101 protein-coding genes, 3 pseudogenes and 1 riboswitch (2 of these 105 only partly in view) are annotated in these 113,070 nt (G+C 71.9%); of the genes and pseudogenes, 40 read left to right on the top strand and 64 right to left on the bottom strand.

Annotation, left to right across the window (positions count from 1 at the left end):
- A protein-coding gene (locus AC3IX6_RS33150) for a phosphate ABC transporter ATP-binding protein (RefSeq protein ID WP_489366972.1) crosses the window boundary here: on the top strand, positions 1-554 show its 3' portion. 265 nt of this gene lie to the left of the window's left edge; only the last 554 of its 819 coding nucleotides appear in the window; its start codon lies off the left edge, out of view; it ends in the stop codon at positions 552-554.
- A gap of 43 nt (positions 555-597) precedes the next feature.
- Positions 598-1,134 carry an NADPH-dependent FMN reductase gene (locus AC3IX6_RS33155; protein ID WP_489366973.1) on the top strand — a complete coding sequence of 179 codons (537 nt, stop codon included), beginning with the start codon at positions 598-600 and terminating at the stop codon, positions 1,132-1,134.
- Here the strand turns inward: AC3IX6_RS33155 and AC3IX6_RS33160 are convergent.
- From AC3IX6_RS33160 to AC3IX6_RS33170, 3 genes are all read right to left on the bottom strand, one after another.
- The gene (locus AC3IX6_RS33160; protein WP_489366900.1) at positions 1,131-2,084 is read right to left on the bottom strand and encodes an IS481 family transposase; all 954 of its coding nucleotides are present in this window, start codon (positions 2,082-2,084) and stop codon (positions 1,131-1,133) included. The two genes, AC3IX6_RS33155 and AC3IX6_RS33160, sit on opposite strands and share 4 nt — an antisense overlap.
- 123 nt (positions 2,085-2,207) lie before the next feature.
- Positions 2,208-4,196: a sigma-70 family RNA polymerase sigma factor gene (locus tag AC3IX6_RS33165; protein WP_489366974.1), complete on the bottom strand. Its 1,989-nt coding sequence runs from the start codon at positions 4,194-4,196 to the stop codon at positions 2,208-2,210.
- Between the two features lie 3 nt (positions 4,197-4,199).
- Entirely contained in the window at positions 4,200-4,523 is a 324-nt protein-coding gene (locus AC3IX6_RS33170; RefSeq protein WP_489366975.1) for a YciI family protein, read from the bottom strand.
- Positions 4,524-4,687: 164 nt separating this feature from the next.
- Between AC3IX6_RS33170 and AC3IX6_RS33175 the strand changes: the two genes are divergently transcribed.
- Complete coding sequence (locus AC3IX6_RS33175; protein ID WP_489366976.1) at positions 4,688-5,368, top strand: DUF998 domain-containing protein; 681 nt, start codon at positions 4,688-4,690, stop codon at positions 5,366-5,368.
- 100 nt (positions 5,369-5,468) lie between these two features.
- The gene (locus tag AC3IX6_RS33180) at positions 5,469-6,491 is read left to right on the top strand and encodes a serine/threonine-protein kinase (protein ID WP_489366977.1); all 1,023 of its coding nucleotides are present in this window, start codon (positions 5,469-5,471) and stop codon (positions 6,489-6,491) included.
- Here AC3IX6_RS33180 and AC3IX6_RS33185 read toward each other — a convergent pair.
- The 4 genes from AC3IX6_RS33185 to dacB form a co-directional block, all read right to left on the bottom strand.
- Positions 6,442-6,672, bottom strand: coding sequence for a response regulator transcription factor (locus AC3IX6_RS33185; protein WP_489366978.1), 231 nt, complete (start codon positions 6,670-6,672; stop codon positions 6,442-6,444). The two genes, AC3IX6_RS33180 and AC3IX6_RS33185, sit on opposite strands and share 50 nt — an antisense overlap.
- Positions 6,673-6,843: 171 nt before the next feature.
- Positions 6,844-9,318 carry a SpoIIE family protein phosphatase gene (locus AC3IX6_RS33190; protein WP_489366979.1) on the bottom strand — a complete coding sequence of 825 codons (2,475 nt, stop codon included), beginning with the start codon at positions 9,316-9,318 and terminating at the stop codon, positions 6,844-6,846.
- A gap of 119 nt (positions 9,319-9,437) precedes the next feature.
- Positions 9,438-12,440 (bottom strand): type I polyketide synthase, encoded by a 3,003-nt coding sequence (locus tag AC3IX6_RS33195; protein ID WP_489366980.1) that lies wholly within the window; start codon positions 12,438-12,440, stop codon positions 9,438-9,440.
- A 105-nt stretch (positions 12,441-12,545) separates the two neighbouring features.
- On the bottom strand, positions 12,546-14,192 hold the full coding sequence (gene dacB / locus AC3IX6_RS33200; RefSeq protein ID WP_489366981.1) for a D-alanyl-D-alanine carboxypeptidase/D-alanyl-D-alanine endopeptidase: 1,647 nt from the start codon (positions 14,190-14,192) through the stop codon (positions 12,546-12,548).
- 218 nt (positions 14,193-14,410) lie between these two features.
- Between dacB and AC3IX6_RS33205 the strand changes: the two genes are divergently transcribed.
- The gene (locus tag AC3IX6_RS33205) at positions 14,411-15,052 is read left to right on the top strand and encodes a hypothetical protein (RefSeq protein ID WP_489366982.1); all 642 of its coding nucleotides are present in this window, start codon (positions 14,411-14,413) and stop codon (positions 15,050-15,052) included.
- Positions 15,053-15,139: 87 nt separating this feature from the next.
- On the opposite strand, the gene AC3IX6_RS33210 is transcribed toward AC3IX6_RS33205, so the two are convergent.
- Positions 15,140-16,825 (bottom strand): carbohydrate binding domain-containing protein, encoded by a 1,686-nt coding sequence (locus tag AC3IX6_RS33210; RefSeq protein ID WP_489366983.1) that lies wholly within the window; start codon positions 16,823-16,825, stop codon positions 15,140-15,142.
- Between the two features lie 284 nt (positions 16,826-17,109).
- On the opposite strand from AC3IX6_RS33210, the gene AC3IX6_RS33215 reads away from it, so the two are divergent.
- The 4 genes from AC3IX6_RS33215 to AC3IX6_RS33230 all read left to right on the top strand — a co-directional run bounded on the left by AC3IX6_RS33215 (position 17,110) and on the right by AC3IX6_RS33230 (position 24,874).
- The gene (locus AC3IX6_RS33215) at positions 17,110-18,066 is read left to right on the top strand and encodes a GlxA family transcriptional regulator (protein ID WP_489366984.1); all 957 of its coding nucleotides are present in this window, start codon (positions 17,110-17,112) and stop codon (positions 18,064-18,066) included.
- A gap of 202 nt (positions 18,067-18,268) precedes the next feature.
- The gene (gene gap, locus AC3IX6_RS33220) at positions 18,269-19,267 is read left to right on the top strand and encodes a type I glyceraldehyde-3-phosphate dehydrogenase (RefSeq protein WP_489366985.1); all 999 of its coding nucleotides are present in this window, start codon (positions 18,269-18,271) and stop codon (positions 19,265-19,267) included.
- Between the two features lie 218 nt (positions 19,268-19,485).
- Positions 19,486-23,448, top strand: coding sequence for a Pls/PosA family non-ribosomal peptide synthetase (locus AC3IX6_RS33225; protein ID WP_489366986.1), 3,963 nt, complete (start codon positions 19,486-19,488; stop codon positions 23,446-23,448).
- 88 nt (positions 23,449-23,536) lie between these two features.
- A complete protein-coding gene (locus tag AC3IX6_RS33230) occupies positions 23,537-24,874 on the top strand; it encodes a M1 family metallopeptidase (protein ID WP_489366987.1) in 1,338 nt (445 codons plus the stop codon).
- 18 nt (positions 24,875-24,892) lie between these two features.
- On the opposite strand, the gene AC3IX6_RS33235 is transcribed toward AC3IX6_RS33230, so the two are convergent.
- The 6 genes from AC3IX6_RS33235 to AC3IX6_RS33260 all read right to left on the bottom strand — a co-directional run bounded on the left by AC3IX6_RS33235 (position 24,893) and on the right by AC3IX6_RS33260 (position 31,063).
- The gene (locus AC3IX6_RS33235) at positions 24,893-25,807 is read right to left on the bottom strand and encodes an IS982 family transposase (protein ID WP_489363493.1); all 915 of its coding nucleotides are present in this window, start codon (positions 25,805-25,807) and stop codon (positions 24,893-24,895) included.
- Between the two features lie 238 nt (positions 25,808-26,045).
- Positions 26,046-26,537 (bottom strand): FxLYD domain-containing protein, encoded by a 492-nt coding sequence (locus AC3IX6_RS33240; RefSeq protein WP_489366988.1) that lies wholly within the window; start codon positions 26,535-26,537, stop codon positions 26,046-26,048.
- Positions 26,528-26,959 carry a hypothetical protein gene (locus tag AC3IX6_RS33245; protein WP_489366989.1) on the bottom strand — a complete coding sequence of 144 codons (432 nt, stop codon included), beginning with the start codon at positions 26,957-26,959 and terminating at the stop codon, positions 26,528-26,530. The genes AC3IX6_RS33240 and AC3IX6_RS33245 overlap by 10 nt, the downstream gene beginning before the upstream one ends.
- 48 nt (positions 26,960-27,007) lie before the next feature.
- Positions 27,008-28,732: a SulP family inorganic anion transporter gene (locus AC3IX6_RS33250; RefSeq protein WP_489366990.1), complete on the bottom strand. Its 1,725-nt coding sequence runs from the start codon at positions 28,730-28,732 to the stop codon at positions 27,008-27,010.
- 124 nt (positions 28,733-28,856) lie between these two features.
- Positions 28,857-29,348 carry a DUF1269 domain-containing protein gene (locus AC3IX6_RS33255; RefSeq protein ID WP_489366991.1) on the bottom strand — a complete coding sequence of 164 codons (492 nt, stop codon included), beginning with the start codon at positions 29,346-29,348 and terminating at the stop codon, positions 28,857-28,859.
- A gap of 158 nt (positions 29,349-29,506) precedes the next feature.
- Positions 29,507-31,063, bottom strand: a complete 1,557-nt coding sequence (locus AC3IX6_RS33260) for an aldehyde dehydrogenase family protein (RefSeq protein WP_489366992.1) — start codon at positions 31,061-31,063, stop codon at positions 29,507-29,509.
- A gap of 278 nt (positions 31,064-31,341) precedes the next feature.
- On the opposite strand from AC3IX6_RS33260, the gene AC3IX6_RS33265 reads away from it, so the two are divergent.
- The 3 genes from AC3IX6_RS33265 to AC3IX6_RS33275 all read left to right on the top strand — a co-directional run bounded on the left by AC3IX6_RS33265 (position 31,342) and on the right by AC3IX6_RS33275 (position 34,610).
- Complete coding sequence (locus AC3IX6_RS33265) at positions 31,342-32,685, top strand: OFA family MFS transporter (protein WP_489366993.1); 1,344 nt, start codon at positions 31,342-31,344, stop codon at positions 32,683-32,685.
- A gap of 119 nt (positions 32,686-32,804) precedes the next feature.
- Positions 32,805-34,037, top strand: a complete 1,233-nt coding sequence (frc, locus tag AC3IX6_RS33270; RefSeq protein WP_489371637.1) for a formyl-CoA transferase — start codon at positions 32,805-32,807, stop codon at positions 34,035-34,037.
- A 3-nt stretch (positions 34,038-34,040) separates the two neighbouring features.
- Positions 34,041-34,610, top strand: coding sequence for a beta-class carbonic anhydrase (locus tag AC3IX6_RS33275; RefSeq protein ID WP_489366994.1), 570 nt, complete (start codon positions 34,041-34,043; stop codon positions 34,608-34,610).
- A gap of 4 nt (positions 34,611-34,614) precedes the next feature.
- Here the strand turns inward: AC3IX6_RS33275 and AC3IX6_RS33280 are convergent, their stop codons facing one another.
- On the bottom strand, positions 34,615-35,304 hold the full coding sequence (locus tag AC3IX6_RS33280) for a GntR family transcriptional regulator (protein ID WP_489366995.1): 690 nt from the start codon (positions 35,302-35,304) through the stop codon (positions 34,615-34,617).
- 240 nt (positions 35,305-35,544) lie between these two features.
- Between AC3IX6_RS33280 and AC3IX6_RS33285 the strand changes: the two genes are divergently transcribed.
- From AC3IX6_RS33285 to AC3IX6_RS33305, 5 genes are read left to right on the top strand one after another with little or no spacing between them, the layout of a single operon-like run.
- On the top strand, positions 35,545-36,024 hold the full coding sequence (locus AC3IX6_RS33285; protein WP_489366996.1) for an NAD(P)H-dependent oxidoreductase subunit E: 480 nt from the start codon (positions 35,545-35,547) through the stop codon (positions 36,022-36,024).
- Entirely contained in the window at positions 36,021-37,646 is a 1,626-nt protein-coding gene (locus AC3IX6_RS33290; protein ID WP_489366997.1) for a formate dehydrogenase beta subunit, read from the top strand. Before AC3IX6_RS33285 ends, AC3IX6_RS33290 begins: the two co-directional genes overlap by 4 nt.
- A complete protein-coding gene (fdhF, locus tag AC3IX6_RS33295) occupies positions 37,643-40,420 on the top strand; it encodes a formate dehydrogenase subunit alpha (protein WP_489366998.1) in 2,778 nt (925 codons plus the stop codon). Before AC3IX6_RS33290 ends, fdhF begins: the two co-directional genes overlap by 4 nt.
- A gap of 1 nt (position 40,421) precedes the next feature.
- The gene (locus AC3IX6_RS33300; RefSeq protein ID WP_489366999.1) at positions 40,422-40,634 is read left to right on the top strand and encodes a formate dehydrogenase subunit delta; all 213 of its coding nucleotides are present in this window, start codon (positions 40,422-40,424) and stop codon (positions 40,632-40,634) included.
- 54 nt (positions 40,635-40,688) lie between these two features.
- On the top strand, positions 40,689-41,624 hold the full coding sequence (locus AC3IX6_RS33305; protein ID WP_489367000.1) for a LysR family transcriptional regulator: 936 nt from the start codon (positions 40,689-40,691) through the stop codon (positions 41,622-41,624).
- Positions 41,625-41,684: 60 nt separating this feature from the next.
- Here the strand turns inward: AC3IX6_RS33305 and AC3IX6_RS33310 are convergent, their stop codons facing one another.
- Positions 41,685-43,289 (bottom strand): FadD7 family fatty acid--CoA ligase, encoded by a 1,605-nt coding sequence (locus AC3IX6_RS33310; RefSeq protein ID WP_489367001.1) that lies wholly within the window; start codon positions 43,287-43,289, stop codon positions 41,685-41,687.
- Positions 43,290-43,554: 265 nt separating this feature from the next.
- Between AC3IX6_RS33310 and oxc the strand changes: the two genes are divergently transcribed.
- Together oxc and frc (AC3IX6_RS33320) are read left to right on the top strand one after the other, a co-directional pair.
- Positions 43,555-45,321 (top strand): oxalyl-CoA decarboxylase, encoded by a 1,767-nt coding sequence (oxc, locus tag AC3IX6_RS33315; protein WP_489367002.1) that lies wholly within the window; start codon positions 43,555-43,557, stop codon positions 45,319-45,321.
- A 30-nt stretch (positions 45,322-45,351) separates the two neighbouring features.
- The gene (gene frc, locus AC3IX6_RS33320; protein ID WP_489367003.1) at positions 45,352-46,617 is read left to right on the top strand and encodes a formyl-CoA transferase; all 1,266 of its coding nucleotides are present in this window, start codon (positions 45,352-45,354) and stop codon (positions 46,615-46,617) included.
- A gap of 74 nt (positions 46,618-46,691) precedes the next feature.
- Here frc (AC3IX6_RS33320) and AC3IX6_RS33325 read toward each other — a convergent pair whose 3' ends face one another.
- The 3 genes from AC3IX6_RS33325 to AC3IX6_RS33335 form a co-directional block, all read right to left on the bottom strand.
- The gene (locus AC3IX6_RS33325) at positions 46,692-47,099 is read right to left on the bottom strand and encodes a PAS domain-containing protein (protein ID WP_489367004.1); all 408 of its coding nucleotides are present in this window, start codon (positions 47,097-47,099) and stop codon (positions 46,692-46,694) included.
- A 108-nt stretch (positions 47,100-47,207) separates the two neighbouring features.
- Positions 47,208-48,056: a formate dehydrogenase accessory sulfurtransferase FdhD gene (gene fdhD, locus AC3IX6_RS33330; protein WP_489367005.1), complete on the bottom strand. Its 849-nt coding sequence runs from the start codon at positions 48,054-48,056 to the stop codon at positions 47,208-47,210.
- Positions 48,057-48,061: 5 nt separating this feature from the next.
- A complete protein-coding gene (locus AC3IX6_RS33335) occupies positions 48,062-49,030 on the bottom strand; it encodes a 2-dehydropantoate 2-reductase (protein WP_489371638.1) in 969 nt (322 codons plus the stop codon).
- 225 nt (positions 49,031-49,255) lie between these two features.
- Here AC3IX6_RS33335 and AC3IX6_RS33340 point away from each other — a divergent pair, with 225 nt between their 5' ends.
- Together AC3IX6_RS33340 and metE are read left to right on the top strand one after the other, a co-directional pair.
- Entirely contained in the window at positions 49,256-49,930 is a 675-nt protein-coding gene (locus AC3IX6_RS33340; RefSeq protein WP_489367006.1) for a GntR family transcriptional regulator, read from the top strand.
- 87 nt (positions 49,931-50,017) lie between these two features.
- Positions 50,018-50,243, top strand: a riboswitch (cobalamin riboswitch).
- Positions 50,244-50,417: 174 nt separating this feature from the next.
- On the top strand, positions 50,418-52,739 hold the full coding sequence (gene metE, locus AC3IX6_RS33345) for a 5-methyltetrahydropteroyltriglutamate--homocysteine S-methyltransferase (protein ID WP_489367007.1): 2,322 nt from the start codon (positions 50,418-50,420) through the stop codon (positions 52,737-52,739).
- A 79-nt stretch (positions 52,740-52,818) separates the two neighbouring features.
- Here metE and AC3IX6_RS33350 read toward each other — a convergent pair whose 3' ends face one another.
- Both AC3IX6_RS33350 and AC3IX6_RS33355 read right to left on the bottom strand, forming a co-directional pair.
- Positions 52,819-53,265: a hypothetical protein gene (locus AC3IX6_RS33350; protein ID WP_489367008.1), complete on the bottom strand. Its 447-nt coding sequence runs from the start codon at positions 53,263-53,265 to the stop codon at positions 52,819-52,821.
- Positions 53,266-53,314: 49 nt separating this feature from the next.
- Positions 53,315-53,584: pseudogene (locus tag AC3IX6_RS33355) on the bottom strand (TetR/AcrR family transcriptional regulator); the annotation flags it as partial.
- Between AC3IX6_RS33355 and AC3IX6_RS33360 the strand changes: the two are divergent.
- Positions 53,467-53,775, top strand: coding sequence for an oligopeptide/dipeptide ABC transporter ATP-binding protein (locus tag AC3IX6_RS33360; protein ID WP_489367009.1), 309 nt, complete (start codon positions 53,467-53,469; stop codon positions 53,773-53,775). The pseudogene AC3IX6_RS33355 and the gene AC3IX6_RS33360 overlap by 118 nt on opposite strands.
- A 75-nt stretch (positions 53,776-53,850) precedes the next feature.
- Here the strand turns inward: AC3IX6_RS33360 and AC3IX6_RS33365 are convergent, their stop codons facing one another.
- Positions 53,851-55,269 (bottom strand): nucleobase:cation symporter-2 family protein, encoded by a 1,419-nt coding sequence (locus tag AC3IX6_RS33365; RefSeq protein ID WP_489367010.1) that lies wholly within the window; start codon positions 55,267-55,269, stop codon positions 53,851-53,853.
- A gap of 337 nt (positions 55,270-55,606) precedes the next feature.
- Complete coding sequence (locus tag AC3IX6_RS33370; RefSeq protein ID WP_489367011.1) at positions 55,607-56,242, bottom strand: helix-turn-helix domain-containing protein; 636 nt, start codon at positions 56,240-56,242, stop codon at positions 55,607-55,609.
- Between the two features lie 476 nt (positions 56,243-56,718).
- Here AC3IX6_RS33370 and AC3IX6_RS33375 point away from each other — a divergent pair, with 476 nt between their 5' ends.
- Positions 56,719-58,155 (top strand): nucleobase:cation symporter-2 family protein, encoded by a 1,437-nt coding sequence (locus tag AC3IX6_RS33375; RefSeq protein WP_489367012.1) that lies wholly within the window; start codon positions 56,719-56,721, stop codon positions 58,153-58,155.
- Here the strand turns inward: AC3IX6_RS33375 and AC3IX6_RS33380 are convergent.
- The gene (locus AC3IX6_RS33380; protein ID WP_489367013.1) at positions 58,117-59,370 is read right to left on the bottom strand and encodes a DUF2254 family protein; all 1,254 of its coding nucleotides are present in this window, start codon (positions 59,368-59,370) and stop codon (positions 58,117-58,119) included. The two genes, AC3IX6_RS33375 and AC3IX6_RS33380, sit on opposite strands and share 39 nt — an antisense overlap.
- A 219-nt stretch (positions 59,371-59,589) precedes the next feature.
- On the opposite strand from AC3IX6_RS33380, the gene AC3IX6_RS33385 reads away from it, so the two are divergent.
- Both AC3IX6_RS33385 and AC3IX6_RS33390 read left to right on the top strand, forming a co-directional pair.
- Positions 59,590-60,054: a hypothetical protein gene (locus AC3IX6_RS33385; RefSeq protein ID WP_489367014.1), complete on the top strand. Its 465-nt coding sequence runs from the start codon at positions 59,590-59,592 to the stop codon at positions 60,052-60,054.
- Positions 60,055-60,174: 120 nt separating this feature from the next.
- Positions 60,175-60,900, top strand: coding sequence for a hypothetical protein (locus AC3IX6_RS33390; RefSeq protein ID WP_489367015.1), 726 nt, complete (start codon positions 60,175-60,177; stop codon positions 60,898-60,900).
- 41 nt (positions 60,901-60,941) lie between these two features.
- Here AC3IX6_RS33390 and eno read toward each other — a convergent pair whose 3' ends face one another.
- On the bottom strand, positions 60,942-62,258 hold the full coding sequence (gene eno / locus AC3IX6_RS33395) for a phosphopyruvate hydratase (RefSeq protein ID WP_489367016.1): 1,317 nt from the start codon (positions 62,256-62,258) through the stop codon (positions 60,942-60,944).
- A gap of 72 nt (positions 62,259-62,330) precedes the next feature.
- Here eno and AC3IX6_RS33400 point away from each other — a divergent pair.
- A pseudogene (locus AC3IX6_RS33400) lies at positions 62,331-62,633 on the top strand (MarR family winged helix-turn-helix transcriptional regulator); the annotation flags it as partial.
- 41 nt (positions 62,634-62,674) lie between these two features.
- On the opposite strand, the gene AC3IX6_RS33405 reads toward AC3IX6_RS33400, so the two are convergent.
- Both AC3IX6_RS33405 and AC3IX6_RS33410 read right to left on the bottom strand, forming a co-directional pair.
- Positions 62,675-63,541, bottom strand: a complete 867-nt coding sequence (locus tag AC3IX6_RS33405; protein WP_489367017.1) for an ABC transporter permease — start codon at positions 63,539-63,541, stop codon at positions 62,675-62,677.
- Positions 63,538-64,449 (bottom strand): ABC transporter ATP-binding protein, encoded by a 912-nt coding sequence (locus AC3IX6_RS33410; protein WP_489367018.1) that lies wholly within the window; start codon positions 64,447-64,449, stop codon positions 63,538-63,540. The genes AC3IX6_RS33405 and AC3IX6_RS33410 overlap by 4 nt, the downstream gene beginning before the upstream one ends.
- 223 nt (positions 64,450-64,672) lie before the next feature.
- On the opposite strand from AC3IX6_RS33410, the gene AC3IX6_RS33415 reads away from it, so the two are divergent.
- Together AC3IX6_RS33415 and AC3IX6_RS33420 are read left to right on the top strand one after the other, a co-directional pair.
- Positions 64,673-65,764: a sensor histidine kinase gene (locus AC3IX6_RS33415; RefSeq protein WP_489367019.1), complete on the top strand. Its 1,092-nt coding sequence runs from the start codon at positions 64,673-64,675 to the stop codon at positions 65,762-65,764.
- On the top strand, positions 65,761-66,447 hold the full coding sequence (locus AC3IX6_RS33420; RefSeq protein ID WP_489367020.1) for a response regulator: 687 nt from the start codon (positions 65,761-65,763) through the stop codon (positions 66,445-66,447). The genes AC3IX6_RS33415 and AC3IX6_RS33420 overlap by 4 nt, the downstream gene beginning before the upstream one ends.
- An 83-nt stretch (positions 66,448-66,530) precedes the next feature.
- On the opposite strand, the gene AC3IX6_RS33425 is transcribed toward AC3IX6_RS33420, so the two are convergent.
- Positions 66,531-67,484 (bottom strand): glycoside hydrolase family 16 protein, encoded by a 954-nt coding sequence (locus AC3IX6_RS33425; protein ID WP_489367021.1) that lies wholly within the window; start codon positions 67,482-67,484, stop codon positions 66,531-66,533.
- A gap of 325 nt (positions 67,485-67,809) precedes the next feature.
- A complete protein-coding gene (locus AC3IX6_RS33430) occupies positions 67,810-68,454 on the bottom strand; it encodes a hypothetical protein (RefSeq protein WP_489367022.1) in 645 nt (214 codons plus the stop codon).
- A 62-nt stretch (positions 68,455-68,516) separates the two neighbouring features.
- Between AC3IX6_RS33430 and AC3IX6_RS33435 the strand changes: the two genes are divergently transcribed.
- The gene (locus AC3IX6_RS33435; RefSeq protein ID WP_489371639.1) at positions 68,517-70,604 is read left to right on the top strand and encodes a bifunctional polysaccharide deacetylase/glycosyltransferase family 2 protein; all 2,088 of its coding nucleotides are present in this window, start codon (positions 68,517-68,519) and stop codon (positions 70,602-70,604) included.
- 2 nt (positions 70,605-70,606) lie between these two features.
- On the top strand, positions 70,607-71,917 hold the full coding sequence (locus AC3IX6_RS33440; protein ID WP_489367023.1) for an acyltransferase family protein: 1,311 nt from the start codon (positions 70,607-70,609) through the stop codon (positions 71,915-71,917).
- Positions 71,918-71,942: 25 nt separating this feature from the next.
- Here AC3IX6_RS33440 and AC3IX6_RS33445 read toward each other — a convergent pair whose 3' ends face one another.
- The 4 genes from AC3IX6_RS33445 to AC3IX6_RS33460 are packed head-to-tail and all read right to left on the bottom strand — an operon-like array spanning position 71,943 to position 73,738.
- A complete protein-coding gene (locus tag AC3IX6_RS33445) occupies positions 71,943-72,479 on the bottom strand; it encodes a SixA phosphatase family protein (protein WP_489367024.1) in 537 nt (178 codons plus the stop codon).
- A gap of 10 nt (positions 72,480-72,489) precedes the next feature.
- On the bottom strand, positions 72,490-72,993 hold the full coding sequence (locus AC3IX6_RS33450; RefSeq protein ID WP_489367025.1) for an ATP-binding protein: 504 nt from the start codon (positions 72,991-72,993) through the stop codon (positions 72,490-72,492).
- A gap of 12 nt (positions 72,994-73,005) precedes the next feature.
- The gene (locus tag AC3IX6_RS33455) at positions 73,006-73,371 is read right to left on the bottom strand and encodes an STAS domain-containing protein (RefSeq protein ID WP_489367026.1); all 366 of its coding nucleotides are present in this window, start codon (positions 73,369-73,371) and stop codon (positions 73,006-73,008) included.
- A gap of 13 nt (positions 73,372-73,384) precedes the next feature.
- Complete coding sequence (locus AC3IX6_RS33460) at positions 73,385-73,738, bottom strand: PRC-barrel domain-containing protein (protein ID WP_489367027.1); 354 nt, start codon at positions 73,736-73,738, stop codon at positions 73,385-73,387.
- A 153-nt stretch (positions 73,739-73,891) separates the two neighbouring features.
- Between AC3IX6_RS33460 and AC3IX6_RS33465 the strand changes: the two genes are divergently transcribed.
- Positions 73,892-74,125: a hypothetical protein gene (locus AC3IX6_RS33465; protein ID WP_489367028.1), complete on the top strand. Its 234-nt coding sequence runs from the start codon at positions 73,892-73,894 to the stop codon at positions 74,123-74,125.
- Between the two features lie 24 nt (positions 74,126-74,149).
- On the opposite strand, the gene AC3IX6_RS33470 is transcribed toward AC3IX6_RS33465, so the two are convergent.
- The 3 genes from AC3IX6_RS33470 to AC3IX6_RS33480 form a co-directional block, all read right to left on the bottom strand.
- Positions 74,150-74,338: a DUF6381 family protein gene (locus AC3IX6_RS33470; RefSeq protein ID WP_489367029.1), complete on the bottom strand. Its 189-nt coding sequence runs from the start codon at positions 74,336-74,338 to the stop codon at positions 74,150-74,152.
- A 123-nt stretch (positions 74,339-74,461) separates the two neighbouring features.
- A complete protein-coding gene (locus AC3IX6_RS33475) occupies positions 74,462-75,652 on the bottom strand; it encodes a carboxylate-amine ligase (RefSeq protein WP_489367030.1) in 1,191 nt (396 codons plus the stop codon).
- Positions 75,653-75,776: 124 nt separating this feature from the next.
- A complete protein-coding gene (locus tag AC3IX6_RS33480; protein WP_489367031.1) occupies positions 75,777-76,625 on the bottom strand; it encodes a class II glutamine amidotransferase in 849 nt (282 codons plus the stop codon).
- Between the two features lie 202 nt (positions 76,626-76,827).
- Here AC3IX6_RS33480 and AC3IX6_RS33485 point away from each other — a divergent pair, with 202 nt between their 5' ends.
- Entirely contained in the window at positions 76,828-77,250 is a 423-nt protein-coding gene (locus AC3IX6_RS33485) for a CBS domain-containing protein (protein WP_489367032.1), read from the top strand.
- 317 nt (positions 77,251-77,567) lie between these two features.
- Here the strand turns inward: AC3IX6_RS33485 and AC3IX6_RS33490 are convergent, their stop codons facing one another.
- The 3 genes from AC3IX6_RS33490 to AC3IX6_RS33500 form a co-directional block, all read right to left on the bottom strand.
- Entirely contained in the window at positions 77,568-78,506 is a 939-nt protein-coding gene (locus AC3IX6_RS33490; protein ID WP_489367033.1) for an alpha/beta hydrolase, read from the bottom strand.
- A 62-nt stretch (positions 78,507-78,568) separates the two neighbouring features.
- Positions 78,569-79,159, bottom strand: a complete 591-nt coding sequence (locus AC3IX6_RS33495) for a TIGR03086 family metal-binding protein (RefSeq protein WP_489367034.1) — start codon at positions 79,157-79,159, stop codon at positions 78,569-78,571.
- 138 nt (positions 79,160-79,297) lie between these two features.
- On the bottom strand, positions 79,298-81,382 hold the full coding sequence (locus AC3IX6_RS33500; protein WP_489367035.1) for a calcium-binding protein: 2,085 nt from the start codon (positions 81,380-81,382) through the stop codon (positions 79,298-79,300).
- Positions 81,383-81,663: 281 nt separating this feature from the next.
- On the opposite strand from AC3IX6_RS33500, the gene AC3IX6_RS33505 reads away from it, so the two are divergent.
- The gene (locus AC3IX6_RS33505) at positions 81,664-82,305 is read left to right on the top strand and encodes a dihydrofolate reductase family protein (RefSeq protein WP_489367036.1); all 642 of its coding nucleotides are present in this window, start codon (positions 81,664-81,666) and stop codon (positions 82,303-82,305) included.
- A 147-nt stretch (positions 82,306-82,452) separates the two neighbouring features.
- On the top strand, positions 82,453-83,490 hold the full coding sequence (locus tag AC3IX6_RS33510; RefSeq protein ID WP_489367037.1) for a PP2C family protein-serine/threonine phosphatase: 1,038 nt from the start codon (positions 82,453-82,455) through the stop codon (positions 83,488-83,490).
- Positions 83,491-83,503: 13 nt separating this feature from the next.
- On the opposite strand, the gene AC3IX6_RS33515 is transcribed toward AC3IX6_RS33510, so the two are convergent.
- The 4 genes and pseudogenes from AC3IX6_RS33515 to AC3IX6_RS33530 all read right to left on the bottom strand — a co-directional run bounded on the left by AC3IX6_RS33515 (position 83,504) and on the right by AC3IX6_RS33530 (position 86,675).
- Entirely contained in the window at positions 83,504-84,463 is a 960-nt protein-coding gene (locus tag AC3IX6_RS33515) for a COX15/CtaA family protein (protein ID WP_489367038.1), read from the bottom strand.
- A gap of 199 nt (positions 84,464-84,662) precedes the next feature.
- Positions 84,663-85,040 carry an FKBP-type peptidyl-prolyl cis-trans isomerase gene (locus tag AC3IX6_RS33520; RefSeq protein ID WP_489367039.1) on the bottom strand — a complete coding sequence of 126 codons (378 nt, stop codon included), beginning with the start codon at positions 85,038-85,040 and terminating at the stop codon, positions 84,663-84,665.
- A 122-nt stretch (positions 85,041-85,162) separates the two neighbouring features.
- Positions 85,163-85,819, bottom strand: a pseudogene (locus AC3IX6_RS33525) (NADPH-dependent F420 reductase); the annotation flags it as partial.
- Positions 85,820-85,859: 40 nt separating this feature from the next.
- Entirely contained in the window at positions 85,860-86,675 is an 816-nt protein-coding gene (locus AC3IX6_RS33530; protein WP_489367040.1) for an inositol monophosphatase family protein, read from the bottom strand.
- Between the two features lie 115 nt (positions 86,676-86,790).
- Between AC3IX6_RS33530 and AC3IX6_RS33535 the strand changes: the two genes are divergently transcribed.
- The gene (locus AC3IX6_RS33535) at positions 86,791-87,690 is read left to right on the top strand and encodes a LysR family transcriptional regulator (RefSeq protein ID WP_489367041.1); all 900 of its coding nucleotides are present in this window, start codon (positions 86,791-86,793) and stop codon (positions 87,688-87,690) included.
- Between the two features lie 57 nt (positions 87,691-87,747).
- Here the strand turns inward: AC3IX6_RS33535 and AC3IX6_RS33540 are convergent, their stop codons facing one another.
- The 12 genes from AC3IX6_RS33540 to AC3IX6_RS33595 form a co-directional block, all read right to left on the bottom strand.
- Positions 87,748-88,860 carry a CobW family GTP-binding protein gene (locus tag AC3IX6_RS33540; protein ID WP_489371640.1) on the bottom strand — a complete coding sequence of 371 codons (1,113 nt, stop codon included), beginning with the start codon at positions 88,858-88,860 and terminating at the stop codon, positions 87,748-87,750.
- 26 nt (positions 88,861-88,886) lie between these two features.
- Positions 88,887-89,135 carry a type B 50S ribosomal protein L31 gene (locus AC3IX6_RS33545; RefSeq protein ID WP_489367042.1) on the bottom strand — a complete coding sequence of 83 codons (249 nt, stop codon included), beginning with the start codon at positions 89,133-89,135 and terminating at the stop codon, positions 88,887-88,889.
- Between the two features lie 26 nt (positions 89,136-89,161).
- Complete coding sequence (rpmG, locus tag AC3IX6_RS33550; RefSeq protein ID WP_007267663.1) at positions 89,162-89,326, bottom strand: 50S ribosomal protein L33; 165 nt, start codon at positions 89,324-89,326, stop codon at positions 89,162-89,164.
- Between the two features lie 51 nt (positions 89,327-89,377).
- Positions 89,378-89,683, bottom strand: coding sequence for a 30S ribosomal protein S14 (gene rpsN, locus AC3IX6_RS33555; RefSeq protein WP_489367043.1), 306 nt, complete (start codon positions 89,681-89,683; stop codon positions 89,378-89,380).
- Positions 89,683-89,919: a 50S ribosomal protein L28 gene (gene rpmB, locus AC3IX6_RS33560; protein WP_489367044.1), complete on the bottom strand. Its 237-nt coding sequence runs from the start codon at positions 89,917-89,919 to the stop codon at positions 89,683-89,685. Before rpmB ends, rpsN begins: the two co-directional genes overlap by 1 nt.
- A 153-nt stretch (positions 89,920-90,072) precedes the next feature.
- The gene (gene lysA / locus AC3IX6_RS33565; protein ID WP_489367045.1) at positions 90,073-91,407 is read right to left on the bottom strand and encodes a diaminopimelate decarboxylase; all 1,335 of its coding nucleotides are present in this window, start codon (positions 91,405-91,407) and stop codon (positions 90,073-90,075) included.
- Between the two features lie 13 nt (positions 91,408-91,420).
- Complete coding sequence (locus tag AC3IX6_RS33570) at positions 91,421-91,813, bottom strand: SAV_915 family protein (RefSeq protein WP_489367046.1); 393 nt, start codon at positions 91,811-91,813, stop codon at positions 91,421-91,423.
- A 400-nt stretch (positions 91,814-92,213) separates the two neighbouring features.
- Positions 92,214-93,500, bottom strand: coding sequence for an MFS transporter (locus AC3IX6_RS33575; RefSeq protein ID WP_489367047.1), 1,287 nt, complete (start codon positions 93,498-93,500; stop codon positions 92,214-92,216).
- Between the two features lie 17 nt (positions 93,501-93,517).
- A complete protein-coding gene (locus AC3IX6_RS33580; RefSeq protein WP_489367048.1) occupies positions 93,518-94,645 on the bottom strand; it encodes a PLP-dependent cysteine synthase family protein in 1,128 nt (375 codons plus the stop codon).
- A gap of 759 nt (positions 94,646-95,404) precedes the next feature.
- Positions 95,405-95,857, bottom strand: coding sequence for a hypothetical protein (locus tag AC3IX6_RS33585; protein WP_489367049.1), 453 nt, complete (start codon positions 95,855-95,857; stop codon positions 95,405-95,407).
- A gap of 76 nt (positions 95,858-95,933) precedes the next feature.
- A complete protein-coding gene (locus AC3IX6_RS33590) occupies positions 95,934-96,494 on the bottom strand; it encodes a hypothetical protein (RefSeq protein ID WP_489367050.1) in 561 nt (186 codons plus the stop codon).
- A gap of 134 nt (positions 96,495-96,628) precedes the next feature.
- Entirely contained in the window at positions 96,629-97,123 is a 495-nt protein-coding gene (locus AC3IX6_RS33595) for a hypothetical protein (protein ID WP_489367051.1), read from the bottom strand.
- A 96-nt stretch (positions 97,124-97,219) separates the two neighbouring features.
- Between AC3IX6_RS33595 and AC3IX6_RS33600 the strand changes: the two genes are divergently transcribed.
- Complete coding sequence (locus tag AC3IX6_RS33600) at positions 97,220-97,729, top strand: hypothetical protein (protein ID WP_489367052.1); 510 nt, start codon at positions 97,220-97,222, stop codon at positions 97,727-97,729.
- A gap of 57 nt (positions 97,730-97,786) precedes the next feature.
- Here the strand turns inward: AC3IX6_RS33600 and AC3IX6_RS33605 are convergent, their stop codons facing one another.
- The 9 genes from AC3IX6_RS33605 to kdpF (AC3IX6_RS33645) all read right to left on the bottom strand — a co-directional run bounded on the left by AC3IX6_RS33605 (position 97,787) and on the right by kdpF (AC3IX6_RS33645) (position 107,489).
- On the bottom strand, positions 97,787-98,245 hold the full coding sequence (locus AC3IX6_RS33605) for a zinc-binding dehydrogenase (protein ID WP_489367053.1): 459 nt from the start codon (positions 98,243-98,245) through the stop codon (positions 97,787-97,789).
- A 144-nt stretch (positions 98,246-98,389) separates the two neighbouring features.
- Positions 98,390-100,933 (bottom strand): DUF4118 domain-containing protein, encoded by a 2,544-nt coding sequence (locus tag AC3IX6_RS33610; RefSeq protein ID WP_489367054.1) that lies wholly within the window; start codon positions 100,931-100,933, stop codon positions 98,390-98,392.
- A 10-nt stretch (positions 100,934-100,943) separates the two neighbouring features.
- A complete protein-coding gene (locus AC3IX6_RS33615) occupies positions 100,944-101,627 on the bottom strand; it encodes a response regulator (protein WP_489367055.1) in 684 nt (227 codons plus the stop codon).
- Between the two features lie 122 nt (positions 101,628-101,749).
- Entirely contained in the window at positions 101,750-102,466 is a 717-nt protein-coding gene (locus AC3IX6_RS33620) for a potassium-transporting ATPase subunit C (protein ID WP_489367056.1), read from the bottom strand.
- A 21-nt stretch (positions 102,467-102,487) separates the two neighbouring features.
- On the bottom strand, positions 102,488-104,587 hold the full coding sequence (kdpB, locus tag AC3IX6_RS33625) for a potassium-transporting ATPase subunit KdpB (RefSeq protein ID WP_489367057.1): 2,100 nt from the start codon (positions 104,585-104,587) through the stop codon (positions 102,488-102,490).
- Positions 104,584-106,248 (bottom strand): potassium-transporting ATPase subunit KdpA, encoded by a 1,665-nt coding sequence (gene kdpA, locus AC3IX6_RS33630; RefSeq protein WP_489367058.1) that lies wholly within the window; start codon positions 106,246-106,248, stop codon positions 104,584-104,586. The genes kdpB (AC3IX6_RS33625) and kdpA overlap by 4 nt, the downstream gene beginning before the upstream one ends.
- Before the next feature lie 6 nt (positions 106,249-106,254).
- Complete coding sequence (gene kdpF, locus AC3IX6_RS33635; protein WP_267039940.1) at positions 106,255-106,344, bottom strand: K(+)-transporting ATPase subunit F; 90 nt, start codon at positions 106,342-106,344, stop codon at positions 106,255-106,257.
- A gap of 248 nt (positions 106,345-106,592) precedes the next feature.
- A complete protein-coding gene (locus tag AC3IX6_RS33640; RefSeq protein ID WP_489367059.1) occupies positions 106,593-107,351 on the bottom strand; it encodes a DUF4118 domain-containing protein in 759 nt (252 codons plus the stop codon).
- A 48-nt stretch (positions 107,352-107,399) separates the two neighbouring features.
- Positions 107,400-107,489, bottom strand: a complete 90-nt coding sequence (gene kdpF / locus AC3IX6_RS33645; protein WP_243332542.1) for a K(+)-transporting ATPase subunit F — start codon at positions 107,487-107,489, stop codon at positions 107,400-107,402.
- Between the two features lie 243 nt (positions 107,490-107,732).
- On the opposite strand from kdpF (AC3IX6_RS33645), the gene AC3IX6_RS33650 reads away from it, so the two are divergent.
- The 4 genes from AC3IX6_RS33650 to AC3IX6_RS33665 all read left to right on the top strand — a co-directional run.
- Positions 107,733-109,610 carry an APC family permease gene (locus AC3IX6_RS33650; protein ID WP_489367060.1) on the top strand — a complete coding sequence of 626 codons (1,878 nt, stop codon included), beginning with the start codon at positions 107,733-107,735 and terminating at the stop codon, positions 109,608-109,610.
- Positions 109,611-109,871: 261 nt separating this feature from the next.
- Complete coding sequence (kdpB, locus tag AC3IX6_RS33655; protein WP_489367061.1) at positions 109,872-112,025, top strand: potassium-transporting ATPase subunit KdpB; 2,154 nt, start codon at positions 109,872-109,874, stop codon at positions 112,023-112,025.
- Between the two features lie 225 nt (positions 112,026-112,250).
- The gene (locus AC3IX6_RS33660) at positions 112,251-112,736 is read left to right on the top strand and encodes an SDR family NAD(P)-dependent oxidoreductase (RefSeq protein WP_489367062.1); all 486 of its coding nucleotides are present in this window, start codon (positions 112,251-112,253) and stop codon (positions 112,734-112,736) included.
- Between the two features lie 143 nt (positions 112,737-112,879).
- Positions 112,880-113,070, top strand: partial view of a hypothetical protein gene (locus AC3IX6_RS33665; protein ID WP_489367063.1) — the 5' portion only. Its footprint extends 82 nt past the window's final position; 191 of the gene's 273 nt are visible here — the first part of the coding sequence; the start codon lies at positions 112,880-112,882; the stop codon falls past the right edge of the window.

A 113,070-nucleotide genomic window follows, 5' to 3' on the forward strand; every position in this document is an offset into this window, starting at 1 on the left:
CCCGCGGCCGCCGCCTCACCGACGCCCGCCGCCGGATCGGCATGGTCTTCCAGAAGCCGAACCCCTTCCCGGCGATGTCGGTCTACGACAACGTCACGGCGGGCCTCAAGCTGACGGGCATCCGCGCCTCGGGAGCCGAGAAGGACGCCCTGGTCGAGGAGTGCCTGACCAAGGCCGGGCTGTGGAAGGAGGTCCAGGACCGGCTCCGCCAGCCGGGCGGCGCGCTCTCCGGCGGCCAGCAGCAGCGCCTGTGCATCGCCCGCTCCCTCGCGGTCCGGCCGCGGATCCTGCTGATGGACGAACCCTGCTCGGCCCTGGACCCCACGTCCACGCGCCGCATCGAGGAGACCGTCCGCGAGCTGGCCGACGAGGTCACCATCGTGATCGTGACGCACAACATGCAGCAGGCGGCCCGGGTTTCCGACCAGTGCGCCTTCTTCCTCGCGGAACAGGGCACGCCCGGCCAGATCGTGGAACACGGACCCACGGAGGCCATGTTCTCCGCCCCCGCCGACCCGCGCACCTCGGACTACGTCCAGGGCCGCTTCGGCTGACCCCGGCGGCCGGACCCCGCGGCGGATCATTACATTGGGGCACATGTCCACGCTCCCTGTGATCCTTCTGCTGTCGGGGAGCCTGCGCGCAGGCTCCTCCAACGAGACCGTCCTGTGCACCGCACGAGCGGTGGCCCCCGCACGCGTGCGGACGGTCTTCTACGAGGGGCTGGCGGACCTCCCGCACTTCAACCCCGACGACGACGCCGCACCGCTGCCGGGCCCCGTGGCCCGGCTGCGCGCGGCGATCGCCGAGGCGGCCGGGCTCCTGATCTGCACCCCGGAGTACGCCGGCACCCTGCCCGGTTCCTTCAAGAACCTGCTGGACTGGACGGTCGGCGGCACCGAGATCTGCGACAAGCCCGTCGCCTGGGTGAACGCGGCGGCCCCCGGGCGCGGCCAGGGCGCGGAGGCCACCCTGCGGACCGTCCTCGGCTACACCGGCGCCGACATCAGGGACGAGGCCTGCGTACGGATCCCGGTGGACCGCAGGACGGTCGCCGCGGACGGCACCATCGCCGACGAAGCCGTACGAACCCAACTCGCCCGGATCCTCACCCTGCTGGCGGCCGAGGGCTAGGTGTATTGCCCTGTGAGGTTGGGGACGCGGCTGGCGGGTGGTTTGCCTGCGAGTGCGGTGTGTCCGCGGTGGTGATTGTAGGTGTGGAGCCATCGGGGGAATGCGTCGCGTCGTTCCTGCTCTGAGCGGTAGGGGCGGGCGTAGGCCCACTCCTCGGCGAGGGTGCGGTTGAGGCGTTCGACCTTGCCATTGGTCTGGGGTCGGTAGGGCCGGGTTCGCTTGTGGGTGATCCCGGCTGCTGCCAGGGCGTCCCGCCAGAGGTGGGATTTGTAGCAGGAGCCGTTGTCGGTCAGGACGCGCTCGACGGTGATCCCGACGCTGGTGAAGTAGGCGTGTGCCCGCTGCCAGAAGGCGGTCGCGGTTTCCTTCTTCTCGTCGGTGAGGATCTCGCTGTAGGCGAGGCGGGAGTGGTCGTCGACGGCGGTGTGGATGTAGCTGTAGCCCAGGCGGGGCCGCTTTCTGCGGCCGGCCTGGCGGCCGAGGGTCTTGTGGCCGCCGCCGTCGGGGATGTTGCCGAGCTTCTTGATGTCCACGTGGACGAGCTCGCCGGGCTTGGCGCGTTCGTAGCGGCGGATGACACGGCCGGTGGCCCGGTCCAGGTGGGACAGGCGGGCCAGCCCGAACCGGGTCAGCACGCGGTGGACGGTCGAGGGCACCAGGCCCAGCAGGTGGGCGATACGGGCCGGTCCCCACCGCCGGGTGAGTCGGACCTTGATGATCCGGCGTTCAGTGCGGGTCGGGGTCCGGCGTGGGCTGTGGTGCGGGCGCGAGGACCGGTCGCTCATGCCTGCTTCAGCGTGGGAGCGGTAGCGGTCGGCCCACCGCTGGGCGGTCGTCGGCGAGACCTGGAAACGCTCGGCGGCCCGCCGAAGCGGCCAGCCGTCCACGACCACACAGCGGGCAAGGCGCAACCGTCCGGTCTCGGTCAGGGGTGCATTACGGTGGGGCATGAGGGCCTTCTGTCGTTCGGTGTAGACGTCGCAATCCACACCAAACCCGGAAGGCCCTCACCCGTTCAAGATCCCTCAGCCGAGACCTGCATCACCCGTCCACAATCTCCCGGGACAGAACAGCTAGGCCGTCCCTTCCGGGCCGGGTTTGAGGCGGCGCAGGGTGTAGCCCTCGTGCGCCGGGTCCAGGGGTCTGGTGGCCTCCTTGAAGAGGTGCTCGGCCCGCTCGTAGGACAGGCGGCGCCGGCCCGTGTCCGGGCAGAGGTCGGCCGGCCCGGGGGTCCGGGCCGGTCCGGGCCGCCGGTCGGAGAGGAACAGCGGGCCCCGGGTGCGGCCGGCCAGCAGCCCGGGCAGGAGCCGGGCCGTCCCGGAGCGCCAGCTCACCCAGGTCCGGCCGGCGCGGGCCCGGCGGTCCTCCAGGTCCAGGTCCTCCACGTTCAGGGACAGGACGGTCGTCACCCCCGCCGCCGATTCGTACAGGAGCCGCCACAACGTCCGCTCCCGCAGCGGTACTTCGGGGTCGCTCCACAGTGCGTCGAGCTGCGCGGGCCCCAGGGCGGACGCCCGCGGGCGGGTTTCGGCGCGCCGCTCCAGCCCGGCCGCGAGCTCGTCCAGGCCGGCCCAGGCGCCGAAGGACCGTACGGCCGAGCGGTGCCGGTTCCAGGTCGTGGCCGCCGCACCGCCCCAGGCGGCCGCGCACACCCGCGCCACCTCCTCGGCCGTCAGCCGGGACAGCGGTGTGCCGTCGCCGAGGTCCAGGCGCAGCCGCCGCAGGGTCTGGCCGTACGAGCGGACCGTCGCGGCGTCCAGATCCGCCCGGCCCAGGAACCCGGCCGCGGCCCCGCCGAGGGTCGGGCCCGGTCCCGGGCTGCCGGTGGCCGGTACCTCCCGCGCGCGCCGGTGCAGGAAGGCGCGCTCGGCGGCGTTCCTGGCGAGGGCCGCCGCCCGGAGGAACTCCTGCCGCGCCTCCGGGCCGCGGCCCAGGCGCAGCAGCAGGTCTCCCCGGACGCTGGGGAGGAGGTGGTAGTCGCGCAGGACGGGATCGGCGACCAGGGAGTCGACCAGATCGAGGCCCGCCTGCGGCCCGTACGCCATCCCGACCGCCACCGCCCGGTTGAGGCGGACCACCGCCGTCGGCAGCAGCCGGGCCAAGGCCCCGTACAGGGTCGCGATCTGCGCCCAGTCGGTCTCCTCGGCGGCGCGCGCCTGCGCATGGCACACGGCGATCGCCGCTTGCAGCATGTACGGGCCGGGGGCCCCGCCGGCCTCCCGCGCGCGCAGCATCGCGGTGAACCCGCGGCGGACGAGCAGCTGGTCCCAGCGCCCCCGGTTCTGCTCGTGGAGCTGGACGGGCTCGCCCGAGGGCCCGGTGCGCGCCGCGGAACGGGAGGCCTGGATCTCCATCAGTGCGACCAGGGCGTGCACCTCGGCCTCCCGGGGGGCCAGTTCGGCCAGCAGCCGGCCCAGCCGGAGTGCTTCGAGGCAGAGCCCGGGGCGCATCAGATCGTCGCCGGAGGTGGCCGAGTAACCCTCGTTGAAGATCAGGTAGATGACCTCCAGCACCGAGGACAGCCGCTCGGGCAGCTCCGACTCCTCCGGCAGGTCGAAGGGCACGCGGTGCTCGGCCAGGGTGCGCTTGGCCGTGGCGATGCGCCGGGTGACGACGGCCGCCGTGACGAGGAAGGCCCGTGCGATCTCCTCGGCCGTCAGACCGCCCAGCAGCCGGAGCGTGAGCGCCGCACGGGCCTCGGTCGGCAGCACGGGGTGGCAGGAGAGGAACATCAGCCGCAGGACGTCGTCCTGTTCGGGCTCCTGCGGCTCCTGCCGCTCCTGATGCCCTTCCAGCGCGTGGGCGAGCTGTTCCTGCTTGTCCGTCAGCACCCGGGAGCGCCGGATGTGGTCGACCGCCCGCCGTTTGGCCGTGGTCGTCAGCCAGGCGCCGGGGTTGTCCGGGACCCCGGCGCCTGGCCACTGTTCGAGCGCGGCGACGAGCGCGTCCTGGGCCAGTTCCTCGGCCAGGCCGACATCGTGCACCATGCGCGTCAGCGTGGCGATGATCTTGGCCGATTCGAGCTTCCAGACCGCGTCGATCGTCCGCGAGGTGTCCGGCACGGATCAGGGGCCGAAGACCTGCTGGACCACGCTCTCGCCGTCGCCGACGATCCTGCGGAAGCGGCGGGCCAGCTCGATCGCCTCTTCCCGGGACCGGACCTCGATCAGCGCGAAACCGGCCACGGCCTCCTTGGCCTCGGCGAACGGCCCGTCCGTCACGGTGATCTCCTCGCCGGAGGAGGCCACCAGGATGCCGCCCGGCTCCAGCCCGCCCGTGGCCAGCAGCACGCCGGCCGCGGTCAGCTCCTCGATGAACTTGCCCATCTCGGCGAACAGCCGCTCGTCGGGGGCGGTGTCGGAAGGCCTCGTCGTCATCAGGTAGCGCATGGGGACTCCTCGTCTCGTGGTGCCGAGCTGCTGCCCGCACCTTGCCTACACGTCGAACCGGCGATGTGACAGGGAACGCGCCCATTCCCCGTCACTTTTCTGGTTCGACGTATCAGCGAGAACCGAACGAGAGCCGCATACGACGAACCCGAGAGGTACCCGCCATGAGCACCCAGGCCCCCACCGCCACCACCGTCTCCTCCGCCACCCGCTCCTCCACCACCGCCGCCACGCGCTCGCTCCTCACCTGCGCGGTCGTGGCCTCCCCGCTGTGGGCGGTCGTCTCCCTGACCCAGGCCGCGACCCGTGAGGGCTTCGACATCACCCGCCACCCGCTGAGCGCACTGAGCAACGGCAGCCTCGGCTGGCTCCAGATCACCAACTTCCTGCTCGCCGGAACCCTCCTCGTCCTCGGGGCGAGCGGCCTGCGCAGGGCCCTGCGCGGCACCCCGGGAGGCACCTGGGCGCCACGGCTGGTCCGGATCGGCGGCATCGGCATGATCGCCGCGGGAGCCTTCGTCATGGACCCGGTGGACGGCTTCCCCGCGGGAGCCCCCGCCGCCGAGGCCGCCACGCTCACCTGGCACAGCTACGCCCACTTCGCCGCCGGGTCGGTCACCTTCACCTCGCTGATCGCCGCCTGCTACGTCCTGGGCCGCCACTTCGGCCGCGCCGGGAACCGCCCGTACGCGCTCGCCTCCCGGGTCGCCGGTACCGCCCTCCTGCTCGGCAACGGCTGGGCGATGAGCGGCGGCCGGGCCGGCACCCTGACCCTGGCCGTCGGAGCCGTCACGGCGATGCTCTGGATCTCCGCGGTCGCCCGGCACGGCCGCCGCGGCCTCTGACCGGCGCCGGCCGGGGAGCCCGGCCCGTGGGGCGAGCGCACCGCTCGCCCCACGGGCGTGCGCGGGGACCACTGGATAGACTTGCCGCGGGAGGCGCCTGATGGGCACGGCAGCGAACCGGGGCCTTTATACGGGCCGTGCCTCCGGCCTGATCGGGAGGCAGATCGCCGGCTACCGGATCGAGCGGATCATCGGCCGGGGCGGCATGGCCGTCGTCTACGAGGCCAAGGACCTGCGCCTGGACCGTACGGTCGCGCTCAAGCTGATCGCCCCGGAGCGCGTCCGCGACGAGGTCTTCCGGCGCCGCTTCGCCCACGAATCCCGGGTCGCCGCCAGGATCGAGCACCCGCACATCGTGCCGGTCTTCGAAGCCGGCGAGACCGACGGGGTCCTCTACATCGCCATGCGCTACGTCGCCGGGCCGGACCTGCGGATCCTGCTGGACCGGGACGGCCCCCTGCCCGTCCCGACCGCGCTGCGCATCGCCGCGCAGGTGGCGTCCGCGCTCGACGCGGCCCATGAGCACGATCTGGTGCACCGGGACGTCAAACCCGCCAACATCCTGGTGGCCGAGGGCACCGACAGCGAGCACCCGGAGCACATCTACCTCACGGACTTCGGACTGACGAAGAAATCGCTGGCGCTCACCGGGTTCACCACGGCGGGCGAGTTCGTCGGCACGGTCGACTACATGGCACCGGAACAGATCTCCGGGCGCCCGGTCGACGGCAGGTGCGACGTGTACAGCCTCGGCTGTGTCGTCTACGAGTCCCTCACCGGCGGGCCGCCCTTCGTCCGGGACGACGCCCCCGCGCTGCTGTGGGCGCACCAGTACGACAAGCCGCCTCCCCTGACGGAGAAGCGGCCCGATATCGCGCCGGCGGCCGGCGCCGTACTGGAGAAGGCTCTGGCGAAGGTTCCGGAGGACCGTTACGACTCCTGCCTGGAATTCGTGGCGGCGCTCCGTGCGGCCACCACCGTCACCGCACCCTCCCGGGCGACGGCTCCGCAGACCGCGGAGCCGGGGAGCGGGGCGCCGCCCAGGGAGCCCCCGGACTGGGCCCGGCCGGTGTTCACAGTCCCAGGGAGATGGCCAGGCGGGTCATCTCCGCCGTGGTGTTGATGTTCAGCTTGGCCCGGATGCGGCGCAGGTAGGCGTCGACCGTGTGCTTGGAGAGTCCCATCGAGCGGGCCGTCTGCATGTAGGTGCACCCGGCGGCGATGTGACGCAGGGCCTCCTGCTCGCGCGGGGCGAGGACGGCGGCGGGGGCTTCGGCGTGGGGCGCGACCAGGGTGAGGCTCATGGGACTTCCTCCGGAACTTCGGATCGGTCATCACGGCTGCTCGCACCTTTGAAAGCAGAGGACATATCCACGAATGTGGGTGTATGTCCGTGTTAAAGAGCTTGTCGGTGGGAGTTCATCAGCGTGTCCGTCGTCTGTCACGGGCGTGTCACAGGGAAGGGGAGAAGGTCCTCAGAACCCTACGAGGGACTGCTCGGCCCAGATGGTCTTGCCGAAGAGGGTGTGCCGGGTGCCCCAGCGCTGGGTGAGCTGCGCGACCAGCAGCAGGCCGCGCCCGCCCTCGTCGAAGATCCGGGCACGCCGCATGTGCGGGGCGGTACCGCTCGCGTCCGAGACCTCGCAGATCAGCGTGGTGCCCTCGTGGATCAGCCGGAGCTGTACGGGCGGCTCGCCGTAGCGGATGGCGTTGGTGACCAGTTCGCTGACCACGAGCTCGGTGACGAAGGCGGCCTCGTCGAGCCCCCAGACCGTCAGCTGATCGGTGGCGTTGCGGCGGGCCTGCGAGACCAGGGAAGGGTCGGAGGGCAGGTCCCAGACGGCGACCTTGTCGGTGTGCAGGGCCCGGGTCCGGGCGACGAGCAGGGCCACGTCGTCGTCGGGACGGTGGGTGAGCAGAGCCGTCAGCACCCGGTCGCAGACGGTGTCCAGGGTGGAGGCGGGCCGGATCAGGGCCGCGAGCATGCTGTCCAGGGCCTCGTCGATGTCGTGGTCGCGGGCCTGCAGGAGCCCGTCGGTGTACAGCGCGAGGAGGCTGCCCTCGGGAAGTTCGACCTCGACGGTCTCGAAGGGCAGGCCCCCGAGGCCCAGCGGCGGCCCCGCCGGGACGTCGAGCAGGTACGCGGAACCCTCCGGGGAGACCACGGCGGGCGGGGGATGACCGGCCCGGGCGGCGGTGCACCGGCGGGTCACCGGGTCGTACACCACGTACAGACAGGTGGTGCCGATGCCCCCGGCCGCCTCCCCGCCCGTCTCGTCCGCCGCCAGGTGGATGATCAGGTCGTCGAGGTGGGTGAGCAGCTCGTCCGGCGGCAGGTCGACGTCGGCCAGGGTGCGCACCGCGGTGCGCAGCCGGCCCATGGTGGCGGAGGCGCGCATGCCGTGGCCGACGACATCGCCCACGACCAGGGCCACCCGGGCGCCGGACAGCGGGATCACGTCGAACCAGTCGCCGCCCACACCGGCCTCGCCCGCGGCCGGCAGATAGCGCGAGGCGATCTCCAGCGCCGACTGCACGGGCAGCGTGTGGGGGAGCAGGCTGCGCTGCAGCGTCATGGTGCTGGTGTGCTCCCGGGCGGTCCGGCGCGCACGGTGGATGCCGGTGGCCGCCCTGGCCGTGAGCTCCTCGGCCAGCCGCAGGTCCTCCGGGTCGAAGGGCTCCTGGTTCTGGTGACGGCTGAAGACGGCCAGGCCCAGGGTGGTGCCGCCGTCGCGCAGCGGCACCAGCATCATCGAATGGGTCCCGTACTCGCCGATCCAGCCGGCCGCGGGATCCTGCGCGACCCACCGGGCGACGGCCGGGTCGGCGGTCCCGTACACGGCGCCCCGCCCTGCGGCCAGACATTCCGCCGGGGGCGACAGCGCCGGGTAGACGATCGTCTCCCCGACCGCGAACCGGGACTCCCGGCTCCCGCCGAGGACCGACCGCACGGCACTGCGGGACAGCGTGCGGGCACCCGTCCCGGGACTCCGGGCCGGTCCCTCGCCGCGGAGGGAGGGCTCCAGCAGGTCGACGATCGCCAGGTCGGCGAGCCGGGGGACGGCGGCATCGGCCAGGTCCTGCACGGTACGGGCACTGTCCGGACTGGTGCTCGTGCCGGTGCCGGTGCCGGAGCCGGTGCCTCCGGTCCGGGCGCCGGCGAGGGTCGGCGGGAGCGCCTGCCGCGGGGCGGTGTCTCCCGCGGCCTTGTCGTGCGCGGCCAGGTACACGGCCCGCACCCGGCCGTCCGGACCCGGTACGGGGGCCAGCGAGGTCGCCCAGCCGTGCGCCGCGCCCGCGCCGGGCGGCCGGACGAAGCCGTCCACGGACTGCGGTTCGCCGGTCTCCAGCACCCGGCGCATTCCCCGCTCGGTCTCCTCGCTCACCGGGTCGGGGGCGATCTCCGACAGGCGCAGCCCGTGCATCTCGGCCTCCGTGAGGGAGAGCGCGCGGTGCATGCCCGCGTTCGCCCGCACCAGCCGCAGGTCCTCGTCGAAGACCGCCAGGACGCAGGGGGACCGGTCGAAGGCCCATTCGCCCAGGGGCCCGTCCCAGGAGGCCCCGGGCGCCCCCGTCACGGCGGACATCACGAACCACTCGGCCGTTCCGCCGGCGGCCGCCCTGCGGTGCGCGAGCAGTCCCGCGTCCAGCCGTCGGCCGTCACGGTGGCGCAGCGGGACGGTGCCGCTCCACCGCTCCTGCCCGGGCGCGACGGGGGGCGCCGCGGTGTCCGTACCGCCGGATCCGGCTGACCGGTCCGCGAGCAGATCCGCGGCGGGCAGCCCCACGACCTCCGAAGGCGCGTAGCCGAGCAGCCGGCGGGCCTCCTCGCTCCACCCGGTCACGATGCCCTGCTCGCTGACGGTGGCGGTGGCCGTGTACGCCGCCCCCGGGGAGGCGTGCGTGGTCCGGGCCTGCCGCTCACCGGGAGGGGTGGGAAGTTGCTCCATCGCCGCTCATCTCGCCTTCGCTGGCCAGGGGCTCCACTGACAAGCATCGTCCGGCGCGGCAAGGAGCACCAACGCAGTGCCGTCCCGTGCCCGGGCGTGCGAGGACGCGGGCCACGGGGTCATCCGGCCGGGGCGGTGGCCGCCGGAGCCGCAGGGGCGGGGACCGGTTCCCCCGGGGCCGGGGTGGCCGACGCGCTGGGTGAGGTCTCCTTCGCGACGCGGCGGGCCGGGACCCGGGAGGACCGGCCGTCGAGCTTGGCCACCGGCAGGTCCAGCAGCCGGCGCTCCTCCGCGGGGACCAGCGCGCGCGGGTCGACCGGGGCGCCCAGGACCGCGAGCCGGGCGAGCGCCAGCACGAAGGCGTGACCGTCGTCGGGCACCTCCCCGGTGACGGGGACGACGTGGACGTCGCCGCGGTCGGTGAGGTTGCGGCGTACCGAGGTGAGGAGCGAGCTGCCGCCGGTCACCTGGAGGAAGACGCGGGCCCCCTGGTCGTAGGCGGTGCGGACGGCGTCGCCGAAGCGGACCGGTACGGACGCGTGCCGGACCCACAGGGCGCGCAGCCGGTCGGGGTCGAGGCAGACCTCCGCGTTCACGGACGAGACGAACGGCACGGTGGGGATGCCGATGCGGCGGGTGGCGAGGCCCGAGCGCACGGCCTCCTCGGCGCGGGCCAGCCGAGGCGAGTGGACGGCGTTCGACACGTCGAGGGCCGCCGTGACGACCCCGGCACCGGCGCAGACCTCCCGCAGGGCGGCGAGACCCTCCGGGGTGCCACCGACCACGACCTGCCGCGGTTCGTCGAAGCAGGCGAGCCACACGTCGTCGATGCCGTCGGCGAGCCGGCGGCAGGTCTCCTTGTCGGTCCGCACCGCGAGCATCCCGCCCCGGAGCCCGGTCTCGGCCCGGCGCAGGGCGGCGCCCCGGTGCACCAGCAGCCGGACGGCGTCCACGCTCGTCAGCGCTCCGGCCGCGGCGGCGGCCGCGAACTCTCCGGCACTGTGCCCCAGGGCGAGGTCCGGGGTGATCCCGCAGTCGGCGAGGACCCGGGTGGCGGCGATCTGGACGGTGCCGAGCAGCGGCTGGCACGTCTCGGTGGCGGCGAGCCCGCGCCCGAGCTCCCCGTTGTCCACGGGGAACGCGGGGGAGGCGTCGGACGCGCGGGAGGCGCGGGCCGCGCGGGACGCATGGGCCGAGGGGGCCCCGGAGGCCTCGCCGTACAGCAGGTCGGCCAGGTCGAAGCCGAGGTCGGCGCGGGCCACGGCGCTGAGGACGCAGACGGCCGAGCGGTAGGCGGGGAACCGTGCGTACAGGTCCCGCATCATGCCCGGCCGCTGACTGCCCTGGCCGGGGAAGAGGAAGGCGGTACGGCGCTGCGCGGCCGGCAGCGGGGCGTCGGCGGCGAACGCGCCCTCGCCGAGGTCGCCCCGGGCTCCCGCGAGCAGCTGCTCACGTGCGCGGCGCAGGCGCCGCAGGAACCCGGCCGTGCCGGTGGCCACGATCGCGAGCCGGGCCGACAGCGGAGCCCGTGCGCCTAGGGTGTGGGCCACGGCCGCCAGCGGCGTACGGTCCGCCGCGTCGAGTACGTCGAGTACCGCGCCGATGTGCCGGTCCAGCAGCTCGGGGCTTCCGGCCGAGAGGAAGAGGAGCTGGGGCTGCCCGGTGCCTTCGGCGCCTCCGGTGCTCCCGGTGTCCGCGGCGCGATCCGGAAACCGGGCGTGCTCCGGAAACCGGGCGCGGACCGGTTCGGGGCGCTCCTCCAGCACCACGTGGACGTGGGTGCCGCCGGAGCCGAACGAGCTGACGGCGGCACGTCGAGGGGCGCCGCCGCCCGGAAAGGGCCGCGCGGTGTCGGCGAAGCGCAGGCCGGCGGCGGAGAGGCCCAGGTCGGGGTGGGGGGTGGTGGCCGGCTGCGGGACGACCGTGCGGTGGTGGACCACCAGGGCTGTCTTGATCAGTCCCGCGATGCCCGCCGCGGACCGGGAGTGCCCGATCAGGGCCTTGCCCGAGGCCAGGTAGCACAGGGCCGGGTCGTCGTCGGGGTACTCGGTGCGCAGCCGGCGCAGCGCTTCCGCCTCGGCGCGGTCCCCGGCGGCGGTGCCGCTGCCGTGGGCCTCCAGGAAGCCCACGGAGGACGGGGCGACCCCGGCGTCCTCGTAGGCCCGGCGCATGGCGCGGAGCCGGCCTTCGGCGGTGGGGACCAGGGGGCCGGGGGAGGCGCCGTCGTTGGCCGAGCCGATGCCCTTGATCACCGCGTAGACGCGGTCGCCGGAGGCGAGCGCGTCGGCGAGGGGCCGCAGGACGACGACACCGGCGCCCTCGCCGAGGACGAACCCGTCGGCCTCCGCGTCGAAGGGGCGGCACACCCCGGCGGCGGACAGGGCGCGGAGCCGGGAGAAGCGGAGCAGGTCGTCGGGGGTGAGGCTGAGGTACACGCCGCCGACGAGGGCGATCCGGTAGCTGCCCTGACGCAGGTGGGCCATCGCGGTGTCGAGGGCGACGAGCGAGCCGGAGCCGGCGGCGTCGATGGTGACGCCGGGTCCGCCCAGGTCGAACTGGCGGCTGACCGTGCCGGAGGCCGTGCCGAGCGGGCTCCCGGGCAGGGCGAGGGCCTCGGCGGTGCCGCAGGGGCCGGCCGGCGCCCTGAGGGCCTCCGGGAAGCCGCCGCCGTCCGCGGGGTCCGCCGTGCCGGCCGGGGCGAGGGTGCGCCCGTGGCCCGTCACGAGGTCCTTGTGGTCCGGCGCCGACAGCCCGAAGAAGACCCCGGTGTTCTCCCGGTCGAAGTCGCCGCGGCCCATCCCGGCGTCGTCGAGGGCCTCGCGGCTGACGTCGAGGAGCAGCCGGTGCCGCGGGTCCATGGCCCGTGCGCGGGCGGGCGGCACCCCGTAGTGCAGGGCGTCGAAGCGGTCCACGGAGTCCAGGAAGGCGACCTGGTCCGTAGGGGCGGTGGCGGCATGGGGGGCCGATCGGTCGCCGGGGGCGTGGAGGGTCCCAAGGTTCCAGCGGTCCCCCGGCACGGCGGAGAACTGCCGTGCCCCGCTCAGCAGGAGGTTCCAGTAGCCGAGTACGTCGGGGGCGCCGGGAAAGCGGCAGCCGAGTCCGGTGATGGCGATGTCGGTCATGGCGGTCTGCCTCCGGTCCGGATGGCGCGGCGCTCCTGTGGGGTGCAGGACGGTCGCTTTCCACCGTGCCCGGAGGCGGCCCGAGGCCGTAGACCCGGCTATTCGTTACTTGACAGGCGCCGCGGTCGCCTCCTGGAGGTGGGCGGCGATCATGGCGACGTCGTTGGCGATGTCCAGGATGCCGCTCGGGTCGGTCGTCGGGGTCGAGGCGCCGGTGACGCCCGCGTAGAACACGTCGAAGGTCCCGTCGCCCTTGTCCAGGTAGCCGGCGATGGTGATGGCGCCGATGCCCAGGCGGTCGTTGAGCGCGTCCAGGCCGACGGCGGCGCCGGTCTTGGCGAACACCTTCCCGCGCGCGGGGCAGGTGCGGCAGTTCTCGGCCAGCAGGCCGTCGACCCCCAGGATCGGCAGGGCCTCGCGGAAGCGGCGCGCCTCGGGCGAGCGCAGCCAGTACGTCAGCATCTGGATCTCCGCCCGCGGCGTGGACCGGTCGACGGGGTTGCCGCCCCGCCCGTCCAGGAGCTGGACCTGCGCACGGTCGACCTTGGCCTGGTCCAGGAAGGAGGCGAGGACGGGGAAGCCGTCCATGCACGCGCGGCTGCCGGTGGTGACCGCCATCAGGCACATGCCGAGGTTGGCGCCCAGGTTGTGGCTCACCTTGAGGATGAGCTCGGCGTACTCGGCGAAGGGCGGCGAGGTGTACGCGGCCACCCGCGCCCGGCCCCCGTACCCGGCGGGCAGCCGGCCCACCGGGTTCCCGCCCACCGGATCCGCGGTCACGTCCACCCCGGCCCGTTCGAGGGCCTCGATCAGCGCGGTCCGGCCGAAGGCCGACGGGTCGGCGATGGGGGAGACCTTCAGCACCGGCGCGGCCCCCGCCGCGATCGTCCCGGACAGCCGGATCCGGGTGCCGTCGTCCGAGGCCGTCACCGTGACGGCCGTCGGCTTGCCCGCCGCCACGGTCTTCACCGTCGAAGTGACCCGGTACGGGGCGACCTTCGGCCGCCAGTCCAGCCGGGCGGGCGCGTCGGCGCGGTCGCCGGGGGTGGTCGTCAGGTCGATGAGGTTGTCGTTGAGGATCAGCGGGGTCGGGGTGGGGACGAGGACCGGCTCGGGCCGGAAGAGCCGGTCGTCGACGATCACGTTCCCGTCGATGCGGGTGATGCCGGAGTCGCGCACCTGGCGCGCGAGGAGGTCGATCCCGGCGAGCGGGTTCTGTGGGGTGAGCGTGGCACCGGGGACGTCGTCGGCGTAGGTGTGGTCGAGGTCGGTGAAGGCGACCGTACCGTCGGGGCGGGTCCTGCCGCCCATGGTCAGGTCGCCCTGGGCGACCAGGGCGAGGTCGCCGGTCAGGGTGGCGCCGCGCCGCTCGCCCACCGCGTAGAGCGGGGTCACGAAGCGGTGGTCGGCGCCGAGGGCGTGCCAGGCGCCGGAGACGCTGAACAGCTTGGCCGTGGATCCCGGGATGAAGAGCTGATCGGGGAACCGGCTGTGGATGGTCCGACCGCTCTCCGGGTCGACCTGGAGCAGGCCCCACTGGGCGTTGCGGTACCCCGGCTTCCGCATGATCTCCGTGATCCGGGGGTCGAGCGGGTCGGTGCCGCTGCTGTCGGTGCCGCTGCTGTCGGAGGGCGTGGGCGACGTGGCTCCGGCGGCCGTGCCAGGGGCCAGGGCCAGGGCCACGAGCAGGAGGGCCGCGCATCCGGCGGCCGTGCGCCGGCGCGGGGACCGGGGGTGCGTTCCTCGTGGCACGGCGAGCCCCGTTCGTCCGGGCGGCCGGATCCGGGGACCGCACCCGGTCGCGTGTACCCGGCGGTACGCAGGGTTCCGCCAGCGTGGCACGCCCGCATCCGGCACGCACCTCGCCCGGGCGCCGCCAGCGGCGGATGCGGCCCGGGAGAGGCGGCGTACGTTGGGAAGGGGAGGGCGCGGGAGGGGACGACGGTCGCGGTTGCAGGAAGGGCTGACCCATGGCGCACACGGCTGGTGCTCACGGCACGCACAAGGTGGCGCAGTTCCTGGACAGCCCGTTCGTGGGGCTGTCCCCCTGGATCGTCTTCGCCCTCGTGGTGGGGCCCGGACGCTTCGAATGGGCGGTGGGGCTGGCCCTGGCCATCTCCCTCTGCCTCGTCGTCGGCAGCCGTCTGCTGAACCCCGGTTCCTCGCTGAAGATCCTGGAACTCGCCGACGTCGTGTTCTTCGCGATCCTCACGGTCGTCGGGGTCTTCGCCAGTGACGGCACGCGACGCTGGCTGGAGACCTACGCGGGCGAGATCGCGAACGTCACCCTCTTCGCCGTCGCCCTCGGTTCCATCCTGGCCGGGGTGCCCTTCACCCTCCAGTACGCCCGGGAGCAGGTCGACCGGAAGTTCTGGGACACGCCGGTGTTCAAGCGGACGAACTACGTGATCACCGGGGTCTGGGGGCTGGCCTTCCTGGTCAACGCGGTGGTGGGGGCGTACGGCGACCTCGTGCTGCGCGACCCGGAGAACATGTGGACCGGCTGGATCATCCAAGTCCTCACCATCGTCGCGGCCCTGCGCTTCACCCGCCGGTACCCGGAGGCCGTGCGGGCCCGGGCCCGCGCCGAAGGACCGGCCCCGACCGGCTGACGCCGCGCACGGACCGGGGGCCCTCTCGCACGGACCGGGGGCCGCCGCGGATCTCCGCGACGGCCCCCGGTCGTACGAGGCGGTGGATCAGCCGGTGAAGCCGGCCGTGATGGAGGTGAACTGCCAGTCGCTCTGGGCGATGCCGGAGCAGGTCTCCTGCAGGCCGCCGCCGGGGCAGCCGCGGTCGCGGTTCACCGACCAGAAGGCGAGGCGCGCGATGTGGTGGGAGTTGGCCCAGTTGCGGATGTCGGTCCAGTTCTGGACGGTGGTGGTCTCCTGGGTGTCGCTGATGCCGTTCATGCCCGAGATGCCGATGTGGGAGTACGCGGTCGCGTCGTCCCAGCCGTAGGTGGACTTCAGCTTGGCCTTGAGGCCCTCGGTCGCGCTGACGGTGCTGGCGTACATGTCCGTCGAGGCGTTGCCGAAGTCGAACGGCATGATCGTGAAGACGTCGATGCCGGCGTTCAGCGCCTTGGACTGCTCGATCAGGCGGTTGCCCCAGCTGGTCGGGCCGGTGGTGGAGGTGCCGAAGGTCAGGATGGTCTTCAGGCCGGGGTTGTTCTGCTTGACGATCTTGAGTGCGCCGAGGATGCGGTCCTGGACCACGGCGTTCTCGAACTCGTCGGTGTTCTCTATGTCCACGTCGATGGCCTTGAGGCCGTAGGCGGAGATGACCTGCTGGTAGGCCCCCGCCAGGGCCTCGGCGCTGGAGCAGTTGGGGCCGAGCTTGTTGCCCTGCCAGCCGCCGATGGAGGGCACGATGTCGCCGCCCGCCGCGCGGATCGAGGCGATGGTGCTCTGGTCGATGCCGCCGGTCAGCGGGCGCTGCCCGTCCCAGGACGGGTTGCAGCCGCCGGAGGAGAGGATGAACGCCATGGTGAACCACTTGGTGCCGGTCGCGTTCATCACGGTGGTCGCGCTCGGCGGGTTGCCCCAGCCGAGGTAGAGGTACGGCGCGGCCTGCTTGAAGCCGGTCGGCGGCGTGGTCCCGGTGTCGGTGGTGACGTTGACGGTGTTCGAGGCGGCCGAGGTGTTCCCCGCGGCGTCGCGGGCGCGCACGGTGAACGCGTAGGCGGTGCTGGGGGTCAGGCCGCTGACGGTCGCGCTGGTGGTGCCCGAGGTGGCCACCAGCGCGGCGCCCTGGTAGACGTCGTAGCCGTTCACGCCGACGTTGTCGGTGGACGCGGTCCAGCTCAGGGAGGCCGTGGTGGAGGTCTTGCCGGTGGAGGTGAGGCTGCCGGGCACGGTGGGCGCCTGGGTGTCGACGCTGCCGCCCGGGCCGTCCAGGGTGATGTCGTCGGCGTAGTAAGTGCCCTGTCCGTACCAGCCGTTGAGGTAGACCTCGGCGCTGGTCTGGGAGGCGCCGGTGGTGAAGGCGACGGTCAGCTTGGTGTAGGCGGACGCCGAGGGGGTCCAGGTGGAGGTGCCGCCGGTGACCCCGAGGTAGACGTAGCTGCCGCGGACCCAGGCGGAGAGCGTGTAGCTGGTGTTGGGCTGGACGGCGACGGTCTGGACGCACTTGGCGTTGTCGCTCGCACTGGCCGCGCCGGCCAGTGCCTTGCTCCCGCCGTGCACCGGCGAGCCGACCACGGAGCCCAGCCCGCCGGAACAGGACCAGCCGGCCGTGCTGCCGGACTCGAAGTCGCCGTTCGAGAGGATGTTGGCGCCGAAGGCCGCCCCGGGAGAGGTCAGCACCGCCGCCGCGCCGAGCAAGGTCGCGCCGAGGGCGCAGGCAAGCCGGGTTCGGGTTCGGGTTCGGTCAGGGGTACGCAAGGAAGTGCCTCCAGTGGGAATGGGGGGACGGCGTGGAGCGCGAAGCGTGGGCGTGCGGCCCGCCGGTGACGTGGGGGGACGGGGCGGCGGGTCCGTGGGTGGGGGGCCTGCGACCGGGCGGGCGTGGGGAGTTGACGTCGTATCCGCTTCGTGGCCGGGAACCTAATCCTCCGGAAGGACCGCCGTCAACAGGTCTGGACCAACTGATAGGTGGTTATCTCAATCGGAAGGTTTACTAACCTTGACGCTTGACAAGCCTCCCGCCCCTTCGGAAGCATGTCGCGGTGCCAGCCTCCCGCCCCCACCACGTCGCCGTCCTCGTCCTCGAGGGGGCGAAACCCCTCGACGTCGGCATCCCCGCGCAGGTGTTCACGACCCGCGCGAGCATGCCCTACGAGGTCCGGGTGTGCGGCGCCGCCCCGGGACTCGTGACCGGCGGCGACGGCCTGTCGTACGCCGTCGCCCACGGCCTCGAAGCCCTCGCCTGGGCCGACACCGTCTTCGTCCCCGGCTACCGGTTCCCCGACCGCGAGGACCCGCCGAAGGCCGTCGTCGACGCGCTGATCGCCGCCCACGCACGGGGCGCCCGGCTCGCGGCCATCTCCACGGGAGCCTTCGCCCTCGCCGCCACCGGCCTGCTCGACGGCAAACGGGCCACCACGCACTGGCACTACACCCGGGCGCTCGCGGCGAAATGGCCGCTGGTCCGGGTCGACGAGAACGTCCTGTTCGTCGACGAGGGCTCCGTGCTGACCTCGGCCGGAGCCGCCTCGGGCATCGACCTGTGCCTGCACGTCCTGCGCAGCGACCTCGGGGTGGCGGCGTCGAACCACACGGCCCGGCGGCTGGTCGCGGCCCCCTACCGCAGCGGCGGCCAGGCGCAGTACGTCCCGCGCAGCGTGCCCGAGCCGCTCGGACCGCGGTTCGCCGCCACCCGCGAGTGGGCGCTGCACCGGCTCGGGGAACCCCTCACCCTGGAGGTGCTCGCCCGGCACGCGGCGGTGTCCCCGCGCACGTTCTCGCGGCGGTTCGCCGAGGACACCGGGTACACGCCGATGCAGTGGGTGATGCGGGCCCGCATCGACGTGGCCCGCGAACTGCTGGAGCGCTCGGAGCGGAGCGTGGAGCAGATCGCCGCGGACGTGGGCCTGGGCACCGGCGCGAACCTGCGGCTGCACTTCCAGCACATCCTGCGGACCACGCCGAGCGAGTACCGGCGCACCTTCGCCCGGGGCGAGTGACCCCGCCGTGCGTGACCGGGGCGAGCGGAGCGGCAGCGGTGGGTGACCGCGGCGAGTGACCGGGCGAGCGGCCGGGGCGCCCCGGGCCCCCGCCGCCTCGTGGCGCGATCCTTGCGGACCGTGGCGATCGCGCCGCTGTCGCGGGCGCCCCCGACCGGCGAACCTGGTGACGAACCCAAGGGACAGGGAACAGGGAGACACCATGACTCGCATCGCCATCAACGGATTCGGCCGCATCGGACGCAACGTGCTCCGCGCTCTGCTCGAACGCGACAGCAAGCTCGAGATCGTCGCGATCAACGACCTCACCGAGGCCGCCACCCTCGCGCGGCTGCTCGCCTTCGACACCACCTCCGGCCGGCTCGGCCGGCCGGTGACCGTGGACGGGGACGTCCTCGTCGTCGACGGCCGCCGCATCAAGGTGCTCGCCGAGCGCGAGCCGGCGCAGCTGCCCTGGGCCGAACTCGGCGTGGACATCGTGCTGGAGGCCACCGGCCGCTTCGCCACGGCCAAGGCGGCCGGCGCGCACATCGAGGCGGGAGCCAAGAAGGTGCTCGTCAGCGCACCGGCGGACGGGGCCGACATCACGCTCGCGTTCGGCGTGAACAGCGACTCCTACGACCCGGCGCTGCACACGATCGTCTCCAACGCCTCCTGCACGACCAACGCGCTCGCGCCGCTGGCCGCCGTACTGGACGAACTCGCGGGCATCGAGCACGGGTTCATGACCACGGTGCACGCCTACACGCAGGAGCAGAACCTCCAGGACGGTCCGCACCGCGACCCCCGGCGCGCCCGCGCCGCCGGCGTGAACATCGTGCCGACCACGACGGGCGCCGCCAAGGCCATCGGCCTGGTCCTGCCCAACCTGGACGGCAAGCTCTCCGGCGACTCGATCCGCGTCCCGGTTCCGGTGGGATCCATCGTCGAGCTGAACACCACCGTCGCCCGCGACGTGACCCGCGAGGACGTCCTGGCGGCTTACCGCACCGCCGCCGAAGGTCCGCTCGCCGGCGTGCTGGAGTACTCGGACGACCCGCTCGTGTCCTCCGACATCACCGGCAACCCCGCCTCCTCCATCTTCGACTCGCAGCTCACCCGCGTCGAAGGCCGCCACATCAAGGTGGTCGCCTGGTACGACAACGAGTGGGGCTTCTCGAACCGGGTCATCGACACGCTCGAACTCCTCGCGAGCCGCTGAGCCCCGGCTCCCGCTCACCCCGCGCGCCGCGGACCGTTTCCGGTCCGCGGCGCGCCGGCTTTTACCGTCCCTTCCCGGCCATGCGCAAGGCTTGAACCAGAAAATCCTTGATGTCGCACTAGACTGGCGGGTTGTTTGGCGCTGGACCGGAACAACCTGGGCAGACCCGGGCTCCGCCCGGCGACCCGGAGGCTTCCGGGAACACGACGCGAGGGCCGATGGCAGCCACACCAGAGCACGGTGAAGTCACTCTGCTCGACGACGGGACCGGGCTCAACGAAGGGCAGGGGCCCGACGCCGGGGAAGGGCCCGGGGAGTCCGGCAAATCGGCCCTGTTCTCCGCCGGACCCGCCGCCCCGACGCGCACCCTGGTCGACGTCTTCGAGGCCTCCGTACGGGCCCACCCCGACGAGCTCGCCCTGGACGACGGGGCCACCCGGCTGACCTACAGGGCGCTCGCCGCTGAGGTGGAGCGCCGCCGCCAGGCCCTCGCGGCCGCCGGCGTGGGGCTCGGCGACCGGGTCGGCGTCCGCGTGCCGTCCGGGACCAACGAGCTGTACGCGGGCATCCTGGCCGTCCTCGCGGCGGGCGCCGCCTACGTGCCCGTGGACGCCGAGGACCCGGACGAGCGGGCCGACCTGGTCTTCGGGGAGGCCGGAGTACGGGCCGTGCTGGGCGCCGGCCAGCGCATCGAGGTCGCCGCCCCGGGCAAGGGCGCCGGACCCTCCCGAGGGCGCGGCGCCCCCGCCGCCCGGCCCGGCCCCGAACACGACGCGTGGATCATCTTCACCTCCGGCTCCACCGGCAAGCCCAAGGGCGTGGCCGTCAGCCACCGCAGCGCCGCCGCCTTCGTGGACGCCGAGGCCGCGCTGTTCCTCACCGAGGAGCCGATCGGCCCCGGCGACCGGGTCATGGCCGGACTGTCCGTGGCCTTCGACGCCTCCTGCGAGGAGATGTGGCTGGCCTGGCGCTACGGCGCCTGCCTCGTGCCCGTGCCCCGCTCGCAGGTCCGCAGCGGCGCCGACCTCGGCCCCTGGCTGGCCGAGCAGGAGATCACCGTGGTCTCCACGGTGCCGACCCTGGCCGCGCTGTGGGAGCCCGAGACCCTCAACGAGGTCCGGCTGCTGATCTTCGGCGGCGAGGCCTGCCCGCCCGAGCTCACCCAGCGCCTGGTCACCGAGGGCCGCGAGGTCTGGAACACCTACGGCCCCACCGAAGCCACCGTCGTCGCCTGCGCCTCGCTGCTGACCGGCGAGGAACCGATCCGGATCGGCCTCCCGCTGAACGGCTGGGAACTGGCCGTCGTCGACGAATCCGGCGAACCGGTGCCCATGGGCGGCAGCGGCCAGCTCGTCATCGGCGGCGTCGGCCTGGCCCGCTACCTCGACCCCGAGAAGGACGCGGAGAAGTACGCCCCGCTGGAATCCCTCGGCTGGGAGCGCGCCTACCGCAGCGGCGACCTCGTCCGCGCGGAACCCGAAGGACTGGTCTTCCTGGGCCGCGGAGACGAGCAGATCAAGCTCGGCGGCCGCCGGATCGAGCTCGGCGAGGTGGACGCCGCCCTCCAGGCCCTGCCCGGGGTGGCCGGCGCGGCCGCCGCCGTCCGCACGGCGCGCAGCGGCAACCAGCTCCTCGTCGGCTACCTGGTCACCCAGGACGGCTGGGACCACGCGGCGGCCGTCACCCGGCTCCGCGCCGAGCTGCCCGCGGCCCTCGTACCGCTGCTCGCACCGGTGGAGGAGCTGCCCACCCGCACCTCCGGCAAGGTGGACCGGGGCGCCCTGCCCTGGCCGCTCCCGGAACTGGAGACCAGCGGCCCCACCGAGCAGCTCTACGGGACCGAGGCCTGGCTCGCCGAGCAGTGGAGCGAGACCCTGGGCGTGGCCGTCACCGGCGCCGCCGACGACTTCTTCGCGATCGGCGGCAGCAGCCTCGCAGCCGCCCAGCTCACCACCCGGCTGCGCACCCGCTACCCGAGCGCGGCCGTCCTCGACATCTACCAGCAGCCCACCCTGCGCAAGCTGGCCCGGCACCTGGAGAAGTCCGCACAGGACGACGGCGCCGTCCGGACCATCGCGCCCGTGCCGCCGCGGACCAAGGTGATCCAGTCCCTGCTGCTGCTCCCGCTGTTCACCCTGGTCGGCCTGCGCTGGACGGTGGCCGTGCTGGCCCTCGGCAACGTACTGCACTGGTTCGGGGCGTATCCCTGGGCGCCGGCCGCCTCCTGGTGGCTCGTCGCCGCCGGGGCCGCACTGCTCTTCAGCCCGCCCGGCCGCCTCGCGATCGCGGCCGGCGGCGCCCGGCTGCTGCTGCGCGGGGTCAAGGCGGGGCGCCACCCGCGCGGCGGAAACGTTCACCTGCGGCTGTGGACGGCCGAGCGGCTCGCCGAGTACTCCGGCGCGACCTCGCTCACCGGCTCCTGGCTGGAGCGCTACGGGCGGGCGCTCGGCGCCAAGATCGGCCCCGAGGTGGACCTGCACTCGCTGCCGCCCGTCACGGGCATGCTCAAGCTCGGCCGCGGCTGCGCCGTGGAGTCCGAGGTGGACCTCTCCGGCCACTGGCTGGACGGGGACCGGCTGGAGATCGGCGCCGTGAAGGTCGGCGCGGGCGCCGTCGTCGGCACCCGCAGCATCCTCTTCCCCGGCGCCCGCGTCGGCAAGCGGGCCGAGGTGGCCCCCGGCTCCGCCGTGGTCGGCCAGATCCCGACCGGCCAGCGCTGGGCCGGAGCCCCCGCCGGCAAGCTCGGCAAGGCCAAGCGGAACTGGCCCAAGGAGCGCCCGCCGCGCGGCCTGCCCTGGCGCGCCGCCTACGGGGCGGCCGGCTTCTGCCTCACCTCCCTGCCCGTGCTCGCCGCCCTGCCCGCCCTCCTGGTGGCCGGCCGGTTCGTGCCCGCCGACGCCGGATTCGGCCGGGCCCTGGCCGGAGCGCTGCTCGCCGTGGTGCCGGGGGCGCTCGCCTTCGGGTTCGCGTACGCGGCCCTGATCCTGGTCTCCGTACGCCTGCTCAGCCTCGGGCTGCGCACGGGTGTCCATCCGACGCACAGCAGGATCGGCTGGCAGGCCTGGACGGTCACCCAGCTGATGGACCTCTCCCGGGAAACCCTCTTCCCGCTGTACGCCGGGCTGATCACACCGGTGTGGCTGCGGCTCCTCGGCATGAAGATCGGCCGGGGCGCCGAGGTCTCCACCGTGCTCGCGCTGCCGAGCCTCACCACGGTCGGCGAGGGCGCCTTCCTCGCCGACGACACCCTGACCGCCCCCTACGAGCTGGGCGGCGGCTGGCTGCGGATCGGCCACTCCGAGATCGGCCGCCGGGCCTTCCTCGGCAACTCCGGAATGACCGCTCCGGGCCGTTCCGTCCCGGACGACGGGCTGGTCGGCGTCCTGTCCGCCACCCCGAAGAAGGCCAAGAAGGGCAGCTCCTACCTCGGCCTGCCGCCGGTGCGGCTGCCGCGTTCCACCGCCGACGCCGACCAGAGCCGGACGTACGATCCGCCCGCACGGCTGCTGTGGGCCCGCGGGCTGGTGGAGCTGTGCCGGCTCGCCCCGGTGTTCTGCTCGGCCGCGCTCGGCGTCCTGACCGTGGCGGCGTTCTGCGCGCTGGCCGCGGCGGACGGGCCCGGCCCGTGGGTGACCGCGCTGGTGTCCGGAGCGGTCCTGCTCGCCGCCGGGGTGGGCGCGTGCGTGGTCGCGGCGGCCGCGAAATGGCTGCTGGTCGGCCGGCACCGGACCGGCGAGCACCCGCTGTGGAGCGGCTTCGTGTGGCGCAACGAACTGGCCGACACCTTCGTCGAGGTCCTAGCCGTGCCCTGGCTGATCGGCTCGGTGCCCGGCACGCCGGTGCTGTCCCTGTGGCTGCGCGGACTCGGTGCCCGGATCGGCCGGGGCGTGTGGTGCGAGAGCTACTGGCTGCCCGAGACCGACCTGGTCACCCTGGGCGACGCGGTCAGCGTGAACCGGGGCTGCGTGTTGCAGACGCACCTCTTCCACGACCGGATCTTGAGGACGGATACTGTGGTCCTGCGTGAGGGCGCCACCCTGGGCCCGGGCGGAATCGTCCTGCCCGGGAGCACGGTCGGGGCCCGCAGCACACTGGGTCCCGCCTCCCTCGTGATGGCCGGGGAATCCGTTCCCGCCGACACCCGCTGGCTGGGCAACCCGATCGAGGCGTGGCGGTCCTGAAGGGCGGGTCCGGGCGTTGCCAACGGGGTGTCCGGGCCCGGCACCACCAGCACGTCGTACGAGCACAACGCAGGGAGCGGAAGCGGCAGTGAACGGCCAGAAGACAGCGGCATCGGACCCGTACTTTCCGGCCAACGGCGACCACCGTTACCGCGTGCACCGGTACGAACTCGCTCTGGAGTACCGCCCCGGCCCCAACCGGCTCGCCGGGACGGCCCGGCTCAGCGCGATCGCCGGACGGGCGCCGCTCACCGAGTTCCACCTCAACCTGGCCGAGTTCAAAATAGGCCGGGTCCTGGTGAACGGCCGGGCACCGCACTACAGCCACCGCGGCGGCAAACTCCGGATCCGGCCGCCCAAGCCGCTGCCCGCCGGCGCCGCCTTCACCGTCGAGGTGCACTGGGCGGGCAACCCCACACCGGTGCGCAGCCCCTGGGGCGGGCTCGGCTGGGAGGAACTGACCGACGGCGCGCTGGTGGCCAGCCAGCCGGTCGGCGCGCCGTCCTGGTACCCGTGCAACGACCGGCCCGCGGACAAGGCCTCGTACCAGATCTCGGTCAACACGCCCTCCGCCTACACCGTCGTCGCCGGCGGCCGGCTGCTCACGCGGACGACCCGTGCCTCCACGACCACCTGGGTGTACGAGCAGCCGGCGCCGACCTCCACCTACCTGGTCGGCCTGTCCATCGGCATGTACCAGACGGTGCTGCTCGGCGACCCCGGGCTCGGCGGGGTCCCGCAGAGCGCCCACGTACCGGCGCACCTGCTGCCCCGCTTCTCCCGCGACTTCGCGCGGCAGCCCGCCATGATGCAGCTGTTCGAGGAGCTGTTCGGCCCCTATCCCTTCGGCGAGTACGCCGTCGTCGTCGCCGACGAGGAGCTGGACGTGCCGGTGGAGGCGCAGGGGCTCTCGCTGTTCGGCGCCAACCACGTGGACGGCGTACGCGGCTCCGAGCGGCTCATCGCCCACGAGCTCGCGCACCAGTGGTTCGGCAACAGCGTGACCATCGCCGACTGGCGGCACATCTGGCTCAACGAGGGCTTCGCCAAGTACGCGGAATGGCTCTGGTCGGAGCGCTCCGGCGGCCGCACCGCGCACGAACTGGCGGCCGCCGCGCACCGCTTGCTGTCCGGACAGCCGCAGGACCTGCTGCTGGCCGACCCGGGACGCAAGCTGATGTTCGACGACCGCCTCTACCAGCGCGGCGGCCTCGCCGTGCACGCGATCCGCTGCGCACTGGGGGACGGCCCGTTCTTCCGCATGCTGCGGGAGTGGGCCACCGTGAACCGCCACGGTGTGGTCACGACGGCCGGGTTCACCGCGCACGCGGCGCGCTTCGCGACCGGACCGCTGGAGGACCTGTTCACGGCCTGGCTCTCCGAGCCGGCCCTCCCGCCGCTGCCGGCGTCGGCCGGGGCGCTCTAGATGATTGATTCCAAGGCCTTAGTGGTCGTAGGCGGTCAGTGATCGGATGACTGGTCCACCGGTCTTGTGGTTGTGCCAGATCGCGGCGGTCAGGGCGAGGAGTCGCTGTAGGACGCGCACGGTGACCCCGGCGGGCGTGCGGCCGCCGTGCCGTTCGAGGTCGAGTTGTCCCTTGAGGGTCTGGTTGACCGACTCGATCAGCTGGCGCAGTGGCTTGAACAGCTCGGCTCCGGCCCGCTCGGGTTCACCCTTGCGGGCCGGCCTCAGCAGCCGGACGCCCAGGTCGGCGAGGTCCCTCTCGAAGGCACGGCCGTAGTAGTTCCTGTCCGCCAGCAGCGTCGGTGGTGGCCGGTTTGCGAGCAGGCCCGGGTCGACGTGGAAGATGTCCAGCAGCACTTCGCGTTCGACGGCCTTCGCTCCGGTCAGCGCGAAGGCGATGGGCAGGCCGTGCGGAGTGCAGACCAGGTGCAGGCGCAGGCCCCAGAAGAACCGTGAGTGGCTGGAGCAGTAGCCGTACTCGGCCCATCCGGCCAGGTCGGAGCGTTTCGAGGTCTCGCGGGAGCGTCCGCACTCCACGGGTGTGGAGTCCACGATCCACACGTCATCGGTCCACAGGGCGGTGTCGGTGGCCAGCTCACGCAGGACCTGCCTGACCAGGCCCGACGCCCGTCGCAGGCGCTTGTTCCAGCCTGGCTGCTGGGGCAGGTACGGGAAGAGGTGCCGCAGGTGAGCGTGGGCGTGGCGCAGCCAGCGGGCCTCGGAGACGAAGCCCAGCAGGGCCTGCATCACCGCGAGGGTGACCAGTTCCGCATCGCTGAGCTTCGGCTCCAGGCCGACCCGCGGGCGCCACGGAGCAAGATGCGGCGAAGCCTTCAAAAGGTCATCGACCCGCACGTACAGTGCAGTTGCGAGGGTGTCTATCTCGGTCGTCACAAACTGAGATTGGGCACCCTCGCGTCCGTACGGCTACCCCTTGGAATCAATCATCTAGAGCCTGGCCGTCCTGCACGAGATCCGCGACGAACTACGCGATTTCAACCGGGACATGGACCGTCCGAACGCCGGCCTGACCGAGGATCAGGGTCAAGTCCAGGGGGACCGCGAAACGCCCCGCCCGGTGAGCCGCACCCTGGGGGCGCGGTGGGCCGGGCGGGGCGTACGGCGGGGCGGGTCAGTACCTGAGTGCGGTGCCGAGGGTGGCGCGCACCTCGCCCGAGAGCTTGTGGGTGCTGCGTGCGGTCGCGTCCTTGGTCTGGCCGGCGGGCACGTCGGACACGGTGACGACCACCGTGTCCAGCGGATTGCCCGAGGCGTCCTTGTAGTCGACCTGGACGGCGAAGGACTTCGTGGAGCCGTCGGTGTTGCGGGCCGTGACCGTCACGGCCGACAGCCCGTCGCCGTCGGTGCTGACGCTGCCGAGCGTCACCGCGTCCTTGGCGTCGACACCGTCCTTGACCTCGTCCAGCTTCTTCTTCGCGGCCGCGGTGGCCGAGTCGACCGCGTCGGCGGCCTGTGACTGGACCGAGGCGGCGGCCGAGGCCGCCTTCGACACCCCGGCCGAAGCGTTCCCGTCGGAGTCGGAGCAGCCGGCCGTCGTGGCGAGTACGGCCGCTGCGAGCAGGGCGCCGCAGGCGCCGCGGACCTTCGTGGGGGTCAGGGGCATGTGACGCCGACCGAGGCCGCGACGAGGGTCTCGTCGAACTTCTGGATCTGGGGCTTCAGCTGGGTCACGGCCTCGGATCCGGTGGTGTCGCCCGGCAGGTTCCCGAAGCCGGACTTGAGGTCGCCGACGGCGGAGCCCACGGCCGACCGCTTCGCGGATTCCAGGTCCTTCAGGGAGGAGGAGACCTTGTCCCAGTCCGTCTGGACCGCATCGACGGCGTCCTTGACCTGGTCCTTCGTCGCGGAAGCCGGGTCCAGCGCCGCCAGCTTGGCCTGGTCCGCCTTCAAAGTGGAGAGACCGGTGCAGAGCTCCGAGGCGGCCTGGGTCGCCTGCTCCTTGGGGCTCGGGTCGTCCGAGGAGCACGAGGTGAGGAACAGGGCCGCGGCCGCGCCCAGGGCCGCGGTGATCGGGAGACGCTTCATGGAAATCCTTCCCATTTCGGAACTTCTGGATAAAACCTGACATACAAACTAATGGGCTGCATCCGGGGGAAGTTCGGGCCGCCCGGCTTCCACGGCCGCCACCGCCTCGTCGACGGTGTGGTGGACCCCGTGCGCGCCCAGGTGGTCGCCGAGCGGGTGGCCGGCCAGTTCCGCGGCGGCCGACGAGCGCAGCCGGGCCAGGTGCAGGGCGAGGCCCCGCCGGTCGAGTTCCTCGCGGAGTTCCTCGAGGGTGTCCAGGACGGGAACGCCGAGCTGGTAACAGGCGGTCAGGTCCAGGACGACGGCCCGGGGCGCCACCGGGGCGCTCCGCAGCCGCTCCAGCACGGCCAGCCGCACCCGGTTCACGTTGCCGAAGAAGAGGCTGCCGTCGGGACGTACGACGAGGACGGCGGGATCGGCGGCGGCGTCCTCGTGGCCGGCGGTGTCGCCGTACAGCCGGGTCCCGGGCAGCCGGCCGAGCACGGCGACGTTGCGCCGGCTCGCGGCGCCGATGAACAGCACGAGGGAGAGCGCGACGGCGAGCAGCAGCCCGGGCAGCAGGTCGAAGAGGAGCACGCCGAACAGGGAGGTGAGCGCGACCCAGAGGCTGCGCCGGTCCAGGCGGAAGTAGCGCCGGAGTTCGCCGACCCGCAGGAAGCCGCGTACGGCGAAGATGACGATGGCGCCGAGGACCGGCTCGGGCAGGTCCGTGAACAGAGGGGTGAGGAAGGCGCCGGTCAGCAGGATCAGCCCCGCCGCGATGAGCGAGACCATCGGGGTCCGGCCGCCCGCTCCGGCCGCGGCCGCGCTGCGGGAGGCGCTGCCGGAGACGACGAACCCGCGGAAGAACCCGACGGCGATGTTGCTGAAGCCGATGGCGGCCATCTCCCGGTTGGCGTCCACCTCCTGGCCGTGTTCCCGGGCGAAGCGGTTGGCGATGCTGAAGGCCTCGGCGAAGACCACGAGGGCCACGCCCAGCGCGCCGCCGAACAGCGCGATCCAGTCGGCGGCCGGGATCCCCGGCAGGTGGGGGACCGGCACGGCCGAGGGGATGCGGCCGACGGTCTCGACGCCGTGGCCTTCGAGGTCGAGGGCCGCCGACAGGAGGAGGGCCGCCACCAGGACGATCAGCGAGGCGGGGAGGCGGGGCGCGAAGCGTTCCAGCAGGAACAGCAGGGCGAGCGCGCCCGCCCCGACGGCCAGGGTGACCAGGGACCAGTGGGGGGCTCCGGACAGTACGGTCCACAGCCGCTCGAAGAAGTTGCCGTCACCGCCCGGCACTCCGACGACTTTCGCGGCCTGCCGTACGACGATGGTCAGGGCCATGCCGAACAGGAAGCCGACCAGGGCCGGTTCGGCGAGGAAGTTGGTCAGGAAACCGAGCCGGGCCAGCCCGGCCGCCAGCAGGACCGCGCCGACGATCACCGCGAGGGCGGCCGACAGTCCGACGGCGTCCTGCGGGGAGGGGCTGACGGCCGAGACGGTGGCGGCCGACAGGACGGCCGCCGCCGAGGTGGCCCCGATGAGCAGGAAGTTGGAGCGGCCCAGCAGCGCGTAGACGAGGAGGGCCACCGGGGCCGCGTAGAAGGCGTTCTGCGGGGGGACCCCCGCGATCTGCGCGTAGGCCACGCACTCCGGCACGATCAGGGCCCATGCGGTGAGGGCGCCCAGCGTGTCGCCCCGCAGCCGTCTGCCGCGGTAGCGGCGCAGCCAGGGGGGCACGAACCCCGCCACCGTCTTGTCCTGCGGTCCTGCCGTCCGCGGAACGCTCACCGCTCGGGCCCCTTCCTCAGCTCGGCGAAAATTCCGCACGGGGCGGCGGGCGCCGCTGTGGCCCGGGACCGGGGGAGGAGCTCCCCCGGTCCCGGACCACGGCGTCGGCTCGGGCGGCCGGTCCTCAGGCAGCGAAGACCTCGCGGAGCTGCTGCTCCTGCGCGCCGGAGAGGTTGGAGCGGATCAGCTGGGCCTGCCCGCCCGGGAAGGCGCCGCGCACCCGCTCGACCACGGCGTCCGAGGAGAGCAGGAACAGTGCGGAAGTCCCGGGCTTCACCTCGGCCTTGATCTCGTCGATGAACTGGTCGTCGATGCCGACGTCGGACAGTGATCCGCCGATGGCCCCGGCCGCCGCACCTACGGCGGCGCCGAGCAGCGGCACGAAGAACAGGAGCCCGAAGAGCATTCCCCAGAAGGTGCCGGAGAGCGCGCCGGCTCCCGTGAGGCTGTTCAGCTGCTGGGTCTTCGGCTTCTTGGCGTCCTCGCGCCAGGTGACGACCGCCGCGTCGTGCACCTGTATCAGCTGTTCCTTCTGCAGGGCGAGCAGGGCGGACTCCGCCTGCTGCGCGCCTTCGGGAGTGGTGAACTTCCAGACGGTGAGAGTGGTGGATGCCACGTAACGCTCCAGTTCATGGACGGTGTTGCTTGGCGTCCAGTACAACTCACAATCGGACAATTGACCACAATTGACACAGCCGTGACTCTTTGTCATCTCCCGAGCCGTCAGCGTCATTCGCCCGTTCGGCCGTACTCGGCCCTACTCGGCCGTTCGGCTCACGGCATGAGGTGGTAGTCGGGGAAGTTGCCCGGCAGGCGCTCGTCCGCCGGGCCCCGGGTCACCGCGCGGACCAGCAGTTCCCCGCCCACGAACGCGCCGCGCCACGAGGCGCCGAAGCCGCCGAAGAGCTCCTCGCGGTCGCCGCGGGAGCGGGGTGCGCCGTGGCCGACCTTGAACGCGCGGATCTGCGGTGCCAGCCGGTCGTAGGTGGACCTGTCGTCCGTCGACAGGGTGGCGACGAGCGCCCCGTTCGAGGCGTTCATGGCGGCGAGCAGCTCGGCCTCGGTGTCGACCAGGACGATGGTGTCCACCGGGCCGAAGGGCTCCGCGTGGTGCAGCGGTGAGGACGGGGGAGGGCCCAGGAGCGTGACGGGCTGGACGTACGCCGAGGTGTCCTGGCCGGGCAGGAACCGGGCGTCGGAGAGCCGGCCGCGGTGCAGCGGGACGGCGCCCCGGTCGATCGCCTCGGCCACCTGGTCGTGCAGGTCCTTGGCCTTGGCCGCGTTGATCACCGGCCCGAAGTCCAGCTCCGGGTACGGGTCGTCGGGGTGCTCGACCGCGAGCGGGTGCCCGATGCGCAGGGTGCGGGCCGCTGGCAGGTAGGCCGTCAGGAACGCGTCGAACAGGGACCGCTGGACGACGAAGCGCGGGTAGGCGGTGCAGCGCTGCTTGCCGTAGTCGAAGAGCTTGGGGATCACCGCCGTCAGCGCGTCCCAGTCGGTGTGGTTCCAGATGCCCCAGGTGTTCAGGCCCTCCTGTTCCAGGATGTGCCGCTTGCCGAGGTCGGTGACGGCCGTGGCCACCGCGGCGCCGGTGTCGCGCCCGCCGACGAAGGAGACGCAGCCGATCTCGGGCGCGCGGACGAGCGCCTGCGACAGCTCGCGTCCGCTGCCGCTGACGAGGGTGACGGGGATCCCCTCGCGGGCGGCGAGCGCACAGGCCAGGGTGAGACAGGCGACGCCGCCGTCCGTCGGAGTCTTGGCGACCACCGCGTTGCCCGCCAGCGCCTGTACGAGCATGGCGTGCACGAGCACGCTCATCGGGTAGTTCCAGCTGGCGATGTTGGACACCGGCCCGTCGAGCGGGGATCGGCCCGCCACCATGGGCTCGATGCCGTCGACGTACCAGCGCACGCCGTCGATGGCCCGGTCGACGTCGGCGAGGGCGAGCCGCCACGGTTTGCCGATCTCCCAGACCAGCAGGAGCGCCAGTAGCTCGCGGTGCGCGGCCAGTGCGTCGAGGGTCGCCGCGACGCGCGACCGGCGCTCCGCGAGCGGCACGTGGCGCCAGGCTCGGTGCTGGTCGAGCGCGGCGCGCACGGCCTGCCGGGCGGTGACCCCGTCCAGGCGCGGCGGGCCCGCGATGGGGCCGCCGTCCACGGGGCTGGTGGCGGGCAGTGCCAGGCCGTCCGCCTGCCAGGTGGAACCCCAGAGGTTCAGGACGCGGTCGTCCCGGAACGCCTCGGGCGCGACCCGGAGGCAGCGCTGCCATGCCTCGGCCCAGGTCGTACCGGATTTCACGACGAGGTGGGCGGGATTGCGGGTGGTTGCCATTCGGTCTCTCCGCTCTCGGTGCACGGTCGGGGGCGGGGCGCCGGCCTCAAGTCTCCTTTCCTTAAAAGTTGTTGCACGCCCCCTGGACATCACCCATGGGATACGGGATAACAATCCTTCATACAGTATGCGTCGACTGTATGCAATGTACAGATGACGGGAGGCGAGGAGGCGGGGCGGGTTCATGAACTGAGTCCACGCGGGGCCGCGAGCGCACGAAAAGGCATGGGGCAGGGGGCGCTGTCCAGATCCTTCGAACGCAAGGGGTGCTTGAACACATGACAACCACCGACTACGCAACGCCCGTCGCCTACAGGGAGGTGACGGACGCCGGAGGCCGCCTGTACCGCATCGGGGAAACCGACCGCGACATCATGGGACGTCCGCGCTGGACGATGGTGCTCTTCCCGTGGATGGGCATGCTGGGCATCAGTTCCTCGGAGTACGCGTTCACCTCCGCCGAGGAAACGCTGAGCGAGGCCCATCTCTGGTCGAGCGGCCACATCTTCTGGCTGATGGGCGTCTGGGTCTTCTTCCAGGCCGCCGTCGCCTTCCCCGCCGGTCAGCTGCGCGAGAGCGGAAGGCTGCCCGCGCGGTACGCCATGATGCTGGGCGCGCTCGGCACGGTGCTGGGCTACCTCTCCCTCGCGTTCGCGCCGCACGTGATCGTGGCCTACATCGGATTCGGCATGTTCAGCGGCATCGGGGCCGGCCTGGTCTACGCGACCTGCGTGAACATGGTCGGCAAGTGGTACCCGGAGCGGAAGGGCGGCAAGACCGGCCTGGTCAACGGCGGTTTCGCCTACGGCTCGGTGCCCTTCGTCTTCCTGTTCACCTCGGTCCTGGACCTTCACAACTACAAGGTGCTCTTCACCTGTGTGGGCTTCGGCCTGTGTGCGCTGGTGGCGGCGGCGGGCTGGTTCTTCAAGGACCCGCCCAAGGGCTGGTGGCCCGCCCACGTGGACCCCCTGAAGGTGTCCGAGGACCCGCGGATCCGGCGGGCCCTGGCGGTCAACCCGCCGGCGGCGAAGCAGTACACGCCGCGGGAGGCCGCGCGCACGCCGCTCCTGTGGATGATGTGGTTCTGCCTGCTCTGCACGGCCGGCATCAACATCTTCGGCATCGCCTTCCAGGTGCCCTTCGGCAAGGACATGGGCTTCGCGGGAGGAATCGTCGCCACGGCGATGTCGCTGAAGGCCATCGTGAACGGCACGGGCCGCGGGGTGATCGGGTGGATATCCGACCGCTACGGCAGACGCAACACGCTGGTCATCGTCTGCCTGGTGCTGGGGACCGCCCAGTTCGGGGTGCTGGTCTCCGGGTCGATGGGCAGCATGCCGTTCTTCCTCTTCTGCTCGATGGTCTCCGGATTCGGCGGCGGGGCGATCTTCCCGCTCTTCGCCGCCATGACCGCCGACTACTTCGGCGAGAACAACAACGCCTCCAACTACGGGATCGTCTACAGCTCGAAGCTGATCTCGGGCCTGGTCGGCTCCGGCATGGGCGCGGTGGTGGTCGGCGCGTGGGGCTACGAAGGAGCCTTCGTGATCGCCGGATGCGTCGGACTGATGTCGGCCGTACTGGCGGTGTTCCTCAAGTCCCCGGGCCTGCCGAAGGGATGACCTGGGCGACGGCCCTGACGCCGCTGCCGGTGTCAGGGCCGGGCCCGTACGCGAGACGACGTACACGTGACGGCGTACAAGCGGCGACGTACAAGCGACGACGCACAACCGAGGTGGCGATCATGAAGAAGGCCCTTGAAGGCGTCCGCGTCCTGGACATGACGCACGTGCAGTCCGGCCCCTCCGCAACCCAGATCCTCGCGTGGCTCGGTGCCGACGTGGTCAAGGTCGAGCCCCCGGGCGGGGACATCACCCGGCGCCAGCTGCGCGATCTTCCGGACGTGGACAGCCTCTACTTCACGATGCTCAACGGCAACAAGCGCAGTGTCACCCTGAACACCAAGACCCCGCGCGGCAAGGAGATCCTGACCGAGCTGATCCGCGGCTCCGACGTCATGGTCGAGAACTTCGGGCCGGGCGCGGTCGACCGCATGGGCTTCACCTGGGACCGCATCCGGGAGATCAACCCGCGCATCGTCTACGCCTCCATCAAGGGCTTCGGCGAAGGCCCGTACACCGACTACAAGGCGTACGAGGTCGTCGCCCAGGCCATGGGCGGCTCGATGTCCACCACCGGCTTCGAGGACGGACCGCCGCTCGCCACCGGTGCGCAGATCGGCGACTCCGGCACCGGGATGCACGCCGTCGCGGGCATCCTCGCCGCCCTCCTCCAGCGCACGCACACCGGCCGCGGCCAGCGGGTCAACGTGGCCATGCAGCATGCCGTGCTCAACCTCTGCCGGGTGAAGCTGCGCGACCAGCAGCGGCTGGCCCGCGGACCGCTCGCGGAGTTCCCGAACGAGGACTTCGGCGACGAGGTGCCGCGCTCGGGCAACGCGAGCGGGGGCGGCCAGCCCGGGTGGGCGGTCCGGTGTGCGCCGGGCGGGCCGAACGACTACGTGTACGTGATCGTCCAGCCCGCCGGCTGGCAGCCGGTCAGCGAGCTCATCGGCCGGCCCGAGCTGTCCGAGGACCCCGAATGGGCCACGCCGGAGGCCCGGTTGCCCAAGCTCGGCAAGATGTTCCAGCTCATCGAGGAGTGGACGAGCACGCTCCCCAAGATGCGGGTGCTGGAGACGCTCAACGCGCACGGCATCCCCTGCGGGCCGGTCCTGTCCACCAAGGAGATCATCGAGGACGCCTCGCTCATCGCCAACGAGATCGTCGTCGAGGTCGAGCACCCCGAGCGCGGTACCTACGTGACGGTCGGCAGTCCGCTGAAGCTGTCCGACTCCCCGGTGAAGGTGGAGCGGTCCCCGCTGCTGGGCGAGCACAACGAGGAGGTCTACCTGCGCGAGCTGGGCCTCTCGCCGGAGGAACTGCCGCTCCTGAAGAGCCAGGGGGTGATCTGACCCGTGGCCGCGCCGCCGACACCCGACGGCGGGACGGTCACCGACCGGCTCGTGGAGTCCAACCGGTCGTACGCCGCCGGATTCACCGGCCCCGGCACGGGCGCCCGCCCGGTCCTCGGCGTCGCGGTGGTGTCCTGCATGGACGCCCGGATCGACCTGCACGCCGCGCTCGGCCTGGAACTGGGCGACTGCCACACCCTGCGCAACGCGGGCGGTGTGGTCACCGACGATACGATCCGCTCCCTGACGATCAGCCAGCGCGCCCTCGGCACCCGCAGCATCGTCCTGATCCACCACACCGGCTGCGGTCTGCAGAGCCTGACCGAGGACTTCCGGCTCGACCTGGAGGCCGAGGTCGGCCAGCGGCCCACCTGGGCCGTCGACGCCTTCCGGGACGTGGACCAGAACGTACGGCAATCGATGCGGCGGGTGCGCGGTTCCCCGTTCCTGCCCCGTACCGACGACGTACGGGGCTTCGTCTTCGACGTGGAGACCGGCCTGCTGCGGGAGGTCGCCCCGGAACCGGAGCAGGGGCCTGGGTCGGGGCCCGGGCCGGAGCGCGGGGAGCGCTGAGGCGTCAGCCCTGGGCGGCGCGGGCGGCCAGCTGCTTGCGGTAGAAGCCGGTGGTGCGCTCGGTGTGCTTGCGCATGACCTCGCTCGCGCGGTCGCCGTCGCCGGCGGCGATCGCCTTGATGAGCTGGGCGTGCTCGTTCCAGGCCTCCTTGCCGCGGGGCTGCGCGATGGGGGCGTAGTACCAGCGCACCTTCTGGCTCACCACCGAGATCAGCTCGGCGAGCACGGCGTTCCCGCCCATCGAGGTGATCGCGGTGTGCAGTGCGGTGTTGGCCGCGACCAGGCGTGCGACATCCCCCTCGGCGAGCGCTTCGACGCCCTCGCGCTGGAGCTCGCGCAGCCCCTCCACGTCCTCGGGCTTCGCGTTCTCGGCGGCGAGCCGGGCGGAGTAGGTCTCCAGCACGGCGCGGACGCTGAGGAGCTGGACGGCCTCCTCGTCGGTGGGGGAGTGGACGAAGGCGCCCTGGGCGGGGCGCAGGTCGACCCAGCCGTCGGTCTGCAGTCGCTGCAGGGCCTCGCGGACCGGCTGGCGGCTGACGCCCAGGTACTCGGCGAGTTCGGCCTCGACGAGGTGCTGCCCGGGCTTGAGGGAGCCGCTGACGATCAGCTCGGTCAGGGCCTCGTAGACGGCCTGGCGCAGCGGTGCCGGGCGGGTGACCCGCAGGGACGCGGCGGCCGTGAGTGCCTCGCGCATGATTGCCCCGTTCCGCCACCGGGACCGTGGGCCGACGGCTCTGTCGAGTGGAGCCGACGGGAGGGTTGCCGGCGGCGGCCCGAGTATACAGGTTTTGGTATGCAAAATGGCGGCGAAGGGGAGGGTGGGACAGGGTCCGGAACGGCGGTCGATCCTCACTGAACACTGTATACAGAAGCCTGTATGCGGTATCGTCTCAGTCCCCTGCACGCATCGCTATCGGCTCTTGGGGGAGCGATCATGACGACCAGCGGGAGTGACGTGACAGTCGAGAACGTGGTCCGAGGAGTGGCGGCCGGCCATCGGGGCGAGCGGGGCGCACTGCTCCCCGTACTGCACGCGGTCCAGGCCGAGTTGGGGTACGTACCGCAAGAGGCGATCCCGGTGCTCGCCGACGAGTTCAACCTCTCCCGCGCGGACGTCCACGGAGCCGTGACCTTCTACCACGACTTCCGCCGCGAGCCCGCCGGACGCACCGTCGTACGGATCTGCCGCGCCGAGGCGTGTCAGGCCCTGGGCGCCGAGGAGTTGGTGGGCTACGCCCGCGCGGCCGGACTGGCCCTGGGGGAGACGACCCCGGACGGCGCGGTCACGCTGGAACAGGTCTTCTGCCTCGGCAACTGCGCCCTGGGGCCCGCGCTCGAGGTGAACGGACGACTGTACGGACGCGTCGGACCGGCCGCACTGGGCGCCCTCCTCGAAGGAGCGGCCTCCTCGTGAACGTGTCACCCGGATCCAAGGTCAAGGTCTACGTTCCCCGCGACTCGGCGGCCAGGTCCGTCGGCGCCGACGCGGTTGCGGACGCCCTGCAACGCGCCGCGGCCGAGGGCGAGACGGGCATCGATCTGGTGCGCAACGGATCGCGCGGCATGCTCTGGCTGGAGCCGCTGGTCGAGGTGGTGACCCCGCGCGGCCGTGTCGGGTACGGACCGGTGACCCCCGCGGACGTGCCGGGCCTCCTCGCCGCCGGCATGCTCGACGGCGCCGAACACCCGCTGCGGCTCGGCATCGTGGACGAACTGCCCTGGCTGGCCCGCCAGACGCGCGTCACCTTCGCCAGGATCGGCGTCACCGACCCCCTGTCGGTGGCGGACTACCTGGAACACGGCGGCCTGGTGGGCCTGCGCGCGGCCCTGGAACGCGATCCCGCCGACGTGGTCGCGGAGGTCACCGCATCGGGGCTGCGCGGCCGGGGCGGCGCCGGCTTCCCGGCCGGCATCAAGTGGAAGACCGTACTCGGCTGCGCGGACGAGCTGAAGTTCGTCTGCTGCAACGCCGACGAGGGCGACAGCGGCACCTTCGCCGACCGCATGGTCATGGAAGGCGACCCGTTCATGCTCATCGAGGGCATGATCATCGCGGCCCACGCCGTGGGCGCCACCGAGGGCTACCTCTACATCCGCTCGGAGTACCCCGAAGCGGTGGCCACGATGCGCGCGGCGATCGCCGTCGCCCGGGAGCAGGGATGGCTCGGGAAGGCCGTCCTCGGCTCCGCGCTCGACTTCGACCTGCACGTACGCGTCGGCGCCGGCGCGTACATCTGCGGCGAGGAGACCTCCATGCTCGAAAGCCTGGAGGGCAAGCGCGGCACGGTCCGACCGAAGCCGCCGATCCCCGCGATCGAGGGACTGTTCGGCCGGCCGACCGTGGTCAACAACGTCCTCACCCTGGCCACCGTCCCCGTCGTCCTCGCGGCCGGGGCCGCGGCCTACCAGGAGCTGGGCGTCGAACGCTCCCGCGGCACCCAGGTGTTCCAGCTCGGCGGCAACATCGCGCACGGCGGCATCGTGGAGACAGCCTTCGGCGTCACCCTGCGCGAGCTGGTCGAGGACTACGGCGGGGGCACGTACACCGGACGCCCGGTGCGCACGGTGCAGGTCGGGGGCCCGCTCGGCGCCTACCTGCCGACGTCGATGTTCGACCTGCCGATGGACTACGAGGCCTTCGCCGCGGCCGGGGCGATGGTCGGCCACGGCGGTCTCGTCGTCTTCGACGACCGCGTGGACATGGCCGCCCAGGCACGCTTCGCGATGGAGTTCTGCGCCGAGGAGTCCTGCGGCAAGTGCACCCCCTGCCGGGTCGGTTCGGTGCGCGGCGTCGAGGTGATCGACAAGATCATCGCCGGTGAGCAGCGCGACGAGAACCTCGCGCTGCTCGACGACCTGTGCGACCTGATGACCGAGGGTTCGCTGTGCGCGATGGGCGGGCTGACCCCGCTGCCCGTACGCAGCGCCCTCACGCACTTCCCCGACGACTTCCTCGGCGGCCGCCGGAGCCTGGAGATCCAACCCGTACGAGCGACCGGCACCACGGCCGCCATTTCGACGGAGGGACGGGCATGACCCTGCTCAAGGAACCCGACTACGGCACCCCGGAGCGGCCCGGCGAGGCAACGGTCTCGGTGGAGGTCGACGGGATGCGGGTGAGCGTCCCGGACGGCACGTCGGTGATGCGCGCCGCCGCGCTGGCCGGGATCGACATCCCCAAACTGTGCGCCACCGACAGCCTGGAGCCCTTCGGCTCGTGCCGGCTGTGCGTGGTGGAGATCGACGGCCGGCGGGGCACGCCCGCCTCCTGCACCACACCGGTGGCGGACGGGATGCGGGTGAGCACGCAGACCCCGAAGGTGGAGAAGCTGCGCCAGGGCGTCATGGAGCTCTACATCTCCGACCATCCGCTGGACTGCCTGACCTGCCCGGCCAACGGCGACTGCGAGCTCCAGGACATGGCCGGCGTGGTCGGCCTGCGCCAGGTGCGCTACGGCTACGAGGGGGAGAACCACCTCGACGCCGAGAAGGACACCTCGAACCCGTACTTCGACTTCGACCCGTCCAAATGCATCACCTGCTCCCGCTGCGTACGGGCCTGCGGCGAGGTGCAGGGCACCTTCGCGCTGACCATCGAGGGGCGCGGCTTCGCGTCCAAGGTCTCGGCCGGCGCCGGCGAGAGCTTCATGGACTCCGAGTGCGTCTCCTGCGGAGCCTGCGTGCAGGCCTGCCCGACGTCCACGCTCCAGGAGAAGTCCGTCGTCGAACTCGGCATGCCGACCAGGTCGGTGATCACCACCTGCGCCTACTGCGGCGTCGGCTGCTCCTTCAAGGCCGAGCTCCGCGGGGACCAGGTGGTACGGATGGTGCCCCACAAGGACGGGGGCGCGAACGAGGGCCATTCCTGCGTGAAGGGCCGCTTCGCCTTCGGATACGCCTCGCACCCCGACCGGATCCTGAAGCCCATGGTCCGCGAGCGGATCACCGATCCGTGGCGCGAGGTCGAATGGGACGAGGCGATCGGCACGGTCGCGCGCAGGATGCGCGAGCTCCAGGCGCGGTACGGGCCGAGCTCGATCGGCGCCATCTCCTCCTCGCGCTGCACCAACGAAGAGGTGTACGTCGTCCAGAAGATGGTCCGCGCGGCCTTCGGCAACAACAACATCGACACCTGCGCCCGGGTCTGCCACTCCCCGACGGGATACGGACTCAAGGCAACCTTCGGAGAGTCGGCCGGCACCCAGGACTTCCGGTCGGTGGCCGAGGCCGACGTGATCGTGGTGATCGGGGCCAACCCCACCGACGGGCACCCGGTGTTCGCCTCGCGGATGAAGCGCAGGCTGCGGGAGGGCGCCGAGCTGATCGTGGTCGACCCGCGCCGCATCGACCTGGTCCGCTCCCCGCACATCCAGGCGGCGCACCACCTCCAGCTCAAGCCGAGCACGAACGTGGCCGTCGTCAACGCGATGGCGCACGTGGTGGTCACCGAAGGCCTGGCCGACCTGGCCTTCGTGGCCCAGCGCTGCGAGGGATTCGCCGAGTGGGCGGAGTTCGTCGCCCGCCCCGAGCACAGCCCCGAGGCGACCGAGGCGATCAGCGGCGTACCGGCCGGGGAACTGCGGGCCGCCGCGCGGCTGTACGCGGCCGCGCCCAACGGGGCCATCTACTACGGCCTCGGCGTCACCGAGCACAGCCAGGGCTCGACCATGGTGATGGGCATGGCCAACCTCGCCATGGCCTGCGGCAACATCGGCCGCGACGGGGTCGGCGTGAACCCGCTCCGCGGCCAGAACAACGTCCAAGGATCCTGCGACATGGGCTCCTTCCCGCACGAACTGCCCGGCTACCGGCACGTGTCCGACGACGCCGTGCGCGAGGTGTTCGAGAAGCTCTGGGGCGGCACGATCCTGTCCGAGCCGGGGCTGCGGATCCCCAACATGTTCGACGCCGCGATCGACGGGACCTTCCGGGGCCTGTTCGTCCACGGAGAGGACATCGCCCAGTCCGACCCGAACCTGGGGCACGTCACGGCCGCCCTGGAGGCCATGGAACTGGTCGTCGTGCAGGACCTGTTCCTCAATGAGACGGCGAAGTTCGCGCACGTGTTCCTGCCGGGGGCCTCGTTCCTGGAGAAGGACGGCACCTTCACCAACGCCGAGCGCCGCATCAACCGGGTCCGCGCGGTGATGAAGCCGAAGACGGGCAAGCACGAGTGGCAGATCATCAGCGAGATCGCCACCGCCATGGGCTACCCCATGTCCTACGAGCACCCGGCCCGGATCATGGACGAGATCGCCGCCGTCACCCCGACCTTCACCGGTGTCTCCTTCGAGGTCCTCGACAAGCTCGGCAGCGTGCAGTGGCCGTGCAACGAGTCGGCGCCGGAGGGCACCCGGGTCATGCACGTCGACGAGTTCGTCCGCGGCAAGGGCAAGTTCGCCGTCACCGCGTACGTGCCGACGAACGAGCGCAGCACCCTCCGCTTCCCGCTGGTCCTGACCACGGGACGGATCCTCAGCCAGTACAACGTCGGGGCGCAGACCCGCCGGACCGGCAACGTCGCCTGGCACCCCGAGGACGTCCTCGAACTGCACCCGCACGACGCCGAGACCCGCGGCATCAGGGACGGCGACCTGGTGACCCTGGCCAGCCGGGTCGGGCGGACGACGCTGCACGCGGAGATCTCCGACCGGATGCCGGCCGGCGTCGTCTACACCACCTTCCACCACCCCGTGACGGGAGCCAACGTGGTGACCACGGAGAACTCGGACTGGGCGACCAACTGCCCGGAGTACAAGGTGACCGCCGTCCAGGTCGGCCTGGTCCACCCGCTCCCGGCGGGGAACTGAGATGGCGGGCACCGTGCCGCCGGAGTCCAGGATGGCCAACGACATCGCCGCCCATCACGGCCACCTGGCGCCCGGAGCGGCCGCGGAGGCGATCGCGGGCCATCTGCGCCTGTTCTGGGACCCGCGCATGCGCACCCGGCTGTCCGCGCACGTCGACGCCGGCGGGGACGGGCTCCACCCGCTGGTGGTCGCCGCGGTGGGACTGATGCGCTGACCGGCACCCGCCGATACCCTTGGCCGCCCCGTGGCACCCAGCTAGGAGTCGCTCATGCTCTTCCGCCAGCTCGAGTACTTCGTGGCGGTGGCCAGGGAGCGGCACTTCGCGCGGGCGGCGGAGTCCTGCTACGTATCGCAGCCCGCGCTCTCGGCGGCGATCGCCAAGCTGGAACGGGAGCTGAACGTGACGCTCATCAACCGGGGTCACAACTACCAGGGCCTGACCCCGGAGGGCGAGCGGCTCGTCGTGTGGGCCAAGCGCATCCTCGCCGAGCAGGACGCCTTCAAGGCCGAGGTGGCCGCCGTCCAGTCGGGGATCACCGGGACGCTCCGGCTGGGCACGGACCCCACGGCCTCGACGACCCTGGCGCTCCCCGTGGCCGCGTTCTGCGCGGCGCACCCGCTGGCCAAGGTGCAGGTCCGCTCCCGCCTGTCGACGAAGGAACTGCACCGCCAGCTGAGGGAGTTCGAGCTGGACGTGGCGATCGCCCACTTCGATCCCGGCGACCAGGACGGCCTGCAGGTCGTCCCCCTGTACCAGGAGCGGTACATGCTGCTGATCTCCGCCGACCAGCTCACGCCGCAGAGCGCCTCCACCATGACCTGGGCGGAGGCCGCGCAGTTGCCGCTCGCCCTGCTGACCCCCGACATGCGGATCCGGCAGATCATCGACCGCGTCTTCGCGGAGAAGGGGCTCGTGGTGAGCCCCCAGGTGGAAACGGACTCGATCGCCTCCCTCCACGCACACGTGGGGGGAGGCGGCTGGGCGAGCATCGTGCCCCATGCCTGGCTGAGCGCGATGCCCGTGATCGGCCGGACGCGGGCGCTGCCCCTGGTCGACCCGGAGGCCGGTACGCAGATCTCGGTGGCCATCCACGCGGCGACCCCCGGCTCGGTCGCCGCGCGAGCCTTCGTCGACGCGGCGAAGGGGCTGGCGCTCGACGAGTTCTTCGACCGGGCCCGGCCGGACGGGCCCCGCGTGAGGTGAACCGAGTGGTGACGCGGGCGGTGAGCCGGGCGCCTCGAACCGGAAGGCCGGCCGGCCGCGTCACCGCGCGTACCGGGCCTCCACCGCCTGCCGGTCGAGCGCACCCTTGGCGGTGTGCGGCAGCTCGCGTACGAGGTCCAGCCGGTCGGGCACCTCGAAGGGCGCGAGCCGGTCCCGGGAGTACCGCAGGATCTGCTCGGTCCCCACGTCCTCCCCCTCGCGCACGACCACGGCGGCCCCGACCCGCTGCCCGTAGACCGGGTCGGGGACGGCGAACACGGCCACCTCGCCGACTCCCGGGCATCCGGCGATGATGTCCTCGACGTGCTCGGGCGAGATCTTCTCGCCACCGCGGTTGATGAGGTTCTTGATGCGCCCGGTCAGGGACAGGTACCCGTCCTTGTCCAGCGAACCCAGGTCACCGGTGCGCAGCCACCCCTCCACGAAACTCCGGGCCGTCTCCGCGGGGTCGTCGAGGTAGCCCCGGGTGACCGTCGGACCGTGCACCCACACCTCCCCCTGGGCGCCGGCCGGACACGTACGCCCGTGTGCGTCGACGATCCGCAGCTCCACTCCGGAGGACCGGCCGACCGACCCGTGCTTCAGGGGTCCGCGCGCCGGCAACGGTTCGCTGGCGGCCTGGTGCGTGGACTCGGTCATGCCGTACGCGGACAGCAGGGGCGCCCCGAAGGTGCGCTCCAGCGCCCGCTGCGTGGCCGTGTTCAGGGGGGCGCTGCAACTGCGGATGAACTTCAGCCGCGGCGCCCGCGCCCCCGGGAAATCGGTCTCGGCCCGGTTCAGGAGGACCTCGTGGATGGTCGGGACCGCCGTGAACCAGGTGGCGTCCACCGCCCGGACGTCGTCCCAGAAGGTGCGCGCCGAGAACCGTCCCCGGGCGGGCAGCAGCACGCGACCGCCGCCGGCCAGGGACGCCAGGAGCGAGGCGAACAGCCCGTGGCCGTGGAAGAGCGGCATCACCGCGACCGTCCCGTCCCCGGGCCCCAGCTCGTAGGTGGCGCAGATGCCCCGTACGGAGGCGGCCACGTTGGCGTGCGTCAGCGGGACCATCTTGGCGCCCGCGGTGGTGCCCGCGGTGAACAGCACCAGCGCGTCCTGCTCCGAGAGCCCGCGCGCCGCGCCGCCCGCGGGGCGCAGCGGCGGGGTCCCGGTGTCCAGGGAGACCGTCGCGGTCCCGGCCCGGGAGGCACTCACCCGCAGCGGCCACGCCGGCACGCCGGTCCCCGCGGCCGCCCGGGCTCCGATCGCGGCCGGGCCGAGCAGGAGCGCCCGGGCGCCGAGCGCTTCGAGCCGGGCGGTCAGCTGGGATCCGGGCAGCGCCGGGTCGAGCGGAGCGACCACCAGCCCGGCCCGCGCGGCGCCCAGCAGGGCGACCACGAACTCGGCGTTGTTGGCACAGAGCAGGCCCACCGCGTCGCCCCGTCGCAGACCGGCGGCGCCGAGCCGGGCCGCCACCTCGCCGGCCAGGGCCGCGAGGGCCCCGTAGGACAGGTCCACCCGGTCCCCGGTGACGACGAGCGCCCGGGCGTGCGGACGCGTCCGCACGTGCGGGTCGAGCAGATCGGCCAGCCCCGTGATCGCGGGCGGCCGGTACTCGCCCTGGTGCTCGCTCCCGTCGCACACGGATGTCTTCGCCGGAACGGCCATGACCCCACCTCCCACGCCACGTCTGATGAAGCAGTCCCCAGCGAGCCTGCGGCCGGGGGAGGTGCACGTCCAATACGCAACGGCGAACGCGCGATAACGGCTGCCTATCAAGGGAGTTGGAAGCCGGGTCCGGGGCCTCGCGGCAGCCGTCGATAGACGCCGGTTATCAGGTGGTCGCCGATGCGTCTTGGACGCGCGGAGCCCAGGTCGGGAAGGTGGAACGAGCAGCCGCACCGCAGGACCCGTCCAAGGAGGACCTCGGATCATGACCGCCCCCTCGACTCCGGAGACAGCGGCGACCGCCGACGTCCCGACCGAGCTCACCGACGGCTACCACCTGGTCGTCGACGCGCTCAAGTTGAACGACGTGGACACCATCTACGGGGTGGTCGGCATCCCGATCACCGACCTGGCCCGCCTCGCCCAGGCGCAGGGCATCCGCTACATCGGCTTCCGCCACGAGAGCAACGCGGGACACGCGGCGGCGGCGGCCGGCTACCTCACCAAGAAGCCCGGCGTGGCCCTGACGGTCTCCGCACCGGGCTTCCTCAACGGGCTCGTCGCGCTGGCGAACGCCACCACCAACTGCTTCCCGATGGTCCAGATCTCCGGCTCCAGCGAGCGCCACCTCGTCGACCTCAAGCAGGGCGACTACGAGGAGATGGACCAACTCGCCGCGGCGCAGCCGTTCGTCAAGGCCGCCTACCGGGTGAGCCGGGTCGAGGACATCGGCCGCGGCATCGCCCGGGCACTGCGCACCGCGATCTCCGGGCGCCCCGGCGGCGTGTACCTCGACATCCCGGCCGCGGTGCTCGGCTCCATCATGGACGCCGGGGCCGGCGCGGCGACCCTGAGCCGGCTCGTCGATCCCGCACCGCGCCAGCTGCCCGCACCGGAGGCGGTGGACCGGGCGATCGAGCTCCTGGCGGGGGCCCGGCGGCCGTTGATCGTACTGGGCAAGGGCGCCGCGTACGCCCAGGCGGACACCAGGATCCGCGAGTTCGTGGAGTCCACGGGCATTCCGTACGTACCGATGTCGATGGCCAAGGGCCTGCTGCCCGACGACCACCCGCAGTCGGCGGCCACCGCCCGCTCCCTGGCCCTGAAGAAGGCCGACGTCGTCGTACTCGTCGGCGCCCGCCTGAACTGGCTGCTGAACCACGGCGAAGCACCGCAGTGGAACCCCGACGCGAAGTTCGTTCAGGTGGACATCGAGCCCCGGGAACTGGACAGCAACCAGCCCATCGCGGCACCGCTCGTCGGAGACGTCGAGTCCGTGCTCGAAGCGATCGCGGAGCGGACCAAGCCCGGCCAGATCAGCGCCCCCGCCGCCTGGCGGGAGGAACTGGCGGCCCGCTCGGCGCAGAACGTCGCCAAGATGGCGGAGCGGCTGGCGGCCGACCCGCACCCGATGCAGTTCATGGGCGCCCTCAGGGCCGTGCGCGACGTCGTGCGCGAGCGCCCGGAGACGTACATCGTCAACGAGGGCGCCAACACCCTGGACATCGCGCGCAACGTGATCGACATGCACGTACCGCGCCACCGCCTCGACAGCGGCACCTGGGGCGTCATGGGCATCGGCATGGGGTACGCGATCGCCGCCGCGGTCGAGAGCGGTGCACCGGTCGTGGCCGTGGAGGGCGACAGCGCCTTCGGCTTCAGCGGCATGGAGCTGGAGACGATCTGCCGCTACGGGCTGCCCGTCGTGACCGTGGTCATGAACAACGGCGGGGTCTACCGGGGCGACGACGCCAACCCGCTCGACGAGGCCCCCTCCCCGACGACGCTGATGCTCTCGGCCCGTCACGACCTGATGATCGAGGCCTTCGGCGGCAAGGGCTACCGCGCGACCACCCCCGCCGAGGTCACCGCCGCCCTCACCGAGGCACTGGCCTCCGGCGGGCCCGCGCTCATCGACTGCGCCATCGACCCGTCGGCCGGCACCGAAAGCGGCCACATCGCCCACCTGAACCCCAAGGGCATCACCGTCGGCAACATCGTGCCGCCCAAGAAGCAGCCGTCGAAGAAGTAGCTTCCGCCCCCTCACGAGAAGGAATCCACCATGAGTGACCCGAGCCGCAAGCCGCTCGCCGGAATCAAAGTGATCGACTTCACCGGGGTCCAGGCCGGCCCCGCGTGCACCCAGATGCTCGCCTGGTTCGGCGCCGACGTCGTCAAGGTCGAGCGCATCGACGGCGGCGACGTGACCCGCCGTCAGCTCCGGGACATCCCCGACCTCGACGCCCTCTACTTCACCATGCTGAACAGCAACAAGCGTTCGCTGGCCATCAACACCAAGTCACCCGAAGGCAAAGAGGTCATGGAGCGGATGATCCGCGAAGCGGACGTCCTCGTCGAGAACTTCGCCCCGGGCGCGATGGACCGCATGGGCCTCGGCTGGGACCGGATCCACGCGCTCAACCCGCGGCTCATCTTCGGTTCCGTCAAGGGCTTCAACGACGACTCGAAGTGGAACGACCTCAAGGTCTACGAGAACGTGGCCCAGGCCGCCGGCGGCGCCGCGTCCACCACCGGCTTCTGGGACGGCCCGCCCACCATCAGCGGTTCGGCCCTCGGCGACAGCAACAGCGGCATGCACCTGCTGATCGGCCTGCTGACCGCGATCATCCAGCGCAACGCGACGGGCCTCGGCCAGAAGGTGTCGGTGTCCATGCAGGACGCCGTGCTCAACCTGACCCGGGTCAAGCTCCGCGACCAGCAGCGCCTGGAGAAGACCGGCTACCTGGAGGAGTACCCGCAGTACCCGAACGGCGAGTTCGGTGACGCGGTGCCCCGCGGCGGCAACGCCGGCGGCGGCGGCCAGCCGGGCTGGATCCTGAAGTGCAAGGGCTGGGAGAACGACCCCAACGCCTACATCTACTTCACGATCCAGGAGCAGAACTGGGCCCGCACCTGCGAGGCCATAGGCAGGCCGGAATGGACCGCGGACCCGCAGTACACCACCGCCTCGGCCCGCCAGCCGCACATCATGGACATCTTCGGCGAGATCGAGAAGTGGCTGGCGGACAAGACCAAGTACGAGGCGGTCGACATCCTGCGCACCTTCGAGGTGCCCTGCGCCCCCGTGCTCAGCATGAAGGAGCTCGCCGCCGACCCCGACATGCGCAAGAGCGGCACGATCGTCGAGGTCGAGCAGAAGGAACGCGGCACCTACCTGACGGTGGGCAGCCCGATCAAGTTCTCCGGCTTCACGCCCGAGATCGAGGGCGCGCCGCTGCTCGGCGAGCACACCGACGAGGTGCTCGCCGGCCTCGGCTACGACGCGGACGCCATCCGCAGGCTCCACGAGGGCCGGGTCGTCGCCTGACCCACCCGAACCGGAAACCCAGGTGCCCTGCACGCGGTCCTCGCGTGCAGGGCACCTGGGCGTGTGCGGTGGTGTCAGGCCGGCCGCGCCTTCTCCCGGGCCCGTCGCGCGGTGACGTCCCGGATGACCGCGCCGCAGTGGCCGGCCGCGCCGTCGGGACCGGCCAGCAGCACCACGCTGAACTCGATGGACAGCCTGCGGCCGTCCGCCCCCACGGCGGGCACCGCCAGCAGATCGGCCTCCCCGTACCGGCTCGCCCCCTTCTCCATCGCGCTCACGAAACCGTCCCCGTGACGCTTGCGGTGCTTCTCGGGGATGATCAGGTCCAGGCTGCGCCCGGCGACCTCCGCGGCGGAGTACCCGAAGATGCGCTCGGCGCCCCGGTTCCAGTAGCGGATCAGTCCTTCGCGGTCGACGATCACCATGCCGTCGGGTGCCTGGGCGGCCATGCCCAGCACGACTTCGGGATCGAGCTCCGTCATGTCTCTCCTCGATTCAATGTCCTTGGAACATGGCTGAGGCGGGGCCTCTCCGGCGCAGGGGGCGCTCCCCGCCGGTAGAGACCCCGCCGCCGTGCAGCGGGGAGCGGGTCAGCCCCGGGAGGCCGCGGCCCGCAGGGCGATGCGGTGCTCGCCCGCGTACACGTTCATGGAGGCGCCGCGAAGGAATCCGACGAGGGTCAGGCCCGTCTCCGCGGCCAGGTCGACCGCGAGGGAGGACGGGGCCGACACCGCCGCGAGCACCGGAATGCCCGCCATCACCGCCTTCTGCGCCAGTTCGAAGGAGGCCCGCCCCGAGACCAGCAGCACGGTCCGCGACAGCGGCAGCATGCCGCCGCGCAGGGCGCGGCCGACCAGTTTGTCGACCGCGTTGTGCCGGCCCACGTCCTCGCGGACGTCGACGAGCTCGCCGTCCTCGGTGAACAGCGCGGCCGCGTGGAGCCCCCCGGTCCGGTCGAAGACCCGCTGGGCCGCCCGTAGCCGGTCGGGGAGACGGGCGAGCAGTGCGGGATCCAGCCGGACCGGGGGAGTGTCGTGGATCGGCCAGCGGGCCGTCGTGCGGACGGCGTCCAGGCTCGCCTTGCCGCACAGGCCGCAGGACGAGGTCGTGTACACGTTGCGTTCGAGCGTGATCTCGGGCAGCACCAGGCCGGGAGCCGTCCGCACGTCGACGATGTTGTACGTGTTGGCTCCGCCGGCCGTGGCTCCCGCGCAGTACAGGATGTTCCGCAGCTCCTCGGCGCTGCCCAGCACCCCTTCGCTGACGAGGAATCCCGCCGCCAGGGCGAAGTCGTCGCCCGGAGTGCGCATCGTGATGGCCAGGGGCCTGCCGTTGAGCCGGATCTCCATGGGCTCCTCGGCGACGAGGGTGTCGGGCCGGGTGGAGACCGCGCCCTCCCGGATGCGGAGCACCTTGCGTCGTTCCGTGACCCGTCCCACGGCGATCACGCCGTCCGCAGCGCGAGCAGGTCCGAGATGGCGTGGACGGTCCGGAGCGTCTGCACGGGAACCCCGGTGATCTCCGCCAGCTCCACCACGGCCGCCAGCAGCACGTCGAGTTCGAGCGGCTTGCCGCGCTCCAGGTCCTGGAGCGTGGAGGTCCGGTGGTCGCCGACGCGTTCCGCGCCGGCCAGCCGGCGTTCGATGGAGACCCCGACCTTGCAGCCGAGGGCCTCGGCGACCGCGAGGGTCTCCGTCATCATGACCTCGATGACCTTGCGCGTGCCGCCGTGCAGGCACATCTCCCGCATCGTGGCCCGGGACAGCGCACTGATCGGGTTGAAGGAGATGTTGCCGAGCAGCTTGACCCAGATGTCGTTGCGCAGGTCCTGTTCGACCGGGCACTTGAGGCCGCCCTCCTGCATGGCCTCGCTGAACGCGAGGCAGCGCTCGGAGAGGGACCGGTCGGGCTCGCCGATGGAGAAGCGGGTGCCTTCGAGGTGGCGCACGACCCCCGGACCCGCCAGCTCCGTCGCCGCGTAGACCACGCAGCCGATGGCCCGTTCGGGCGCGAGGACGGCGCTGACCGCGCCGCCGGGATCCACGCTCTCGATGCGGTGGCCCTCGTGCGGTCCGCCGTGCCGGTGGAAGTACCACCAGGGGATGCCGTTCTGGGCGGCGATCACGGCGGTGCCCTCGTGCAGCAGCGGCTCGATGAGCGGCCCGCACGCCGCGTACGAGTTGGCCTTGAGGCCGAGGAAGACGTAGTCGACCGGACCGATCCCGGCCGGGTCGTCGGTGGCGTGGGCACGGGCGGTGAAGTCTCCGCGGGGGCTGAGCACCCGGACCCCGTGCTCCCTCATGGCCGCCAGATGGGGTCCGCGGGCGACGAGGTGCACATCGGCGCCCGCCCGGTGCAGCGCGGCACCGACGTAGGCGCCGATCGCACCGGCGCCCAGAACTGCGACTTTCACCATGTGGCACTCCGTTCGGTCGAGGGTACCGAGGAACTGCCGAACGTTGTCGACGAAATATTGTCTACAGGATGGAATCCTGGTCGGCAAGGGCTGACGCAGGCCGGGGGAGGGGGAGTTGGCCGTCCGGGTGGTCGGCGCGGTGCGCCGTAGACTGTAGGCGAAAGACAATCCATCATGGGGTTTCGCTACGCAGCCGACGGCGCTGCCCAGGAGGGGACCGCGATGTTGTCGACAGGACTGCCGCAGGGGGCGGTGCCCAAACTCGAACGGCCCGGCCCGCTGCGTGACCGCGTCTACGGGGCCCTGCTGGAGCTCATCACCACCCGCGCCCTCCAGCCCGGGCAGCACCTCGTCGAGAGCGAACTCGCCGGACACCTCGGGGTGTCCCGGCAGCCGGTACGGGAGGCGCTGCAGCGTCTGAGCACCGAGGGATGGGTCGATCTGCGGCCCGCCCAGGGGGCGTTCGTGCACGAGCCGACCGAGGAGGAGGCGGACCAGCTCCTCACGGTCCGCACGCTCCTGGAGGCCGAAGCCGCCCGGCTGGCCGCCGCCCACGCCGGCGCCGAGGCCGTCGCCGCGCTCGAAGAGCTGTGCGCGCAGGGGGAGCGGGCCGTCGCCGCGGACGACGTGGACACCGCGGTCAGGGCGAACGCCCGGCTCCACGCGAAGATCATGGAGCTCGCGGGCAACGCCGTCCTCGCCGAGCTGGCCGCGCAGGTGGACCGGCGCGTCCGCTGGTACTACACCCCCGTCGCCCGCCAGCGGGGCCACCAGTCCTGGGTGGAGCACCGCGAGCTGATCGCGGCGATCGCGAACCGTGACGGGCAGGCCGCGACGGCGATCATGCGCGCGCACACGGAACACACCCGCAAGACGTACCACGAGCGGGACAAGTAGCCGGTCACGGCGGGGAGGTCCCCTCCCGTGTCCCATTTCACCATCCGACATGTGGGAAGGCGCGCCCGTTCCCCGGCCGCCCGCCCTACTGTGGGCCTCGCAGCTGGTTCGCCCCCGTCCGCCAGGCGGGACGCGTCGTAAGAGGGAACCCGGTGGGAATCCGGGACTGCCCCGCAGCGGTGAGCGGGAACGACCGCCGTCATACGCACTGGGACCTGAACCGGTCCTGGGAAGCGACGGCCATTAGGTGCCCGCCGGGAGACCGGCAGGCGAGCCCGCGAGTCCGAAGACCTGCCCGTTGCCCGTGAGCGATCGACCGCGCACGGTTTCCCGGTGACCTCGTGGGCGGGTCGGCGTGCACCTCAGGCGGACCCTCCCGTCGCGTACCCCAGCCGTACGCGACCCCGGCGGTCCGCCCGTTCCGGCACCCTTCGCCTCCGCGACCCGTCACCGGGTTCATGGAGACACGCTCGCGAAGGAGAGTTCCGTGACCACCGAGTCCGCAGCCGCGCCCGTACGGGCCACCGTGTACGGCTACCCCCGCCAGGGACAGAACCGCGAACTGAAGAAGGCGGTCGAGGGCTACTGGAAGGGCCGCGTCAGCGCCGAAGCCCTCCGGGAGACCGCCCGCGACCTGCGCCGGACCAACTGGGCCCAGCTCGCCGGGGCCGGCATCACCGAGGTTCCGACCGGCGACTTCTCGTACTACGACCACGTCCTGGACACCACGGTCATGGTCGGCGCGATCCCCGACCGCCACCGGGCCGCCGTCGCGGAGGACGCCCTGGACGGCTACTTCGCGATGGCGCGCGGCACCCAGGACGTGGCCCCGCTCGAGATGACCAAGTGGTTCGACACGAACTACCACTACCTGGTCCCCGAACTCGGACCCGACACCGTCTTCACCGCCGAATCCGCCCGACAGGTCGCGGAGTTGAAGGAGGCCCTGGCCCTCGGTCACACCGCCCGCCCGGTCCTGGTCGGACCGGTGACCTACCTCCTCCTCGCCAAGCCCGCACCCGGCGTGGCCCCCGGCTTCGAGCCGCTCGCCCTGCTCGACCGGCTGCTGCCCGTCTACGCCCAGGTCCTCGCGGACCTGCGCGCGGCGGGCGCCGCATGGGTCCAGCTCGACGAACCGGCCCTGGTCCAGGACCGCACCCCGGCCGAACTGAACGCGGCGGCCCGCGCCTACCGCGAGCTCGGCGGCCTCACCGAGCGCCCCAAGCTGCTCGTCGCCTCCTACTTCGACCGGCTCGGTGACGCCCTGCCCGTCCTGGCGAAGGCACCCGTGGAGGGGCTCGCCCTCGACTTCACCGACCGGGCCGCAGCCAACCTCGACGACCTCGCCGCCGTCGGCGGCCTCCCCGGCAAGCGCCTGGTCGCCGGCGTGGTCAACGGCCGCAACATCTGGATCAACGACTACCAGAAGTCGCTGACTACCCTCGGCACCCTCCTCGGCCTCGCCGACCGGGTCGACGTGGCCGCGTCCTGCTCCCTGTTGCACGTCCCGATCGACGCCGACGCCGAGCGGGACACCGACCCGCAGATCCGGCGCTGGCTCGCCTTCGCCCGCCAGAAGACCACCGAGATCAGCACACTGGCCCGCGGACTGGCCCGGGGCACCGACGCGATCGCGGCCGAACTCGCCGCGAACCGGGCCGGCCTGGCCTCCCGCACCGCCTCCCGCATCACCCACGACCCGGCCGTCCGCGCCCGCACCGCGGCGATCACCGAGGCCGACGGCCACCGCGCCCAGTCCTACGCCGAACGGGCCGCCGCCCAGCGCGCCCACCTCGGCCTGCCGCTGCTCCCCACCACCACCATCGGCTCCTTCCCGCAGACCACGGACCTGCGCACGGCCCGCGCCGACCTGCGCGCCGGACGCATCGACACGGCGGCCTACGAGGACCGCATCCGCGCAGAGATCCGGGAGGTCCTCTCCTTCCAGGAGAAGACGGGCCTCGACGTGCTCGTGCACGGGGAGCCCGAACGGAGCGACATGGTGCAGTACTTCGCCGAGCAGCTCACGGGCTACCTCGCCACCCAGCACGGCTGGGTCCAGTCCTACGGCACCCGTTACGTCCGCCCGCCCGTGCTCGCCGGGGACGTCTCCCGTCCCGACCCGATGACCGTCCGCTGGACCACGTACGCGCAGGCGCAGACGGCCAAGCCGGTCAAGGGCATGCTCACCGGCCCGGTCACCATGCTCGCCTGGTCCTTCGTACGCGACGACCAGCCCCTCGGCGAGACCGCGCGCCAGGTCGGACTCGCCCTGCGCGACGAGGTCGACGACCTTGAGGCGGCCGGTACTTCGGTCATCCAGGTCGACGAGCCCGCCCTGCGGGAAACCCTGCCGCTGCGCGCCGCCGACCACGCCGCATACCTGGCGTGGGCCACGGAATCCTTCCGCCTCACCACCAGCGGCGTCCGGCCGGACACCCAGATCCACACCCACATGTGCTACGCGGAGTTCGGGGACATCGTCGAGGCCATCGAGCACCTCGACGCCGACGTCATCAGCCTGGAGGCGGCCCGCTCCCACATGCAGGTCGCCGACGAGCTCGCCGGCGCGGGCTACCCGCGCGAGGTCGGCCCCGGCGTCTGGGACATCCACTCCCCCCGCGTCCCCTCGGCCGGTGAAGCGGCGGCCCTGCTGCGCAAGGGACTTGGGGCGATCCCCGCCGAACGCCTCTGGGTCAACCCCGACTGCGGTCTGAAGACCCGCGGCTGGCCCGAGACGAGGGCCTCGCTGGAACACCTCGTCGAGGCCGCCCACCGGGTGCGCGCGGAGGTCCCGCCGCACGCCTGATCCCCACGGACCGGCCGGCACACGGGACGCCCGTGTGCCGGCCGGGCGGGGGCCGTCCGCGTACGGGCCGGGGCCCGGCTCAGCCGGCCGCCGGGTGGCCGCAGCGGAACAGCGGGTCCCCGGTGTCGAAGGGGACGTCCTCCCGGGAGTCCGCCACGGCGGCCACGGAGGAGGGCAGGTCGAACGGGAGGCTTCCCGTCGCCGGCGCCCGACCGAGGGCCGCGTCGAGCACCAGCTCGTCGGCGGCCCCGAACTCCCCCAGGAGGAAAACGGATCGGCCGACCAGCGGCGTGAGAACGGCGATCCGGACCACGGCGGCGTCGGCGTCCTCGGGCCGGTCCACGACCGTGCCGTACCGGGCGGCGACGGCCGGTACGACCTGCTCGGCCACGGACAGTTCCTCCACGCCCCAGTTCCGCGGCGGGAGGGTGGTGATCCCGGGGGTCTCGGTGCCGGTGATGGCGTTGAAGTCGGTGCAGACGACTCCGTCGAAGCCGTACCGCTCGCGCAACAGGCCGGTGATCACGTCCCGGTTGAAGTTGGCGCCGACCTCGCGCAGGCCCGGGGTGGGCGACGTCGGCCCGGCGGCAGACCTGGTCGACCGTGGTGCGCTCGAAGCCCTGCTGCTCGAAGAGGTCGAGCGCCGCCGTGCGGATGGTCTCGCGGGTGCGGGCCTTCTTGCGGTCGCGCATGCCCGGTTCCGCCACGGGGGCGTTCTCCTGCATCGGTGTGCCGCGCTCATCACCCACGACATCGGACTGCTCTACGGCCGGGCCGAGCGCATCGCGGTCATGTACGGCGGCCGGATCGTCGAGACCGGCCCCACCGCGACCGTCACCGAACATCCCGCCCACCCCTACACCCCTACACCGCCGCGCTGCGCGCGGCCGTGCCCGAGCCGGGCCGTTCCCTCGGCGACACCGGTCTGCTGCCCGCCGACCCGCCGTCCCCGCTGGCCCCGCCCTCCGGCTGCCGCTTCCGCACCCACTGCCCGCTCGCCGACGCCCGGTGCGCCACGATGGTCCCCGGCTCCTGAGACCAACGCGACGATCCGACCGGCATCTCGCGAGGAGACGCCGGCCGGATCGTCGGTGGTCAGGCTGCCCGGGCGTCAGTGCACGGGCACGGCGGAGGCGGGCTCCCTTTCCGCGGTGTCGTCCTGATCGGTGCGGCCGATGTGGTTGAAGGCGAGGTTGAGCAGCACCGCGGCGACGCAGCCGGTGCTGATGCCCGAGTCGAGGATGATGCGCATGCTCTCGGGGAAGCCGTGGTAGAAGCCCTCGCTGGCCATGGGGATCACGCCGATGCCGAGGCTGATGGCGACGATGAGGACGTTGTCACCGCGTTCGAGGCCTGCCTGGGCGAGGGTCTGGATGCCGCTGGCGGCCACCGTGCCGAACAGGGCGAGACCGACGCCGCCGAGGACGGGCTGCGGCACCAGGGAGACGACCGAAGCGAGGAACGGGCACAGGCCCAGCAGGATGAGGATGCCGCCGCTCGCCGCGACGACGTAGCGGCTGCGGACCTTGGTGATGGCGACCAGACCGACGTTCTGGGCGAAGGCGCTGGCGGCGAAGCCGTTGAAGACGGGGCTCAGCGCGGTGCCCAGGCCGTCCGCGCGCAGCGCCGCGGCGAGGGTCTTCTCGTCCGCGGGCTTGTCGACGATCTGGCCGAGGGCGATGACGTCGGCCGTGCTCTCGGTCATCGAGACGACCATCACGATCATCATGGAGATGATCGCGGCGGCGGCGAACTGCGGAGCGCCGAAGTGGAAGGGCGTGGGGAAGCCGACCACGTCGGCGTCGGCGACGGCGCTGAAGTCCGCGAGCCCCAGGGGCAGGGCGATCAGGGTGCCGGCGAGGAGCCCGAGCAGGATGGATATCTGCTTGAGGAACCCGCGCAGCACCCTGCGGAGCACCACGGTGATCAGCAGGGTCACCGCGGCGAGGCCGATGTACTTGACGTCCCCGTAGTCCGCGGCCCGCGGGTTGCCGCCCTGGGCCCAGTTGAAGGCGACGGGCAGCAGGGACAGGCCGATCAGGGTGATGACGGTGCCGGTGACGACGGGCGGGAAGAACCGGATGAGCTTGCAGAACCAGGGGGCGAGCAGGAAGCCGAACAATCCGGCCACGATCACGGCGCCGTAGATCACGGGCAGTGCGTCTTCGGGGCCCTCGGCCTTGGCGATGGCCAGCATCGGGGCCACTCCGGCGAAGGAGACGCCGTTGACGAAGGGGAGGCGCGCGCCGATGTTCCAGAAGCCGAGCGTCTGCAGCAGGGTGGCGATGCCCGCGGCGAAGAGGCTCGCGCTCATCAGGAACGCGATCTCGCCCTGGCTCAGTCCCACACCGATGCCGACGACCAGGGGCGGGGCGACGACACCGGCGTACATGGCCGCCACGTGCTGGAGGCCGGCGCCGAGGAGCTTTCCGAACGGCAGGGTCTGGTCGACGGGATGCTTCGCGGCGGGGGCCGCGGCCGGGTCCGGCGCGGGGGGAGGGGTGGAGCCGGGCGTGGCGGTGGGCGACATGGAAGGTACCTCCAGGACTGCTGTGGCACGGCGGTGCCGGAGGAGGGGCGCGCTGGGGCGCGACCGATGCCTCGGGGGCCGTGTGGACTGGTTCGATGACGCAGTCGAGCGGGCGACAGGAGGGCCCGGGGGGCATGGAGGTGCCCTGAGTGACGGGGAACGGGGGAGTTGCCCGAACCCGGGGTGCCGTGGGGTGAGCGAGCCCCGACGGCCCTGCCGAAGACTGCATGAACGGATCGTCCACGATGCGGAAAGCAGTTTCCGTATGGCTGGGTGGCTCTAGTGCCTCACGCGGCGGGGGTCGTGTCAAGACCCGGGATGCGGGAGGCGGGCGGGGTCAGGCTCCCTGCGGGCGCAGCCGCTGCCACAGCTGCCCGTCGATCCGGTCGAGGAAGGCCAGGGCCTCGCGCTCGACGGCTTCGGCGGCGCTGCCGGTCCGGCCGTGGTTGTCGATCCGCTGGTACTCCAGGTGGAGCTGCTCCAGGGCGCGTTGGATCTCCGCCGGCTCCACGGGCACGATCTTCGCGACGGGGCGCACGTAGTTCGGCCACCACCCGGTGACCGCCTCCCGCAGCAGCACGCGCAACTGCCCCGTCCTGCCGCACGCCCCGACGAAGCAGGCGGGCGGCGGCCGGAGCACCTCGAAGAGCGCCTGGGTCTGCCGTCCCGACCCGCGCCAGCGGTTGCGCCGTTCCGCTTCGGCGTAGCGGTCGCGGGTCATACCGACCCCCGTGGCCGCCTGCTCCACCGTCAGCCCGAGGAGCGTCCGGCACTGCAGGAGCGTGGCCGGTTCGCCGAGCAGGTCGCCCGGCGCACACCACAACGCGGCGGCCAGTGCCTTGATCTGATGACCCGTCGGCACCTGTGCCCCCTGCTCCCAGGCCAGGAGCGTGCCGGGGTGGAGCGGGTGTCCCTGGAAGGCCGATACGGCCCAGGCGACCTGGCCGTGCGTGAGTCCGAGCCGCTCGCGCACGCCGGCAGCGCGGCGGGGGTCCAGTGGGGGATAGGGGGATATTTCGCCCTCGGAAGGTCTGTGGAGATCGTCTTGGGATGGCATAGCCGCACACCGTAGGGCGACGGCGAGCCCCAGCCAAGGCCTGCGGAATCCGCGGGGTGCCCGGGGCGCCGGTCTACGCGCGCCGAAAGGCCCCGGTCAACGGGGATTGTGCGTACATCCAAAGAATCGAAGGAATCGATTCGCCGCCCTGGAGGAGTTGACGGCCGGGGGGTCGGTTCGTAGGGTCGCAGTCGTCCACAGTGGAAAGTAAATTCCGCAATGAGGAATCTGACCGTTCTCCGTACCCCGGATACCGGCACGATTTCCGTATCCCTCCGGGCAAGTCCGTCCACTTGTCCGGCTCTTCCGGCCGTGCTTGCTCCACCCCGACCGTCCCCGCCGCCCGCCGGCCGGGAGGTCTCTCGGAGGGACTCTCCCCCTTGCGCTCCCCTATGCCCTTCACGCCCGAACGCTCCGCTTCGACCCTCCCCGTCCATCCCGCGGACGAGGTCCTGCCCCTGCGGCGGATGGTCCCCGCCGCCCTGCAACACGTGGCCAGCATGTACGCGGGCCTCGCGGCGCCCCCGCTGATCATCGGCGGCGCCCTGGGCCTGACCGCGGCGCAGCTCACCGTGCTGCTGGCCGCGAGCCTCGTGGTCGCGGGCCTGGCCACCGTGGCCCAGACGCTGCGGTTCTGGGGCGTCGGGGCCGGGCTGCCCGTCACCAACGGCGTCTCCTTCGCCGTGGTGTCACCGGTCCTCGCCGCCTCCGTGTCACAGGGGCAGGACCCGCTGCCCCTGGTGTTCGGCGCCACCCTCGTCGCCGGGGCCGTCTGCTTCCTCCTGGCCCCGGCCTTCTGCCGGCTCCTGCGCTACTTCCCGCCCGTCGTCAGCGGTTCCGTCATCACACTGGTCGGCCTCTCGCTGCTGCCGGTGGCCGGGGAATGGGCCCGGGGCGGCGACCCCGCGTCCTCCGGCTACGGCTCGCCGTCCAACCTCGCGCTCGCCGCCGGAACCCTCGCCTTCACGCTCCTCCTCCACCGGCTCCTCAGCGGACGCTTCCTGCAGCGGGTCGCCATCCTGCTCGGCCTCATCGCCGGCACGGCCGCCGCGGTACCGATGGGCAAGGTGGATTTCCAAGCCCTCTCCCAGGCACCGCTGTTCGCGCTCCCGGAGCCGTTCGCCTTCGGCGCCCCGCAGTTCGAGGTGCCGGTCATCGCCACCATGCTCGTCATCATGCTCGTCTCCATGACGGAATCCACCGCCTCCCTGATCGCGGTGGGATCGGTCGTCGACCGGCCGGTCGACGACCGCGTCATCACGGGCAGCCTGCGCGCCCAGGGGCTGGGCACCGCACTCGGCGGCGTCCTGGGTGCCTTCGTGAGCACCGCCTACGCACAGAACGTCGGCCTGGTCGCGATCAGCCGCATCCGCAGCCGGTACGCGGTCACCCTGTGCGGAGCGATCCTGGTCCTCATGGGCCTCGTGCCGGTCCTGGGCTCGCTCGTCGCGCTCGTGCCGCTGCCCGTGCTCGGCGGGGCGGCGGTCGTCTTCTTCGGCTCGATCACCGTCGCCGGGATCCGGACCCTGGCCAAGGCCTCCCTGGGCACCGGGCACAACGGCATCATCGTGTCCGTCGCCCTCGCCTTCGGTCTCTTCCCCGTCGCGTCGGCCGACTTCTACGAGCGGCTCCCCGCGCCCGTCGCCCTGGTGCTGGGGTCGGGCATCACGGCGGGATGCCTCGTCGCCGTCCTCCTCAACCTGCTGCTGAACCACTTCGGCCGGGGCAGCGAAGCCAACGAGAGCCACGTCCCCACCGCCCAGGTCAACGCCTACGACGGCATGGGCGGTTCACGCGCTACGGGGGGTGGGGCCCGTACCGCCGGGTGAGGTCCCGTCCGGCCAGGTGAGCGGGTACCTCTCGCGCCCGGCCCGGTCGACCCACCGGAGCCGGTCCCGTACGACACCGCGCCGGCTCTCCGGGGCCCGCTCCGCCAGCCTGCCCAGCAGGTCGCGCATCCTGCGCAGGGCCATCGGGGAGCCGGCGGCGACGTAGAGGAGGTCGTCGACGGCCGTCCGCAGGTACCCCTCCCAGTCGGGCACGGGGACCGTCACCCGCAACCGGCCGGCCCCGTCGGCGAAGTGACCGATGCTCAGCTCGCGTCCGGCGAGACGGGTCAGCAGGTCCTCGATGCGGTCCAGGCTCTCCACCGCCGTGGCCGGGTCGTTCACGGCGGGGGAGAGCGCGCGCAGCGCGATGTCGGCGAGGAGTCTGAAGGGCAGATCGGGGTCCTGGCCGAAGGTGCGCTCGACCCCGGTCTCCAGGGCGCCGCGCAGCACCGCCTCGGGCACCTCGCCGCCGGTCACCTCGGCCAGCGCCATGCCCCGCGACACGGTCGCTCCCGGGGGGACGAGGAAGGCGATGGAGCAGTCGCGCTCCCTGGCCGCGCCGACCAGGGCGCGTACGTTGATCTGCTGGACCACCACCGCCGGTCCCGACCACAGGACGGCCGTGGCCCCGGCCGCCACGGGCGGTGGGGCCGGGTCCGGGTCGGTGTCCGGGCTCGAGTCCGGGTCGTACGGCCGTCCGTACAGGTCGTCGAACAGCCGGTGCGCCCGCATGGCGATCGCGCTCAGGGAATGGCCGAGCTGGATCGACTGGAACGCTCCCGTCTGCAACGACCGCATGAGCGCGAGCGCGATCAGGGTGAGCACCATGGCGGTGCCGGGAACGAGGGTCGAGACGGTCGCCCTGCGGGCGCCGACGGCCAGCCCCGAGGTGATGCTGAAGACGAACACGCCGACGGTGAAGGCGAACGCACGCCACACGATCGGGTCGTCCCGGAAGAGTCCGAGGCGCGGGGTGAAGGTGGTGGCGGAGAACTGGACGACCAGGAACAGCATCGAATAGATGATGCTCACCAGGCTGATGACACCGAATCCGAGGGTGAACAGGAGCGTCACCACGGGTCCGGCGTCCACCTGCGGACCCAGCGAGAGCCTGGGGACCAGCACCCCCAGGACCAGCCCGGCGACCGCGCAGACGAGCTGGGCCAGATCCCTGCGCATCGCACGCCTCGGGCGGTGGAAAGCCGAGCCGGACATCCAGCCTCCTCCAGGTCCCGGTGAGATGTGCACCCCTCCGATGAGGATGCAACCACGGGAGCCCCGAGAGCGGGCGGGCGAAATGCCGGATACATCTGATTTCGTGGAGTCTTGGCGTCTGGGAGCGGTCCGTGTGCGGAGGGAGGCTTCCCCTGTCGTACGTCTGGTGTCAACGGGGCTGCCGCACAGCGGATTCCGGGCGCCGGATAGGGTCGGGGCGTGATCACGGCCGGAGCTGCATCCAGCGCGAAGCGGGTCCGCCGGCCGGCGGGTGCGCTGCGACTGCTGTGGCCGGCGGCCCTGTTGTTCGCGCTGCTCTACACGCATGCCGCCGGAGCCGACACCGCCTCGGCGCACGTCGCCCGCGGGGCCGTCCCCGTCGCCCACCTGGATGCCATCGGGGCCGGTGCCGGCGACACCCCTGACGCCGTCGGCATCGCCGACCCCCACGGCGCCGGGGCGCCCCACGGGCACGGCGACGGCGGCGGGCACGCGCACGCCGCCGAGGCGTGCGTCTCCGGCCACCCCCAGCAGGGTGCGGAGCTGCCCGAGCCGCCGATGGTTCCCCTCGGCGATCAGTCCCCCGCCGTCGCCGCGATGCGGCCGGCCCGGTGGGAGCGGACCGCCGCGTCCGGCCTCCCGCCCTTGCGAAGCGTCCTCGGCTCCGTGGTGCAGCAGGTATAGGACCGGGCACTTTGCCCCGCTCTGATCTGACCTGACCCGACTCTCATCGCAGACCCCGGGCCGCCCTCGCGCGGTCGGCCGGGTGATGAGCCATGCACGCAGCACCAAAGGAACTCGCACGTGACTTCGACCCAGCTCTTCGGCGCCCGGACCGCGGACACCTCGCCGGACTCTCCCGCCACGGGACGCGCCGCCCGGCGCAAGCACCACGCCGGCATGGCCCGGCGGCGGTCCCTGGCCGCCCGGTACCTCGGCTACGTCGGCTACTTCGTCGGCGCCGGCCTCATCAGCGGCGCCGTCGTCCACCACCCGCTCGACCCCGACCGCTACACCCGCATCGCCGTGTACGGCGCCCTCGTCTTCCTCGCCGCGACCGTCCTCAACGAGTTCGTGCTCACCAGGGAGCGCCCGGGGCTGCCCCGCCTGCTGCTGGTGATGGGCGCCTCGCTGCTGCTGTCCTTCGGCATCGGCATGCTCAGCGGCGGCTTGCAGCACTTCGACGACTTCCCCGCCCGCGGAGCCGTCCTGGTCCCCGCCGGGCTGGTCGTCTCCTTCGTCGCCTACGTGATCAAGGACGCGGACACCCCGGCACGCCGGATCTTCGGCGTCGTCGGCCTGGCGGTCCTCGTCACCGCGTCCCTCGCCTTCCTCGGCCTGCGGGAAGTCGCCGCCTCCATGGAGAGCGCGTCCTCCGGAGGCGGCCACAGCCACGGCACCGCCGAAGAACCCGCGGCCGACGACCAGGCTCCCGCCGCCACCGCCCCGGCGAGCCCGGCCCCCGGAGCGTCGCCCACCGCGAAGCCCGCTCCCGCGGCCCCTTCGCACGCGGACGGTCACGCCCACTGAGCCCAGAGGGCCCCGCACCCACGGGTGCGGGGCCCCGCCGTTCAGGCCCCGCGCAGTGCGGAGCGGCCCGCGAAGCGGGCCGAGGAGCCCAGCTCCTCTTCGATCCGGATCAGCTGGTTGTACTTGGCCGTCCGGTCGGACCGGGACAGCGACCCGGTCTTGATCTGACCGCAGCCGGACGCCACCGCCAGGTCCGCGATGGTGGTGTCCTCCGTCTCGCCCGAGCGGTGCGACATCACGGCCGTCCAGCCAGCCTGGTGGGCCGTGGCCACGGCGGCCAGCGCCTCGGTCAGGGTGCCGATCTGGTTGACCTTGATCAGGATCGAGTTGCCGGCGCCGGTGCGGATGCCCTCGCGCAGCAGCGTCTCGCTGGTGCAGAACAGGTCGTTGCCGGTGAGCTGGCAGCGGTCGCCGACGCGGGCGGTCAGCTCGCGCCAGCCCTCCCAGTCGTTCTCCGCCATCGGGTCCTCGACGGAGAGGATCGGGTAGGCGTCGATCAGCTTGACCAGGTAGTCGACGTTCTCCGACGGGGTGCGCCGCACTCCCTCGCCCGCGTAGTCGTAGACCCCGTCGCGGCAGAACTCGGAGGACGCCGGGTCCATGATCAGGCCGATGTCGGTGCCGGGACGGTAGCCGGTGCGCTCGATGGCGGCCATCACGAAGTCGAGGGCCTCCTCGGCGGTGCGCAGCGCGGGCGCGAAGCCGCCCTCGTCGCCGACGCCGGTGGAGTGGCCGGCGGCCAGGAGGTCGCGGCGCAGGGTGTGGAAGACCTCGCGGCCCATCCGGACGGCTTCGGCGAAGGTGTCCGCGCCCACGGGCGCGATCATGAACTCCTGGAAGTCCAGCGGATTGTCGGCGTGGGCCCCGCCGTTGACGATGTTCATCATCGGCAGCGGCAGGAGGTGGGCCTCGGCGCCGCCGAGGTAGCGGTACAGGGGCAGGCGGTGGGCCGCCGCGGCGGCCTTCGCGGCGGCGAGGGAGACGCCGAGGATCGCGTTGGCGCCGAGCCGGGACTTCGTGGCGGTCCCGTCGAGGGCGATCAGGGCGGCGTCGAGACCGGCCTGGTCCGCCGCGTTCCGGCCCCGTACGGACGTCGCGATCTCCCCGTTGGCGTGGGCCACGGCCCGGTCGACGCCCTTGCCGTGCCAGCGCGTCGCGTCCCCGTCGCGCAGTTCCACGGCCTCCCGGGCGCCGGTCGAGGCGCCCGAGGGGACGGCGGCGCGCCCCAGGGATCCGTCCGCCAGGACGACGTCGACCTCGACCGTGGGGTTGCCCCGGCTGTCGATGATCCGGCGGGCGGTGACGGTCTCGATGGTGGTGCCGGCGATGTCGGTGGTTCCGGCTGCCTGTGTGGACATGGGTGGTTCCTCCCCGTTCCAGCGTGTCGTGGCCCCGGCTGCGACAGCGCTGGCGCTGAGCCCGACAAGACGCTCGACCGCGACGGCGCCATGACCACCAGCGACCTCGCCGCCGATCAGCGCGTACGCCCCCAGTCGATGGCCCGCGCCGTGGGCCTCCTCATGGAGCAGAACCTGATCACCCGCCGCGCGCACCCCACGGACGGCCGCAAGTCGCTGGTCGAACTGTCGGACGCGGGCCGGGCCGCCCTCGAAGCGGAGCGCGGCCGCAGGGCCGGCTGGCTCGCCCAGGCCATCGAGGCCGAACTCACCGATGAGGAGCGGGCGGTACTGGCCCACAGCGCCACCCTGCTGGAACGCCTCGCCACCCGCTAGCACCCCGGCGGAGCCGAGCCGGCGGCTCCGGCGCCCCGGCCTCAGACGTCCCGGCGCCGGACGGCGGTCACGGCGACGGCCACCGAGACGAGGGCCCAGGCTCCGAGTGCGATCCAGGAGCCGGTGACGGTGCCCGGGTGGGCGCCCAGGCTGGTGTGGGAGTCCGGGTTGAGGGTCAGTCGTCCCTGGGCGGCGAGCGGCAGGTGGTTGCCGATCTCCTTCAGGGCCCGGTACCGGTCGCCGCCCAAGAGCAGGGGCAGGATGAAGAGCATGCCCACGACCGCGACGATCGAGGCCGTGGCGTGGCGCAGGACGGCCCCGAACGCCATGCCGATCAGGGCGCACACCGGGACGACCAGGGCGTAGGCCGCGACGGCCCGCAGGCAGCCGGGGTCTTGGATCGAGAGCCCGACCTGCCGGGAGGCCAGCATCGCGTTGACGGTGAAGAACGAGGTCACGGAGACGACGGCGCCGAGCAGGAGCGCGGCCGCCGCGACCAGGACCACCTTGGCCGTGATCACCGCCCGCCGGTCGGGAACGGCGGCGAACGTGGTGCGGATCATCCCCGTCGCGTACTCGCCGAAGACGGTGATGGCCCCGAAGGAGGCCGCGGCCAGTGCCATGACGGCGGCTGCGACGCTGCTCAGACCGTGGAACAACGGGTCGTACAGGTAGGGGGGTTCGCCGGGAAGCGGGGGATGCGGCTGGTCGATGTACGGCAGGTCGGAGTGGACGCCGTTCACGTTGATCGCGATCGCGACCACGGCGCTGAGCGCGAGCACCCAGTAAGTCGACCTGAGTGAGCGCATCTTGATCCACTCGGCGGCGAGCAGGTCGGTGAACCCGGCCGCCGCGGGTTCGTCCGCCCGTTCGGAGCGCCGGGTGCCGGACGGAGCCGGTGTGCTCATCGGGGTTCTCCTGCGAGGTATTCGACGCTGTCGGCGGTGAGGGACATGAAGGCCGACTCCAGGGACGGGGCGTGGGTGGCCAGTTCGTGCAGCACGATGCGGTGCCGGTGGGCGAGGTCGCCGATCCGGGCCGCGGTCAGGCCGGTGACGCTGACGGCCGGGCCGCCGTCCCGTCGCACCGAGGCACCCTCGGCGAGCAGTACGGCCTCCAGGGCCGCCGGGTCGGGAGTGTGGACCGTCACCCCCCGGGAGGCGTGCCGCGCGGAGAACTCCGCCAGGCTCGCGTCGGCGATCAGACGGCCCCGGCCGATGACGAGGATCCGGTCGGCGGTGTGCTCCATCTCGGCCATCATGTGGCTCGAGACCAGGACGGTGCGGCCCTCGGAGGCCAGCCGCCGGAACAGTCCGCGTACCCACAGCACGCCCTCGGGATCCAGGCCGTTCAGGGGCTCGTCGAACAGCAGCACCGGCGGATCGCCGAGCAGGGCGCCCGCGATGCCGAGGCGCTGCTTCATCCCGAGGGAGAACCCGCCGATCCGGCGGGCCGCCGCCTTCGTCAGCCCGGCCTCCCCCAGGACCGCGTCCACCCGGGACAGCGGGATGCGGTTGCTTCGGGCCAGGGCGGACAGATGGGCCCGCGCGCTCCGTCCGCCGTGCACGTCCTGGGCGTCCAACAGTGCGCCGACGTGGCGGAGTCCGCGCGGGCGGCCGGCGAAGGGAACCCCGTCCACGGTGACGGTCCCGCCGGTCGGCGCGTTCAGGCCCAGGACCATCCGCAAGGTGGTGGACTTGCCGGCGCCGTTGGGGCCGAGGAAGCCCGTCACCCGGCCCGGTTCCACGGTGAAGGTCAGGTCGTCGACGGCGAGGGTGTCGCCGTACCGCTTGGTCAGCCGAGTCGATTCGATCACGGGGTCCACGCTGCCGGTACGGGCACGGCCCGTGCGTCGGCCGGTGGTTCACATCGCGGAGCCCCGCGGGTGGCCCGGGGGATTAGGTCCGTGGGCCAATGCCCCGGCGGGCGGGCGCGGATACGATCGGACGATGACGGCTGCTCCTCGTCCACCGCTGCTCAGACGTGTGCCACCGGGTGCGTGGGTGGGTGCCTTCTGGGTGGCGCTCATCCTGGTGCGCATGCTGCAACGGCCGGACGAGCTCCGTCACCTGGTCCAGTACGACGGCAACATCGAGGACGCCCCGCTCCTGGTCACCGCTGTCGTCACGACCCTGGGCGCGCTGCTGCTGGTCCGGGCGCCGCTGGCCGCCGTGGCCGTCGCGCTGGCCGGCTCCGTGTTCTCGATCGGGATGGCGGTGCGGGAGACGACCTTCGTCCTGTTCCTGCTGGCCGACGCGGCCGTGGGCTACACCGCCGCGACCCGCTCGCGGCGGGTCTCGGTGCCCGCCGCCCTGCTCTGCGTCGCCACGCCGGCGGGCTACGCGGCCTGGCAGCTGGCCCGCGGGTACTCCTTCAACCCCTCGGCGCCCGCCGGGCTCGCCTTGACCGTCGCCATCGCCTGGCTGATCGGCAACACGATCCGTCAGGACCGGGCCCACGCCGACACGGTGCGCTCCCAGGCCACCCGCCAGGCGGTCACCGCCGAACGGCTGCGCATCGCCCGCGAACTGCACGACATGGTCGCCCACAACATCGGCATCATCACCATCCAGGCCGGTGTGGGCAGCCGGGTCATGGACACCCAGCCCGCCGAGACGCGCAAGGCCCTCGACGCCATCGAGGCCACCGGCAGGGAGACCCTCGCCGGCCTGCGGCGGATGCTCGGCGCCCTGCGCAAGGGCGAGGACGAGGCGGCGCCGCTGGATCCGGTCCCCGGTCTCGCCGCCCTCGGCCACCTGGTCGGGCGCAGCGCGGCCGCCGGTGTCCGGGTCGACGTGCGCCGGCTGGGGGAGCGGCGCGAACTGCCCCCGGACGTAGACCTGGCGGCCTTCCGCATCGTCCAGGAGGCGGTCACCAACGTGATGCGGCACTCCGGCACCCGGGACTGCACGGTGACGGTCGACCACCGCCGGGGCGAGCTGGCCGTCGAGGTGCTCGACCGCGGCCGCGGCCCCGGTCGCGGGGACGGCGCCGGCGGCTCCGGATACGGCATCGTCGGCATGCGGGAGCGAGTCGGCCTGCTGCACGGCGAGTTCAGCGCCGGCCCGCTCCCCGACGGCGGTTTCCGCGTGGCGGCCCTGCTGCCGATACCGGTGGAGGCGGCACGGTGATCCGGGTGGTGCTGATCGACGACCAGCCGCTGATCCGTACGGGCCTGCGCGTGCTCATCGCCGACACCCCGGACCTGGAGGTGGTCGGGGAGGCCGGGAACGGCGCCGACGCCGTGGAGCTGGTGGCCCGCCTGCGGCCGGACGTCGCCATCATGGACATCCGGATGCCCGGCACGGACGGGATCGAGGCCACCCGCCGGATCGACGCGGATCCGGCGTCCACGACCCGCGTGCTGGTCCTCACCACCTTCGACGACGACGAGTACGTCTACGGTGCGCTCCGCGCCGGCGCGAGCGGTTTCCTCGTCAAGGACATGCCCCTGGAGTCCATCCTCGACGGGGTCCGCGTCGTCGCCGCCGGGGACGCGCTCATCGCGCCGAGCGTCACGCGCCGGCTCATCGGGGAGTTCGCGGCGCGGCCCGATCCGTCCCCCGGTGCCCGGCCGGGGGGATCCCCGGGAGCCCGGCGGGCGGCCGCCGGCGGCATCACGGACCGGGAGCGCGAGGTCCTGACACTGGTCGGCCGCGGCCTGTCCAATGCGGAGATCGCCGGGGAGCTCACCATCAGCGTGGCCACCGCCAAGGCCCACCTCGCACGGCTCTTCACCAAACTCGACGCGCGCGACCGGGTCCACCTCGTGATCCTCGCCTACGAACTCGGCCTGGTCGCGCCCCCGGGGTGAGGGCCCCGTCCTTCAGCGCTTCGGGCACTACGCGCGGAGTGAGCCGGGCCGGCCAGAGCGGCCCGGCTCGCTCCGCACCGAAGTCAGGACTTGGGAACGGTGTTGATGTGGTGGGTTCCGGCGCCGTAGAAGCCGTCCACCGTTTTCTGTACGTCCGCCGGGGAAACGGCTTCACCGGCCTTGTAGTAGAACCAGTTGACTTTCATGTTCCAGGTACGCGAACCACCGGTGAAGGGAAGATCGATGAACCAGTTGCTGAAATGCATGTCCACCTTCTCGCGCGGGACGTATTTGCCGGAGCTGGTGAACAGGTCCTTGCCGTCCAGCGAATAGGTCGCCTTTCCGTCCATGAAGGTGATCATCATGATGTGCCAGCCCTCGAGGCGCTGCTTCTTGAGCGCGTGGGTGACCCGGTCCGGCGGATCGGCCTTGAACCAGCTCGTGGTGTCGAGCTGCGGACCCACCGAACCCCAGCCGCCGTTCGGCAGGTACTCGAAGTCCAGTTCGCTGTAGTTCGGCGAGGAGTCCGAGGCGGAGATCGGGAAGAAGGTCTCGACGACGTGGTCGCCGTTGCGGCCGCTGACGGGCTTGTCGCTCAGGTAGACCCGAGCGGCGTAGGTCCCGGTGAAGAGGGGGGTGCCGGTGGTCTGCACCTCGACCTGCTTGGTGCCCTGCTTGGTGCCGTCGGTGGAGGACTGCAGCTGAAGGACCCTGCCGCCCTGGGCGGTCGCGTCGGACGGGAAGCTGGCGCCGGCGGACGTCCAGGTGTCCTTGATCCCCGGGCCGCCCCCACCGGTACGGACCTCCCAGCCGTTGGCGCCGAGCGCGGGGTCGTCGGGGCCGCTGTACTGGAAGGTGTCGAACAGGGTTCCCGGCGGTCCGGACGGGGTCGGCGAAGCGCTCTTGGCGGGCGCGGCGTCATCGCGGCCGGGTCCGCCGGATCCGCTGCTGGTGCACGCGGCGAGTACGCACAGGAGGGCGGGCAGCGTGAGCGCGGTCCACGCGCGGCGACGAGAGGTGCGGCGGGGGTGACTCACACGGGCTCCTTGGGGCGTAGGGGCGGTGCAGGACACGCCCTTACATGAAGATCAGTTGCTGATCACATGAAGTGGTCATCCTAAGGTTCGGGCGGACCTTCGAGACCACGGCCTCCGGGATCACCGTCATCGCCGCCCCGTCGAAACCGCCCGGCCGAATGCGGGCCGATCAGCATCCGCAACTGTGCGTACAGGCTTACCGGCTGGTACTGCCAATTGGTATTCCAATCCGATTACGACGCAGGGGCAGACCGCTCCAAAAGCGCACATCGGGCCCAAGTCGATTCGGGCGGGTGCACTAGCGTTCGCCCTGCCATCCCACGGTCTACGTACCCTGCCCTGAAAGGCCCCGCAAGGTGCGCTCAGTCATCAGTTCCCATGAACACGGATCGGCGCACCAGGAACAGCCTGAAATGTCCGGGTCGAGCTTCGAGGGGCCCCTGCCCGACCCGGTTTTCGTCGACCAGTCAGGTCTGCGCGGCCGTCTGCTGCGGGGTCTCGGCTGGCCGGTCTCCGTGGTCGGCGCGGTCCTGGCGGTCGCCATGGGCAGCAGCCTGATCGGCCTCCAGGCGGACGCCCCGGCGATGGGCATACCCGTACAGCCCTCGCGGTCGCCCGGCTCGCCGCCCTCACCTGCGCCCTCGGGCACCCCGGCGCCGTCAGCGTCCGTGGCGCCGTCATCGCCGTCCGCCTCCCGGACGGCCACACCGTCCGCGCCACCGCAGACGAAGCCGTCGGCCACCACGTCGAAGCAGGCGGGCACCACGCCGAAGCCGTCGGCCGCTCCGTCGAAGTCCGCGGCGGCCAGCCCGAAACCCCCGGCCGTCAAACCGAAGCCCACGGCGAGCACGCCGAAGCCCATGGCCGGCACACCGGACCCCACGGCCACCACGCCGCCCGGCACGAGCCCGTCGGGCCCGTCGGCCAAGAACCCCTGATCGTCCGCACCACCCATCTCCAGGAGCGTCATTGTCCCGCCATCAGCGCCGCCGGCAGTCCCTGCTGAGGCCGCGCCGACTGGCCGCGCCGCCGCTGCGCTTCTTCATGCCGCTGTCCCTGCTGGCGTGCCTGCTTGCGCTTCTCGTGTTGCGCGGCCTCGCCACCAACGAGGCCTTCCACGACGACCGGGTCGCCATCTCGGTCGACAAGACGACCGTGCCGCAGCACCTGCTCAAGGGTGGTCCGGTCATCGACGCGCGCGGCAGCAAGAACGAAAAGCCCGTGAGCTATCACATCCCCGACCGCACCGTGGTGCTGAGCTTCGACGACGGTCCCTCCCCGGAGTGGACTCCGAAGATCCTCAAGGTGCTGGAGGCCCACGACATCCGTGCGTCCTTCTTCGTGACCGGCGCCATGACCACGCGCAACCCGGATCTGATCCGGCAGATCGTCGCGGGCGGCCACGAGATCGGTGTGCACACCTTCACGCACGCCGACATGGCGTTGCAGTCCCACGGCCGGATCGGCTGGGAGCTGGCGCAGACGCAGCTGGCGCTGGCCGGAGTCGCGGGCGTGCACAGCGCGCTGTTCCGCCCGCCGTACTCCTCCGACGCCTCGGCGATGGACGACTGGAACTACCCGGTCATCAAGTACGTGGGAGCACGCGGCTACCTCACCGCGTTCATCGACCGGGACACCGACGACTGGAAGCGTCCCGGTGTCGACGCGATCGTCAAGGCGGCCATGCCGGCCACCCCCGGTGCGGGCGAGATGATCCTGCTGCACGATGCGGGTGGCGACCGTACCCAGACCATCGCCGCGCTCGAGCAGATCATCACCAAACTGCAGGCCCAGGGCTACCGCTTCACCACCATCTCCGACGCGCTCGGCGCCTCCAGCGCCACCGTGCCGGTGACCGGATTCCAGCTGTGGGCGGGCAAGGGCTACATCTGGGCCACCCAGGTCGCCGTGCACACCCTGCCGGTGCTGGTCGGGCTGCTGGCCCTCGTCGGCTTCCTCAACTTCGGCCGGTTCGGCCTGATGCTCGTCCTCGCACCGATGCACGCCCGCCGCGCCAAGCGGCGGGACGCCTGGGGAACGCCCGTCACCGAGAAGGTCACGGTCCTGGTCCCGGCGTACAACGAGCGCGAGTGCATAGCCAACACCCTCAACTCCCTGGCCCTCAGTGACTATCCGATCGAAGTCATCGTCATCGACGACGGCTCCTCGGACGGCACCGCGGACATAGTCGAGGAGATGAACCTGCCGTTCGTCCGGCTGATCCGCAAGGCCAACGGCGGCAAGTCCAGCGCGCTCAACACCGGTATCGCGGCCGCCTCGCACGAGATCATCGTGATGATGGACGGCGACACCGTCTTCGAACCGTCCACCGTGCGCGAGCTGGTCCAGCCCTTCGGTGACGCCGGGATCGGCGCGGTCGCGGGCAACGCCAAGGTCGGCAACCGTGACAGCCTGATCGGCGCCTGGCAGCACATCGAGTACGTCCTCGGCCACAACCTGGACCGCCGGATGTACGACATGCTCAACGTCATCCAGACCATCCCCGGCGCGGTCGGCGCCTTCCGCAAGGAGGCCCTGCGACGGGTCGGCGGGATGAGCGACGACACCCTCGCCGAGGACACCGACATCACCATCGCCGTGCTCTGCGACGGCTGGCGGATCGTCTACGCCGAGGACGCCCGCGCCTGGACCGAGGCTCCCGCCAGCCTCCAGCAGCTCTGGTCCCAGCGGTACCGCTGGAGCTACGGCAGCATGCAGGCGATGTGGAAGCACCGCGCCGCGGTGACCGCCCGCGGCCCGGCCGGGCGCTTCGGCCGGATCGGGCTGCCGCTCGTCGTGCTGTTCGGCGTGATCGCCCCGCTGCTGGCGCCGCTGGTCGACCTGTTCCTGCTGTACGGCGTGTTCTTCGGGGACGCCGGGATCACCCTCACCAGCTGGGGCGGCTTCATCCTGCTCCAGGCCGCACTGTCCTGGTACGCCTTCCATCTCGACCACGAGAAGCCCTGGTACCTGATCAGCCTGCCGATCCAGCAGCTGGTCTACCGGCAGCTCATGTACATCGTTCTGCTGCAGTCCGCGATCACGGCGATGACCGGTGGTCGCCTGCGCTGGCAGAAGCTCCGGCGCACCGGCGAGGTCGCCGTACCCGTGGAGGCCTGACCGTGACCGGATACAACAACCCCGGGCGCCATCAGGACACCGTCCAGTTGAGGGTTCCCGAACTCCTGCGGCAGCGCTGGGAGGCGGACTGGGAGCCCGAGCCGCAGCCGCGGCCGCGGTCCGAGCAGCAGCCGGAGCCGGAGCCGGAGCCGCAGCCGCCGGCCCCGCGCAAGGGCGGCCGGGACCGCTACCTCGACCTGCTGCGCGCGCTGGCCCTGGTGCGCGTGATCTTCTACCACAACTTCGGCTGGTTCTGGCTGCCCCTCGTCTTCCCGTCGATGGGCGTGATGTTCGCGCTGGCCGGTTCGCTGATGGCCCGCTCGCTCAGCCGTCCCGCCCTCGGCGTGATCCGCGGCCGACTGCGCCGACTGCTGCCGCCGATGTGGCTGTTCGGCGCCGTCCTGATCACCCTCCAGCTCCTCGACGGCTGGGGTCCCGACTCCGAGGGCCACCCCACCTGGTGGTGGACCAAGATGGCGTTCTGGATCCTGCCGCTGAGCACTCCGCCGTTCGCCGAGGAACTGCCCGGGTTCGGCCGCGTGGGAGGCAGCTGGGCCCTGCAGATCACCGTCCCGCTCTGGTACCTCCGCGCCTACCTGTGGTACGTCCTGCTCTCGCCGCTGATGCTCTGGGCGCTGCGCCGGCTTCCGTGGGTGACGCTGTTCAGCCCCCTGGCGGTGCTGATCGTCATGAACTCCTTCTTCGCCGACCAGGAGTTCGTCTACGGCCGGGTCTGGGAGAGCGCCAACGACTTCGCGATGTTCGGTTCCTGCTGGATCCTCGGCATGGCCCACCAGGAGGGGCTGCTCAAGAAGATCCCGCAGTACGTCCTGCCGTCCATCGCGCCGCTGGTCATGGTGGCCGGCTTCTGGTACCTGCAGACCCGGCCGGTGGACCCGACCGTACCGACGGACATCGAAGCCTGGCCGATCGCCCAGGCCCTGTGGTCCCTGGGCTTCGTGGCCATCCTGCTCCACGTCAGCCCGTCCTGGGACCAGTGGCCCAGAGTGCTGGAACGCTGGAACGGCCTGGTCAGCCTGCTCAACTCGCGCGCGGTCAGCGTCTACCTGTGGCACCAGGTGGCACTGGTGGCGGCGATCCCGCTGATCGACCCGCTCTGGAGCGTCCCCTTCTTCTACGACAACCTCCAGTGGCTGCTGACCAGCCAGTGGTTCACCATGCTGGTGGCGATCCCGCTGATCGGCCTGCTGGTCCTGACCTTCGGCTGGATCGAGGACGTGGCGGCCAAACGCTCACCGCGGCTCCTGCCGTACCCCCGCCGCCAACGGGGCAAGCGCCGGTCCTCCGACTGACGGAGCTCCGCCGGCCCCCGGCGCGTCAGCGGACGGCGCCCCGGGGGACGGCGAAATCGGTCAGCCGGGCCGAGCCCGGCGCGAGCTCCCGCCAGGAACCGGGGCAGGCGAGCACCGCGATCGCGGACGTCGGGAACTTCTCCGACAGGCGCGCCATCGCCCCGGCCTCCGCGGCGCCCACGGCCTCCCGCGCGAGGCTGACGGCCAGTTCCTCCATGCCCGGGTTGTGGCCGACGAGCAGCAGCGTCCCCACCTCCTCGGGCACCTCGGACACCACCTCCAGCAGTTCCTCCGGCTCGGCGGCGTACACCCGTTCGTCGAAGCGCACCGGGACCTCGACGCCCAGCTCCCCGGCCGCCAGTTCCCAGGTCTCGCGGGTCCGCCGGGCGGTGGAACAGATCACCAGGGCGGGCAGGCAGCCGGCGTCGCGCAGCCAGCGGCCCGCCGCGGGCGCGTCCCGCAGACCGCGCGGGCCGAGCGGCCGCTCGTGGTCGTCGACGTCGGGCCAGGCGGACTTGGCGTGGCGCAGCAGCACCAGGCGGGCGGCGGACGGCGCGCTCATGATCTCAGCCTCATGGCCCCAGCCTCCCACGGTCCACCCGGCCGGCGAGGCCGGTGCGGGGAAGCACGTCCGGGACGTACGGCGGGGCGTCGATCTCCACCCATACGCACTTTCCGCCGTCCACCGGCTCCGAGCCCCACGTCCGGGCCAGCCGTTCCACGATGACCAGCCCGTGGCCTCCGGGCCGCGCCGGGTCCGACGGGTGCCTGACGGCCGGCGCGACCGGGTTCGCGTCGGTGACCTCGATGCGCAGCCCTTCGGCGGTGCGGCGCAGGAGGAGCGAGCGGGGCCCGCCCGCGTGCATGCAGGCGTTGGCCACGACCTCGGACACCAGCAGCAGGGCATCGTCCGCGGTCTCGTCCCCCGGCCCGCGGTCACGGTGGCTGCCGGCCTGCGGCAGCCACTGCCACTCGGCCAGGGCGGCGCGGGTGAAATCCCGGCAGCGGCTGACGACATCGGTGGTGTCGTGCAGCACCAGACGCCGGGTCTGTTCCGGTGACCGGTGCTCACTCATCGTGCTCCTCCGCTACGCGCGCCGGCGACTCTCCAGCGCCGCATCCACATCGGGGTGCAGCGGGAACAGCCCGACCACGCCCGTGATGTGCAACATGCGTTCGATCGGCTGGTGGAGGCCGATCAGTTCGAGACTGCCACCCGCTTCCTGGACCGCGAGCCGACTGTGCAGCAACACGTTCAGTCCCGTGGAATCGCAGAAGTCCAGCCCGCTGAAATCAACGAGCAGCCGCTGCCCACCACCCGCCCGGGCGGCTTCGAGAGCCATCCGCAAGGGTTCGGCTGTGTCGTGGTCGAGCTCGCCCGCCAGCGCCAGGACGGTGGCCCCCTCGACGGGCCGCACTTCGACCGCGAAGCGGTCGTCGTCCGCCGTGGCCATCGTGCACCACCTTTCACATGTGGGGCTGGTTGTAGTACCGGGCGAACTGCTCCAGGTAGGTGGGTCCGCCGCCGTACTTGGCCTGGTCGAACTCGGGAGCGTTCTTGATCTGCTCCTTGCTCCGGTCGACGTAGACCTTCTCCTCGGCGGTGTCGATGCGCTTGATGGTGCCCGCCGGGAGCAGCACGTGCTTGCCGAAGATCCAGACACCCGTGTCGACGACGACGTGGGACGCTCCGACGTCCTCCGAATGCTTGTCGATCTTCCCGATGCCGCCGTCCGTGGCCTCGACCTTGTAGCCGACGAGGTCGATCCCCTCCCGGTACCCGGCGTCCTGGTGGTAGCCCCAGATCTCTTCCGTGCTCATGGCTCGTGCCCTTCTCTGCGTCGCCGTCCCCCCAGGCGTCTCCCCAGAAAGCACGCGGCCACGCACCGCGGCTCCCTCCGGCGGGCCGCACGCGGGGGTTTTCCGCCCGGGCGTTCGGGCAGGCACCGTATGAGACCCGGGAGGCGATGTCGCATGACCGAAGGCTCGATCCCCTACCTCCCCCCGGCCCGGGTCACCGTGCTCGGGGTCTACCCCGCCGACCTGCCGTTCCGCATCGTGGAGATCGACGGCCAGGTGGTCGGCACCGCCAGGTCCATGACGGACGTGGTCCTGACCGCCGCGGCCGCCGGCATCACCATCCACGACCTCGACGACCCGGACGAGGTCCGCTGGGTCGGAGGAGGGAAGTTCCACTGGACCGGGTGATCGCCCGGACGAGCGGGGCGGACGCTACATGGGGTCCATGGTTCCGCTGCCCGGGCCGTTCTCCTGCTCGCTCTTCCGCCGGATGTGCAGGGCCTTCTCGATGAGCCGCTGCCGCTCCGCCGGATCCGCCGCGCGCTGCGCCGCCTGCTCCAGTTCCTGGGCCTTGTCACGCATCTGCCGGGCACGCTGGCTCGGCTGGCTCTCGTTGGTCATGACCGATCCTCGGTTCGGGGGAATGCGGTACTCCTGCGGTACTGGACCCTCCCAGCCAATCAGCACCCCACCGCACCCGCCACCGCGGATCCCGGAGCATCCGTGCGTGCGGTCGGCCGCCCGTCAGCTCCGCGCCGTCGTCTCCGCCAGGCTGTCCACCACGTCGCGGAGGCGTCCGTGACGCCGGCGGGCGGCCCGCTGCTGCGCCGCGCCGGTGCCTTCGGTGCGCAGGACGTCGAGCAGGGTGTCGGCGAGGGACAGGTCCCCGGAGGCGGTGAGCCCCGGGGCCGCCCGCTCCCGCAGCCGGGCGACCAGGTCCCGGGCCGGTACGGAGGCGCCGGTGAACGGATCGAGTCCGTCGCCGGCCAGGCCGTGCGCGGCGGCGCGCCGGTGGGCTTCGCGGAGCCTGGCCGGATGCGGTTCCGGGGTCGGGCGGATCTCGGCCGACTCCGTCCGCAAGGTGGCGGCGAGGCCCCGTACGAGGACGGCCAGGAGCACCACGGTGTCGAGGCGGGCGTTCACGTCGGCGACGCGGATCTCCAGCGTCGGCACGTGCTCGGACGGGCGGGCGTACCAGTAGATCATCCGCCGGTCCAGCACCGTGCCGCTGCGCACGAGCTCGTCGGCGCAGCGTTCGTACGCGGCTTCGTCGAGGACCGGGGCGGGCCCCACGGTGGGCCAGCGGGCGTGCTCGACGGCGCGCCAGCTCGCGTAGCCGGAGTCCCGGCCCCGGTTGAAGGGGGAGTTGGCGGCGAGGGCCTGGAGCGTGGGCAGCCACGGGCGCATCCGGTTGGCGAGGTCGAGGGCCTCGGTGCGGCAGCCGACTCCGACGTGCACGTGGCAACCGCACACCGCCTGGTCGTAGTCGCCGAGCACGGAGGCGAAACGGGCCGCCATCCTGCGGTAGCGCTCGTCATGGGTGACCGTCAGGGGATGCTCCGGCGGTATGACCGGCGTTCCGGCCGCCAGCAGCAGGCATCCCTCGGCGGCCGCGGCGCGTCCCACCTCGGTACGCAACCGGGCCAGCTGGGCCCTGAGCGCGCCGGAACTCGCGGTGGGTCTGGTGCACACCTCCACCTGGGCGGTGAAGAACTCCGGCTGCACCAACGGGCCGAGCGTGCACGCGGCGGCTGCTATGACCCGTGGTGCGCGGCCCACCGGGGCCCGGCTGCGGCGGTCGACGAGCAGGAACTCCTCCTCCACGCCCATCGTCGGCACGGTGAGCCGTGCGAGGCCGCTCCCGCGCGGCGCGGAGTACGGGCCGGGCGCGGCGGAAGTCCCGTCCGACGCACGGGTGAGTACGGTCGGTGGCATCGCTGACCCCCTCCGCCCGGATCCTTCCCGGGCACCGGCTCGGCTACGGCTTCGGCTTCGGCTTCGGCTTCGGCTGCTGACGTGCGCCTACCCAGCGGCGCCCCGCTCACGCGGGCACCGACCGTCAGACGCATTCCGGTACGAAGGGGAGCCAGTCCCGGTCCGGAGCGGAAGGGATCACCGTGTAGCTGGCCTCGGGAAGCTCGTTCCACACGCCGGGAAGGTCCCCCAGGGGTTCGGAGACCACGATGCGCGACGCGTCGGAGATCTCGCGGAGGAACTCCACCTCGGGGTGGAGGTGGCGGACGGTCTCGGCGCGGCTGCTGTAGAAGAGCGAGCGGGCCGCGCCCCGGCTGGCGTACCGGAAGGCCCAGAGGCGCTCGCCGTCGCTGATCGCCAGGGTCATCTGGAGCGGTTCCGCGATGCCGTGCTCCTTGCCGAGACGCTCCACGAGCCCGGCCATCCTGGCCACGGCACCCGGGACGTCCTGGTCGAGCCCGAAGGTGACCGCCAGGTAGAACATCACCTCGGAGTCGGTGGACCCCTCGATGGACGGGAAGAGGGCCGGGTCGACGGCCAGACAGAGGTCCCGCTGCAGCCGCGGGAAGTCCGCGATGGACCCGTTGTGCATCCACAGCCACCGGCCGTGGCGGAAGGGGTGGCAGTTGGTCTGCTGGATGGCCGAGCCCGTCGAGGCGCGTATGTGCGCGAAGAACAGCGGTGAGCGGACGTGCGCGGCGAGCTCGCGCAGGTTGCGGTTGTTCCAGGCCGGGGCGACGTCCCGGAAGACGGCCGGTGTGCCGTCCCCGTTTCCGGCGGTTCCGCTGTACCAGCCGAGGCCGAAACCGTCGCCGTTGGTCGTCTCCACGCCCATCCGGGCGTGGAGGCTCTGGTTGATCAGCGAGTGTTCCGGCCGGTAGAGCACGGCGTCGAGCAGCATGGACGAACCCGAGTAGGCGAGCCACCGGCACATGCGGACCATCCCCTTCGCGGCCTGCTCCGAGCGTAACCCCGCGACCGGCGCGCCTCTCCCGGGCCGGCCGCGCGGCGGGGTTTGCCGACGGCCTGGGCGGAAAGACACCGGGTACGGGAGGTGGAGGGCCCACAGGCGGTGCTGCACCCGCCTCCCGGCCAGACAGCGCCCGAAGGTGCTGCGGGCAGCCCTGGGAGGAACCATGACCCGGCGAGTCCACGAGGTGATGACCGGCAGTCCGGTGACCGTCGAGAAGCTCACGTCCCTGGCGGAAGCCGCGAGGGTGATGCGGGACGCCGGCATCGGGGACGTCCTGGTCGTCGACGAGGGCCGGCTTCACGGCATCCTGACCGACCGCGACCTGGTCATCCGGGCCATGGCCGAGAGTCTGGATCCCGCCGAGACGACGGTACAGGCGGTCTGCAGCTCCGGACCGGTGACCGTCAAGCCCGGCGACGACGTGGACCAGGCCGCCGACCTCATGCGACGGCACGCGCTGCGGCGCCTGCCCGTGCAGACCGAGGGCGGTGAACTCGTCGGCGTCGTGACGCTGGGGGACCTCGCGGTGGAACACGATCCCGGATCGACCCTCGCGGCCATCTCGGCCGCGGAACCCGACAGCTGAGGCGTCAGCCTCCCTTGCGTTGGTCGGCGCGCAGGTCCTGCTCGATGTCGCCCGGGATCCGCAGTTCCTGGGGTCGCGCGCCGGCCGCGATCGAGCCGGACGAGCGTGGGCAGGCGCGGGACCGAGAAGGCCATTTTCGACGACCGCGGAATCACCATGACGAACGCAACCACCCGCACCGAGGGGCACGCACGGACCGTGCAGCCGACCCGCCCGCTTCCGGCGGACCGGGGCCCGAGACCCGGCCCCGCGGCCGGGTCCCCTGCCCGGGCCCGTCCCGGCGCCGGAGCCCGTCACCTGAAGGCGGCGGCGCGCGGTCACCGCAGCCGGGCCCCGAGTTCCTTGATCACTTCGGTGACGGCCGCCTCCGCGCCCTCCGAGACGGCGAACATGTTCAGGAAGCCGTGCACCAGACCGTCGTAGGTGCGGACGAAGACGTCGACTCCGGCGTCCTGCAGCGCGCGGGCGTAGGCCAGGCCCTCGTCGCGGAGCGGATCGTAGGCGGCCGTGGCGATGACGGCGGGCGCGAGCCCCGCGTGGTTCGCGGCGTGCAGGGGGGAGGCCCGTACGTCGGTGGCGACGGAGGCATCACCGCCGAGCAGGATCGTCGTGAGGTCACGGAGGTCCCGCAGCGTGAGCAGATAGCCCTCCCCGTTCTCGGTGTGGGAGGGGTAGTCGCCCGAGCCGCGGTCCGTCGCCGGGTAGGCGAGGAGCTGGGCCGCGAGCGGTTCCCCGGCGTCGCGGAAGGCCAGGGCGACCGATGCGGCGAGGGCCCCGCCCGCGCTGTCGCCCGCGAGGGCCATCCGGTCGCGCCGGCCGCCGTACCGGTCGCTGTGGTCGGCCGCCCACCGGGCCACGGCGAGGCAGTCCTCGAACGCGGCCGGGAACGCGTGCTCGGGGAGCCGCCGGTAGTGCACGGCGACCACGACGGCCCCGAGATCGCGGCACAGACGGCGGGCGACGTGGTCGTGGGTGTCGAGGTCGCCCACGATCCAGCCGCCGCCGTGGAAGAAGACGACGGTCGCGGCAGGCCCGCCGGAGTCGGGTCGGTAGACCCGCACCGGTACGGGTCCTGCGGGGCCCGGGACCGTGTCGTCCACCACGGATCCGACGCCGATCGGCGTGCTCGGCGCCACCAGGGCGTTCGACCGGCGTTCCGCCTCCCGGAGTTCCGCCGGGTCGGCCGTGACGATGCGTTCCCCCGGGCCCGCCGGGACCTGCGAGAGGAGCGCTGCGATGGACGGGTCCAGGGGCATGGCGAAAGGCCTTCCGGGTGACGGGGGCGCGGGGTCTTCAGGGCTGCGGGCGTGCGGGGTCTTCAGGACCGCCGGTACGGATCGCGCCCGCTCAGCCCGACCGCCCGGTCCAGCAGCGGGGCGTCCTCCGGTACGGGGACGACCGGGCCGAAGATGTCACCGCCGCCGCCCCCTTCCTCCGCCGCGGCCACGAGGAAGGCGTACGAGGTCTCCAGCGCGGCCCGATCGGGTGCGTACTCCTGGCCGGTGGCCCGGGCCAGGTCCCAGCCGTGGATGACCAGTTCGTTGACGGCCACCAGCCCCGCGATCCCGCCCGGCAGGTCCACGCCGCCCGCGCGGGTCATGCCGGTCCAGGCGGCCGGATCGGTCCAGGCCTCGGCCAGTTCGCCGAGGACCCGGGGGAGCGCCTCGCGCCAGTCGGCGGGGAGGGTGGGCACGGCCGTGTCGGGGGCCGTGTCCGTCGTGGGGCCGAGGTCCTTGCGGCCCGCGTCGCGGAACGCGACGGCCAGGCCGGCGATGTGGCCCAGCAGGTTGCCGACCGCGTAGTCGGGGCAGGGCGTCGGGCCGGCGATCCGGGCGTCCGGGACGCCCGCCGCGAGGCGGGCCACGATCCGGGCCTGCGGTCCGAGGTCGAGCATCGTCGTGTCGGTCATGTGCCGCTCCTTCGGGGCGAGGGTTCTGGAGGGTAGACCGGCGGCGCCGCCCGAACTCATCGCTCCACGGGCGGGACGTCCACCCCCACACCCGGCCGGGGCCGGAGGGCCGGCCGCGCGGCCCGGCTGGGCATCCGCTCAGGGGCAGCTGATGCGGATGTCCCCGGGGTCGGTGGTGCAGGTGTCGGTGCCCATGCCGCCGTTGGCGGTGTCGTTGGCGCCGACGCCGTCGGTGGTGGTCAGGCGGTCGTTCCCGTAGTAGCCCGTGAGGGTGTCGTTGCCCGGACCGCCGTTAAGGGTGTCGTCGCCGAAGCCCCCGTCGATGTTGTCGTTGCCGGGCCCGCCGTGGACGGTGTCGTTGCCGTAGCTCGCGCGGACGGTGTCGTTGCCGCTGAGCCCGCAGATGACGTCGTTGGAGTAGCCGCCGTTGAGCGTGTCCGTACCGCTGGTGCCGATGATCGTGCAGCCCCGGGAGTTGTTCACCGAAGTCGACGCGCCGGCCGTGTTGTTGGCCGGGTTCGGGTCCTGGGGCGTGGCGGTGGCGGAGGCGTTGTTCGTCAGGGTGCCGGTGGCACGCGGTTCGGCCGTCACCGTGACCGTGGCGCTCGCACCCGGTGCGAGGCTGCCGAGGGCGCAGTTCGCCGAGGTCGCCGTGGTCGTGCAGGTGCCCTGGGAGGGAACGGCCGACAGGAGGGCGCCGCCGGCTCCGGAGAGCGTGTCGGTGAGCGTCACGCCCGTCGCGGTCACCGTGGACGTCGCGGCGTTGGTGACCCGGACCGTGTAGGACGCCTGGTCGCCGATGCTCACCGTCGTCGTGCCGGTCTTCGTCACCGACAGGTCGGCGGCCGGCGGGGGCGGCGGCGTGCTGCCGCCGCCTTCGTAGCGGGCGATGCCGAAGGCGCCCAGCCCGGCCAGGCCCGCGGCCACGATCTTCCCGTCGGGCTGCACGAGCAGTCCCCGGATCTCTTCCCCGCCCAGCATGCCGGTGTACACCCGGCCGTCACCGCCCCCGAAGCCGGTGTCCAGGCTGCCGCTCGGCAGGTAGCGGGCGAGGGCGAAGTCGGAGGCCTCCTGGCTGTCCGGGTCGTCGGCCGTGCCGCCGACCAGGATCCTGCCGTCCTGCTGGAGCGTCATGTCGTACGCCGTCGCCGTGCTGAGGGGCCAGACGGTGGTGACCCGGCCGCCGGTGCCGAAGGCGGCGTCGGGGCTGCCGCCGGAGGTGAACCGGGCCAGGGCGAAACCGGTGTTGGTCGACCCCGCGGCGACGACCGCGCCGTCGGACTGGACCGCCACGGCCCGGCCGAAGTCCGTACCGCCGAAGTCCGCGGTGGCCATGCCGTCGCCGCTGAAGGACGTGTCGAGGCTGCCGTCGGACAGGTAGCGGGCCACGCCGAAGTCGAAGGCGGTACTGCCCACGTAGCCGACTGCGACGAACCTGCCGTCCGCCTGGAGCGCCAGGCCGGTGGCCTGCCCGCCCGCGTCACCGGGGAAGGCGGGAGTGAAGCCCGCCACCACCGTGCCGTCCCCGCCGAAGGACGGGTCGGGGCTGCCGTCCGCGTTGAGGCGGGCCAGCGCGAAGCCGGCCCCGCCGCTGAGGCCCACCGCGAGGATCCTGCCGTCCGGCTGGACGACCAGGTCGGCGGCCCCCGAGGCGCTCCCGAACGCGTCGACGCGCACGAGTCCGGCCGAGCCGAAGCCCTGGTCGAGCGTGCCGTCGGTGTGGTAGCGGGCGACGGAGAAGAAGCAGCAGCCGCCGCCCTCGTCCGGAACCTCCGTACGGCCGGCGACCACGATCTTCCCGTCGGAGGGCTGTACCGCCACCGCCTCGGCCTGGTCGTCACCCCCGAAATCGCTGGTCACCCGGCCGTCGCCGCCGCCGAACCCGGTATCGACGCTGCCGTCGGCGTTGTACCGGATCAGCGCCATGTCGAACGGGACGCCCGGCCCCGTGACGCGGCCGGCCACGACCAGCTTGCCGTCGCCCTGCCGGGCGACGTCCAGACCTTCGGCGTAGTCCCACGGCCCGCCGTCGTCGGGGAAGTACGTCTGGACCTTCCCGGAGCCGCCGGCGAAGCCGGGGTCCGGATCCCCCGGAGCCGCCAGCGCCGTTCCGGGCAGCGCGAGGACCAGCGCCAGCGCGGCAGCCGCCACCGTGGCCGCCCGTCCACCGCTGCGGACGGGGCGGCGGCGGCCTTCGGGTGGGCGGGGGTGTGAGTGGGTCATGGGCGTACGGACCTCCGAGTCGCCGGGGAGTGAGCAGGCAGCAGCTTCGTGCCGGACGTGCGCCGGGCGGCCGAGGCGCGGGCGGGCTGAGCCCTCCGGGGGCGGTGATCCACCCCTGTGGGCGAACTGGCGGAGGATCTTCATTTCGGCGGGCCCGGGGACTCCCTCGAGCGAAGGAGGTTCCGCCGAGGCGATGAGTCCGAGGCCGCCCGCGGGTCTACCCCTTGACGGAGACGATCCGACCGATCCGACCGATCCGACCGACTCACCGGGAGCACGCCATGGGCCTCATCCACATCGAGCTGTTCGCGACCCTCGACTTCGTCGGGCAGGCGCCCGGCGGCCCCGACGAGGACCCGGTGGGGTTCCCGTTCGGCGGCTGGCAGGCACCCCTGCTGGACGAGGTCGCCGGGGCGCAGATCGGCGCCGCGTACGAGGGCACGGACGCCCTCCTGCTCGGGCGCCGGACGTACGACATCTTCGCCGCCTACTGGCCCCACCAGGAGGGCGGCGAGGACGACGAGATCGCCACGCTCTTCAACAGGGTCCCGAAGTACGTGGCCTCCCGCGGCCGGCCCGACCTCTCGTGGGCCGGGTCCACGCACCTCGGCCCGGACCTGGCCGCGGCGGTGCGCGAGATCCGCGAGCGGCACGAGCACGTGAAGGTCGTCGGGAGCCTGAACCTCGTGCAGACCCTCCTGCGCGAGAAGCTCTTCGACCGGCTCGACCTCTGGGTGCACCCGATCGTGCTCGGCGTCGGGAAGAAGGTGTTCGAGGACGGCGCGGTGCCCACGAACCTCGCACTGCTCGCACCCCCGGTGGCCAGTCCGAAGGGCAGCGTGTACCTGCGTTACGGGCTCGCCGACGGCATTCCCGCGACGGGCGACATGAGCGCCCCCGCTCGCGGCGCCGCGAGCGCCTGATCACGCCCCGCGCCCCGTGCCCGGCGGCCCGAGGGGCCCGCGCCCCCGGCCGTCGGGGGGCTGTATCACCCGTGCGCGGATACCCTGGTAGATGTGATCGAGTCTGGACGGTCGCGGCTCCGCAGGCGCCGCGGCCAGGGAAGACTTGTGCGGCTGTCGCCGGTCTTCCTGACCGTCGTCATAGCCAGCCTCGCGTACACCACCCCGCCGGACATGGCCTTCAGTCGCCTCCTGCCCGCGGCGCCGGCCCTCGCCGCTGCCATGTGGCCGGTGCTCCCCACCGTCCTGCTCGGGACGGTCTGCCTCTTCCTGATGATCGGCCTCAGCCTCGTCTTCCCCGATCTGGGGACGTGGTGGACGGCCTCGGGAATCATCGCGGTGACCGTGGCCGCCGCGTACGGAAGCCACGTCCGGCTCCAGCGGGAGCGCACCCTCTTCCAGGTGAGGCTCGTGGCCGAAGCGGCGCAGCAGGTCGTGCTGAGCCCCATGCCCCACCGCATCGGCGGCATCGAGATCGAGTCGCTCTACCTCGCGGCCGCGGCGGAGGCCCGCATCGGCGGGGACTTCTACGAGGTCGTCGACACGCCGTTCGGCGTCAGACTGCTCATCGGTGACGTGCGGGGCAAGGGACTCCCGGCCGTGGGGGCGGCCGCGGCGATCGTCAACGCCTTCCGGGAGGCGGCCTACGGCGAGGCCGACCTGGTCGACATCGCCCGAAGACTGGACGCCAGCAGCACCCGCTACAACTCCGCCTTCCCTCCGGAAGGGCCGATGGAGCGCTTCGCGACGGCCCTCCTCGCCCAGATCCCGCACGGGGGCGGGCGCATCGACATCCTCAACTGCGGACACCCTCCGCCGCTGATCCTGAACCGCGGGAAGCTCCGTGTCCTCGAATCGGCCACCCCCTCCCCGCTGCTCAGCCTCGCGGAGCTGATCGGGGACCACTACACCGTCGACACCTTCGGCTTCGCGCCCGGTGACGTGCTGCTCCTGTACACCGACGGGATCGCCGAGGCCCGCGCCCGCGACGGCGAGTTCTTCCCGCTGACGGCGTGGATGCGCCGGCAACCCGCGGCGCCGCCGCGCGATCTGCTCACGGCCCTGCACCGCGATCTGCTCCGCTACAGCAGAGGACGCCTCGACGACGACATCGCGGCCCTGGCCGTACGCCTCTCCGTACCCTGAGCGGCCGATGGGGTCAGGCGTGCGTCGCGGCGCCCCGCGCGCGCGGCAGCGGCGCCCCGCTGAGCGGACTCGAAGGGACGGAACAGGCCCTCTTGACCGTGAAGTGCACCTGGAGCACTCCGGTCCACACGAGCGCCGAGCCCAGCAGGTGGAGCATCACGAGGAGCGCGGGCAGAGCGGTCACCGACTGCACCAGCCCCACGAGGCCCTGGCCCAGGAGTACGGCCAGGAAGGCGACCGCCTTGCCGCGCGCGGCGCCGAAGCCGTCCTTGGGCAGGGCGAGGAGCAGGGCTCCGGCCAGGACCAGGACCGTCGCGGCCAGCAGGCCGTGGACGACCGTCACGGCCGTCCAGTTGAAGGGCATCCGCGCCACGTCCGAGGAATCGCCCGCATGCGGGCCGGAGCCGGTGGCGAGCGTCCCCACGAAGACCAGCAGGGCCGTCACCGCGACCAGGGCCGTCGACAGCGACCGGACCCGCGCGACGGGCGCGGCGCCGGCGGCATCGGAATCGGCATCGGAATCGCCATCGGCACCGGTGCCGATGGCGGGGTCGGCATCGGCGCACGCCGCGTGCCAGGTGTACACCGCGGCGGTGAGCAGCAGCGTGGCGGCGAGGAAGTGCGCGGCGACGATGTACGGGCTCAGCCGCATCCATACCGTCACTCCGCCGACGACCGCGTTGAGCACGACGATCCAGAACTGCGCCCAGCCGCCGCGCAGCACCGCGGGCATGGGCTTCTCCTGGAGGCGCGCGGTGATGATGACCCAGCCCACCACCGCGCACAGCGCCCCGGTCAGGAGCCGGTTTCCGAATTCGATGGCGCCGTGCACCCCCATTTCCGCGGTGGGGGCCAGCGTTTCTCCCGTACACATGGGCCAATCGGTACAGCCGAGACCGGAGCCGGTGACGCGGACGATTCCGCCGGTCACGATGATCGCGATGCTCGCCACGACCGACCCCAGCGCGGCCACTCTGACGCTTCTCGCTCCGAGTGAGTACCTGTCGGCAAGCCATGAGAGGGGAGTGCGCACGATCAGCCTTTCCTTGAGTCGCTTGTACGCGCCGTCGGGCGGGACCTCAGCGTACGCCGCGCGCCCACCCCGGCCTGACGGTGCGTCGCACACTCAAGGGGATCGCCGGACCCGGCTGTTCCGGGAGGAGCGGGCTTCCTCAGACCACGGAGAGCAGGTCCACCACGAAGACGAGCGTGGAACCCGCCGGGATCAACGGCGAGGGCGACTGCTTCCCGTAGCCGAGGCGCGGGGGGATGATGATTTCGCGCCGGCCGCCGACCTTCATCCCCCGGATTCCCCGGTCCCAGCCCTTGATGACCCGGCCGCCCCCCACGGCGAACTTGAAGGGCTCGCCCCGGTCCCAGGAGGCGTCGAACTCCCTCCCGGACTCGAAGGTGACCCCGACGTAGTGCACCCGGATGACCCGGCCCGGCTTCGCCTCGGCGCCGTCCCCGACGACGAGGTCGCGGACGGTCAGCTCCTGGGGAGCCTCACCCCCGGGAAGCTCGATCTCGGGCTTCGTCAGTTCGCTCATCGCACCCTCATCACTCTGGTCGCTCCATGCGGCAGACGATCACGCCACCGGGAGCGCTGATCGGCCGAAGTACATCAAACCCCACGGAACGCGCCGGGCTTCCCGGAGCCGGGTCCCGGCGGTCAACGGGCGAGGGAGACCGCGAAGGCCTCGAAGCCGTGGCGGCGCACGACGTGGGGCACGACCAGGATCATGGCCTCGGTGGCGCGGGCCGTGGTGATGTCGCCGAGGTCCTCGATGCGTTCGGGCCGCCAGCCCAGGTCGCCGAGCAGGCCGGTGACGGTCCTCTTCGCGTCTTCGTCGTCGCCCGAGAGGTAGGCGGTCGCCGGGGTGGCCAGGATGTCGGGAGCGGTCATGACCATGAAGAGCATGGTGTTGAGGGTCTTGACCACGTGGGTGTCGGGGAGCGCGTCCCGGAGCTTCTCGGCGAGGCTGCCGCCGGGGTAGCACAGGTCACCGGGCAGACCGTCACCGTCGGTGCGGGTGGCGTTGGAGACGTCGATGAGGATCTTGCCGGCGAGTTCGGCGCGCAGGCCGGTGAGGCGCTCCAGGGAGCTGTTGCCCGGCGTCGCGTTGATCACGATGTCCGAGGTGCGGGCCGTGGTGCGCTGGTCGGCGAAGGCGATCCGCCGGGCGGGTCCGGTGAGGCGGGCGGCGGAGTCTTCGGGGCTCCTGCTGCCGAGGGTGACGTGGTGTCCGGCCGTGGAGAGCTTGGCGGCGAGGTTGGTGCCGACGCGGCCGGCGCCCAGGATGCCGATGCTGGTCATGCGGTGATGCTCCTTGCGGTATCGGGAGTGCGGAAAGCGCGGAGACGGCCGGTCAGGCGATCGGTGAGAGGACCTTGAGGGCGGCGGTGTGGAGGCCGGGGGCGGCCGCCAGGAAGTCGCGGCTGCCGGTGTTCCAGGGTTCGCCCGCCAGGTCGGTGACGGTGCCTCCGGCCTCCGAGACCAGGAGGGCGCCGGCGACCAGGCCGGAGCGGACGTCGGAGAACTGCCAGAACGCGTCCATGCGTCCGGCGGCGACGTGGATGAGCTGCATCGTGGCGGGAACGGACACGCGCACGACCAGGCCGTTGACGAGCATCGCGGTGACGGAGTCACCGATCCGCCGGAAGGTCCGCTCGTCCTCGCCGGGCTTGGCCTGGCCGGTGCCGACGAGCGCGGCGCCCAGGTCGGTCTTGGCGGACACCCTCAGGGGCCGGCCGCCCAGGCGGGCACCGCCGCCGGCGACGGCGGTGTAGGTGTCGCCGGTCAGCGGCAGGTGGACGACGGTGAGTACCGGCCGGTTGTCGCTGACCAGGGTGGCCGTGACGGCCCAGTCGTCCAGGCCGTGGACGTGGTTGATGTTGCCCTCGGCGGGGTCGACGACCCACCACTCGCCGGGCGGGAGCGCGCCGCCGGCCAGCTCGTCCTCGGCCCACCGCGACCCAGGCCGGGCCCGCAGCAGCGGTTCCCGCAGCACGTCCAGCACCGCGGCGTCGTTGGCGTGGATCTCACCCACGACCTCCTCCAGGCTCACGCCCCGGGCGTGCGGGGTGAACCGGTCGCGCAGCGTGACACCGGCGGCCTCGACCGCGGCCGTCACGTCGGACAGGAGCGTGGTGCCGGCGGCGAAGGGCATGGCTGTGCTGTTCATGGTGGCTCCTCGGTTTCGGTCTGAGCGGGGTGGTCGTCCCGCCCCCCGCACTTCGAAACTAGGACCCTCAGTCATTAACGACAAGTGCATGCTTGTCACTCGTAGAATTACTGGCATGCAACTGGATCTGAACCTGCTCACGTCCCTGGACGCCCTGCTGGAAGAGGGCAGCGTCGCCGGCGCGGCGGCCCGCCTCCATGTCACCCCACCGGCGATGAGCCGCTCCCTGGGACGCATCCGCAAGGCCACCGGTGACCAGATCCTGGTCCGCACCGGCCGCAGCATGGTGCCCACCACCCGGGCGCTGGCCATCCGTGCCGAGGTCCACGCCCTCGTGGAGCAGGCCCACCGGCTGCTGTCCGCGCGGCAGGAACTCGACCTGGCGACTTTGGACCGGGTGTTCACCGTGCGCTGGCACGACGCACTGACGGCTGCGTGCGGCAGCGCCCTGACCTCGGCCGTCCACCGTCAGGCTCCCGGCGTCCGGCTGCGCCTGCCCGCCGAACCGGGAACGGACGACGCCGAGTTGCGCCGGGGCGAGGTCGACCTCGAATCGAGCTCCGGCACCCCGGCGCTTCCCGACATCCGCCACCGCCTCATCGGCAGGGACCGGCTGGTCGTCGCCGTCCGGCCGGGCCACCCGCTCACCGCGGGCCCGCTGACCCTCGAGCGCTACGCGGCCGCCGAGCACCTCACCGTTTCGCGGCGCGGGAGCCTCCGCGACCCCATCGACGAGGCCCTGACCGCACACGGCCTCGAACGACGCGTCGTCGCCGCCGGGCCCACCGCCGCCTTCGCACTGCAACTGGCCCTCGACACCGACCTGGTCGTCACCCTCCCCGACGCGGTCACCCGCACGGCCCGGGAACGACTCGGCCTGACCACACTGCCGCCGCCGCTCCCGCTGCCCGACGTACCGCTGTACCTGCTGTGGCATCAGCGCTACGACGACGATCGCGCCCACGTCTGGCTGCGCGAGCTGGCCACCGACACCGTCCGGGCCCTGTTCGCATGACCCCGCGCGTCCGCCATCGGCCCCCGTACGGGAGCGGGGCCGTCTCGCGGGCGCTGGTCAGGAGACCGGGTCGAGCAACGAGGCGAAGGCCGCGGGGAGTTGCTTCCAGCCCTCCCTCCCGGCCGTGTACTCGGCTTCGGTCAGGAGGCAGGAGTCCAGGAGCTGTTCGAGCCCGTCGCGGTCCAGGCCGGGCGAGGTGAAGACCAGGTGCTGGCAGCAGTCGCCGTGCTCGGGGTCCCAGTCGAGGGAGGCCGCGGCCCGGCGCATGGCGGGGACCAGGTCCCAGGCGGCGTCGGGGAGCGAGGCCAGCCAGGGGCCGGCGCCTTCCACGCTGAGCGCGCCGCCCGCGGCGTCCCAGGCGAGGAGGGTGTCGGGCCGGTCGGCGAGCCAGAACCGGCCGCGGCTGCGGGTAGCGGCGCAGCACAGGTCCTCCAGGGCCTCGTAGAGCCGCTCGGGATGGAAGGGCCGGCGGCGCCGCCAGACGAGCGTGGCGACTCCGGCCTCGTCGGCTTCCTGGGGGAGGAGCGCGCAGGCGGGGTGCTGGGCGGCCGCGGCGCTCTCCACGTCGAACCCGGCGAACGCCAGGCGGGTGAGCTCGCTGGAGCCCGTGGGCACCTGGCGGGCGGTCGGGTGCAGTTGGGCGAGCAGCGCGCGGTCCTCGGCGTCGGCCTCGCCGCTGTCGGCGATCGCGAGGACCGGCGCGTACTCCAGCTGGCGGGCCCAGGTGTCCCCGACGGTCCGCCGGTCGGTGGCGGCCGCGGCGAGTCCGGCCTCGGCGAGGTCGTCCCCGTTGCCGAGGCAGGGCAGGACGAGCGCGGGGTCGACGGCGGTGATCACATTGGTGAGTTCCAGCAGGTCACCGGCGTGGGCGGCCACGACCTCGGCCATCGCCCTGGGCTCGACGGAGTCCCAGAGTTCCACGACGGCCAGGCGGGTCACCCCACCGGCGGCCAGCCGCTCCAGCTCGGGGACGAGGTCCTCGCGCAGTGCGCAGCAGGCGCAGTCGTTGACCAGCGGCGTCTCCTGGGCGGAGATCGCTCCCCCCGAATCGCGCAGCGTGCGCAGCACGTTGCCGCCGGTCGCCGAGGACGGATCGTGGTGCAGCGCGATGCTTCCCGGTACGGCGCGAAGCAGGTGCTCGACGGTCTCCTTGCGCGCGTCGGCGTGCATCCCGCCGACGATCACGACGGGGAGGGTCACTTGGGCCCTCCGTAGCGGCGCTCGAAGCGTTCGACGCGGCCGGCGGTGTCCAGGACGCGGGCGGTGCCGGTGTAGAAGGGGTGGCTCCGCGAGGAGATCTCGACGTCGATGACGGGGTAGGTATTGCCGTCCTCCCACTCGACCGTCTTGTCACTCGAGGCGGTGGAGCGCGTGAGGAACGCGAAGTCGGCGGCCTTGTCGCGGAATACGACGGGCCCGTAGGCGGGGTGGATTCCGGGCTTCATGGGGTTGCTCTCTCTGGGGGAGGGGGTCAGCGCTCTTCGCGGAAGTCGACGTGCCGGCGGACGACCGGGTCGAACTTGCGCAACACCATCCGGTCCGGGTCGTTACGCCGGTTCTTGCGGGTGACGTAGGTGTAGCCGGTGCCGGCGGTGGAGCGGAGCTTGATGATCGGGCGTACTTCGTTGCGTGCCATGAGGAACAGTATACGGAAATGGCAATCGTTTTCAATAAGGGGTGGATGGCGCTACCAGGAGGACTTGGTCACGCCGGGGAGGAAGCCGGCGTGTGCCTGCTGCCGGGTGCGCACGCGGGAGAGTCCGAACGTGCGCAAGTAGCCGCGGGGGCGGCCGTCGACGCTGTCGCGATTGCGCACCCGGGTGGCGCTGGCGTCGCGCGGCTGCCGGTGCAGCTCCGCCAGCGCGCTCCGGCGGTCCTGCTCGGTGGAGGAGGGGCGCCGGACGATCTCCTTCAGTTCGGCCCGCCGTGCGGCGAACCGCTCGACGATGTCCTTGCGCTTCTCGTTCCGCGCGATCTTGCTCTTCTTCGCCATCAGACCTTCACTCCTCGCGCCCGGATCCGGGCCACGGCGGCCTCGATGCCGATGGCGTCGACCGTCTTGATCCCCTTGGTGCTCAGGGTCAGGCGGACATTGCGGCCCTCGCTGGGTAGCCAGTAGCGCTTGTTCTGGATGTTCGGATCGAAGCGGCGCGACGTGCGCCGGTGGGAGTGGGAGATGCTGTTGCCGAACCCGGGCTTGGCGCCGGTCAGTTGGCAGTGTGCGGACATGGGTGGATCCTGCCCCTCTCTGGTCATCGCTTATTGGCAATGGAAACCATATCCATATACTAGCGCCAGCGATGTCGTGGAAGGGTGGAGGGAGAGGGCCCGGGACCTTGGCCGAGGCCGGATCCCGGATCCCGGATGCGGCGTGCGGCCGGACTAGCCTCCGATGTCGCGCCTCCGGACATCGTCCAGCGTTTCGCGTCGTACGAGCGTCCGCGCCGTGCCTTCGTGCACCGCGATCACCGGGGGCCGGCCGACCATGTTGTAGCCGGAGGCCATGGACAGCTGGTAGGCGCCCGCCACGGGAACGGCGAGCAGATCTCCGGGACGGACGTCGCCCGGCAGTTCCACATCGCAGGCGAGGACGTCCCCGGCTTCGCAGTGCCGGCCGACGACCGTCGTCGTACGCGGGGCGGCCGTCGTGTGGCGGCCGATGAGGCGGGGCGCGTAGCGCACCCCGTACAGGGCGGGGCGCGGGTTGTCGCTCATGCCGCCGTCGACGGCGACGAAGACGGTGTCCCCCGTGTGTTTGACGGCCAGTACGCGGTACAGGGCGACTCCGGCCGGCCCGACGACGGCGCGCCCCGGTTCGATGACGAGGCGGGGCACGGGCAGGCCCGCGGCGGCGCAGGCCTCGCGGAGCCCGGCGCGCATCCGGCGGGCGAGCGCGGGGAGATCGAGGGCGGGTTCGCCGGGCCGGTAGGCGATGCCGTGGCCGCCGCCCAGGTCCAGCTCGGGCAGGACGACGCCGTGCGCGTCACGGACCCGGGCCATCAGCCCCACCATGCGGCGGAGCGCCACCAGGTAAGGCTTCACCTCGGTGATCTGCGAGCCGATGTGGCAGTGCAGGCCGGTCAGTTCGAGCTGCGGTTGGTCGAGTACGCGCGCGATGGCGTGCTGCGCCGACCCGTCGGCGAGCGAGAGCCCGAACTTCTGGGCCTCCGTACCCGTACGGATCTTGGCGTGGCCCCCGGCCGAGATGCCCGGCACGACACGCACCAGCACCTTCTGATGCCCGTCGGGTCCGACGGCGGCCGCGATCCGGGCTATCTCGGACGGGCTGTCGATGACGATCCGCCCCACGCCCAGGCGCAGCGCCGCCTCCAGGTCGTGCGGCGACTTCGCGTTGCCGTGCAGCACGATGCGCTCGGCCGGGAACCCCGCGGTCACGGCGAGCTCCAGCTCCCCGGCGGAGCACACGTCCAGGCCCAGCCCCTCCTCCTCCACCCAGCGCACCAGTGCGCGGGAGAGGAACGCCTTGGCCGCGTAGAGGACTTCGGCCTCGGGGAGGGCGGCGCGGTAGGCGCGGCACCGGTCGCGGACCTCGCCCTCGTCCAGTACGTAGGCCGGTGTGTCGAACCGGTCGGCGATCTCCGCCAAGGACACGCCGCCGACGGCGAGGTCGCCGTGCGGCAGCCGGGTCGTGGACGCGGGCCACACGGACAGTTCGCCGGTGGCGGTCAGGGCATCGGGGAGGTCGGTGATGGTCATGGTGCGGGCCCCTTCAGACGGTCCGGGCGGTGACGTCGGGATCCCGCGGCACGGGTGCGGTGCCCGGACCGGTCGCCGTCGGCATCGCTTCCGCTTCCGCCATCGCCACCGCCGGGGTGACCGCGGGAGCGGTCAGCGTCGGATCGACGGTCAGCAGCGTTGCTCCGACCGGCCCGGCCATCGCGCGGAGCGCGGACTCCGAGAGCCGGATCCACGGCCGGCCGGCGCCGAGCGTGGCCGCCAGCCGCTCCGCGGTCGTGAAGCCCACGGCGGTACGGGCCCCCAGCGGGGTGCGGAACAGGCGCACCACCACGTCCGCCCTTCCCGGCAGGACCGGCACGTACAGCGGTCCGGCCGGGACGCGTTCTTCAGGCTCCGGGTCGTCGGCGTACAGGAACAAACACATGGGGCCCTCCCAGAGGAACCGCGAATGGCAGGTGAGGCCCCGGACGCGGGGAGGCGGCCGGGGCACGACACCGAAGCTATCCCCGCCTCCCCGCGCTGATGGTCCCCTCCTGACGGTCCCTTGACGGCGGGCGGCCAAGTCCATACGCATCACTGACGGCCCGGGGCAGAGGGCATCGGGAACCCACCCTGCCCACCGCGGGCCCCAGTTTCATCGATGATCGTGCCGTGCTGGCCCGCGACTGGCCCGGATCTTGCATCGGCCCGACCGGCGCACTGGGTGAGCTGCTCCCTGCGAACGGGTTCGGTAGCGCACGGTGAACTGGGGCGGACCCGCGCGGATGTTGGACGGAGGGGCGGGCGCTGTTGTGCCGTCCGCCCCTCCGGCACGGGTCGACGGATCAGGCCGTCGCAGGCTGCTTCCGGGTTTCGGGCAGCGGCGGCGGCTTGAGGCGGCCGGTGCGGTGCAGCACGTACAGCGCGGTGGAGCAGGCGAAGCCGAGGGCGGCCAGCGCGGCCCACGGCAGTGCGGACATCCCGGAAGCGCGGGCGGCGTCCAGGGCCGCACCGATGCCCAGGTTCCCCAGGGCGATGCCGATGCCGCAGATGGTGTTGTACAGCCCGTAGTGGGTGGCGACCAGCTGGTCGCCGGAGAGTCTCACGATCGTGTCCATTTCGAACGGGTAGGCGATCATCGTGCCCAGGGCCAGCAGCAGGGCGGCGAGTGCCGAGGGCACGGCCGCGAGCAGCCAGCGCCCCGCCCCGCCGTCCGGCACGGGGACGGCCGTGGCGATGAGCAGCGGGATGAACGCGGCGCCCATGGCGAGCAGTCCCCACGTGAGGGCCCGGCCCGGCTCCGTCCGGGCCGTGCACCAGGCCGTCACCTTGGTCTGGAAGAGGATCGTGCTGAGCCCGGATACGGCGAAGAGCATGGCCGCGGCGCCCGTACCGAACGTCCCGTCGCCGCCCAGGCGCCGGACTTCCAAGGGCAGGGCGAGATACACCTGGAACGTGAGCACGTACGAGCCGATCATGGCCACGGAGAAGAGCAGGAACGGGCGGTTGGCCAGGATGCCGCGCCATTGGGTGAGCACGCTCTCGCGCGGGACCTCCGCCCGGGCCTTCGCGTCGTTGCCCCGGCGGGCGGGCAGGGCCCGGATCTGCACGATGCTCAGCAGAGCGAAGATCGCGGCGGCTACCAGGCAGGTGATGCGGAAGTCGACCCCCGTCAGCACCATGCCCACCAAGGGGCCCAGCAGGATGCCCGCCTGGTAGAAGACGTTGAACAGGGCGAAGGCCTCGACCCGGCGTTCACCCGCGTCCGCGGCCAGGTAAGCCCGGGTGGCGGGGTTGAACAGGGCTCCGGCCAGCCCTGTCGCGGCGGAGGCGGCGATCAGCGCGGGCACGGAGTCGACCAGCCCGAGGGTCGCGAAGCCCACGATGCGCAGCGCGAGCCCGGCAATGATCATCGGCTTGTAGCCGAACCGGTCGGCCAGCGTCCCACCGATCAGGAACATGCCCTGCTGGCTGAAGTTGCGTACGCCCAGGACGAGTCCGACGAGCCAGCCCGCCAGCCCGAGTGATCCTGAGAGGTGCTGAGCGAGGTACGGCATCAGCATGTAGAAGCCGAGGTTGATGGTGAACTGGTTCACCATCAACAGCTGGACGCTGTGTTCGTAGGAACGCATTTGTACCAGGGTGCTCTTCACCGGGCGCCCTCTTCCACTGCGGTGGAGTCCGGGTTCGACTCGGACTCATCGGCGAGGGTGAGGGGGTCGACCACGGTGGTGCACCGCGTCCAGCGAGTGACCTCCTTCTCGTCCATGCGGCCCACCGTCTCCGGTTCGACGGCGGGCGGCCCGTCGAGCAGCCCGTGGGCGGCGCAGTAGTCGTCGTCGTAGACCGTGCCCAGGTAGCGCTGCGGCCCGTCGGGAAAGACGGCGGCGATACGGGCGTCCGCGGGCAGCGTGCGGGCCAGCCACCCCGCGACCAGGGCGACCGCTCCCACGCTCCAGCCGCCGGTGGCGTAATGGGATGCCGCGAGCCGGCGGCAGGTCCACACCGCTTCGCCCGGGGAGACCCAGTGAACCTCGGAGAAGTTCTCGTACGCGACATTGCGGGGGTAGATGCTGGAGCCGAGGCCGCGCATCAGGCGGGAGCGGGCCGGCTGGCCGAAGATCGTGGAGCCGATGGTGTCCACGCCGACGAGCTCCAATCCCGGGTAGAGCTGTTGCAGGACGCGGGAGACACCCGCGGAGTGACCGCCGGTCCCCACACTGCACACCAGGACGTCGATGTGGCCGAGTTCGGCTGCCAGCTCAAGTGCCAGCGGTGTGTACGCGGTGGTGTTGTCGGGGTTGTTGTACTGGTCCGGGCACCAGGAGCCCGGGTGCTGCTGCATCAGCCGGGTCACCCGGTCGCGGCGGGCCTGCTGCCAGCCGCCGGTCGGGTGGGGCTCCGAGACGAGGTTGACCTGTGCCCCGTACGCGGTCAGCAGACGGTTCATGGACATCTCGAGCCCGGGGTCGGTCACCAGAGTGACCGGATGGCCGTAGACCATCCCGGCCAAGGCGAGGCCGAGGCCGAGGGTGCCGCTGGTGGATTCGATGATCCGGGCGCCGGGGAGCAGCTCGCCGCGGGCACGGGCCCGCTCGACCATGTGCAGGGCCGGACGGTCCTTGATCCCGCCCGGGTTGAAGCCTTCCAGCTTCGCCCAGAAGCCGCGGCCTTCCCGGGTGAAGGGCTCGGATACACGGAGGAGCGGTGTGTTGCCGACCAGCCCGGACAGGGAGGACCGGGCGGACGGGGAGTCAGCAGTGGGAAGAGCGGTCATCTTTTCGGCTCTCATGCGTAGATGGCTGTTTGTGTGCGCATCTCGCCGACTGCTGCGGTCAGGTGCGGGAGGGAGATTCCTCCCGCGTCCATCGGGCAGCAACGGCGGCGGCCGGTAAGGGCGGCCGCACGGATGAGTTCTAGATTCGCCACCGGCAATCTCTTATGAGCGTGAAGCGCCCCGCATTGACTGCCAGACGTCCGGGAACCGGCCGGCGCCGGGCCTTGGGGAAGCTGATGGTGACGCCGGTAACGGCTGGGATTGCGGCGGCCGGGGTCTGAGCGGGCGCTGGTTTCGCCTCAGCCAGGGAGCGGCCGGCCGGAAGGCAAAGTTCAGCGGAGTCCGGCACCTGGGGTGCACCGTTCGTGAATTCGGCGGTGCGGTGGTGGGGCGGTGCGAGGGTCTCTCCGTGGGAGTGCCCGGCTGTCTGAGGATGGACCACGCAGATGACCGCAGCGATCGTCACTGCGGCGAGAATGCAGGCGGCCAGCGCGCTCCGCATTCGGCCGGCTGCACCGTAGACAATCTTGAGCGGGTGGAACGGCACAATTCCTCCGTGCGGTGCCCCTTCTCGGTAACTCCGAAGAAGGAAGCACACAGAGATCGATCAGGTCGGGGAGGCGCCGCCGACAGTCCCGTTCAGATCTGTGAACCATAGAGGTGCGGGGGTCCGATTCCACCGGACGCACCGAAGACGGCAGCTGAGGTCAGCCGCATGGTTCAACGGGGAGTCGACCAGCTCGAGGAGAGCCCCAGGACCTAGATCTGCAGGACCGCCGGCCCTCTTGATGCCGCCGACGGCGGACGGTTCGCCCGGCCGTCGGCCGCGGGAACCCGGGGGGAGACGTGATCGCAGCGCACGTCGTAACCAAGAGCATCCGGACAGGTGATCTGCCTCGTGGCAGCGGCCTGCTGTGACTGTCCGGGCATGCACTGTTCGGCCGGATGCTCCGACGTCTTCGTGGCGACCTCGTCAGCCACCGCGGTGGAATGAAAAGCGACGCTCTGCGAAATCTCGCCAGAAGCGGCAGGTATGTGGCTGGAATTCAACAGGGCCGTGGAGGGACCGGTTGAGTGGTGCGGTGAATTCTCGGCGCTGACGCCGTGTGCGTACACGAGGCCCACCATCAGCAGGGTCAGCCAAAGGGCGCGCAGCGGGCCGGTGGATACCTTAGCCCGCAGAACACCGATGGGTGACCGCGCCGTAATCATGCCGTGATCGTAGTCGATTCCGCAGACCTGATGACAACCCCCCTCTGCCTGATGCGAGTTGACCTAGGTGCGCGGCTCAGGTGTCAAGGTCGGCGAGCCAGTTCAGGGCTTGCAGCCCCGGCATGAAGCAGTACTCGCCGCCCCGGGTGACGACGAACCGCGGCAGTCCCGGCAGGCGCCGGCGTACGGGGCGGCCGGGAACGGTGAACGTGCCGGTCTCGTCGTTCGCCCCCACGATCGGGTCCTTTTCGGTGTAGCCGATGAAGATCCCGTCGTCGTCGAGGACGCCGTCGGGCAGCATCGGGCCGTAGCTGGTGCCCCGTCTCAGCAGGCGGTGGAGGTCGACGTCGATGATCTCGTTCTTGAGCGCGTCTCGCGGATTCATCCGCCGGGCGTGCGCGCCCGCCGGGCACTTGAAGCCGCGCTCGTCCTCGTCGAAGTAGAGGAAGTCGTTGTTGCGCTCAGGGTCCCCTCCCAGGGCGGGGTCGTCCCGATCGGGGCAGAGCACCAGTGGAGCGCCGCTCGGCCAGCGTCCGACCATCTTCGCCGCGAGGAGCTCCTCGGCCTCCGGTCCGTCCGAGTGGTCGCGGAGGTACTGCCGGAATGCAGTCCGCCGGGGGTGACGTTCTTCGGCCACCACGACACCTCCGCCCGGATCATCCGGACACTGAGCCGGATGAACAGGAACGCCCCGAGGAAGCCCAGAAGGAGGAAGAGCAGTGGCTGCTTGCCCGGGTCGACGATCTGGCGTTGGTACCAGTCGCCCATCGGTCAGGCCCCGCGCTTGGCGGGGCGGCCGCGGCGCTTCCGGGCGTAGACCAGGAACCCGGCGAAGGCCACCACGGAGGTGATGGCGCCCGCCAACGTGGCGCCGCGGAACCACGGCGCTTCCACGTCCATGACCCGCTGCCCGGCGTGCGACGCGCTGCCGCCGCCCGCCACCACGCTCAGCGTCCACAGGTTCGGCAGGGCGAGGACGACGGCCAGGGCGAGCCAGCCGGCCGTGACCTTCCAGGGCCGCCTCTTGTTCAGACCGACCCAGGCCACCATCAGGGGCAGCAGAGTGCAGGCGATGCCGAAGACCAGGCCGAGGATCAGCCCTGTGCCCAGATGGCCGTCCACCGCGGCGCCCACCCGTTGGGACCACCAGCGGGGGATGGTGGCGGCCAGGACGAAGTAGGCCGCGACGAGGACGACCAGCGTCCCGCTGCCGAGCAGTACGCGTCGGCGCCGGCCAGGGCCGGTGCCCGTCTGCTGTGACGTCATGATCCGATGCTGGCACCGGACCGCCTCGCGCGCAGTGCGAGGGCCCTGATGGTGTGGTGCCGGGCGCGCGGCCGGGCCGCGTCTTACGGTGGGCCCGTGACGGAACATGTGGCGGGCGCGGTGGACGCGCGGACGGCCGCGGCCCAGCTCAAGGAACGGCTCTACGCGACGATCACCATGATCTCGGTCGTCATCGGGCTCGCGGGAAGCGGGCATGTGGAGGTCGTCGGTGCGGCGGCGACGGTCCTGACCGCCTCGGTGGGTCTGTGGCTGGCCGCGCTGGTCGCCGATCAGCAGGCCCATCGTGTGATGCATGGTGCTCTCGCCCGGGGACGCGAACTGCGCGCGATGCTCTTCGTCAGCAGCCCGCTGCTGCTGTCTGCGGTGGGCCCGCTCGTTCTGATCGGCGTCTCGGCACTGGGAGTGATGGGCCTGGACACGGCCCTTGTGACGGCCGCCGGGGTCAACATCGCCACCTTGTTCGCCTGGGGGTGCTACGGAGGGATCCGCATGGGCGGAGGGGCGGCGTTCGCCCTTCTGGCCGGCGGGATCGACGCGGCGATCGGCACGGCCGTCGCTGTGGTGAAGGCCGCCGCCGGCCACTGACGCCTGACCGCGCCATTCCCTTTGCGCAGCGTCACTTCGTCAGGCGGCGTCACTTCGTCAGGGTGAGAGGACGAGGCGGACGGGGTCGATCGCCAGATCCAGGCCGAGTCCGCCCGTGGCCTCGTGGACCCGGGCCGGGAGGTCGGCGTCGGCAGGGTCGAAGGCCAGGTCCGCGCCCACGCTCAGGGCTCGCCTGCGGGCCGCCGGCAGCGGGTCGAGGGCGATGATCGGCACTGCCCCGGCGAGGCGGGCGATCTGCACCGGGTACACGCCGAGCCCACCCACTCCCCAGAGCCCGATGCTCTCCCCGACCTGGAGCCTGCCGTGGTGGGTCAGTCCGGAGTAGGGCGTGGACACGGCGTCAGGGATGATCGCCGCCTGCTCGAAGGGCAGGGCGTCCGGGATGGGGACGAGTGACTGGTGGCGGGTCACGGTGTACTCGGCCTCCACGATGGTGCCCGCGACCTCGTGCCCGAGTGTCACAGTGGTCTGATCGGGGTCACGGGTGACGGGCATGGGCAGGGTGCCGTCGATGATGTGCTTCGGCCGCTCCCGTCGCACATGCGGCTGAGCCGGTGTTGCAGAGCGTCCACCGGGAGCGTTGCGCCGTTTCGTGCAGCCCATCCGTGACAACGACCGGCCGCCACAATCAGCTTCACGTCACGTCGTCGCGTCCGCAGGAAGGTCGGGGCGGGACGGCGGAGTGCCCTCCTTGATGGGCAGGGTGATCACCATCGTCAGTCCGCCGCCGGGGGTGTCCTCGGCGGTGAGGGTGCCGTTCATGGCCTCCAGGAAGCCTCGGGCGACGGCCAGGCCGAGACCGACCCCGGCGCCGGCGGGCGCGTCTCCGTACCGCTGGAAGGGTTCGAATATCCGGACCTTCGCCTCGTCGGGGACGCCGGGGCCGCGGTCGACGACGCGCAGTTCGAGGCGGTCGGCGAGGACGCTGGCGGCGACGAGGACGGTCTGACCGGGCGGGCTGTACTTGACGGCGTTCTCGACGATGTTGGCGACGGCCCGCTCCAGCAGGCCGCGGTCGACGGCGACCATGGGCAGGGTCTCGGGGATGTCGAGGACCACGCTGTCGTCGGGCACGCCGGCCAGGCCCATCGGGACGACCTCGTCGAGGTCGGTTTCCCGGATGAGCGGGACGACGGTTCCGGTCTGGAGGCGGGACATGTCGAGAAGGTTGCCGATCAGGTGGTCGAGGCGGTCCGCGCCGTCCTCGATGCCTTCCAGGAGGTCGGCCCGGTCCTCGTCGGACCATTGCACGTCGGTGGAACGCAGCGAGGTGACGGAGACCTTGATCGAGGCGAGCGGCGTACGGAGGTCGTGGCTGACCGCGGCGAGCAGGGCCGTACGGATCTGGTTGCCCTCGACGAGGCGGCGCGCCTCCTCGGCCTCGTCGACGAGGCGCTGGCGGTCGAGTACGACGGCTGCCTGGGCAGCGAAGGCCCCGAGGACGCGTCGGTCCTCGGCCGGCAGGACCCGGCCGGTGAGGGCCAGGGCCATGTTCTCGCCGATGGGCATGTCGACGGAGGCGTCCTCGGGGCGGGAGACCGGGTTCCGGCCGGTGCTGCCTGCGCAGGTCCACGGGTCCACGTCGCTGTCGCGCTCCAGCAGGGCGACGGATTCCATGGCGAAGGTCTCGCGGACCCGCTCCAGCAGGGCGTCGAGGGCCGTTTCGCCGCGCAGGATGCTGCCCGCGAGGAAGGAGAGGATCTCGGATTCGGCGCGCAGCCGGGCGGCCTGGTGGGTGCGGCGGGCGGCCAGGTCGACCACGGACGCCACGGACACGGCCACACCGACGAAGATCGCGATGGCGACGATGTTCTTGGGGTCGGAGACGGTGAACTCGTGGAGCGGCGGGGTGAAGTAGTAGTTAAGGAGGAGCGAGCCGAAGGCTGCCGAGGCCAGGGCCGGGAGGAGTCCTCCGAGCAGGGCCGCCGCCACGGTGAAGGTGAGGAAGAGCAGCATGTCGTTGGCGAGCCCGAGGTCGGGGACGACCTGGTTCAGCACCAACGCGAGCAAGGCGGGGCCGGCCACGCCGATGAGCCAGCCCCAGATGATGCGGGAGCGGCCGAGCCGCGCGCTGCGGGCGACGGGCAGGGTGCGGCCCTTGGCGGCCTCGTCGTGGGTGACGATGTGGACGTCGAGGTCGGGGCCCGATTCGCGGGCCACGGTGGCGCTGACGCCGGGGCGGAAGACGGACTGCCAGGAGCGGCGGCGGCTGACGCCGAGCACGATCTGCGTGGCGTTGCAGCCGCGGGCGAACTCCAGGAGCGCGTCGGGGACGTTGTCGCCGATGACGTGGTGGAAGGTGCCGCCGAGGTCCTCGACCAGGGTGCGCTGGACGGCGAGTTCCTTGGGGGAGGCGGCGGTGAGCCCGTCGCTGCGCGCGATGTAGACGGCGAGGACCTCGCCGCCGGATCCCTTCTCGGCGAGGCGGGCGGCGCGGCGGATGAGCGTACGGCCTTCCGGGCCGCCGGTGAGGCCGACGACGATGCGTTCGCGGGCCTGCCAGGTGGAGCGGATGTTGTGCTCGCTGCGGTACTCCTGGAGGTACGCGTCGACCCGGTCCGCGACCCACAGCAGCGCGAGTTCGCGCAGGGCGGTGAGGTTGCCGGGCCGGAAGTAATTGGAGAGGGCCGCGTCGACCTTGTCGGCCTTGTAGATGTTGCCGTGCGCCATGCGGCGGCGCAGCGCCTGGGGGGACATGTCGACCAGCTCGATCTGGTCGGCACGCCGTACGACCTCGTCGGGGACGGTCTCCCGCTGCCGCACGCCGGTGATCGTCTCGACCACGTCGCCCAGCGATTCGAGGTGCTGGATGTTGACGGTGGAGACGACGTCGATGCCGGCCCGGAGCAGTTCCTCCACGTCCTGCCAGCGCTTGGCGTTGCGCGAGCCGGGGACGTTGGTGTGGGCGAGCTCGTCCACGAGCGCGACGGCGGGGCGCCGCGCGAGGATCGCGTCCACGTCCATCTCGGTGAAGACCGATCCCCGGTACGCCAGCTCGCGGCGCGGGGTCTGGTCCAGCCCGTGCAGCATCACCTCGGTGCGCGGACGGTGGTGGTGCTCCACGAAGGCGACGACCACGTCGGTGCCGCGCTCCACCCGGCGGTGGCCCTCCGAGAGCATCGCGTACGTCTTGCCGACGCCGGGGGCCGAGCCCAGGTAGATACGAAACTTGCCGCGTCCCATGGTGGTTACGTCATTCCTCGAAGCGGTAGCCCATGCCGGGCTCGGTGATCAGGTATCTCGGGTGCGAGGGGTCCGCTTCCAGTTTGCGGCGCAGCTGGGCCATGTAGACCCGCAGGTAGTTGGTGTGTTCGGAGTAGGTGGGTCCCCAGACGTCGAGCAGCAGCTTGCGCTGGCTGATCAGACGGCCCGGGTGGGTGATGAGGATTTCCAGGAGGTGCCACTCGGTGGGCGTCAGCCGCACCGTGCGGTCGTTGCGGATCACCTTCTTCGCGACCAGGTCGACGGTGAACTCGTCCGTCGTGACCACGGCCACCTCGTGGGCGGGCGCCGGGACCTCCCGGCGGCGTACGGAGGCCCGTAGCCGGGCGAGGAGTTCGTCCATGCTGAACGGCTTGGTGACGTAGTCGTCGGCCCCCGCGTCCAGGGCGCGGATCTTCTCCTCGGAGGTGTGGCGGGCGGAGAGGACGAGGATCGGTACGCCGCTGGTCTCCCGTACCTCCTTGATCACGTCGATGCCGTCCATGTCGGGCAGACCGAGGTCCAGCAGGATGGCGTCCGGCTTGCGGGTGGCCGCGAGCCTCAGGGCGGTCTTTCCGTCGGAAGCCGTCTCCACCCCGAACTTCCTTGCCTCCAGGTTGATCCGGAGCGCGCGGACGAGCTGGGCGTCGTCTTCCACCACCAGCACCTTGATCATCGGTGTGGGGCCTTCCTCTTCCAGTGGGTACGGGTCGGAGCCGGCGGGAGGTCTGGGGCACTCCCAGCGATGGCCGGGGAGTTCCGGGTCCCGCCGGCTCCGCACACTTGCCATGCGGAACGTCAGCTCTTGGTCAGTGCCCTGAGGGCGGTGTTGAGTTCGAGGACGTTGACGCGGGGTTCGCCCATGAAGCCGAGGGTGCGGCCGGTGGTGTGATCGGCGACGAGCTTCTCGACCTGCTTGACGTCGAGCTCGTTCTGCTCGGCGACGCGGTGGATCTGGAGCTTGGCGTACTCGGGGGAGATGTCGGGGTCGAGGCCGGAGCCGGAGGAGGTGACGGCGTCGGCCGGTACGTCCTCGGGCTTGACCTGGTGGCCGGCGGTGGAGTTGTCCGCGATGACGGCGTCCTTGGCAGCGATGACCTGGGCGCAGAGGGTGCCTTCCTCCGCCTGATCGGTGCACTTGCCGTTGACGGCGCCGTTGTCGGCGGAGCGGTTGGTGGCGCCGGAGAGGATCAGCGAGTACTGGGTGTTGACGCTGTTGGAACCGAGGCCGTTGGAGGGGCGCGGCTGGAACCACCTGAGGTCCGGCTTGGCCGCTTCCTCAGCGTCGTTGGGGTCCTTCTTCGGGAGATTGTAGGTCTGCCCGATGAGGGAGGAGCCGACGACCTGGCCGTTCCCGTCCTTGATCTCGGAGCCGTTGGCCTTGTTGTTGAACACAGCCTGGGCGATCCCGGTGACGGCGAGCGGGTAGAGGACCCCGCAGACCACGGTCAGAACGAGAAGCGCTCGGAGGCCCGCGCCGATCAGGCGTGCGGTGTTTCCTACGGAGTTGTTCATGACGGATCAGCACGCACCTAATCAGGAGAGGCCGGGGATGAGGGTGATGAGCAGGTCGATGAGCTTGATGCCGATGAACGGGGCGATGAGGCCGCCGAGTCCGTAGATCCCGATGTTCCGGCGGAGCATCTTGTCTGCGCTGGTCGGCTTGTACTGCACGCCCTTGAGGGCGAGCGGGACGAGCACGATGATGATCAGCGCGTTGAAGATGACCGCGGAGAGGATCGCCGACTCCGGGGATGCCAGGCCCATGATGTTGAGCTTGTCGAGGCCCGGGTAGACCACGGCGAACATGGCCGGGATGATCGCGAAGTATTTCGCGACGTCGTTGGCGATGGAGAAGGTGGTCAGGGCGCCGCGGGTGATCAGCAACTGCTTGCCGATCTCGACGATTTCGATGAGCTTGGTGGGGTTGGAGTCGAGGTCCACCATGTTCCCGGCCTCTTTGGCGGCCGAGGTTCCGGTGTTCATCGCGACGCCGACGTCGGCCTGGGCGAGGGCCGGGGCGTCGTTGGTGCCGTCGCCGGTCATGGCGACGAGCTTTCCGCCGGCCTGTTCCCGCTTGATGAGGGCCATCTTGTCCTCGGGGGTGGCCTCGGCGAGGAAGTCGTCGACGCCCGCCTCCTCGGCGATGGCCTTGGCGGTCAGCGGGTTGTCTCCGGTGATCATGATGGTCTTGATGCCCATGCGCCGCAGCTCGTCGAAGCGTTCGCGCATGCCCTCCTTGACCACGTCCTTGAGGTGGATGACACCCAGGACACGGGCCCCGCGCTCGTCCTCCACAGCCACCAGGAGCGGCGTACCGCCTGCCTCGGAGATGCGGTTGGCGAGGAGGTCGGCATCCTCGGAGACCCGGCCGCCCTGTTCCTTGACCCAGGTGATGACGGAGCCCGCAGCGCCCTTGCGGGTCTTCTTGCCGTCCACGTCGACACCGGACATGCGGGTCTGCGCGGTGAAGGGGATCCATTCGGCGCCGGTCAGTTCACCCTGGTGGCGTTCGCGCAGGCCGTACTTCTCCTTCGCGAGGACCACGATCGAGCGGCCCTCGGGGGTCTCGTCCGCGAGGGACGAGAGCTGCACGGCGTCCGCCAGCTCGGCTTCCGTCGTGCCCTTGACCGGAACGAACTCGGAGGCCTGGCGGTTGCCGAGGGTGATCGTGCCCGTCTTGTCCAGGAGGAGGGTGGAGACGTCGCCGGCGGCCTCGACCGCGCGCCCCGACATGGCCAGGACGTTGCGCTGGACCAGGCGGTCCATGCCCGCGATGCCGATGGCGGAGAGCAGGGCGCCGATGGTGGTCGGGATGAGGCAGACCAGCAGCGCCGTGAGCACGATCATCGACTGCTCGGCGCCCGCGTAGATGGCGAAGGGCTGCAAGGTGACCACGGCCAGCAGGAAGACGATGGTGAGCGAGGCGAGCAGGATGTTGAGCGCGATCTCGTTCGGCGTCTTCTGCCGGGCCGCACCCTCGACCAGTGCGATCATCCGGTCGATGAAGGTCTCGCCGGGCTTCGTCGTGATCTTGATGACGATCCGGTCGGAGAGCACCTTGGTGCCGCCGGTCACGGCGGAGCGGTCGCCGCCGGACTCCCGGATGACCGGGGCCGATTCACCCGTGATGGCGGACTCGTCCACGGACGCGACGCCCTCCACGACGTCGCCGTCGCCGGGGATGATGTCGCCGGCCTCGCACACGACCAGGTCGCCGATACGGAGCTCCGTGCCGGGGACCTGTTCCTCGGCGGCGCCGTTGAGGCGGCGGGCGACGGTGTCGGTCTTGGCCTTGCGCAGGGTGTCGGCCTGGGCCTTGCCCCGGCCCTCCGCGACTGCTTCGGCGAGGTTGGCGAAGATGGTGGTCAGCCACAGCCAGACGGTGATCGCCCAGCCGAACCAGTCGGTCGGGTCCTTGATCGCCAGGATGGTGGTGACGACCGAGCCGATCAGTACGACGAACATGACCGGCGACTTGATCATGACGCGCGGGTCGAGCTTGCGGACAGCGTCCGGGAACGACTTCAGTAGCTGCTTGGGGTCGAAGAGGCCGCCGCCCACGCGACCGGAGTCCGGCTTGTGGCCGGTGGGTACGTCCTGGTGCGGAGCCCTGGTAGGTGTGGCGGTGCTCATGATGCGAGCCCTTCGGCGAGCGGACCCAGCGCCAGGGCCGGGAAGTAGGTCAGACCGGTGATGATGAGGATCGTGCCGACGAGCAGGCCCGTGTAGAGGGGCTTGTCGGTGCGGAGCGTGCCCGCTGTCTCGGGGACCGGCTTCTGCTCGGCGAGCGAACCGGCCAGCGCGAGGACGAACACCATGGGCAGGAAGCGGCCGAGCAGCATGGCGATGCCGATGGTGCTGTTGAACCACTGGGTGTCGGCGTTCAGGCCGGCGAAGGCGGAGCCGTTGTTGTTGGCGCCCGAGGTGTAGGCGTACAGGATCTCGGAGAAGCCGTGAGCGCCGGAGTTCGTCATCGAGTTGCCCGGGGTGGGCAGCGCCATGGCCGCCGCGGTGAAGCACAACACCAGCGCGGGTGTGATGAGGATGTAGCAGGCGGCGAACTTGATCTGGCGGGTGCCGATCTTCTTGCCCAGGTACTCGGGGGTCCGGCCGACCATCAGGCCGGCGATGAACACCGCGATGATGGCCATGATCAGCATGCCGTAGAGCCCGGAGCCGACGCCGCCGGGCGCGATCTCGCCGAGCTGCATGCCCAGCAGCTGGATGCCGCCGCCGAGGCCGGTGTAGGAGGAGTGGAAGGAGTTGACCGCACCCGTGGACGTCAGGGTCGTCGCCACGGAGAAGATCGCGGAGGCGGCGATGCCGTACCGGGTCTCCTTGCCCTCCATGGCGCCGCCCGCCACGTCGAACGCCGGTCCGTGGTGGGCGAACTCGGTCCACATCATCAGCGCGGTGAAGCCGATCCAGATGGTGGCCATCGTGGCGAGGATCGCGTAGCCCTGCTTGACCGAGCCGACGAGCTTGCCGAAGGTGCGGGTCAGAGCGAAGGGGATGAGCAGGATCAGGAAGATCTCGAAGAGGTTCGAGAACGGGTTGGGGTTCTCGAAGGGGTGGGCGGAGTTGGCGTTGAAGTAGCCGCCGCCGTTGGTGCCCAGCTCCTTGATGACCTCCTGGGAAGCCACCGCCCCGCCGTTCCACTGCTGCGAACCGCCCATGAACTGCCCGACTTCGTGGATGCCGGAGAAGTTCTGGATGGCGCCGCAGGCGACGAGGACGACCGCGCCGATCACGGAGATCGGGAGCAGGATCCGGACGACGCCGCGCACCAGGTCGGCCCAGAAGTTGCCGAGTTCACCGGTGCGGGAGCGCGCGAAGCCCCGTACGAGGGCCACCGCGACGGCCATGCCGACTGCCGCCGAGACGAAGTTCTGGACTGCCAGGCCGCCGGTCTGGACGACGTGGCCCATGGCCTGCTCGCCGTAGTACGACTGCCAGTTGGTGTTCGCGACGAAGGACGCGGCCGTGTTGAAGGCCTGGTCCGGGTCGATAGCGGAGAAGCCGAGCGAGCCGGGCAGGATGCCCTGGGCCCGCTGGAGTCCGTAGAGGAAGAGGACGGAGGCCACGGAGAAGGCGAGGACGCCGCGGAGATAGGCGGGCCAGCGCATCTCGGCCGACGGGTTGGCGCCGATGGCCTTGTAGATCCACTTCTCCGGCTTGTAGTGCTTCTCGGAGGAGTAGACGCGGGCCATGTGGTCGCCCAGCGGGCGGTAGGCCAGCGCGAGCGCGGCGATCAGTGCGAGGAGCTGGAACGCACCAGCGAGAACGGGACTCATCGGTGGCTAGAACCTCTCCGGGTACACGAGGGCGAGGATGAGGTAGCCGAGCAGGGAGACGGCCACGGCGAGGCCGACGATGTTTTCGACGGTCACAGCTTGGTCACCCCCCGGGCGACGAGAGCCACCAGCGCGAACACCGCGACCGTGGTGACGACGAAGGCCAGATCGGCCATCGTGAGCTCCTGAGTGAAGAGGAAGAAATGAATCGGCCAGCTGGCCGATGACGAGACAACCGTGTCTTCACCCAGGTGTTAAGACGCCTTGACGTGGTCCTTACGGCGGGACGGGAACCCTTAACGCCGTCCTTACGGGGAAGGCCGCTCGCGGGGTCGCTCCAGGGGTCAGCCCTGGTGCGAGAGGCCTGCCGTGTCCAGCGCGGAGCCGGCCTGCGCGGCCAGTGCGACGGCGACGAGGCGGGCTTCCTCGGAGGGCAGGGGACGGCCCGGGATCGGGTCGAGGAGGAAGCGGCCGTAGTAGTGGCCGCCGCCGGTGACCCGCAGTTCGGTCTCCCCGTCCGGCCAGCCGGCGTACTCGGTGATCCGGTTCCCGCGGCGGAGCCACAGACCGCCGCCGTGCTCCAGGCGCGGCAGATTCCCCATCAGGGTCCCGTACTCGAAGCGGCAGCCGCGCAGGCCCAGCAGACCGACGAGCTCGCGGCGCACATACTCGGCCACGTCCTCGGGCGAGCCGCAGCCCTCGGCGAGCCGGGCGGTTCCCTGGAGGCTGGACAGGTGCGCGGCGTCGGTGACCACGACGGCCTGGAGCCGGCGTGCGCGGACGGCGAGCTGGGAGACGATCAGGCCGACGCAGAGCAGCAGGACGGCCGTCTCGATGTCGGCGCGGTCGGAGATGGCGAACCGCTGGTAGGGCCGGGTGAGGAAGAAGTCGAACCAGGCGGCGGCCGAGAGCGCGGCGATCGCTCCCGCCAGCCGGCTGCCCAGGCTTGCCACCGCGACCACCGCGACGACGAGGATCAGCGCCGCGTTCGTCGCCGACAGGTCGGTACGGAAGGGCGCGAGCGCGAGCGCTGCCAGGAAGGGCACCACGAGGCCCGCGACCAGCGCGATGCGGTCGCGGAACCGGTACCAGAAGCCGGACATGTGATGCCTCCCGTCCGGACCCGCCGCTCTTGCTTTCCAGAGCGTTGATCAGAACTTGTCGGGCTTGATCAGAGCGAACACCAGGTAGCCGAGCAGTGCCAGGGCGATGAGCAGGCCGACCAGGTTCTCCGCGTCCATCAAGTCTTCTCCTCGGGTGGTTGTGGCGGGGCAGGTGCCGCCACAACCAGCCTGCCTCTCCGTGGAGCCGGGGCAACGCGCCGCTGCGCCCTTTTGACGGCCTTCATACGCCGCCGCCACCTGCGCGTATGGAACACGTGAAGAGCGGCGGGGGAGCCGTATGGATAGCGCCAAGAGTGCTGGCGGCGGTCCGGCAGGCCTCCGACGCTGTCCTCACTTTGCTCATTCGGAGGGAACGGCGACATGGCCATACACATGGGGAAACCGACCGCGGCGGTTCAGGGGCCGGGCCAGGAGGAGCCCCCTGATACGGGCGCGGGCGGGGCGGGGGACCGGCACAAGCTGACCGCCCTCCAGGGTCTGGCCGCGCTGTCGCTCGACGCGATGGCCTCCGTCGCGTACGGGCCGGAGTCGATCGTGCTGGTGCTGGCCGCGGCCGGTGCGTACGGCCTCGGTTTCACTCTCCCCGTCACTCTGGCCATCGCCGCGCTCCTCGCCGTCCTGGTGGCCTCGTACCGGCAGGTGATCGCCGCGTTCCCCGACGGCGGCGGCTCGTACGCCGTGGCGAAGAAGCACCTGGGCCGGCGTACGAGCCTGGTGGCCGCGGCCTCGCTGATCCTCGACTACGTGCTGAACGTCGCGGTGTCGGTCACCGCCGGCGTGGCCGCCCTGACGTCCGCGTTCCCCGGCCTGCACGGTGAGCGGGTCTGGATCTGCCTGGCCGTGCTGGTCCTGGTCACCGCCGTGAACCTGCGCGGGGTCGTCGACTCCGCCAAGGCCTTCCTCGTGCCGACCGCGCTCTTCGTCGGCTCGATCCTCGCGATGATCGTGGTCGGGCTCTTCCGCGACGGCCCGGTCAGCACCGCCTCCGCCGCCGGTCATGCCTCCGCGCTCGGCGAGGGTGCCACGACCGTAGGCGTCCTCCTGCTGCTGAAGGCCTTCGCGGCCGGCTGCTCGGCCCTGACCGGTGTCGAGGCCGTCGCCAACGCCGTGCCCTCCTTCCGGGCCCCGGCGGCCCGCCGCGCGCAGCGCACCGAGGTCGCACTCGGAGTCCTCCTCGGGGTGATGCTGATCGGCCTGTCGATCCTCATCGGCCGCTTCCACCTCCAGCCCGTCGAAGGCGTGACCGTCCTCGCTCAGCTCGCGGACGCGTCCTTCGGCCACAACGCGGCCTTCTACGTGGTTCAGTTCGCCACCATGGTGCTCCTCGCGCTCGCCGCGAACACCTCCTTCGGCGGCCTGCCCGTCCTGATGAGCCTGCTCGCCCGCGACAACCACCTGCCGCACTTCTTCGCCCTCAAGGCCGACCGTCAGGTCCACCGCCACGGCGTGGTCTGGCTGGCGCTCGTCTCGGCCGTCCTGCTCGTCTTCTCGGGCGGCGACACCAACACCCTCGTCCCGCTCTTCGCCATCGGCGTCTTCGTCGGCTTCACCATCTGCCAGGTCGGCATGGTCCTGCACTGGCGCGGCGCGCGTCCGAAGGGCTGGCAGGGGAAGGCCGCCCTCAACGGCTTCGGCGCACTCCTGACCGGTGTCGCGGCGGTCGTCGTCACCGCCACGAAGTTCACCGAGGGTGCCTGGCTGATCGTCCTCGCGCTGCCGCTGATCGTCCTCGGATTCGAGAAGGTCCACCGGGCCTACGCCGAGATCGGCGAGCGCCTCGAACTCGGCCGCGTCCCGCAGTCGCCGCACCGGGCCCGGTCCCTCGTCGTGGTTCCCGTCTCCGGACTCTCGAAGCTGACCTGCCAGGCCTTGACCGCCGCTCGCTCCCTCGGCGACGAGGTCCTCGCCGTGACCGTCACCCACCCGGCCCCCGAGGACCGGGAGGCGGCCGAAGCACTGCGCCGGGACTGGGAGTTGTGGAAGCCCGGCGTCGAGCTGACCGAGGTCTCATCCGACACCCGGTCGCTCGGACGGCCACTGTCCGGCTACGTGCGGGAGCTCGCGCGGACGCACCCGGATGCCCAGGTGACCGTACTGATCCCGGAGACCGAGCCCGCCCACCTGTGGCAGCGGATGCTCCAGAACCAGCGGGGCTCCGTCGTCGCCCACGCCGTCCGTCGCGACACCGACGCCGTCATCTGCCGACTGCGTTTCCGGATCACCGACGGCACACGCTGACGCGCCCTTGACGGCGGCTTGACGCGCCTCGTGCGCCGCCGTCAAGAAGGTGCCAATTCCCCCGCCCGGATGGGAATCCTCCCCGGAACGGGCAGTAGTTTCCTGCCTGTTGCGCCGCCGGGGTCTCGCCTACTCACGTGACGGCCGAGGGGGTCCATGGAGGGCAGTCCCCGGCGGCGACACCCCTCTCCCGCGCCGCCCCGGCCACGAACTGCCGGGGCCCCGCCACACCCACCCCGAACTGAATCAGAAGGTCGCTTCATGCCTCCCGCCGCCTCCGCGCAGCACGTTCCCCCGGGTCTCGGTACCCCTCCGCGGACTCCGGTCAACCGGCCCTCTCGGAGACGACCCGGCCAGGCGAACGTGGTGGACCCCGAGCTTCTCGCCGCCTCTGCTCGGGAGGCCGTGGCAAAGCTCCACCCACGCGAACTGGTGAAGAAGCCGGTGCTGTTCGTCGTCGCCGTCGGATCCGTCCTGACCACGCTGTCGGCGCTCTTCCACCCGTCCGTCTTCACCTGGGTGATCAGCGTCTGGCTGTGGCTCACCGTCCTGTTCGCCAATCTGGCAGAGGCGGTCGCCGAAGGCCGCGGCCGAGCCCAGGCCGAGTCCCTGCGCAAGGCGCGTACGGACACGGTGGCGGTGCGGCTGAACCACTGGACGTACGGGGCGAACCTGCGCGGTGCCGAGAGCGAGGTGGTGACGCCGGCCGAGCTCCAGCCCTTCGACTTCGTCCTCGTCGAGGCCGGCGAGCTGATCCCGGCCGACGGGGATGTGGTCGACGGGGCCGCGATGGTGGACGAGTCGGCGGTCACCGGTGAATCGGCCCCGGTCCTGCGGGAGTCGGGCGGCGACCGGTCCGGGGTGACCGGCGGTACGACCGTGCTGTCCGACTCGGTCGTCGTACGGGTCACTTCGCGTCCCGGGAACAGCTTCATCGACCGGATGATCGCCCTGGTCGAGGGCGCCACCCGGCAGAAGACTCCCAACGAGATCGCGCTGAACATCCTGCTGGCCGCGCTGACCGTCATCTTCGTCCTGATCGTGGTCAGCATCCAGCCGATGGCCGCCTACGCGCACGCCGCCCAGTCCACGACCGTCCTGGTCGCCCTCCTCGTCACCCTCATCCCCACCACCATCGGCGCCCTGCTCTCCGCGATCGGCATCGCGGGCATGGACCGGCTCGTCCAGCGCAACGTCATCGCCATGAGCGGCCGGGCGGTGGAGGCGGCCGGCGACGTGAACACCCTGCTCCTCGACAAGACCGGCACCATCACCCTCGGAAACCGCGAGGCCGCGGCCTTCATCCCGCTGCCCGGCACGGACCACATCAAGCTCGCGGACGCCGCCCAGCTGTCCTCTCTCGCCGACGAGACCCCAGAGGGCCGGTCGGTGGTCGTCCTCGCCCGGCAGTACGGGCTGGAGCCGGTGGCCGTGGAGGAACTGAGCAACCCGCGCTTCACCGAGTTCAGCGCCCGCACCCGGATGAGCGGCATCAACCTGAGCTGGGACAACGGCGCGGGCTGCGCCATCCGCAAGGGCGCGGTGACACAGGTCTGCGACTGGGTGGTGGCACGCGGCGGGACGGTTCCGACCGAGGCCGCGGAGTGGTCGGCCGCCGTCTCCGAGTCCGGCGGGACCCCACTGCTGGTGGCGGTCCACGACTGGGACGGCCCGCGGGTCCTCGGGATCATCCACCTCAAGGACGTGGTCAAGGAGGGCATCCGGGAGCGGTTCGCGGAGCTGCGCGCCATGGGGATCCGTACGGTCATGGTGACCGGGGACAACGAGCTGACGGCCCGCGCGATTGCCGCCGAGGCCGGTGTCGACGAGTACCTCGCGGAGGCCACCCCCGAGGACAAGCTGGCCCTGATCAAGCGGGAGCAGGAGGGCGGCAAGCTCGTCGCGATGACGGGCGACGGCACGAACGACGCGCCCGCCCTGGCCCAGGCCGACGTAGGCGTGGCCATGAACACCGGCACCTCGGCTGCCAAGGAGGCCGGGAACATGGTGGACCTCGACTCCAACCCCACCAAGCTCATCGACATCGTCGAGATCGGCAAGCAACTCCTCATCACCCGAGGCGCCCTGACCACCTTCTCGATCACGAATGACGTGGCGAAGTACTTCGCGATCATCCCCGCGATGTTCACCACGGCCTACCCCGGTCTCGAAGCCCTCAACATCATGGGCCTGCACAGTCCGACCTCCGCGATCACCTCGGCGATCATCTTCAACGCCCTGATCATCGTCGCCCTGATCCCGCTCGCCCTGCGCGGAGTCCGCTACAAGCCGGCCTCCGCACACGACCTGCTGCGCCGCAACCTCGGGGTCTACGGCCTCGGCGGCCTGATCCTGCCCTTCGTAGGCATCAAGCTCATCGACCTGCTGGTGTCCACGATCCCCGGCCTCGGCTGAAGTCCGGCAAAACCGCGTCAGAGGGTCGTCAGGGCGCTTGAGCGCCGCGCCGCGGGCCAGTTGGATGGACGACGTGGCGCCGCGGTCAACCTCGGATCAGCAGGCGCCCCGGCCCGTCCGCGTTACGGGACACCCGCGCTACGCGCTACGGGATCACACTCCACCGCACGGCTGAGCCCCGGCTTCTTCGGCCGCCGCCACCGTGCCCGTCCACTGGATCCACTCATGCCTTCGTTCCTGTCCGGCCGGACCATCATGGTCACCGGTGCCACCTCCGGCATCGGTTACGAGACCGCCCGCCAGCTGGCCGAGAGCGGCGCCACCGTCCTTCTCCACGGCCGCACCCCGGACGAGGCCCGGTCAGCCGTAAAGCGCCTCCTCGCCACCGCCGACGTAGACGCGGAGCTCCTGCGGCCGTGGGCCGCGGACTTCACGCGGCTCGACGAGGTCGGACGGCTCGCCAACCGGGTCATCACCGGTCACCCCTACCTCGACGTCCTGGTCAACAAGCCCCTGTACGGACCCGAGGGCGCGACGCCCGCCGAGGGCGCCGCGCACGTCGTGCGGCTGTGCGACCCGGCCGTCGAGATCGTCAACGGCGCCTACTACGACCGGGGCGAGCGGATGCAGCCCGCCGCCGCGGCAACCGGGGACCGCAGGGTCAAGCGGCTGAACGAGCTCGCGGACCAACTCGTCGGGCAGTCCGCCTGACCGCGCCCCACCCATCCTCTCCACCCCCCGGCCACCAGGCCGGCCGGCGCCGACGCTCAACGGCGCCGGCCCCCCGCGGGGGCGGCCCACCGTCCCGGGCCGCCCCCGCCCTCTCCATTTCTCCGACCGAGGCGGCATCCGTCGTGATCGAGCTCCTGCCCTCCCGGTTCCAGCGCATCGATCCGTGGGAGCGCATGGTCTACGTACACCAGGGGCCCGCCCTGGCCGCGCGCCCGGCTCCCGGCGTCACGGTGCGCTGGCTGACTCCTCAGGACGCAGCGGCAGTGGTCGCACTCGGACCCGGGGCGGCCTGGATCCACCGGACCTGGGGCGG

The sequence above is a fragment of the Streptomyces sp. GL_141 genome, from assembly GCF_057834385.1.

Bases quoted from the DNA above. Each gene is read 5' to 3' on its own strand.
- AC3IX6_RS33155 (WP_489366973.1), top strand. From the start codon at position 598: ATGTCCACGCTCCCTGTGATCCTTCTGCTGTCGGGGAGCCTGCGCGCA.
- AC3IX6_RS33160 (WP_489366900.1), bottom strand. From the start codon at position 2,084: ATGCCCCACCGTAATGCACCCCTGACCGAGACCGGACGGTTGCGCCTT.
- AC3IX6_RS33170 (WP_489366975.1), bottom strand. From the start codon at position 4,523: ATGCGCTACCTGATGACGACGAGGCCTTCCGACACCGCCCCCGACGAG.
- AC3IX6_RS33175 (WP_489366976.1), top strand. From the start codon at position 4,688: ATGAGCACCCAGGCCCCCACCGCCACCACCGTCTCCTCCGCCACCCGC.
- AC3IX6_RS33180 (WP_489366977.1), top strand. From the start codon at position 5,469: ATGGGCACGGCAGCGAACCGGGGCCTTTATACGGGCCGTGCCTCCGGC.
- AC3IX6_RS33185 (WP_489366978.1), bottom strand. From the start codon at position 6,672: ATGAGCCTCACCCTGGTCGCGCCCCACGCCGAAGCCCCCGCCGCCGTC.
- AC3IX6_RS33190 (WP_489366979.1), bottom strand. From the start codon at position 9,318: ATGGAGCAACTTCCCACCCCTCCCGGTGAGCGGCAGGCCCGGACCACG.
- AC3IX6_RS33195 (WP_489366980.1), bottom strand. From the start codon at position 12,440: ATGACCGACATCGCCATCACCGGACTCGGCTGCCGCTTTCCCGGCGCC.
- AC3IX6_RS33205 (WP_489366982.1), top strand. From the start codon at position 14,411: ATGGCGCACACGGCTGGTGCTCACGGCACGCACAAGGTGGCGCAGTTC.
- gap (WP_489366985.1), top strand. From the start codon at position 18,269: ATGACTCGCATCGCCATCAACGGATTCGGCCGCATCGGACGCAACGTG.
- AC3IX6_RS33225 (WP_489366986.1), top strand. From the start codon at position 19,486: ATGGCAGCCACACCAGAGCACGGTGAAGTCACTCTGCTCGACGACGGG.
- AC3IX6_RS33240 (WP_489366988.1), bottom strand. From the start codon at position 26,537: ATGCCCCTGACCCCCACGAAGGTCCGCGGCGCCTGCGGCGCCCTGCTC.
- AC3IX6_RS33245 (WP_489366989.1), bottom strand. From the start codon at position 26,959: ATGAAGCGTCTCCCGATCACCGCGGCCCTGGGCGCGGCCGCGGCCCTG.
- AC3IX6_RS33260 (WP_489366992.1), bottom strand. From the start codon at position 31,063: ATGGCAACCACCCGCAATCCCGCCCACCTCGTCGTGAAATCCGGTACG.
- AC3IX6_RS33265 (WP_489366993.1), top strand. From the start codon at position 31,342: ATGACAACCACCGACTACGCAACGCCCGTCGCCTACAGGGAGGTGACG.
- AC3IX6_RS33280 (WP_489366995.1), bottom strand. From the start codon at position 35,304: ATGCGCGAGGCACTCACGGCCGCCGCGTCCCTGCGGGTCACCCGCCCG.
- AC3IX6_RS33285 (WP_489366996.1), top strand. From the start codon at position 35,545: ATGACGACCAGCGGGAGTGACGTGACAGTCGAGAACGTGGTCCGAGGA.
- fdhF (WP_489366998.1), top strand. From the start codon at position 37,643: ATGACCCTGCTCAAGGAACCCGACTACGGCACCCCGGAGCGGCCCGGC.
- AC3IX6_RS33300 (WP_489366999.1), top strand. From the start codon at position 40,422: ATGGCGGGCACCGTGCCGCCGGAGTCCAGGATGGCCAACGACATCGCC.
- AC3IX6_RS33305 (WP_489367000.1), top strand. From the start codon at position 40,689: ATGCTCTTCCGCCAGCTCGAGTACTTCGTGGCGGTGGCCAGGGAGCGG.
- AC3IX6_RS33310 (WP_489367001.1), bottom strand. From the start codon at position 43,289: ATGGCCGTTCCGGCGAAGACATCCGTGTGCGACGGGAGCGAGCACCAG.
- oxc (WP_489367002.1), top strand. From the start codon at position 43,555: ATGACCGCCCCCTCGACTCCGGAGACAGCGGCGACCGCCGACGTCCCG.
- frc (WP_489367003.1), top strand. From the start codon at position 45,352: ATGAGTGACCCGAGCCGCAAGCCGCTCGCCGGAATCAAAGTGATCGAC.
- AC3IX6_RS33325 (WP_489367004.1), bottom strand. From the start codon at position 47,099: ATGACGGAGCTCGATCCCGAAGTCGTGCTGGGCATGGCCGCCCAGGCA.
- AC3IX6_RS33340 (WP_489367006.1), top strand. From the start codon at position 49,256: ATGTTGTCGACAGGACTGCCGCAGGGGGCGGTGCCCAAACTCGAACGG.
- AC3IX6_RS33365 (WP_489367010.1), bottom strand. From the start codon at position 55,269: ATGTCGCCCACCGCCACGCCCGGCTCCACCCCTCCCCCCGCGCCGGAC.
- AC3IX6_RS33375 (WP_489367012.1), top strand. From the start codon at position 56,719: ATGCCCTTCACGCCCGAACGCTCCGCTTCGACCCTCCCCGTCCATCCC.
- AC3IX6_RS33380 (WP_489367013.1), bottom strand. From the start codon at position 59,370: ATGTCCGGCTCGGCTTTCCACCGCCCGAGGCGTGCGATGCGCAGGGAT.
- eno (WP_489367016.1), bottom strand. From the start codon at position 62,258: ATGTCCACACAGGCAGCCGGAACCACCGACATCGCCGGCACCACCATC.
- AC3IX6_RS33405 (WP_489367017.1), bottom strand. From the start codon at position 63,541: ATGAGCACACCGGCTCCGTCCGGCACCCGGCGCTCCGAACGGGCGGAC.
- AC3IX6_RS33415 (WP_489367019.1), top strand. From the start codon at position 64,673: ATGCTGCAACGGCCGGACGAGCTCCGTCACCTGGTCCAGTACGACGGC.
- AC3IX6_RS33430 (WP_489367022.1), bottom strand. From the start codon at position 68,454: ATGACGCTCCTGGAGATGGGTGGTGCGGACGATCAGGGGTTCTTGGCC.
- AC3IX6_RS33445 (WP_489367024.1), bottom strand. From the start codon at position 72,479: ATGAGCGCGCCGTCCGCCGCCCGCCTGGTGCTGCTGCGCCACGCCAAG.
- AC3IX6_RS33450 (WP_489367025.1), bottom strand. From the start codon at position 72,993: ATGAGTGAGCACCGGTCACCGGAACAGACCCGGCGTCTGGTGCTGCAC.
- AC3IX6_RS33455 (WP_489367026.1), bottom strand. From the start codon at position 73,371: ATGGCCACGGCGGACGACGACCGCTTCGCGGTCGAAGTGCGGCCCGTC.
- AC3IX6_RS33460 (WP_489367027.1), bottom strand. From the start codon at position 73,738: ATGAGCACGGAAGAGATCTGGGGCTACCACCAGGACGCCGGGTACCGG.
- AC3IX6_RS33465 (WP_489367028.1), top strand. From the start codon at position 73,892: ATGACCGAAGGCTCGATCCCCTACCTCCCCCCGGCCCGGGTCACCGTG.
- AC3IX6_RS33470 (WP_489367029.1), bottom strand. From the start codon at position 74,338: ATGACCAACGAGAGCCAGCCGAGCCAGCGTGCCCGGCAGATGCGTGAC.
- AC3IX6_RS33475 (WP_489367030.1), bottom strand. From the start codon at position 75,652: ATGCCACCGACCGTACTCACCCGTGCGTCGGACGGGACTTCCGCCGCG.
- AC3IX6_RS33480 (WP_489367031.1), bottom strand. From the start codon at position 76,625: ATGTGCCGGTGGCTCGCCTACTCGGGTTCGTCCATGCTGCTCGACGCC.
- AC3IX6_RS33485 (WP_489367032.1), top strand. From the start codon at position 76,828: ATGACCCGGCGAGTCCACGAGGTGATGACCGGCAGTCCGGTGACCGTC.
- AC3IX6_RS33490 (WP_489367033.1), bottom strand. From the start codon at position 78,506: ATGCCCCTGGACCCGTCCATCGCAGCGCTCCTCTCGCAGGTCCCGGCG.
- AC3IX6_RS33495 (WP_489367034.1), bottom strand. From the start codon at position 79,159: ATGACCGACACGACGATGCTCGACCTCGGACCGCAGGCCCGGATCGTG.
- AC3IX6_RS33500 (WP_489367035.1), bottom strand. From the start codon at position 81,382: ATGACCCACTCACACCCCCGCCCACCCGAAGGCCGCCGCCGCCCCGTC.
- AC3IX6_RS33505 (WP_489367036.1), top strand. From the start codon at position 81,664: ATGGGCCTCATCCACATCGAGCTGTTCGCGACCCTCGACTTCGTCGGG.
- AC3IX6_RS33520 (WP_489367039.1), bottom strand. From the start codon at position 85,040: ATGAGCGAACTGACGAAGCCCGAGATCGAGCTTCCCGGGGGTGAGGCT.
- AC3IX6_RS33530 (WP_489367040.1), bottom strand. From the start codon at position 86,675: ATGAACAGCACAGCCATGCCCTTCGCCGCCGGCACCACGCTCCTGTCC.
- AC3IX6_RS33535 (WP_489367041.1), top strand. From the start codon at position 86,791: ATGCAACTGGATCTGAACCTGCTCACGTCCCTGGACGCCCTGCTGGAA.
- AC3IX6_RS33540 (WP_489371640.1), bottom strand. From the start codon at position 88,860: ATGCACGCCGACGCGCGCAAGGAGACCGTCGAGCACCTGCTTCGCGCC.
- AC3IX6_RS33545 (WP_489367042.1), bottom strand. From the start codon at position 89,135: ATGAAGCCCGGAATCCACCCCGCCTACGGGCCCGTCGTATTCCGCGAC.
- rpmG (WP_007267663.1), bottom strand. From the start codon at position 89,326: ATGGCACGCAACGAAGTACGCCCGATCATCAAGCTCCGCTCCACCGCC.
- rpsN (WP_489367043.1), bottom strand. From the start codon at position 89,683: ATGGCGAAGAAGAGCAAGATCGCGCGGAACGAGAAGCGCAAGGACATC.
- rpmB (WP_489367044.1), bottom strand. From the start codon at position 89,919: ATGTCCGCACACTGCCAACTGACCGGCGCCAAGCCCGGGTTCGGCAAC.
- lysA (WP_489367045.1), bottom strand. From the start codon at position 91,407: ATGACCATCACCGACCTCCCCGATGCCCTGACCGCCACCGGCGAACTG.
- AC3IX6_RS33570 (WP_489367046.1), bottom strand. From the start codon at position 91,813: ATGTGTTTGTTCCTGTACGCCGACGACCCGGAGCCTGAAGAACGCGTC.
- AC3IX6_RS33575 (WP_489367047.1), bottom strand. From the start codon at position 93,500: ATGCGTTCCTACGAACACAGCGTCCAGCTGTTGATGGTGAACCAGTTC.
- AC3IX6_RS33580 (WP_489367048.1), bottom strand. From the start codon at position 94,645: ATGACCGCTCTTCCCACTGCTGACTCCCCGTCCGCCCGGTCCTCCCTG.
- AC3IX6_RS33585 (WP_489367049.1), bottom strand. From the start codon at position 95,857: ATGATTACGGCGCGGTCACCCATCGGTGTTCTGCGGGCTAAGGTATCC.
- AC3IX6_RS33595 (WP_489367051.1), bottom strand. From the start codon at position 97,123: ATGACGTCACAGCAGACGGGCACCGGCCCTGGCCGGCGCCGACGCGTA.
- AC3IX6_RS33605 (WP_489367053.1), bottom strand. From the start codon at position 98,245: ATGCCCGTCACCCGTGACCCCGATCAGACCACTGTGACACTCGGGCAC.
- AC3IX6_RS33610 (WP_489367054.1), bottom strand. From the start codon at position 100,933: ATGGGACGCGGCAAGTTTCGTATCTACCTGGGCTCGGCCCCCGGCGTC.
- AC3IX6_RS33615 (WP_489367055.1), bottom strand. From the start codon at position 101,627: ATGATCAAGGTGCTGGTGGTGGAAGACGACGCCCAGCTCGTCCGCGCG.
- AC3IX6_RS33620 (WP_489367056.1), bottom strand. From the start codon at position 102,466: ATGAACAACTCCGTAGGAAACACCGCACGCCTGATCGGCGCGGGCCTC.
- kdpB (WP_489367057.1), bottom strand. From the start codon at position 104,587: ATGAGCACCGCCACACCTACCAGGGCTCCGCACCAGGACGTACCCACC.
- kdpA (WP_489367058.1), bottom strand. From the start codon at position 106,248: ATGAGTCCCGTTCTCGCTGGTGCGTTCCAGCTCCTCGCACTGATCGCC.
- AC3IX6_RS33640 (WP_489367059.1), bottom strand. From the start codon at position 107,351: ATGTCCGGCTTCTGGTACCGGTTCCGCGACCGCATCGCGCTGGTCGCG.
- kdpF (WP_243332542.1), bottom strand. From the start codon at position 107,489: ATGGACGCGGAGAACCTGGTCGGCCTGCTCATCGCCCTGGCACTGCTC.
- AC3IX6_RS33650 (WP_489367060.1), top strand. From the start codon at position 107,733: ATGGCCATACACATGGGGAAACCGACCGCGGCGGTTCAGGGGCCGGGC.
- kdpB (WP_489367061.1), top strand. From the start codon at position 109,872: ATGCCTCCCGCCGCCTCCGCGCAGCACGTTCCCCCGGGTCTCGGTACC.
- AC3IX6_RS33660 (WP_489367062.1), top strand. From the start codon at position 112,251: ATGCCTTCGTTCCTGTCCGGCCGGACCATCATGGTCACCGGTGCCACC.